The organism is Hymenobacter sp. UV11, from assembly GCF_004684095.1.
Classification (GTDB): domain Bacteria; phylum Bacteroidota; class Bacteroidia; order Cytophagales; family Hymenobacteraceae; genus Hymenobacter.
The window spans coordinates 115,344-230,686 of the sequence record NZ_SRII01000007.1 but is presented as its reverse complement, the minus strand read 5'-3'; the positions used below and the strand labels follow the sequence as shown (position 1 = coordinate 230,686).

General features: G+C 61.7%; 77 protein-coding genes and 1 pseudogene (2 of these 78 cut by a window edge). 42 read left to right on the top strand and 36 right to left on the bottom strand.

What is annotated here, in order from left to right:
• Both E4631_RS14960 and E4631_RS14955 read right to left on the bottom strand, forming a co-directional pair.
• On the bottom strand, window positions 1-399 hold the 5' portion of the coding sequence (locus tag E4631_RS14960) for a DUF4112 domain-containing protein (RefSeq protein WP_133656483.1). Its footprint begins 99 nt before the window's first position; only the first 399 of its 498 coding nucleotides appear in the window; it begins with the start codon at window positions 397-399; its stop codon lies off the left edge, out of view.
• A gap of 189 nt (window positions 400-588) precedes the next feature.
• A complete protein-coding gene (locus tag E4631_RS14955) occupies window positions 589-3,405 on the bottom strand; it encodes a prolyl oligopeptidase family serine peptidase (protein WP_133656484.1) in 2,817 nt (938 codons plus the stop codon).
• A 274-nt stretch (window positions 3,406-3,679) separates the two neighbouring features.
• Between E4631_RS14955 and E4631_RS14950 the strand changes: the two genes are divergently transcribed.
• Both E4631_RS14950 and E4631_RS14945 read left to right on the top strand, forming a co-directional pair.
• Entirely contained in the window at window positions 3,680-4,117 is a 438-nt protein-coding gene (locus tag E4631_RS14950; RefSeq protein ID WP_133656485.1) for a hypothetical protein, read from the top strand.
• Window positions 4,118-4,258: 141 nt separating this feature from the next.
• Window positions 4,259-5,101 carry a DMT family transporter gene (locus E4631_RS14945; protein WP_205704245.1) on the top strand — a complete coding sequence of 281 codons (843 nt, stop codon included), beginning with the start codon at window positions 4,259-4,261 and terminating at the stop codon, window positions 5,099-5,101.
• Between the two features lie 6 nt (window positions 5,102-5,107).
• Here the strand turns inward: E4631_RS14945 and E4631_RS14940 are convergent, their stop codons facing one another.
• Window positions 5,108-6,082, bottom strand: coding sequence for an ADP-ribosylglycohydrolase family protein (locus E4631_RS14940; protein WP_133656487.1), 975 nt, complete (start codon window positions 6,080-6,082; stop codon window positions 5,108-5,110).
• Between the two features lie 188 nt (window positions 6,083-6,270).
• Between E4631_RS14940 and E4631_RS14935 the strand changes: the two genes are divergently transcribed.
• The 3 genes from E4631_RS14935 (at window position 6,271) to lysS (ending at window position 11,507) form a co-directional block, all read left to right on the top strand.
• Window positions 6,271-8,412, top strand: coding sequence for a carboxy terminal-processing peptidase (locus E4631_RS14935; protein WP_133656488.1), 2,142 nt, complete (start codon window positions 6,271-6,273; stop codon window positions 8,410-8,412).
• Between the two features lie 250 nt (window positions 8,413-8,662).
• Window positions 8,663-9,766: a hypothetical protein gene (locus E4631_RS14930; RefSeq protein ID WP_240734940.1), complete on the top strand. Its 1,104-nt coding sequence runs from the start codon at window positions 8,663-8,665 to the stop codon at window positions 9,764-9,766.
• A gap of 214 nt (window positions 9,767-9,980) precedes the next feature.
• Window positions 9,981-11,507 carry a lysine--tRNA ligase gene (lysS, locus tag E4631_RS14925; protein WP_133656489.1) on the top strand — a complete coding sequence of 509 codons (1,527 nt, stop codon included), beginning with the start codon at window positions 9,981-9,983 and terminating at the stop codon, window positions 11,505-11,507.
• 322 nt (window positions 11,508-11,829) lie between these two features.
• Here the strand turns inward: lysS and E4631_RS14920 are convergent, their stop codons facing one another.
• Together E4631_RS14920 and E4631_RS14915 are read right to left on the bottom strand one after the other, a co-directional pair.
• Complete coding sequence (locus E4631_RS14920; RefSeq protein WP_133656490.1) at window positions 11,830-12,171, bottom strand: YtxH domain-containing protein; 342 nt, start codon at window positions 12,169-12,171, stop codon at window positions 11,830-11,832.
• Window positions 12,172-12,315: 144 nt separating this feature from the next.
• A complete protein-coding gene (locus E4631_RS14915) occupies window positions 12,316-12,834 on the bottom strand; it encodes a YtxH domain-containing protein (protein WP_133656491.1) in 519 nt (172 codons plus the stop codon).
• 188 nt (window positions 12,835-13,022) lie between these two features.
• Between E4631_RS14915 and E4631_RS14910 the strand changes: the two genes are divergently transcribed.
• From E4631_RS14910 to E4631_RS14900, 3 genes are all read left to right on the top strand, one after another.
• Window positions 13,023-13,292: a Kazal-type serine protease inhibitor domain-containing protein gene (locus tag E4631_RS14910; protein WP_133656492.1), complete on the top strand. Its 270-nt coding sequence runs from the start codon at window positions 13,023-13,025 to the stop codon at window positions 13,290-13,292.
• Between the two features lie 28 nt (window positions 13,293-13,320).
• Complete coding sequence (locus tag E4631_RS14905; protein WP_133656493.1) at window positions 13,321-13,692, top strand: cupin domain-containing protein; 372 nt, start codon at window positions 13,321-13,323, stop codon at window positions 13,690-13,692.
• 160 nt (window positions 13,693-13,852) lie between these two features.
• Window positions 13,853-14,392 carry an RNA polymerase sigma factor gene (locus E4631_RS14900; RefSeq protein WP_133656494.1) on the top strand — a complete coding sequence of 180 codons (540 nt, stop codon included), beginning with the start codon at window positions 13,853-13,855 and terminating at the stop codon, window positions 14,390-14,392.
• Between the two features lie 150 nt (window positions 14,393-14,542).
• On the opposite strand, the pseudogene E4631_RS14895 reads toward E4631_RS14900, so the two are convergent.
• Window positions 14,543-14,970: pseudogene (locus E4631_RS14895) on the bottom strand (PfkB family carbohydrate kinase).
• Between the two features lie 534 nt (window positions 14,971-15,504).
• On the opposite strand from E4631_RS14895, the gene E4631_RS14890 reads away from it, so the two are divergent.
• Window positions 15,505-20,973 (top strand): T9SS type A sorting domain-containing protein, encoded by a 5,469-nt coding sequence (locus E4631_RS14890; protein ID WP_133656495.1) that lies wholly within the window; start codon window positions 15,505-15,507, stop codon window positions 20,971-20,973.
• A gap of 361 nt (window positions 20,974-21,334) precedes the next feature.
• Here the strand turns inward: E4631_RS14890 and E4631_RS14885 are convergent, their stop codons facing one another.
• Entirely contained in the window at window positions 21,335-21,967 is a 633-nt protein-coding gene (locus tag E4631_RS14885; protein WP_133656496.1) for a response regulator transcription factor, read from the bottom strand.
• Window positions 21,968-22,529: 562 nt separating this feature from the next.
• Here E4631_RS14885 and E4631_RS14880 point away from each other — a divergent pair.
• The 3 genes from E4631_RS14880 (at window position 22,530) to E4631_RS14870 (ending at window position 39,831) form a co-directional block, all read left to right on the top strand.
• Complete coding sequence (locus E4631_RS14880; protein WP_133656497.1) at window positions 22,530-33,629, top strand: T9SS type A sorting domain-containing protein; 11,100 nt, start codon at window positions 22,530-22,532, stop codon at window positions 33,627-33,629.
• Window positions 33,630-34,822: 1,193 nt separating this feature from the next.
• Window positions 34,823-36,169: a sigma-54 dependent transcriptional regulator gene (locus E4631_RS14875; protein ID WP_133656498.1), complete on the top strand. Its 1,347-nt coding sequence runs from the start codon at window positions 34,823-34,825 to the stop codon at window positions 36,167-36,169.
• A 38-nt stretch (window positions 36,170-36,207) separates the two neighbouring features.
• Window positions 36,208-39,831 carry a PAS domain S-box protein gene (locus E4631_RS14870; RefSeq protein WP_133656499.1) on the top strand — a complete coding sequence of 1,208 codons (3,624 nt, stop codon included), beginning with the start codon at window positions 36,208-36,210 and terminating at the stop codon, window positions 39,829-39,831.
• A gap of 360 nt (window positions 39,832-40,191) precedes the next feature.
• Here E4631_RS14870 and E4631_RS14865 read toward each other — a convergent pair whose 3' ends face one another.
• From E4631_RS14865 to E4631_RS14855, 3 genes are read right to left on the bottom strand one after another with little or no spacing between them, the layout of a single operon-like run.
• A complete protein-coding gene (locus tag E4631_RS14865) occupies window positions 40,192-40,614 on the bottom strand; it encodes a two-component system response regulator (protein ID WP_133656500.1) in 423 nt (140 codons plus the stop codon).
• Window positions 40,615-40,620: 6 nt separating this feature from the next.
• Window positions 40,621-41,025, bottom strand: a complete 405-nt coding sequence (locus tag E4631_RS14860) for a response regulator (RefSeq protein WP_133656501.1) — start codon at window positions 41,023-41,025, stop codon at window positions 40,621-40,623.
• Window positions 41,026-41,055: 30 nt separating this feature from the next.
• On the bottom strand, window positions 41,056-42,129 hold the full coding sequence (locus E4631_RS14855) for a PAS domain-containing protein (RefSeq protein ID WP_166647992.1): 1,074 nt from the start codon (window positions 42,127-42,129) through the stop codon (window positions 41,056-41,058).
• A 557-nt stretch (window positions 42,130-42,686) separates the two neighbouring features.
• Here E4631_RS14855 and E4631_RS14850 point away from each other — a divergent pair.
• The 5 genes from E4631_RS14850 (at window position 42,687) to E4631_RS14830 (ending at window position 47,205) form a co-directional block, all read left to right on the top strand.
• Complete coding sequence (locus E4631_RS14850) at window positions 42,687-43,268, top strand: BON domain-containing protein (RefSeq protein ID WP_133656503.1); 582 nt, start codon at window positions 42,687-42,689, stop codon at window positions 43,266-43,268.
• Window positions 43,269-43,477: 209 nt separating this feature from the next.
• On the top strand, window positions 43,478-44,296 hold the full coding sequence (locus E4631_RS14845) for a universal stress protein (RefSeq protein WP_133656504.1): 819 nt from the start codon (window positions 43,478-43,480) through the stop codon (window positions 44,294-44,296).
• A gap of 43 nt (window positions 44,297-44,339) precedes the next feature.
• A complete protein-coding gene (locus E4631_RS14840; RefSeq protein ID WP_166647993.1) occupies window positions 44,340-45,203 on the top strand; it encodes a universal stress protein in 864 nt (287 codons plus the stop codon).
• Between the two features lie 161 nt (window positions 45,204-45,364).
• Entirely contained in the window at window positions 45,365-46,207 is an 843-nt protein-coding gene (locus E4631_RS14835) for a universal stress protein (protein ID WP_133656506.1), read from the top strand.
• A 95-nt stretch (window positions 46,208-46,302) separates the two neighbouring features.
• Window positions 46,303-47,205: a universal stress protein gene (locus E4631_RS14830; protein WP_133656507.1), complete on the top strand. Its 903-nt coding sequence runs from the start codon at window positions 46,303-46,305 to the stop codon at window positions 47,203-47,205.
• Window positions 47,206-47,254: 49 nt separating this feature from the next.
• On the opposite strand, the gene E4631_RS14825 is transcribed toward E4631_RS14830, so the two are convergent.
• Entirely contained in the window at window positions 47,255-48,070 is an 816-nt protein-coding gene (locus E4631_RS14825) for a DUF6544 family protein (RefSeq protein ID WP_133656508.1), read from the bottom strand.
• Between the two features lie 473 nt (window positions 48,071-48,543).
• On the opposite strand from E4631_RS14825, the gene E4631_RS14820 reads away from it, so the two are divergent.
• The 3 genes from E4631_RS14820 (at window position 48,544) to E4631_RS14810 (ending at window position 53,154) form a co-directional block, all read left to right on the top strand.
• Complete coding sequence (locus tag E4631_RS14820; RefSeq protein WP_133656509.1) at window positions 48,544-50,841, top strand: glycosyltransferase family 4 protein; 2,298 nt, start codon at window positions 48,544-48,546, stop codon at window positions 50,839-50,841.
• The gene (locus E4631_RS14815) at window positions 50,838-51,848 is read left to right on the top strand and encodes a glycosyltransferase family 4 protein (protein WP_133656510.1); all 1,011 of its coding nucleotides are present in this window, start codon (window positions 50,838-50,840) and stop codon (window positions 51,846-51,848) included. Before E4631_RS14820 ends, E4631_RS14815 begins: the two co-directional genes overlap by 4 nt.
• Window positions 51,849-51,984: 136 nt before the next feature.
• The gene (locus tag E4631_RS14810; protein ID WP_133656511.1) at window positions 51,985-53,154 is read left to right on the top strand and encodes a PAS domain-containing sensor histidine kinase; all 1,170 of its coding nucleotides are present in this window, start codon (window positions 51,985-51,987) and stop codon (window positions 53,152-53,154) included.
• Between the two features lie 91 nt (window positions 53,155-53,245).
• Here E4631_RS14810 and E4631_RS14805 read toward each other — a convergent pair whose 3' ends face one another.
• The 3 genes from E4631_RS14805 to E4631_RS14795 form a co-directional block, all read right to left on the bottom strand.
• Complete coding sequence (locus E4631_RS14805; protein WP_240734938.1) at window positions 53,246-54,745, bottom strand: glycoside hydrolase family 130 protein; 1,500 nt, start codon at window positions 54,743-54,745, stop codon at window positions 53,246-53,248.
• A gap of 126 nt (window positions 54,746-54,871) precedes the next feature.
• Entirely contained in the window at window positions 54,872-55,228 is a 357-nt protein-coding gene (locus tag E4631_RS14800) for a thioredoxin family protein (RefSeq protein ID WP_133656512.1), read from the bottom strand.
• A 523-nt stretch (window positions 55,229-55,751) separates the two neighbouring features.
• Window positions 55,752-57,941 carry a glutamine synthetase III gene (locus E4631_RS14795; protein WP_133656513.1) on the bottom strand — a complete coding sequence of 730 codons (2,190 nt, stop codon included), beginning with the start codon at window positions 57,939-57,941 and terminating at the stop codon, window positions 55,752-55,754.
• A gap of 600 nt (window positions 57,942-58,541) precedes the next feature.
• Between E4631_RS14795 and E4631_RS14790 the strand changes: the two genes are divergently transcribed.
• The 6 genes from E4631_RS14790 to mtaB all read left to right on the top strand — a co-directional run bounded on the left by E4631_RS14790 (window position 58,542) and on the right by mtaB (window position 64,640).
• Window positions 58,542-59,747: an outer membrane beta-barrel protein gene (locus tag E4631_RS14790; RefSeq protein WP_133656514.1), complete on the top strand. Its 1,206-nt coding sequence runs from the start codon at window positions 58,542-58,544 to the stop codon at window positions 59,745-59,747.
• Between the two features lie 67 nt (window positions 59,748-59,814).
• Complete coding sequence (locus tag E4631_RS14785; RefSeq protein WP_133656515.1) at window positions 59,815-60,381, top strand: DUF4468 domain-containing protein; 567 nt, start codon at window positions 59,815-59,817, stop codon at window positions 60,379-60,381.
• A gap of 49 nt (window positions 60,382-60,430) precedes the next feature.
• Window positions 60,431-61,759 carry an ammonium transporter gene (locus E4631_RS14780; protein WP_133656516.1) on the top strand — a complete coding sequence of 443 codons (1,329 nt, stop codon included), beginning with the start codon at window positions 60,431-60,433 and terminating at the stop codon, window positions 61,757-61,759.
• 79 nt (window positions 61,760-61,838) lie between these two features.
• Complete coding sequence (locus tag E4631_RS14775; RefSeq protein WP_133656517.1) at window positions 61,839-62,126, top strand: hypothetical protein; 288 nt, start codon at window positions 61,839-61,841, stop codon at window positions 62,124-62,126.
• A 51-nt stretch (window positions 62,127-62,177) separates the two neighbouring features.
• Window positions 62,178-63,086, top strand: a complete 909-nt coding sequence (locus tag E4631_RS14770) for a glycosyltransferase family 9 protein (protein ID WP_166647994.1) — start codon at window positions 62,178-62,180, stop codon at window positions 63,084-63,086.
• 180 nt (window positions 63,087-63,266) lie between these two features.
• Window positions 63,267-64,640 carry a tRNA (N(6)-L-threonylcarbamoyladenosine(37)-C(2))-methylthiotransferase MtaB gene (gene mtaB / locus E4631_RS14765; RefSeq protein WP_133656519.1) on the top strand — a complete coding sequence of 458 codons (1,374 nt, stop codon included), beginning with the start codon at window positions 63,267-63,269 and terminating at the stop codon, window positions 64,638-64,640.
• A 113-nt stretch (window positions 64,641-64,753) separates the two neighbouring features.
• Here mtaB and E4631_RS14760 read toward each other — a convergent pair whose 3' ends face one another.
• Together E4631_RS14760 and E4631_RS14755 are read right to left on the bottom strand one after the other, a co-directional pair.
• Window positions 64,754-65,386 carry a helix-turn-helix transcriptional regulator gene (locus E4631_RS14760; protein WP_133656520.1) on the bottom strand — a complete coding sequence of 211 codons (633 nt, stop codon included), beginning with the start codon at window positions 65,384-65,386 and terminating at the stop codon, window positions 64,754-64,756.
• Window positions 65,387-65,504: 118 nt separating this feature from the next.
• The gene (locus E4631_RS14755) at window positions 65,505-66,752 is read right to left on the bottom strand and encodes an ABC transporter permease (RefSeq protein ID WP_133656521.1); all 1,248 of its coding nucleotides are present in this window, start codon (window positions 66,750-66,752) and stop codon (window positions 65,505-65,507) included.
• 157 nt (window positions 66,753-66,909) lie between these two features.
• On the opposite strand from E4631_RS14755, the gene E4631_RS14750 reads away from it, so the two are divergent.
• From E4631_RS14750 to E4631_RS14735, 4 genes are all read left to right on the top strand, one after another.
• Window positions 66,910-68,175, top strand: a complete 1,266-nt coding sequence (locus E4631_RS14750) for an asparagine synthetase B (protein WP_133656522.1) — start codon at window positions 66,910-66,912, stop codon at window positions 68,173-68,175.
• A 444-nt stretch (window positions 68,176-68,619) separates the two neighbouring features.
• Window positions 68,620-70,317: a glycosyltransferase family 39 protein gene (locus E4631_RS14745; protein WP_133656523.1), complete on the top strand. Its 1,698-nt coding sequence runs from the start codon at window positions 68,620-68,622 to the stop codon at window positions 70,315-70,317.
• Window positions 70,318-70,519: 202 nt separating this feature from the next.
• Entirely contained in the window at window positions 70,520-71,623 is a 1,104-nt protein-coding gene (locus E4631_RS14740) for a tetratricopeptide repeat protein (RefSeq protein WP_133656524.1), read from the top strand.
• A 177-nt stretch (window positions 71,624-71,800) separates the two neighbouring features.
• Window positions 71,801-73,870, top strand: coding sequence for an OmpA family protein (locus E4631_RS14735; protein WP_133656525.1), 2,070 nt, complete (start codon window positions 71,801-71,803; stop codon window positions 73,868-73,870).
• Window positions 73,871-73,953: 83 nt separating this feature from the next.
• Here E4631_RS14735 and E4631_RS14730 read toward each other — a convergent pair whose 3' ends face one another.
• Window positions 73,954-75,192: a putative sensor domain DACNV-containing protein gene (locus E4631_RS14730; RefSeq protein ID WP_135318613.1), complete on the bottom strand. Its 1,239-nt coding sequence runs from the start codon at window positions 75,190-75,192 to the stop codon at window positions 73,954-73,956.
• Window positions 75,193-75,294: 102 nt separating this feature from the next.
• Window positions 75,295-76,863 carry a PglZ domain-containing protein gene (locus tag E4631_RS14725; protein ID WP_133656527.1) on the bottom strand — a complete coding sequence of 523 codons (1,569 nt, stop codon included), beginning with the start codon at window positions 76,861-76,863 and terminating at the stop codon, window positions 75,295-75,297.
• Window positions 76,864-77,090: 227 nt separating this feature from the next.
• Here E4631_RS14725 and E4631_RS14720 point away from each other — a divergent pair, with 227 nt between their 5' ends.
• Entirely contained in the window at window positions 77,091-78,320 is a 1,230-nt protein-coding gene (locus tag E4631_RS14720; RefSeq protein ID WP_133656528.1) for an HD domain-containing protein, read from the top strand.
• A gap of 112 nt (window positions 78,321-78,432) precedes the next feature.
• Here the strand turns inward: E4631_RS14720 and dnaA are convergent, their stop codons facing one another.
• The 4 genes from dnaA to E4631_RS14700 all read right to left on the bottom strand — a co-directional run bounded on the left by dnaA (window position 78,433) and on the right by E4631_RS14700 (window position 82,794).
• Window positions 78,433-79,968 carry a chromosomal replication initiator protein DnaA gene (gene dnaA, locus E4631_RS14715; RefSeq protein ID WP_133656529.1) on the bottom strand — a complete coding sequence of 512 codons (1,536 nt, stop codon included), beginning with the start codon at window positions 79,966-79,968 and terminating at the stop codon, window positions 78,433-78,435.
• Between the two features lie 153 nt (window positions 79,969-80,121).
• Window positions 80,122-81,048: a bifunctional UDP-sugar hydrolase/5'-nucleotidase gene (locus E4631_RS14710; protein ID WP_133656530.1), complete on the bottom strand. Its 927-nt coding sequence runs from the start codon at window positions 81,046-81,048 to the stop codon at window positions 80,122-80,124.
• A gap of 151 nt (window positions 81,049-81,199) precedes the next feature.
• Window positions 81,200-81,949, bottom strand: coding sequence for a 5'-nucleotidase C-terminal domain-containing protein (locus E4631_RS14705; protein ID WP_133656531.1), 750 nt, complete (start codon window positions 81,947-81,949; stop codon window positions 81,200-81,202).
• A gap of 536 nt (window positions 81,950-82,485) precedes the next feature.
• Window positions 82,486-82,794, bottom strand: a complete 309-nt coding sequence (locus E4631_RS14700; RefSeq protein ID WP_133656532.1) for a hypothetical protein — start codon at window positions 82,792-82,794, stop codon at window positions 82,486-82,488.
• 416 nt (window positions 82,795-83,210) lie between these two features.
• Between E4631_RS14700 and E4631_RS14695 the strand changes: the two genes are divergently transcribed.
• The 3 genes from E4631_RS14695 (at window position 83,211) to E4631_RS14685 (ending at window position 88,384) form a co-directional block, all read left to right on the top strand.
• Window positions 83,211-85,019 (top strand): methylmalonyl-CoA mutase family protein, encoded by a 1,809-nt coding sequence (locus tag E4631_RS14695; protein WP_133656533.1) that lies wholly within the window; start codon window positions 83,211-83,213, stop codon window positions 85,017-85,019.
• Window positions 85,020-85,184: 165 nt separating this feature from the next.
• Entirely contained in the window at window positions 85,185-87,359 is a 2,175-nt protein-coding gene (gene scpA, locus E4631_RS14690; RefSeq protein ID WP_133656534.1) for a methylmalonyl-CoA mutase, read from the top strand.
• A gap of 47 nt (window positions 87,360-87,406) precedes the next feature.
• Window positions 87,407-88,384: an STM4504/CBY_0614 family protein gene (locus E4631_RS14685; RefSeq protein WP_133656535.1), complete on the top strand. Its 978-nt coding sequence runs from the start codon at window positions 87,407-87,409 to the stop codon at window positions 88,382-88,384.
• 194 nt (window positions 88,385-88,578) lie between these two features.
• Here E4631_RS14685 and E4631_RS14680 read toward each other — a convergent pair whose 3' ends face one another.
• Window positions 88,579-89,442, bottom strand: coding sequence for an SDR family NAD(P)-dependent oxidoreductase (locus E4631_RS14680; protein WP_133656536.1), 864 nt, complete (start codon window positions 89,440-89,442; stop codon window positions 88,579-88,581).
• Between the two features lie 224 nt (window positions 89,443-89,666).
• On the opposite strand from E4631_RS14680, the gene E4631_RS14675 reads away from it, so the two are divergent.
• Entirely contained in the window at window positions 89,667-90,455 is a 789-nt protein-coding gene (locus E4631_RS14675; protein ID WP_133656537.1) for an SDR family NAD(P)-dependent oxidoreductase, read from the top strand.
• Between the two features lie 132 nt (window positions 90,456-90,587).
• Here E4631_RS14675 and E4631_RS14670 read toward each other — a convergent pair whose 3' ends face one another.
• A complete protein-coding gene (locus E4631_RS14670) occupies window positions 90,588-91,091 on the bottom strand; it encodes an ankyrin repeat domain-containing protein (protein WP_133656538.1) in 504 nt (167 codons plus the stop codon).
• A 121-nt stretch (window positions 91,092-91,212) separates the two neighbouring features.
• A complete protein-coding gene (locus E4631_RS14665) occupies window positions 91,213-92,676 on the bottom strand; it encodes a M20/M25/M40 family metallo-hydrolase (protein ID WP_133656539.1) in 1,464 nt (487 codons plus the stop codon).
• A gap of 238 nt (window positions 92,677-92,914) precedes the next feature.
• On the opposite strand from E4631_RS14665, the gene E4631_RS14660 reads away from it, so the two are divergent.
• A complete protein-coding gene (locus E4631_RS14660; RefSeq protein ID WP_133656540.1) occupies window positions 92,915-93,343 on the top strand; it encodes a hypothetical protein in 429 nt (142 codons plus the stop codon).
• 13 nt (window positions 93,344-93,356) lie between these two features.
• Here the strand turns inward: E4631_RS14660 and E4631_RS14655 are convergent, their stop codons facing one another.
• On the bottom strand, window positions 93,357-94,505 hold the full coding sequence (locus E4631_RS14655) for an NAD(P)/FAD-dependent oxidoreductase (RefSeq protein WP_166647995.1): 1,149 nt from the start codon (window positions 94,503-94,505) through the stop codon (window positions 93,357-93,359).
• A 167-nt stretch (window positions 94,506-94,672) separates the two neighbouring features.
• Here E4631_RS14655 and E4631_RS14650 point away from each other — a divergent pair, with 167 nt between their 5' ends.
• Window positions 94,673-96,514, top strand: a complete 1,842-nt coding sequence (locus E4631_RS14650; RefSeq protein ID WP_133656542.1) for a glycoside hydrolase family 2 protein — start codon at window positions 94,673-94,675, stop codon at window positions 96,512-96,514.
• A gap of 68 nt (window positions 96,515-96,582) precedes the next feature.
• Here E4631_RS14650 and E4631_RS14645 read toward each other — a convergent pair whose 3' ends face one another.
• On the bottom strand, window positions 96,583-97,014 hold the full coding sequence (locus E4631_RS14645; protein ID WP_133656543.1) for a hypothetical protein: 432 nt from the start codon (window positions 97,012-97,014) through the stop codon (window positions 96,583-96,585).
• A 160-nt stretch (window positions 97,015-97,174) separates the two neighbouring features.
• Between E4631_RS14645 and E4631_RS26800 the strand changes: the two genes are divergently transcribed.
• The 5 genes from E4631_RS26800 (at window position 97,175) to E4631_RS14625 (ending at window position 101,612) form a co-directional block, all read left to right on the top strand.
• Window positions 97,175-97,309: a hypothetical protein gene (locus E4631_RS26800; RefSeq protein WP_262709796.1), complete on the top strand. Its 135-nt coding sequence runs from the start codon at window positions 97,175-97,177 to the stop codon at window positions 97,307-97,309.
• Window positions 97,310-97,510: 201 nt separating this feature from the next.
• Window positions 97,511-98,617: an Mrp/NBP35 family ATP-binding protein gene (locus tag E4631_RS14640; RefSeq protein ID WP_133656544.1), complete on the top strand. Its 1,107-nt coding sequence runs from the start codon at window positions 97,511-97,513 to the stop codon at window positions 98,615-98,617.
• 101 nt (window positions 98,618-98,718) lie between these two features.
• Window positions 98,719-98,946, top strand: a complete 228-nt coding sequence (locus E4631_RS14635; RefSeq protein WP_133656545.1) for a NifU family protein — start codon at window positions 98,719-98,721, stop codon at window positions 98,944-98,946.
• 165 nt (window positions 98,947-99,111) lie between these two features.
• A complete protein-coding gene (fahA, locus tag E4631_RS14630) occupies window positions 99,112-100,407 on the top strand; it encodes a fumarylacetoacetase (protein ID WP_133656546.1) in 1,296 nt (431 codons plus the stop codon).
• 50 nt (window positions 100,408-100,457) lie between these two features.
• Complete coding sequence (locus tag E4631_RS14625) at window positions 100,458-101,612, top strand: acyltransferase (RefSeq protein ID WP_133656547.1); 1,155 nt, start codon at window positions 100,458-100,460, stop codon at window positions 101,610-101,612.
• A 12-nt stretch (window positions 101,613-101,624) separates the two neighbouring features.
• Here the strand turns inward: E4631_RS14625 and E4631_RS14620 are convergent, their stop codons facing one another.
• The 9 genes from E4631_RS14620 to E4631_RS14580 all read right to left on the bottom strand — a co-directional run.
• On the bottom strand, window positions 101,625-102,746 hold the full coding sequence (locus tag E4631_RS14620; protein WP_133656548.1) for a phytase: 1,122 nt from the start codon (window positions 102,744-102,746) through the stop codon (window positions 101,625-101,627).
• Window positions 102,747-102,833: 87 nt separating this feature from the next.
• A complete protein-coding gene (locus tag E4631_RS14615) occupies window positions 102,834-104,228 on the bottom strand; it encodes a hypothetical protein (RefSeq protein WP_133656549.1) in 1,395 nt (464 codons plus the stop codon).
• A gap of 214 nt (window positions 104,229-104,442) precedes the next feature.
• Window positions 104,443-107,196, bottom strand: coding sequence for a TonB-dependent receptor (locus E4631_RS14610; protein WP_133656550.1), 2,754 nt, complete (start codon window positions 107,194-107,196; stop codon window positions 104,443-104,445).
• Window positions 107,197-107,547: 351 nt separating this feature from the next.
• A complete protein-coding gene (gene acs, locus E4631_RS14605; protein WP_133656551.1) occupies window positions 107,548-109,461 on the bottom strand; it encodes an acetate--CoA ligase in 1,914 nt (637 codons plus the stop codon).
• A 98-nt stretch (window positions 109,462-109,559) separates the two neighbouring features.
• Entirely contained in the window at window positions 109,560-109,931 is a 372-nt protein-coding gene (locus E4631_RS14600) for a response regulator transcription factor (RefSeq protein ID WP_133656552.1), read from the bottom strand.
• 12 nt (window positions 109,932-109,943) lie between these two features.
• Complete coding sequence (locus E4631_RS14595; RefSeq protein WP_133656553.1) at window positions 109,944-112,793, bottom strand: ATP-binding protein; 2,850 nt, start codon at window positions 112,791-112,793, stop codon at window positions 109,944-109,946.
• A 109-nt stretch (window positions 112,794-112,902) separates the two neighbouring features.
• Window positions 112,903-113,127 (bottom strand): hypothetical protein, encoded by a 225-nt coding sequence (locus tag E4631_RS14590; protein ID WP_166647996.1) that lies wholly within the window; start codon window positions 113,125-113,127, stop codon window positions 112,903-112,905.
• Between the two features lie 88 nt (window positions 113,128-113,215).
• Window positions 113,216-114,703, bottom strand: a complete 1,488-nt coding sequence (locus E4631_RS14585) for an MFS transporter (RefSeq protein WP_133656554.1) — start codon at window positions 114,701-114,703, stop codon at window positions 113,216-113,218.
• A 104-nt stretch (window positions 114,704-114,807) separates the two neighbouring features.
• Window positions 114,808-115,343 carry the final stretch of a hypothetical protein gene (locus E4631_RS14580; RefSeq protein ID WP_166647997.1) on the bottom strand. The gene runs 1,033 nt beyond the window's last position, so only the last 536 of its 1,569 coding nucleotides appear in the window; its start codon lies beyond the right edge, outside the window; its stop codon occupies window positions 114,808-114,810.

Sequence of the window (115,343 nt, the reverse complement as noted above, 5' to 3'; positions counted from 1 at the left end):
CAGCCCCTTGCCGCTGCCCGTATGCCGGCCCTCGGCGTAGTGGCGGCGCAGCAGGGCCACATTGCGTTCGTTGCTTTTGAAGGTGAAATCGAACACGTTGCCCAGGATGGGAATGGCGCCCACTACGGTATCAATGAGGATGTTGAGGGCCATACGCACCATCACCGCCCCGCTGGCACCGTGGCGCAGCATCGTCAGCAGCAGGGCCACCGACACCACGGTGCTGGAGAGGTCGCCCACGATGGGTACCAGGCCCAGCAGCGGGTCGAGGCCGAAGCGAAACCGGGTGCCGGGCAGCCGAAACTGGCTGTCCATTAGCCGGGCAATGTGCTCGACCCAGCGCAGGCGCGCATCGGCATCGAAGGGGTTGGGCACAGGGGAAGTAGTAAGCTGGGGCATCGGCGAGGGGGTAGGCGGCAGGTGCTATACGCTTACGGGCGGCGGGGAGGGGTAGGAAGTGTGAAGATGTACTGCGAAAACGTCTGTCATTGCGAGCAACGCGAAGCAATCGCACCAGAACAAGTCGGGCGGGTATCGTTCTGGTGCGATTGCTTCGCGTTGCTCGCAATGACAAATATTCCCAAGCTTCTACTTACTCGACACCTCCAAGCCCCAATTCCGACCCTTCTCCACGGCGGGCACGCCTTTTTCCAGCCACACGGGGGCGGGGGCGCCTTTGAGGTAGTGGTCGAAAAACTGCAGCTCGCGGATGGAGATGTCCTTGCGGTTTTCGCGCTTCACCAGGTTGTGGGCCTCACCGTTGTATTGCAGCAGCCACACGGGCTTGCCCAGGCGGCGCAGGTCCGTAAACATCTCGATGCCCTGGTACCACGGCACGGCCCCATCAGCGTCATTAGACATGATGACGACCGGCGTTTTTACCTGGGGTAGGGAGAACAGGGGCGAGTTGCGGATGTACACTTCCGGCTTTTCCCAGAGCGTGCCGCCGATGCGGCTCTGGGTGCGCTCGTACTGAAACTGCCGGCTCATGCCCGATTCCCAGCGGATGCCCCCGTAGGCGGAGGTCATGTTCACGACCGGCGCGCCGGCCCAGGCGGCGGCGTACATGTTGGTTTGGGTGATGAGGTAGGCCACCTGGTAGCCGCCCCAGCTCTGGCCCTGGATGCCGATGTGGGCGCCATCGACCCAGCTATTCTTCTTCAAATCCTCGACGCCCGAGTTGATAAACTCGACCGCCGACGGGCCGGGCTCGCCGATGGTGTAGCTGATGTCGGGCGTGAAAACGAGGTAGCCGTTGCTGGCAAACAGCGCAATGTCGAGCCGCGAGGGGGTAGGCGCGGGCGCCGTGTACTTATAAAGGCCATCCGACAGCTTTTCGTAGAAATAGACCACCATTGGGTACTGCTTGGCGGGGTCAAAATTCTCGGGCTTGTAGAGCACGCCGGTGGCGGCGAGGCCCTTGGGCGTAGTCCAGTGCGTGAGCTCGGCCGTGAACCAGTTGTAGTCTTTTTGCTGCGGATTGATGTGGCTGAGCTGGGTTTCGCGCCGCAAGTCGCGGCTGGCGTAGAGGTCGGCCGGGTGGCTCACGTTGGCCTTGGTGTAAATGAAGACCGGGGCGTTTTTGGCCTGCATCAGCGGCGAGTAGCCGAAGGGCGCCAGCACGGCCCGCTGCGGGGCCTGGGCGCTGGCCACGCCCTTGTGGTAGTAGCCGTTTTGCTTGGTGGTTTCGTCCTGGGTCAGCAGCCACAGCTCGTCCTTAGGCTCCAGAAACTCCTTCTTCTCTACGGGGTTATGGTAGCGAAAAATAAGCTTATTGGCGCGCCCTACCCCCTTGGTAAAGTTCGAAGCCAGGCCCGTTTTGGGGTCAATTTTCCAGATATCATAGCGGTCGTAGAGCAGCACGGCGGCATCGTCCTTGGTCCAGGCGGCCACGCCGTAGGGCTCGGGGTCGGTGGGCGAGTCGTTTTCCTCATCGGCCATAGCGACCCCGGTTTTGGCGGTCAGGTTGGTGGTTTGGTGGGTGGCTACGGAGAACGAAAACCAGTTTTTGGCTGCGTAGTCGTACCACACCACGTAGTTGCCCAGCGGCGAGAGCTGAAACCGGCTCTTGGCGGCCAGCGGGTTCACGGCCACGCGCTGGCCGGTGCGGGTCGAGACGAGGTAGGCCTGCTTGCGGGTGTTGCCCTCCCACTGCATCGAAATGCGCTTGGCGGTGTCGGTCACGGCCAGCACGTACTCGGCGTTGTTTTTGGCGGCCACCAGCGCGTCGCGCAGGTACTCATCTTCGAGCTGAAAGAACTTGCTGGCTTGCCTGGGATAGATGACGGCCAGGTAGTTGCGCTGCAAATCCTTCTTCAGGTTTTTGAGCTGCATGGGCTGCAGGTAGTCGTCCTTGTAGTTCCAGATATCGAGCTTGGCGTGCTCAAAATCGACCAGCGTCGTGTCCTGCGGAATGGGGTCGGGCGCGGTGCCGAAAAACAGCTTCTCGCCGTTGTCGCTGAACACCAGTTTGCCGAAGCCGCTCGGCGACCAGCCTTTGGCCAGCGCACTCGCGCCGGGTGCCAGCAGCACGCGGGCGCTATCGGCGCCAAAGTCGGCGTAGTAGAGGCTGAAGGGCTTAACCAGCGCCTTTTCGGGGTGCTTTTCGGCGGTGAACGCCAGCTGCCTACCCCCCTCATCGAAGGCCAGGTTCTTGTACACGCCCTTGCCCGTGCTAAGCTGGCGCGGGCTGCCCCCGGCCAGGTCGTACACAAACAGGCCCGATTTGACCGTTTTGCTGCCCTTCGGCGCCAGCACGGCAAACGCCACCTTGTTGCCCGGCTTGCTCACCTGGTAGTCCGTCACGGCGTCGAAGGTGCGCACGGCGCCCGTCGCCAGGTTCACCACCGTGAGCAGGGCGCCGGCCTGGTTGGTTTGCAGCAGCCGGTCGGTGATTTTCTTCACCGTATCGACGGGCGCTTTCTTGAGCGAGTCCTTCGCGGCGGGCCGCACTGCAAGAAAGGCCAGCACTGCCCCGTTTTCGGCCACCTGAAACGACTTCACGTTGGGATATTTCGTGAGCTTGCCGGTGGCAAAGGCGTAGATGCCCAGCGAATCCTTGGGCATCTGGTCGGGCTTTTTCTTCTTGATGCGGGCTTGGCGCACGTCCTGGTAGCGCGGCTTGATGGAGAAGACCGCGAACTTGGAATCGGCCGTGAACACCGCCGAGTCGCCGCGGCTCACCTGCTTCAGGGTTTGATTGGCCACCGTTTTCAGGTACAGCGTGCCATCACCCTGCTGGGGCTTCACCTGGAAGAGCACGTACTTGCCGTTGGGACTTATCTTCTGATTGGCAACGCTTTGCCACTGGTCGTACACCGAGTGGTCGAGGGGCTTTTTGGGGGCTTGCTGGCCGAGCGCGGGCAAGCTGGCCAGGCCGGCCAAAAGGAGGAAATACTTGGTCATGCAGACGAGGGCTGAGCGTTTCAAAAACCTAAAGAACAACTACCTGAAGCCAAAGGCGCACGCTGGCCCCCGTTGGCTGCGTGGGGCGCGGGGCGGGGTGCTCTGGAGCTGGCACCAGGGGGTAGGGCCAGCTCAACCAGGCGTGAGGCGCAAGTTGGCCCGCCGGCTGTTTTTCTGCACTAAAGCTAGCTTCCAACTTACGGCCACCGGCCGGACCAATTCCATAAAAAAGCAGGTATGTTTGCGTTATTCAATACGTTAACCCGGCCAGGCGATGGAACACGACCACCTCATCCAGTTTGCTCGTGCGGGCAGCGCCTTCTGGCAAAAATGCCTGCGCCGCAGCGTCCGCCTCTACCTGGCCCTGAACGACCCCCGCCTCGACGGCCTGGCCGTGGAAGCCGACCTGCGCCTCATTGAGCGCGAAATGCACTGGTACTTACAGCAGCGCCTGCCCGCCACCACCGATGCGCTGGAAGAAAGCCAGGCCATTGTAGAAGCCGCCCAAAGCGCGCTGCTGCGCAACGAGTGCGACGTGGCGGCCCTGCTGGCCGAGGTGCCGGTGGCGCAATACGCCAGCGCTGCCCCGGCCCCCGAGCCGCAGGCCACCGGCTGCTACTACGCCCCTATTCACTGGTGGCCGGGGCAAACGGGTTGGTTTATGCCCGTACTGGTGCGGCGGCGCACGGTGCGGCACCGGGCGCGGCTGTAAGTAGGCAGCTTTGGGCAGAACTTTACGGGCCCCTACCCCCCGGTGAGCGGGTGAGCGGGCCCACATAGTGGGGCCAACGCTTGCCCTGGCCGTTTTCAGTTTTGCGTGATGCCTGGTTTCCGTTCTTTTAAGCTGGCCCCCGTGCCCTCAGTTTTACTAGCTATTCTGAGCGTGCAAGGCGGGGCGGCCATCGCAAAAGGCTTGTTTCCCGTACTGGGGGCGGCGGGCACGGTGGGGCTGCGCATCGGCATCTCGGCGGTGCTGCTGCTGGTGGCGGTGCGGCCCCGGCTGGGGCAGCTGCAAGCGGCGCAGTGGCGAGCCGTGGTGCCCTACGGCCTGGCCCTGGGCACCATGAATTTCTTGTTTTACTGCGCGCTGGCCCGCATTCCGCTGGGGCTGGCCGTTACGCTGGAGTTTGTGGGGCCGCTGGCCGTGGCCCTGGCCGGCTCGCGGCGCTGGGCCGATGTGGTGTGGGTGCTGCTGGCCGGCGCGGGCATTGCCTTGCTGGCCCCCTGGGGGGGTAGTAATCTGGATACGCTGGGAATGCTATTTGCGCTGCTGGCGGGCGGGGCGTGGGCCATGTACATTGTGCTGGGCGGCCGGGTGGCGGCGGTGCTGCCCGGCCCGCAGGGTGTGGCCGTAGGCATGCTATTTGCCTCGCTGGCGGTGCTGCCGTTCAGCGTGGCGGCTGGCGGCTGGGCGCATCTCACGCCGCAGCTGCTGGCGGCTGGCACCGCGCTGGCGGTGCTCTCGAGCGCCCTACCCTTCACCCTGGAGATGAACGCCCTGCGGCAATTGCCCAGCCGCACATTCAGCATTCTGATGAGCCTGGAGCCGGCCGCGGCGGCGGTGTGCGGTCTGGTGTTTTTGCACGAGCGCCTCACGCTGGCCCAGTGGCTGGCCGTGGCCCTGGTGATGGCCGCCAGTGCCGGCGCCACGCTCACGGCCCGCCCGGCACCCGCGCCCGCTGTGGGCGGCGAGTAGTAGTTGCTACTTATCCCTACCCCCCAGCCGGGCCGCCAGGTCCTCGATATCGGCGCGGCGGGCCAGGGCGGCCAGCCACTCAGCCGGAATGCCGGCCTCGCCGTAGGCCAGGCCCGCCAGGCAGCCGGCTACCGCGCCGGTCGTGTCGGTGTCCTTGCCCAGGTTCACAGCGGCTAACACAGTGGCGGCGTAGGTATCGTGCCGCAGCAGGCACCACAGGGCCGCGTGCAGGGTGTGCACCACGTAGCCGCTGGACTGAATTTCAGCCTCGGCCAAACCAGGCAAGCTGCCCTCGAAGAAAGCCGCGTAGTGAGGCCACTCCATAAAAGCGGGGCCTTTGGCCTGGGTGTGCAGCCAGTGGTTAGCCATTTCTCTAGCCTGCGCATACGCCTCGGCCGGGGCCTTGCCGAGCAGCAGCCCACGCGCAACCAGCAAATATAAAAAGCAGCCCAGCGTGGAGCGCGGGTGGCCGTGTGTGACGCTGGCCACGGCTTCGGTAAGAGCCCAGGCGGCCGGCAGGTCGGGCTTTTCGGCCTGCCACGTCGCGTGAAAAACCAGGGGTAGGATGCGCATCAGCGCGCCATTACCGTTATCCAACTCCGAGCGGGGTCCGGCTTTGGTTGGCGATACACCGGCCTGTAGCCGCTGAATGGCCGTGCGCGTGGCCCCGCCCACGTCAAATGTCTCGGCAGTGGCCGTCCAGTAAGCCTGGTCGAGCCAGTTGATGGCGCGCCGACTGAAATCGACCAGGTCCGGCAGGCCGGTCAAGCCGCCGGGCCGGGCCAGCGTTTCGGCCAGGCAAAAGGTCAGCGATGAATCATCGGACCAGGTGCCGGGCGGCTGGTGGTGCGTGCCGTAGCCACGCAGCCCGGTTACGGGGTCGCGGCGGCGGGCTTCGCGGTCTATAAATTCAACGGGAACGCCCAGGGCGTCGCCCACGGCCAAGCCCAATAGGGCGGCGCGGGTAGCGGTAGTTTTCATAGCCTGAACTATCGGCAGTGGGCCGGGCTGTAAAGTAACTAGTTGCTCGCCACACAAAATGAGAATAGAACTAGTTTACACGGCACTATTTGCGTCCTCATCGACGTTTTTACCGTAGTTGGGCTAGGGATGTGCAACTTGCCCCCGCCTGCCGCTTACATTTGGCCTTCTTCCTAATTATCTTCTAAATGTTCTCCCCTCGCCTAAAAATCGGCTCGTATGCCGGCCTGGTGGCCGCCGTATTCGGGCTGGCGTCTTATCGCTTCTATGAGCACAGCGGCCCTGGGGCAGCACCCGGCAAAGAGCAGGTGCTCGTCGGTACCATCGTGCAGGGTCTTTCGCAGGCCCACTACCAGCCCGAGCGCATCGACGATGCCTTTAGCAAGCGCGTGTTTGAGCTGGCGCTCAAGCGCTTGGACTACCGCAAGAAGTTTTTGCTGCAGGCCGACATTACGCAACTGACGAAGTATCAGACCGATATTGACGACGAAACCAAGCGCGGCACGCACGAGTTTCTGGACTTGAGCACCAAGCTCCTGGCCGAGCGCACCAAGCAGATGCAGGCGCTCACGCACGAGATTCTGGCCCAGCCGTTCACGTTCAACAGCGATGAGACTATCCAGACCGATTTCGAGAAGGCTACCTTCCCAGCCAATGCTACCGACCAGCGCGAGCAGTGGCGCAAGCTGCTCAAATACGAGACGATGATACGCGTGGCCGAAATGATGGACGAGCAGGACAAGCGCCACGACCGCTCCCGCGTAGCCAGCATCTCGAAAGAGCCTGCCACCGCCGAGCCCGACCGCACGCCCGCCCAAATGGAAGTGGAGGCCCGCAAGCGCGTGCTGAAATACTACGACGAGCAGTTTGCCGACCAACCCGATACCAACGAGGTGCTCAGCAACTACGCCAACGTTATTGCCAATACCTACGACCCGCACACCGAGTATTTTGCGCCCCGCGAAAAACAGGAGTTTGATATTCAGCTCACGGGCCGCTTCGAGGGCATTGGCGCTACCCTGCGCGAAAAGGATGGCCTCATCTACATCGAAGACATCGTGCCCGGCTCGGCTTCGTTCCGCCAGGGCGATTTGAAAAAGGGCGATGCCATTCTGCGCGTGGCCCAAGGCGCCACTGAGCCGGTGAGCATTGAGGGCTGGCATACCAGCAAGGCGGTGACCCTCATTCGGGGTAAGAAAGGTACCGAAGTGCGCCTGACGGTGAAGAAGGCCGACGGCTCAACCAAGGTTATTCCCATCATCCGCGATGTGGTAGTGGTAGAAGATACTTACGCCCAGTCGGCCGTTATCAATGACCCGAGCGGCGTGAAAATTGGCTACCTGCGCCTACCCGCGTTCTACGCCGACTTCAATGACAACGGGGGCCGCTCGTCGGCTCAGGACGTGAAGAAGGAACTGGCCAAGCTCACGGCCGAAGGCGTGAAGGGCGTCATTTTCGACCTGCGCACCAACGGCGGCGGCTCGCTCAACGATGCTGTGGAAATGGCTGGCCTATTCATGCCCAGCGGCCCCATGGTGCAGGTGCACGACAGCCGCGGCGTAACCCAAGTGCTCAACGACAAGGACCCGCGCGTGCAGTACAGCGGCCCGCTGGTGGTGCTGGTGAACAAGTACAGCGCCTCGGCCTCCGAGATTCTGGCCGCCGCCATCCAAGACTACAAGCGCGGCATCATCATGGGCTCGGCCAGCACTTACGGCAAGGGCACGGTGCAGCGCATCATCGACCTCGATGAGACGCTGCCCACGGAGTTGGCTTCGCTCAAGCCCTTTGGCTCGCTCAAGTTCACGATGCAGAAATTCTACCGCGTTACCGGGGGTTCGACCCAGTTTAAGGGGGTAGCGTCGGATATCGTACTGCCCGATGTGCTCTCTTACCTCGACCAGGGCGAGAAAGAGTCGGACTACCCGCTGAAGTGGGACGAAATTAAGCCCGCCGGCTACCGCCCCTGGGACGACCAGCCCAACTATGCCAAGCTCGAAGCCAACAGCAAAGCCCGCGTGGCGGCCAACCCGGCCTTCCAGCAAATGACCGAGCTGGTGCAGAGCCTGCGCAAGCGCAAAGACGAAACCGTGGTTTCGCTCAAAATCGATAAGTACCGCACCATGCAGCACCAGCTCAAGGCGGAGTCGGACAAGTACGAAACTATCCAGAAGACGGCTACCCCCCTCGCCCTGGCGCCCCTCACGGCCGACCGCACAGCCCTCGGCGGCGACTCGATGAAGGTGAACCGCGCCATGCGCTTCACCCGCGGCCTCAACAAGGATATCACCCTTGGCGAAGCCGTAGCCGTTATCAAGGACGAACAATAATCGCAGATTTAACAGATTGCGCTGATTGCGCAGATTCGAACGGCGCTTGATTAATTGTTTTTAAAGCCCCTGAGCCACTGGTTCAGGGGCTTTTTTGTGCCGTTAGCTTCTGCGTCTTCCGCGAAAACCTCTGCGTCTTCTGCGGGCTAATACACCCGCGCCGAGCCACTAATAATTTTAGCAAATTACCTGAAAATTTATTAGCAAACAGAAACTAAAAATTCTGGCAATGGGTTTACCTGGTATGACAATGACAACCGAAGCCCGCATCATTCCGCTCATTCCGGCCGAGACGTATCCGGCTCCGGTAATGGCCATTTCGCCCGCCGAGGCCGCGCTTACTCCCGAGGAGCAGGAGCAGCAGCGCCTGGCCGACGAAACCTGGCGCCGCTCCATTCCGGCCCAGGTGTTTCTCAACTACTTCTTTGCCCTTAGCTACCATATTCAGGAGGGTGAAAGCCCGCTGGGTGGGCTGGCGCACCTCCCCTATTTCCGCCAGCACCAGGCCGAACTGACTGAAACCGACGTAGCCGCGCTTACCAAGCTGCTGCACACCTGCTGGAGCACCGAGTACGCTCTGCGCGCCACCGCCGAATTGGGCGATGAGAACTTCCTGCGCAACGCCCTGCATTGGACCTTCCCGCAGGCCTACCACACTATTCAAACGGGCTTGCAGGCCTTCCTCTACACCACGGGCGTGCGCTCTACCAACGCGCAAGTGGTGCGCCGCGAGGTGGGCCGGCTGGTGGTGAAGAACGCCTACCCCCGCCCGGTATCGTTTTACGCTGCGGGTGCTTACGGCGACTTCAACATTCACCGCCTGCCGCTGGCGGGCTACAAAGCCGGCTTGCACATCGCTTCGCAGGAGATTGACGCGCAGGCCCAGATTGGCCAGTTTCTGCGCACCACGCGCAAGCAGAAGGCCATTACTACGCGCCAGCAGGTGCAGGCCAACCCCAACACGGCCATCCGTAGCCAGAAAACCGGCCGCCCGCTCGATAAGTGGACCGCCGCGCACTGGCAGCAGATTACCTGGCGCCTGGGCTACACCACCGTCTTCGACCTGCTGGGCCGTCTGCGCATCTCGCAGAGCAGCCGCGAGATTGAGCGCTACGTGGAGGCCGATATCGATTTCCGCCTGTTCCACAGCTCGTTGCTGAGCATTGTGAGCTACCTCAACGGCGTGCACGAGGCCTACGTGGCCAAGGCACTGGGCCTGGCCCGCTACGAGCAGCTGGTGCGCGAGCTACCCTCCCACTTGCAGCACAGCTTTGTGCAGGAGCGCCTACGCACCCGCGTGCAGCCCGCCATCCTGAGCACCGAGCCGGAGCCCGAGTTGAAAATGGCCGCCTAAATCACGGATTACGCGGATTTTAGCGGATTTCACGGATTTTGTAGACGATTAAGCCGCCCCAGTTCGGGGCGGCTTTTTTTGGGCCGTACTTTTGCGGCCTGTTTTTGGGCTGATGCCCGCCTCCACCCAGCGGCCAAACGGAGTAGCATTGCACGAGCAGCGCCAGCTGAATCGTCCACAAAATCCGTGAAATCCGCTAAAATCCGCGTAATCCGTGATTCTGAGCGAACAAGAAATTCTGCGCCGCAACAAGCTCGATGAGCTGAAGGCCCTGGGCATTGAGCCCTACCCCTCCGAATTATTTGATGTCAATTTTTCGGCCCAGGAAATTCACGACAACTATCACCCCGAGCTCAACAACTTTCAGGAGGTGAGCCTAGCTGGCCGCCTGATGTCAGTGCGCGTGATGGGCAAGGCCTCGTTTGCGGAGTTGATGGACTCGTCGGGCCGCATTCAGCTCTACGTGAACCGCGACGAGATTTGCCCCGGCGAAGACAAAACGCTGTACAACACCGTATTTAAGAAGCTGCTCGACCTCGGCGACTTCATCGGCGTGAAGGGCTACGTCTTTAATACGCAAGTGGGCGAAACATCCATTCACGTGAAGGAGCTAACGCTGCTGGCCAAGGCGCTGCGCCCCCTACCCGTGGTGAAAACCCGCAAGGACGAGGCCACAGGCGAGGAAATCACCTACGATGCCTTCACCGACCCCGAGCAGCGCTACCGCCAGCGCTACGTGGACATGGTGGTGAACCCGCAGGTGCGCGAGACGTTCATCAAGCGCACGCAGTTGGTGCAGGCCATGCGCAACTACCTGAACGACAAAGGCTACCTGGAGGTCGAAACCCCGATTTTGCAGCCGCTCTACGGCGGTGCGGCGGCCCGGCCCTTCAAGACGCACCACAACACGCTGGACATGACGCTCTACCTGCGCATTGCCAACGAGCTGTACCTCAAGCGCCTCATCGTGGGTGGCTTCGATGGCGTGTACGAGTTCTCGAAGGACTTCCGCAACGAGGGCATGTCGCGCTTCCACAACCCCGAGTTCACCCAGATGGAGCTCTACGTAGCCTACAAGGACTACAACTGGATGATGGACCTGGTGGAAGAAATGGTGGAGCGTGTGGCCCTGGCCCTGCACGGTAAAACGGAGGTGCAGGTGGGCGACAACGTCATCAACTTCCAGCGCCCCTGGCAGCGCTACACCATGTTTGAGGCCATCGAAAAGTTCACCGGCGTGGCCATCGGCGAAATGGACGAGGCAGCCCTGCGCGAAACCGCCGCCAAGCTGAAAGTGGGCCTCGACCCGAGCATGGGCAAGTCGAAAATCATCGACGAGATATTCGGCGAGCACGTGGAGCCCAAGCTCATCCAGCCCACGTTCATCACCGACTACCCCGTCGAGATGTCGCCACTGGCCAAGAAGCACCGCGACCACCCCGGCCTGGTTGAGCGCTTCGAAGCCATCTGCAACGGCAAGGAAATCTGCAACGCCTTCTCCGAGCTCAACGACCCCATCGACCAGCGCCAGCGTTTCGAAGACCAGCTGGAGCTGGGCAAGCGCGGCGACACCGAGGCGATGGTGCTCGACGAAGACTTCCTGCGCGCCCTCGAATACGGCATGCCGCCTACCGCCGGCCTGGGCATCGGCATCGACCGCCTGAGCATGATTATGACCAACTCGCACTCCATCCAGGATGTGCTCTTCTTCCCGCAGATGCGGCCCGAAACGGGGGGGTAGGCCCCTCGGCACCCAACAAATAGCCACAAAAAAAAGGCCCGCTACCAAAAAATGGTAGCGGGCCTTTTTACAAAAGCTCCAATCAGAGATTGCGGTAGCAACCAGAAGCTTGCGATGGGTCGGCTGATTTTACGACCAGAATAACAAACCAATTCTGGCAGAAGCTCCTACGACCGGCAATTTTACTAGCTGCTAACAACAGACTTCGATTAAGCCGTTTGTGCATTTTTTAACGTGATAGCGAGAGTAAGGTTAGGTTACCGTAACTTTTTTTTCAAGAAATTTTGGTCCCTACCCCCTGCCGAATCCTCAGCCTTATCAGTTAAAGGTCAGTAAAATAGCCTTTATCACCCTCTACCGAGCGGCCGTTGCCAGCACCGGCGGGGGTAGTGAGGTCGCCGGGCTCGGCATTGCCCATGGAGGTGAGCAGCGCATCGGCGGCGTGCTGGTCAGGGTTGGCAGTGGGGGCGGCGGGCTGCCCTTGCAGCTTGCTAAGGGCACCTTGCGCTTGCTTGCCCAAGTCGGCCCACCACTTGCGGGCCGAATCGCGCAGGTCGTGGCGGGCGTCTTCGCCCGTTTCGGGGGCTAGCAGCAGGCCGGCTACAATGCCGGCGGTAGCGCCCGCCAGCAGCGAGACGATAACTTTTCCGTTGTCATTAGGCATATGCAAAACGAAATTTACTAGTAGAGTGAAATTAAAAAACGTATGGTAGCAAACGGGAAAATGGCCTTGCTGGTTAGTGCCCAATGCCAAAAAAGCCCCACGCCGGCGGCGTGAGGCTTCCTTAATAACGTAGCATAGGAAGGCTTACTTGGCGGCGTCCTTTACGGCGGCGGCACCTTTGTCGGCAGCATCTTTGGCTTTGTCGGCCAGGTCATCGCCTTTACCCGACAGGTCGTTAATCATTTTCGTGATTTCCGCCTTGCCTTTGCCAAGCTTATCCTGCAGCTTGCCGATGAGCTCGTCGCCTTTGCCTTCAGCATAGGTCAGGTCCTCATCGGTCAGCTGCGCATACTGCTGCTTCAGCTTGCCTTTGATATCGTCCCAGTTGCCTTTGATGTTGAGGCTGCCACCGGCGCTCAATACGCCCATATCTTCGAGCTTGTCGCTCAGGCCTTTGAATTTAGTTTCGAGGTCCGCGCTATACTTGCCGAACTGGTCACCCAGTTGATTGCTGTAATCTTTAGCAGCGCCTTTCCAGTTTTCGAGGGTAGCCGTGCCTTTATCGGGGGCCAGCAAAATACCGGCAATGATGCCAGCGCCAGCACCAGCGAGGGCGGCAATAAGAATTTTGCTTGCGTTGTTATCTTCTTCGCGATACGACATGAGAAGGAAAAGAAAAAAGTGGTAAGGTGGATTGGTTGGAGAGGGCAAGGCCTGAGCCACTGCCCCAGCGTTTGGGTTCTATACGGGTGGTAGGGCGCCGGGTTCGGGCATAGCGCCATTTTCTTAGCCCGGCTGGCCCGTTCAGCGCCAAGTTCTTACCTTACCGGCATTCTTAGGCTAATTCAGCTATGCTCCTTCTCGTGCGCCGTATCGGCATTTACCTACTGCCGTTGGCCAGCAGCCTGTTGCTGGGTGCCTGCCACGCGCGGGTAGCTACGGGCGCCGCTGACGCGGCCACTGCCTGCATCGACCCCAGCCGCGTTAACCCACGAGCTATCTGCACCATGAACTACGACCCCGTATGTGGCTGCAACGGCATCACCTACGCCAATGCCTGCGTGGCCCAGAACGCCGGGCTGCTGCACTTTCGGCCGGGCCCCTGCCCTACCCGGCCTTAATTTCGCGGCGTCATTTTCCCCGATTCTCATGGCTCCCGAAAAGAAGTATTTCCGCAACGCCCAGCCGTTCCGCGTTCCCACCACCGATGGCAAGCTCATTGAAGAGCACATAGGCCTGGCAAGCACCCGCACGGCTCAGTACAGCGTGGCCCACATGGTGGCCCCGCCGCAGTGGAGCGAGCCGCACCAGCACCCCGAGTTCGATGAGATAACCATTGTGGTGCGAGGCCGCAAACGCTTCGAGATTGATGACGACGTGGTGGAGCTGCAAGCGGGCGAGTCGCTGCTGATTCGGGCCGGCGCCCGCGTTCGCTATTCAAATCCGTTTGAGGAGGAGTGCGAGTATTGGTCGGTATGCGTGCCCGCCTTTAGCCCGGACACGGTGCATCGGGAGGAATAAACCGGGCGCTCACCTTGGCATTGGGGTCGTTCTGGCAGCAGTGCTTTTTTGACGTTTTCCAACAAAAAGTTCCGAAACAGCGCTTTATTTATTTTCCTTAACCTCTCAAACCGGAAGATTACGCCGGGTCGTATGTGCACAACGCCCTACCCCCCTGCTAATGAAAATACTACAGCCAGAAGACGAAAGCGAGCTGGTAAGCCGGTTATATGCCCGCGATGAGACGGCAATGGCTCATTTCTACAAGCATTATAAACGGGCGCTCTACCATACTATCTGGCGTATTGTTCGGCAAGATGAGGTGGCGGAGGATTTGCTGCAAGAGTGCATGGTAAAGTTTTGGGTGGCCTTCCCTACCTACGATACCCGCAAGGGCCGGCTTTTTACGTGGGCCCTGCAAATTGGCCGCAACCTGGCCCTCGACTGCCTGCGCGAGCAGCGCCGCAAAACGCAGTTCACCTCGCCGCTCACCGAAGAAGTAGCCATCAACCGGGCGGCGCCCGTTAGCTTCTACCCCGAGCACATTGGGGTGCGCGACTGGCTGAACTTACTGAGTTCCAGCGACCGCCGGCTGCTGGAGCTACTCTACCTGGAAGGCTACTCGCAATCGGAGGCGGCACAGGAGCTGGCCATTCCGCTGGGCACGGTCAAAACGCGGGCGGGTCGCATCATCCGCAACCTCACGCGCGTGGTTAACTGAGGTCGTTATATACGATATCACTTAGGAAGTCTAAAGCTTGTCATCCCGAGCTTTAGACTTCCTATCTTGCTTTTTGGGCACAAAAAATGGCCGCGCCACCCAGCGCTACTATTCTGTGTAAAAACCAGTTCCCTACCCCTCCCCCACCGGTCAGTCTGCCCAGGGTAGGGCCGCGACCTCGTGGCGGTGGGGTAGCGATGCCTGCGCACCCCGGCGGGTAACGGAAATCGCCGCGGCTTTGCAGGCGAAAGCCGCGGCCTCAAACAAGCTCCGGCCTTCGAGCGCCCCGTTAAAACAGTCGCCGGCGGCTGTGGTATCAACGGCCGTTACCGGCGGGGAGGCCACCAAGCGGGTTTCCGTTCCGCCGGCGGCCGACACGTAGGCCCCCGCGAGCCGAGGGTAATAACCACGTTGGGCACCCCTTCGGCGTGCAGGAACTGGGCATCCTGCCGGGCGGTGGCTTGGTCGGTTACCCGAATGCCGGTGAGTAGCCCGGCTTCCGTCTCATTCGGGGTACTGGCGTACAGGCAGGCCAGCAAGGCGCGGCCGAGGGGCTGCGGCGGAGCCGGGTTCAGCACTACCTGCACGCCTCGCTGCTGACACGCCCAGATGGCTGTCCCTCAGGCTGGTGCCGGCCAATAACGGCCAGCTCTTCAGCCAATAACGCGGCGGCATTACTGCTGCTCAGCCTATTCCAGCTAGTGGACACGTAGTCTGATTACCAGAGTGCGAAAATATTGCCGTAACCCATACCAGGCTGACCAGCAAACCTTTGTGAATACGCAGCCGGTTGGCCTGTACTTGGCATAGGGCCAGCAAGCCTTTGTGCGGGCCACAAGCCGCAACGCAAGTAGCAAGCAACAGAAATGAGCCTACCCCGCCCCAGCTTTTCGCGTTCGGCCCGCACCTGGTTGTTGCGGGCTGAACGCGAAAAGCTGGGGCGGGCTGGCAAGTTAAAAGGCCGTGAAAAAATACATCTTAAAAAATATATTTTACTGATAATTAAGTAGTTAATTCAACTTATTAATGCCGTTGCGCTCCGGGCGCCACGGCTGCTATACCTGTTTTTAGTCCCGTTATTTTTAGTCCGTTTATTACGCCAGTGCTACTTTATGCCGCTTCCTTTACCTGATTTTCACCTCGTCAGCGCTGCGCTAAAACGCCTCTGCCTGTTGCTGGGTCTGCTGGGCCTGAGCCCGGCCGCCCGCGCTGCCAACTACTACTGGGTAGGCAACAGTGGCACCTGGACCGACCTGAGCCACTGGGCCAGCAGCAGCGGCGGGGCCGGCAATGCCTACACCAACGTGCCGAAAAACACCGATAATGTGTACTTCGATGCCAGCTCCTTTGTGACTACCAACCAGCGGGTAGCCATTGTGGGCACGGTGACCTGCAACGACATGACCTGGAGCGGCAACGTGCGCCAGGCTACGCTGTTGCAGAGTACCAATGGCGTGCTGGAAATAAACGGCGACCTGCGCTACACCGCCAGCATGGCAACGGCGCTGGCCATTGCGGTGCCCCATCGGCTACTGGCGGCGGCTACCGGTGCGGTGGTGGATATGCAGGGGGTGCCGTTTGGGGCGGCGTTGACGTTTGACAACGCGGCGGGCGGCTGGACGTTCACGAGCGCTTTCAACGGCACTTCGGGCACCGTCCTGAATATCTCGGCGGCCCACCTGGTGAGCTTCGGCAGTGCTACGCTGACCTTCAGCACGCTGAATACTTATTCCGGCTCGACCCAGGTGGCGAGCACCGGGGCGGGCACCCTCGACCTGGGTAGTAGCACGACTACGCTGCTGGTGCAGACAAGCACCGGGGCGCTCAACCTGCTCAACCCCAACCTAGCCCTGACGGCCGGCACGAGCACCCTCAACGTGGGGGCCAGCGTGCTCACTACCTATACCAGCCCGGTAAGCATTAATACCAGCAGGCCACTGACTTTCAATAAAGTAGTGATAAACACGGGGAGTGGCGCGGTCTTTAGCGTGGCCAACTCGTCGTTTACTACCCTCATCGTGAATAGCCGGCTGACGCTGGGCAGCGCCGCCACCATCAGCGCGGGGGGTAGCCTCGCGCTGGGGGCCGACGCAACCCTGCTGGTGGGGGCCGGCACTACCAAAGTACTCAGCTTTGGGAGCGGGGCCACGCTGGCTACTGCGGGAAGCTGCGCGGGCTTCGGCACGGTGCAATCGACCCAGACGGGTAGCCCGGCCATTCTGGCCCGCAGCGGGGGGTGGGCTTCGGCGGGCCTGAGCTACGCCGTGTTGCAGGACCTCACGTTTAGTGATGGCAGCAGCGGCTACCCGGCCAACGGGGCCGCTACGGCCACGGCCAGCGCCGACCAGGGCGGCAATTCGGGCATCACCCTATCGGGCTTGCCTACTACCGACCTTTACTGGGTAGGCGGCACCGGCACCTGGCACGATGCCAGCCACTGGGCCAGCACCAGCGGCGGCGCAGCCGGCGGCACGGGCTGCGTACCCAACGTGTTTACTAACGTCTATTTCGATGCGAAATCCTTCGCGGCCCCGAGCCAGGTGGTGACGCTGGACCTGGCCGGGCAGGCCTGCCGCAATATGGACTGGACGGGCGTAGCCAACAAGCCTACCGTGAGCGCGCCCGCCCGGCGCGCACTCACGGTGGCAGGCTCGCTCACGCTGGCGGGGCCGGCCAGCATGACGCAGACGCTGGCGATTGACCTGTTTTTGGGCCAGCCGCAGGCGGGGGGTAGCCACGCGCTCACCACGGCCGGCCAGCCCCTGGCGGCGCACCTGTGGTTTCGGCCGGCGGGCGGCAGCTACGCGCTGCTGGATGACGTAACGACCTCGGGGCGCGTATTCGTGGAGTCGGGTACGTTTAACACCAACGACCACACGGTGAATGCCCAGTCCTTTAGCAGCGGCTACGTATTCAATGGCTCCATCTACAGCACGGGCACGGTGCAGGGCAGCCCTGTGAGCCTGCTGCCGCCCACCGTGAACCTGGGCACGAGCGTGCTGAACCTGCTGGGCACCAACACCCGCAACGAGAGCAACGTGCTGACCACTAACTACGCCTGGGACGTGGCCAGCGTGGTGGTGGGTGGCGTGGCTGCTACCCCCGTTACGCTCAATGCCGGTAGCAGCACCATCAACATGCTCAACGGCAACAATGCGAACTCGTACTACAGCTTTTTCCGGGGTGCGCTGGGGCTGACGTATGGCACCGTCTCTTTTGCCAATAATACGAGTGGGGTTTCGCCGAATATCATTGGCGCTATTGGCAGCACCAGCACGTTTCAAAACCTGCTGTTCTACGGGCTGGCTACCATCGGCAGCAACAACATCATCAAGGGGCAGCTGCTGCTAACGCCGGGCAAGACGTACCTGTTTACCAATGCCATTACCCAGACTTTCACCAGCGAGGCCACGCTGAACGCCCAGGGTACGTGCTCCAATTTCATTACCATCACCGGCCCCGCTACGGCGGCAGCTACCCGCTTTATCTCGGCCAGCAATGCGCCTTTGCAGTACGTGGCGCTGCAATACACTGCCTTTTCGGGCGGGGCCACCTGGCTGGACCAGGGCGGCGTTGATAACGGCACCAACACGGGAATCACTATTACCGGCGGCCTCCCGGCGCGCACCCTGTACTGGGTAGGCGGCACCGGCAGCTGGAGCAATGCGGCGCACTGGAGCCTGAGCAGCGGCGGGGCCGCCGGCGAGTGCAGCCCCTCGCTCATCGATAACGTGGTGGTGGATGCCAGCTCGTGCCCAGCTACGGGGCAGACGCTGACCATCGACCTGGCCTCGGCCAACTGCCGCAGCCTTGATTGCAGCGCGGCCACCAACGGCATGACCCTGAGCAGCATACTCGGCAGCCAGCTGGGCGTGTACGGCTCCGTAACCTGGGCCCCTACCCCCAGCATGACCGTTGCCCTGGCCGGGGGGCTCTCCCTCCTGGGGCCCGGCACGGCCAGCACCCTCACCAGCGCCGGGCAGCTGCTGACGGGTACGCTCACGCTCAACGTGCCCAGTGGCGGCGTAACGCTGGCCGACAACTTTGCCAGCATCGCCGGCATTGCGCACACAGCCGGCACCTTCACCACCAACGACCAAACCATCAGCGCGCTTTCCTACGCTACCTCCACCAGCACGGCCAAGGCCCTGCGGCTTGGGGCTTCCCAGCTCACCATCAATGGGGCCTGGAATGCGCCTAGCACCACAGGCCTGACCGTAACGCCGGGCACCTCGCTGCTCACCGTGAACTCCAACGCCTTCAACGGGGCCGGCCAGCCTTACAACGATGTGGTGCTGAACAGCCCCCTGAGCGCGCTCACGCTCAGCAGTAACAATACGTTTCATAACCTCCAGCTGGCCGGCTCGGCTAACATATTGGGCAGCAACACTATTGATGGCACGCTAACCTTTGCGGCTGGCCGGGCCTACGTGTTCACGCCCGGCACCACTACCACGTTTGGCCCCAGCGCCACGCTGGTATCGGTGGGCCTGAGCAACAACCCCGTCACGCTGCAAAGCGCCGTCAACGGCAGCCTCTTCACCTGGACCAAGGCCGCGGGTGGCATTTGCGCCGACTACACCTACATCCGCGATAGCCGCGCCACGGGCGGAGCCTACTTCGAGGCCGGCCGCAACGGGGCCAACAACCAGGGCAATAACCCCGGCTGGAGCTTCGGCTTCCTGCCCCGGGCCAGCTACGCCAACCGCACTACCTGCCCCGCCGAGGGCCCGCACTTTCTGCGCATCGACTTCACGGCCTACGACGGCACCAACAACGTGAGTGGCCTGTCGCTGGCTACGGCGCAGTACCCGCTCACGCTGCGCGTGGCCAACCTCACGGCCGGCACCTACGAAGACGTGAGCGCCCTGGCTACCCCCTATTACTACCCCATCGCGAGCAGCAGCGCCACCACGCAGTACCAGGTTATCACGCTAGCTACGTCGGCCACTAGTGGCTGCGGGGCCACCAGTACCACCGACCTGAGCACGTTTCCCGTCGTGACCGATGCCATTCTGGCCGGCCCGCATGGCACCTGGAGCGGCAACAGCGCCGTGGCCGACGGCAACTGGCTCGACTGCCACAACTGGGCCAGCGGGGCGGTGCCCACCAGCACCACCGACGTTGCGATTAACCCCAACGCCACCTCGGTGAGCCTGGGCAACAGCCTGACGGCCAGCGTACCCGTGCAACCCACCCTGAACGGGGCCGGGGCGGCCGTGCATACGCTCACCACTCCGGCCGGGGCCACTTTCACGCTGGGCAGCAGCGGCCAGCTGGCCGTAGCCGGCGACTGGGTGAACAACGGCACCGTAACCGCCGACCCCGCCAGCCAGGTAACCTTCCAGGGCAGCAGCGCCCAGACCTTGACGGCGGGCAATTTTGGCAGCGTGGTGGTGAGCAACACCGCTGGCCTGGCCCTGGCCACCGACGCCAGTACCAGCGGCAACCTCGTGCTCACGGCGGGCACCGTCACGACGGGCGCCAACAAATGGGTGCACACCAACGGCAGTGCCGCCAGCCTCAGCGGCTACAGCGCCCGCAGCTACGTGGTGGGCACCCTGCGGCGGGCCATCGCCAGCAATGTGGCGGGCACGTATGCCTTTCCAGTGGGCACGGCCAGCCAATATGCCCTCTATGAGCTGGTTGACCACAACCTGCGCGGCACGGGCTTCGGCACCATCGACGCCAGGTTTGGCCCTAAGCCCGGCACCGATACCAACCTCAACTACCAGGAGCCGGGCACCAGCCTCAGCTACCACGCCATTCACAGCGCTGGGGTCTGGACGCTAACGCCCAGCGCCCAGCCCAGCGCCGGTACCTACGACGCCAAAGTGAGCCTGCTACCCTTCAGCAGCCTGGCCGATAACTATTTTGCTATTCTCAAGCGCCCCGATGCCAGCACCGACGCGGCCGATTGGGCCGCCGCCGGCGGCGTCCTCAGCCCCGTGGGTGGCCTCGGGCGCCTGCTAGCTGCCGGCTACGCCCTGCGCCTGGGCCTCAGCAGCTTCAGCCAGTTTGGCGTGGGCCAGGCTACGGCCCCGCTGCCCGTGGTGCTCACCAGCTTTCGGGCCACGGCCGGCGGTACCTGCGGCGTGCGCCTCGACTGGGCCACGGCCAGCGAAGCGCAGAGCGACCGGTTTGAGGTAGAGCGCAGCGCCGACGGCCGCTCGTTTGTGCCCCTAGCCACCATCGCAAGCCGCAACAGTGCTGGCGGCGGCACCTACAGCTACCTCGACCAGCAGCCAGGCGAGGGACTGAACTACTACCGCCTCAAGCTAATGGACCAGGACCAGACGAGCACCTACAGCCCGGTGGCTACCCTCACCGTTGCCTGCGGAGCTGGTGGCCCGGTGGCGCTGGCACCCAACCCGGCCACCAGCACCGTGCACCTGCCAGGGCTGCGCGCCGGCCAGACCCTGCATGTATATGGCAATGATGGCCGCCTGGTCTACGCCGGCCCCGCCACCGGCCCCGACCAGCCGCTGGACGTGAGCGGCTGGGCCACGGGCCTGTACCTGGTCCACATCCGCAATGCCGATGGCGGGCTGGCGGGCACCTGCAAGCTGCTGAAGCAATAGCCGCGCACGCACATTGCCGGGCGCTACCGCCACGCAGTCAGCCTGATGCCCGTGGCGGCAGCGGGCGGCTTTATGGGCGGCCGCACATTTTTTAGTGTAAAATACCCTTACGCGAAGGTCAGTCCAAAACGTAATCTGGCAGCTTGAGGGCAAGCTTGGCAAGGCACACCTTTTCGAGCGTTACTTCTCCTGCTAATCGGCTTACTCCCGTAAGGAAACTCACCGGGTCGGTAGTAGCTCCGTGGCGGGGGTAGGCGGTGACATCACTGCGAAAGCTAGCCGCAAGGCGGGAACCCCGCGCCGGCGCTCAGCCAGGTCCGAGCCTGGTAAGCAGGCCGCTAAGCGAATGGGTCGGCGCCTGCTAAATAGTGCCGCGCAAGTGCTGACTGAGCAGCTGCGTGCGGCTGTTTACCTGCATCTTTCGGTACACGTGCTTGACGTGGGTGCGAATGGTGAGGGTAGAAAGGGCAAGCCGCAGGGAAATTTCCTTGTCGCTGAGCCCGTCTACGATGCCTTGCAGCACCTGGCCCTCGCGCGGCGTGAGCAAGCCGGTATGCGTAGTGGGCGTGGGGCGGAAGTGAGCCAAGGCTTTGCGGCTCACGCCGCGGCTCATGGGGGTGCCGCCGCGCGCCACCTCCAGTACTGCTTCTTTGAGCTGGGCCAGGGGGGTAGCCTTGTTCAGGTAGCCGGTGGCCCCGCAGCACAAGGCCTGGTAAACGTGCTCCACATCCTCGTAGCCAGTGAGCATGATGACGTCCATCGTCGGATACTTTGCTTTTAGCAGGGGTAGGGCCTCGGTGCCACTGATGCCGGGCAGCCCAATATCGAGCAGCAATACCTGCGGCACAGGCACTTCTTTGAGCTCGGCCAGCAGGTCTTCGACGCTGCCAGCTACCAGCACCACGCGGATTTCGGGCTGCTGCCTGAAATAGGTCTGGAGGACTTTGACCAGTATTCCGTCGTCGTCCACAATAGCCAGGGTTAACGTTTTCATACGCGTGCTTGATAGGTAATTCAGTTTCAACCCAGCACCGCTTTAGCTGCTAAATCTAGCCTTGTAGACGTTGCCCGTGCGCTCGGCTGCGGTGACCGAGCGCATGGGCAGCGCGTTCCAAAATAGTAGTAGAAAAGCCGGCCGCTTCCAAGCGGCCCCCTACCCAATGCGTGGTAACCGCCGTCTTTGCCCGCCTGGGAGCGGCCTACCGCCCCAAAGCTAACAGATAGCAAGAGCTGAAACGCCTGGCGAATTGATTTTCAATGAGCTGCGCACTCAAACAAGCAGCGCTGGCGCAAAACAGTTCAAGTGCCCTACCCTAGCCCAGCGGGGCCCGCGCCGGGCTAGGGCAACACCCGCATCTAGGGTAGGGCTTTGGTGAGAAAGGGGCCGCAGAAAAGGCAACTTTTGTAGCAGCCTGGGTCCAGTTCGAAAACAATTCTTAACCTACTGGCAGCAGAAAGATTTTTCATTGATAGCATACTGACAATCATCAGTATAGTTGACTTAAAAGCTGATATTTCCTTCCCTTTACAAGCGTTCTTTATATAAATTAATTTATATGATTAATTATCCACAAAACCTTAACGAGCTCGCGTGCATCAGCAGCCGTTGCGCCCGCCTGGTGAACCACTGCGTGGTGTTTCTGGCCGGCTCGCGGACCCAACCCGGCGATGTCGACGGTCACCCGCGGGCGTTGCTGGGGGGTAGCAACCGGGCCGTCGTTGGGTTATGCTTGTTTTTACTGGTGCTGAGCAGCTTGCCGGCCTGGGCCCAACAAGGCAAAAACGGCCCCGGCGTCATCACAGCTGCCGGCACTATCGTCAACGTGTATACTTCCCTCACGGCGGATGCGGCGGCCGGGGCCGCCACCATCACGGTGAGTAGCAGCACGCTCACGGGTTCGGCCTTCACGGGCAGCCTGGCGGCCGGCGACTTGCTCATGCTCATTCAGATGCAGGGGGCCACCATCAACACGGCCGTTGGCAGCAGCGCCTACGGGGCCGTAACGGCCTACAACAACGCGGGCCGCTACGAGCTGGCAGAAGTGAGAACGGTGCCCAACGGCACCACCGTCACCTTGCAATGCGGGCTGAACAACAGCTACACGGCTACCGGCAATGTGCAGGTAGTGCGGGTGCCGCGCTATACCACGCTCACGCTCAACGCGAACACCAGCATTGTGGCCTCTGCCTGGAACGGCGCCAGGGGCGGTATCGTGGCCCTCGAAGTGCAGGGCACCACCACGCTGAGTACCGGGGCCGCCATCAACGTGAGCGGCCTGGGCTTCCGGGGCGGGGCCATCCACAACCAATCCACTTTCCCGAATGGCGGCACGGGCTACGCCTCCACTTCGGCGTTGCTGGGCGCGGAGAAGGGCGAATCCATCGCGGGTAGTAGTACTACCTACGACGGGCTGACCGGCCGCTACGGGCGCGGAGCCCCAGCCAACGGCGGCGGCGGCGGCAATACCCACAACGCCGGCGGCGGCGGTGGGGCCAACGGTGGCACCGGCTCCTGGACCGGCACCGGCAACCCCAACCGGGGCCCTGGCAACGCCTACGATAACGCCTGGAACCTGGAAGCAGCGAGCTTTGCAACCTCCACCTCATCGGGTGGGGGCCGGGGTGGCTATACCTACTCCGTCACCAATCAGGATGCCGGCACCGTCGGCCCTGGCAGCGCCGCCTGGGGTGGCGACAACCGCCTCAACCAGGGCGGCTTCGGAGGCCGGCCGCTGGACGCAACGAACCGCCTGTTTTTTGGCGGCGGCGGCGGGGCTGGCGATGAGAACAACGGCGTAGGCTCGGCCGGGGCTAACGGCGGCGGCCTGATTTACCTGCTATCGGGCGGTAACCTGGACGGCAGCAGCGCCAGCCTGCAAGCCAACGGGGCAGCAGCGGCCAATGCAGGCTCCAACGATGCGGCCGGCGGCGGCGGCGGCGGCGGCGCGATTGGCCTGAACATCTCGGGCACCATTGCTGCCGGGGCAACGGTTTCGGCCACCGGCGGCACGGGCGGCACCACCAACAGTGCCACCGATAACGAGGCAGAAGGCGGCGGCGGCGGCGGTGGCGGCGGCTACATCAGCAGCGCCGTAGCGGTGCCCACGCTCACCGTAGCTGCGGGGGCCAATGGCATCAGCATCTCCGCGTCGCTAACCGAATTTCCGCCCAACGGGACTACCGCCGGCGCGGCCGGCACCACGACCATTGCGGCGCAGCCCGACCAATGCGCCATCGTGGCCGATGCCACCACCACCCTGAGCGGGCCCACTGCGGCCACGGTGGTGGGGGGCGTTGCGGGGCCTTTCACCGTCACCTTTACCAACGGCGGCCCCGACATAGCGGCCGCCGTGACGCGCACGGTCACGCTGCCCGCGGGGGGCACCCTGACGGCGACGCAGGTTTCGGCGCTGCCCGCAGGAGCCACGTACACCAGCAGCACCCGCGTCATCGACTTTGGGACGCTGACAACACTGGCCGCCGGCGCCACCGCTTCGCTGCAATTCAGCTTCACGGCCCCGGCCACAGCCGCTACGGCCACGCTAACCAGCAACATTGCCACCGCCACCGCGCAGGGCCTGAACCCTAATCCCGACGCGGCGACGCTCAGCCTGCCGTTTCAGAATACCACGGACTGTGGCCCTTCGTACTTCAACAGCGCCGCCGTTTACAGCGGATTGTCGGCTGATTACTATTCGGGCTACTTCAACAACAACAAAAACTATTTCACGATGAACGCGGCCAAGCTTAAGCGGCTGGAAGCGAATGTGAACTACACGACCAACACCGACTTCGGTGACCTGACGACCAGTGGAGCGGCGAACTCCACCGCCCCGGTAAACCAGACGTTTAGTGCTCTGTACCGGGGTAGTCTCAGTATTGCCACCGCGGGGCTTTATACGTTCTATCTAACGGTGGATAACTTAGCCAACCTGTTTCTGGACGGGGCCGCCCTGGCCTACACCAGCAGCCCGGCCCTGGCCAGCGCTACTTCCGGTAGCGTGTCGGTTGCCGTGAACTTGTCGGCCGGCCCGCACAACCTGGCTATCCTCTACGGGGCCAATGGCGCGACCAGCCTGCTGAAACTGGAGTACGCGAACGCGGCGGCCGGCATTGCGCGGCAGGTAATCCCGAGCACGGTGCTGTGCGCCGGCCTCTCAAACCTGCCGCCGATTGCTGTAGCGCCCACACCGGCCCCGGTGGTGCCGGCCAACGCCGGACCTACCTCCCTTCCCGCGCTGGCCGGCACCGACCAGGATGGCTCGGTGGTCCAGTACGCCGTGAGCCTGCCCACCGCCGCCCAGGGCGTGCTGTACGTGAACGGGCAGGTGCTGAACGCCAGCAACTTTCCCGGCCTGCTTCTTACGGCGGCGCAGGCCACGCAGCTCAGCTTTGCGCCCACGAGCGCCTTTGTCGGGCCGGTGTCCTTCACGTTCTACGCCATTGACGACGCCGCTCCCGCGGGCCAGTATTCGAATGATTTTGCTACCTATAGCCTGACGGTGGGCACCGTGGTGGCCTACGCCCGCACGGCGCAGATTATGCTGAACACCTACGGCAACACCCTGCTGGCCGTGCCCCTGGCCGCCGCCGGAGCCACGGGTACCATTTCCTCTTACAAAGTGACAGTGCTACCCCCGGCCGGGGCGGGCGTGCTGCGGCTGGGGGGCACCGCCGTGACCACGACCACCGTTATTGCGGCGGCCAGCGTCGGCAGCCTCACCTTTGACCCGGCCCCTGGCTACTTCGGCACGGCCGTGTTTCAATACACCGCCCAGGACAATAACAACGCCGTTTCGGCGGCCGTCACCTACGGCATTCCCGTGGCCAAGGCCACCTGCGGCGCGGGCGAGGGCCAGGCCAACAACCTGACCTTTTTCTCGCGCACCGTTGGCGAAGACTGGCGGGCAACCCAGACGGCGACGGTAGGCGGCGTTACCGTCACGGCCAACCCCGTGGGCTCGCCCTACGCGGCGGCGGCGGGCACTACCAACTCACTCACCATTGAGGACCTGGCCACGAAGCCCGGCAAAGGCCTGGCGTGGACCGAAGACTATAGCTCCAGCGCCGCTGCCACGGCCTCCGTCACGTTTACCTTCAGCCAGCCCGTGGCCAATTTCAGCCTGACTGCCAGCAGCATTGATGCGGGCACGGGCGTTATCGACCAATTGCTCATTCAGGGTTACGACGCCAGTAATAACCTGGTCGCCATTCCCAGCACCAACGCCGCCACCGGCGCAACCAGCTCGTACAGCAACAATACCTTCACAGGCACGGCCACCGACGCCGGGCTGGCCAGCAACAACGTGCTGGCCACCTTTCCGGCGGCCATCAGCCGGCTGGTGCTCACGTATCGCAACGTGACGACCCAGGCCAACCCGGCGGTCCAGACCCTCGTATTTCCTGCTTTTGCGTGGTGCGCCCAGTCCGACGTGCAAATCACCCTGGCCGGCCCCGCGCGCGCCCAGGCCAGCAGCACCGTTACCTACACGGTTACCACCCTGAACGTGGGCAATGACCAGGTAAACACCATTACGCCCACGGTGCAGCTGCCCACGGGCCTGAACAACGTGACCGGCGGCGGCGTTAGCTACAACTCCGTGACCGGCGTGCTTACGATGCCAGTTATCAGCAACCTGGCCGTCGGGGCTTCGGTGGTGCAGCTCATCACCTACCGCATGCCGACTACGGGAGCCGTTACGGCCACGGCCAGCTTTGCCTCGACGGCCGACGACCCGGTGGCCAGCAACAATACCTCCACTATCACCACGGCCCAGAACCGCGCCCCGGTAGCCAGCGACGTCACCAACGCGCCCGCCATTCTGAGCAGCACTACGAGCCAGACGGCGCTGGCCTCCTTCAACGCCAGCGACCCCGACGCCTCGGCCGGCAACACGACCCTTATTTCGTATACCATCGTGTCGCTGCCCACCGCTGCGCAGGGCACGCTGTATGTGAATGGCATAGCGGCTACCTTGGGCCAGGTTATTACGGTGCCCACGTCGGCCACGGCCGCCGTGCCGGGCTATCAGCTGTCATTTGTTCCGAACGGCACGTTTGCCGGCAGTGCCAGCTTCACCTACAAAGCCACCGACGATACGAATACCGCCTCGAATACCGCCACGTACTTCGTGCCTGTTACGGCGGGGGCCGACCTGGTTTCCATCGTGGGCGGCACGCCTACCGGCGTGCAAGGCCAGACGAAGGGCTACAGCGTGACCACCACCAACAACGGCCCGGCTACCGCCACCGGCGTGGTGCCTACCCTCACGCTGTCCAGCAAGCCGCCGTTCAGCAGCGTTACCGTCACCAACGGCAGCTACGACCCCGGCACGGGCGTGGTCACGTTTACCACCCTCCCGTCGCTCACCAGTGGCACTTCGGTGGTAAACAATATTACCCTGGTGGCGCAGCTCGCCCCGCCCAGCTTCACGCTAACGGCCGCTAACACGGCCGCCACCGCCGACCCAGCCCCGGCCAACAACAACGGCAGCGCCCCGGCCGCCGTGCTCACCGTCACGATTGCGGGCATTGGGCCGGCGGGCGTGCCCAGCGCCTGCGCTACCCCCGGCCGCGACGGCTCGCCTACCCTCACCGCCAGCCCCAATACCTACTTCCCGGCCACCAACCAGACGCTGGCCGTGGGCGCAACAGCCCTGGTGGTGGGCCCCGGCGTGGGCCCCGTGCCCATCGTGGCCGGCGACCTGCTGCTCGTCATTCAAATGCAGGGGGCGGATATCGACTTCTCGAACACCGACGCCTACGGCGATGGCGTGGCGGGCGGCCTGGCCACCAGTAATTTAAGCAACGCCAACTTCACGGCGGGCCTCTACGAATACGTGGTGGCCGCCGCCGCCGTACCCCTGGGCGGTGGCCCCGTAACGATTACGACGGGCCTGAAAAACAGCTACCAAAACGCCGATGCCACGGCCGGGGCCGGCCAGCGCCGCTTTCAGGTAGTGCGTATTCCGCAGTATGATAACCTGACGGTGAGCGGCACGGTGGCCCCCAGCGCCTGGGACGGCAGCACCGGCGGCATCCTGGCCCTGGACGTGACCGGCCAGCTCACCTTCGCGGCCGGCGCTCGGCTCGATGCCTCGGGCAAAGGCTTTCGCGGCGGGGCCGGCCAGCAGCTCAACGGCATTACCGGCGTCACCGGCACCGACTACCGCAACCTGGCCCCGGCCACCGGCACCACCACCGTGGGTGCCCACGGCATGAAGGGCGAAGGCACCGCCGGCACCCCCCGCTACGTAAACACGGGCACCGCCCTGCTGGACACGGGCGTGGAAGGCTACCCCAGCGGTAGCGCGGCGCGCGGCGCCCCCGGCAACGCCGGCGGCGGCGGCACCGATGCCACCAGCACCAACAACCAGAACTCGGGCGGCGGCGGCGGGGGCAACGGCGCGCGCGGCGGCCGGGGCGGCAACACCTTTAGCAGCAACCTGGCCGTAGGCGGCGAGCCGGGAGCCGGCTTCCTGGCTCCCAGCACCAGCCGCCTCATATTGGGCGGCGGCGGCGGCGCGGGCTCCACCAACGGGGGCTCGGGCACGGTCGGCCACACCGGCTACGCCAGTAGCGGCGCGGCCGGCGGCGGCATCCTGCTGGTGCGCACCGGCTCGGTGGCGGGCAGCGGCACCTTGCTGGCCAACGGCGCGGCGGCCAGCAACGCCGTAGTAGCCGACGGCAGCGGCGGCGGCGGCGCGGGCGGCTCCATCCTGCTCACGGCCAACAACACCGGCAGCCTGAATACGCTGAGCCTGACGGCCAGCGGTGGCAACGGCGGCAGCAACTCGGCGGCGGCGGCCGAGGGCCCTGGCGGCGGCGGCGGCGGCGGCATCATCCTCTCTAACGCGGCCACGGCCAGTGCGGTAGTGGCCAACGGCGCGTTCGGCACTTCGGCCGGCAGCGCCTATGGCGCGGCGGCGGGCCTGCCCGGCATCGCCAACAACCAAATCAACAATAGCATTGCGGGCAGCTCGGCGGGCATTAGCTGCAACATTGATGTGACGGCTGTTCTGACGGCCCCCGCCCAGGCCACGGCCGCCCAAACGGTAAACGTAGCGGCCGTGTTCGCCAACAATGGCGGGGCCGCGGCCAGCGGCGTAACGCGCACCGTCACCCTGTCGTCGGGTAGCAACACGGCCGGCAACATAGTCACCAACGTGGTGGCGCCGGGCAGCACCAGCATTACCCCCGATGCCCTGACCGGCGACGTGACCATCGTGTACCCCGGCGTATCGCCGCTGAGTGCCGGCGGCAGCAGCCAGTTCAACCTCTCCTACACTGCGCCCGGCACGACTTCGGTGGTGGCTACTGCGCACATCACCACCACGTCGGGCGAGTCGGTGACGACCAACAATACCAGCGTGGCTACCACCGCCATTACCGGCTACGCCGACGTGGTGGGCGTCATCTTTGGCCTGGGCACGTCTACCACTGGCCGGCCCTCGGGCACCTACGGGGCCCTGTTTGCCAACAACGGCCCGGCGGCGGCCCTCAACGTGACGCGCACAGTAACCCTCCCCGCCGGCTCGACGCTGACCCCGACGCAGCTCACGGCCCTCACGGCCCAGGGCGCTACCTACAACAGCGGCACCCTGCTCATCGACTTTGGCAACCTGGCCACGTTAAATAACCGCGACGTCAGCGTATTTCGGTTTACCTACACCGCCTCGGACATGGGTGGTAGCACGGCCATCGTGTCGCGCATCACCACCACGTCGCAGCAGGATGCGCTGGGCGGCACCGGCGCCCCCACGGCCCCCGATACATTTTCCTTCCCCATCCTCAACAACTCGGCGGCCGACGTGGCCACCGATGGCATCACGGCCTCGGTTTCCACGGCGGTGCCGGGGCAGCAGGTATCGTTCGACCTGGCTTTCCGCAACAACGGCCCGGGCGATGCCATCAATGCGCTGCGCTCGGCCCAGCTCACGCCGGGGCTGAGCGTGGTGTCCATCAGCGGTGGCGGGGTTTATGATATCCTCACGGGCATCGTGGCCTACCCCCCCCTCAGCACATTGGCCAATGGCGGCACCGCTCCTTCAACTATTACCTTCCTGGCGCCGGCCATCGGCCCGGTCAGCATCAGCGGCAGTATGACTACTGGCGCGGGCTCCATCTCGTCGGGTATTTTCGGCAACAACGAAGCCAACGCCACGATTGCCGTCACGCCCGTTGCGGACGTGGCCACCGGCATCAGCGGCCCCGCCACTTCGGCCGTTGGCAACCTGGTTACCTATGCGTTGATTACGGCCAACAACGGGCCGTCGGCGGCGGCCAACGTGGTGCAAACCGCGCAGCTGCCCACCGGCCTGGCCCCAGCTGGGGTGTTTGCTTCCAGCCAGGGCAGCTACAATACGGCCACCGGGGTAGTCACTTTTCCGGCCGTGGCGGTGCTGGCCAGCGCGGCCATGCGCCACAACACCGTGAGCTTTTCGATGCCCGCGAGCGGCTTCACGGCCACGGCGGGCGTGAGCACCACCACCTCCGAAAGCGGAGCCACGGCCAACAACACGGCCGCCACCGGCGCGACCAGCGCCGTGGCCGTGGCACCCACCGACCCACGGGCCAACGTGTACAACACGCTCGGTATTTCGGATAAAAACGTGGCCCCCGGCGCGTTGGTCACCCTCACCGTTGTTACCGGCAACAAAGGCCCCGGCCTGGCCCAGAACGTGGGGCAACAGCTGTCGCTCCGCCCCGGCCTGAGCATTGCCAGCGGCGATATCTCGGGCGGCGGCACCTACAATGCCAGCACGGGCATCGTGACCTTCCCGGCGCTGGCGAGCCTGGCCAGCGGCAGCACCGCCACCAATACCGTGACGCTGACGGCCCCGGCCGCCGGCCCGCTGGTGGCAACGGCCAGCACCACGGCGGCCACCGCCGACCCCGTGCCGGCCGACAACCTGGCCACGCGCAACGTGGACATCAGCAGCCAGGCCGATGTGGCTACCCTGCTTATTGGGCCGGAAGTGGCCTCGGCCACGCAGGTAACTACTTTTACGGTGAACACCAGCAACAATGGCCCGGTGCCCGCCACCAACGTGGTGCAAACGGTGAGCATCCCGGCTGGCTTTGCGCCGGCGGCGGTGACGACCACGGGCGGTGGCAGCTACGCGCCGGCCACCGGCTTCATTACCTGGCCGGCCGTGGCCACCCTGGCCGTGGGCGAGCAGCGGACCTACTCCTACAGCTACGTGGCCCCGGCTTTTCCCTCGACCGATGCCAACAACCCGCGCGTGGTGGTAAGCCAGGCGACGGTAACCAGCAGCACGCCCGATGCCACGACTACCAACAACTCGTCGGTGGTGAAAACGCTCATTAAGTGGAACGCGGACGTGGCCATTGCCATCACCGGCCCAGCCAGCGGCATGGTGGGCAGCCCGTTGGTATTCACCGTTTCGACGACGAACAACGGCCCGGCCCCGGCGGCCACGGTGAATACCAGCGTGCGCGTCACCACCGGCCTCAACGTAGTGGCCAGCGGCGGCGGGGTGTACAACATCAACACCGGCATCGTCACCTTCCCCGCCATCACCAACCAGGCGGTGGGCGTAACGGGCGTGGTCACGAACACCATCACCATCATTTCGCCGGAACGGCCGATAATTGGTGCCTCGGCCGCCGCCGATATTCCGACCGGGACCAACGACATTAATCTGACCAATAATGCGGTGACGTTCGTCTTGCCGCTCTCGCCCATCACCCCCGTCCAGACGGATTTCCAGGTCACGCTGGTGGCCAACCGCACGGCGCAGCAAGCCGGCCAGCCCGTGGTACTGACCCTGACGGCTACCAACGCCAATGCCACTGGCACGGCGGCCGATATGCAAGCCCAGCTGAGCCTGCCCGGCGGCATGAGCGGCGTGGTGGTATCGGGTGGTGGCACCTACGACGCCGCCAGCGGGGCCGTAACGTTTCCGGTGGCCGCCAGCCAGCCGGCCAACAGCACCCTCACCTACACCGTGACGGTGAACAACCCCGGCAATGACCCGCTGGTGGCCACGGCGGCCATCAACGGCAATTTTTCGGACGCGCAGCCGGCCAACAACACCCAGGTGGTGAGTGTGAGCATCAACCCAGTGGCCGACGTGGCGACCCGCGTGGCCGGCCCGGCTACGGCCCTGCCCGGCGGCCTGACCCTCTACGCGGTGACCACCCTGAACAACGGCCCCTCGCCGGCCAGCGCCGTGGTGCAAACCGTGCAGCTGCCCACCGGCCTAGGCGCCGTGGCGGTTTCGGGCGGTGGCACCTACGACGCGGTTTCGGGCCTCGTCACCTTCCCCACTATCGCCACGCAGGCCGTGGGGCAGGCCGGGACCGTCACCAACACCCTGGCCTTTTTGTTTCCTACCACCGCCTCGGCTGTGGTGGGCACGGTGGGCAGCGGCACCGCAGAGGGCGCAGGCACTACCAGCGACAACACCGCCACCCTGACCACGACCCTGACCAACCAGGTACCGCTGGCCAACACGGTGAATAACCTGCTGCAAACGCCGGAAGGCAACACCGCCGGCCCGCTCGTGCTCACGGCCCTCAAGGGCTTCGACGCCGACGGTAGCCTGGCCTCGTTCACCATCACGACCCTGCCGGCCCCGACGGCTGGCGTGCTCGCCCTCCAGGGGGCGGCGGTGATGGCGGGCCAGGTGGTGAGCAACGGCAACGCGGCCAACCTGACCTTCGACCCAGCCGGCACTTTTGTGGGCAACGCCTTCTTTACGTTCACGGCCACCGACAACCAGGGTGCCGTTGCGGCCCCGGCGTTCTACACCATTGCCGTCGGGCAGGACATCGACGCCGTGTACACCAGCACGCCGGTGAAAGGCGGGCTTACCCAGTACCAGGACGGCGACATTATCGCCAATGTCTTCGACGCCAACAGCGGGAGCTACGACGCGGCGCTGGCCATCACCGACAACGGGGTGCGCACCGCCACCGCCGCCGGCCCCCTACCCGATGGCCTGGAGCTGGACCCCACCACCGGCCAGGTGCGCGTGCTCGACCGCAGCCTGCTGGTGGCCGGCACCTACCCCGTCAGCCTCACCACGGTCGATGCCAACGGCGGCGTCACCACCCAAGCCGTGTCCCTGCTCATCGGCGACAACCCGCTACCGGTGGGGCTCACGCGATTTGAGGTGAAAGCGGCCGGGACTGACGCCCAGCTGAGCTGGGCCACGGCCCAGGAGCTAGACAACGCCGGCTTTCAGGTTGAGCGCTCCCTGGACGGCAGTCACTTTGTGCGCCTGCGCTTTGTGCCCGGCGCTGGCACGACCACCCTGGCGCACCAGTACACCTACGTCGATGCCGGCGTGGGCCAGCAGCACTCCGGTGCCGTTTACTACCGCCTTCAGCAGCTCGATTTCAACGGCAATGCCACGTATAGCCCGGTGCGCACGCTGGTCTTTGCGCCGGAGGTGCCCAGCCTCTATCCCAACCCAGCCCATACGTACACCACGCTGAACCTGACCAGCCTACCCCCGGCTACCTACGCAGTAACGATGCTTGATATGACAGGCCGCGTGGTGCAAGCCTATGCCCTGGACGGCGGCAAAGCGCACGAGCTGGCGCTGGACTATCTGGCTAGCGGGGCCTACCTAGTCATCATTCGCGGCGATGGCCTGAAAATCATCAAGCACCTGCTCAAGCAGTAAACAGCCCTTATTTGTGCCCTACCCCCCCCGAAAGACCAACGGCACGCGTCGCTCGCGTGCCGTTGGTCTTTCGGGGGGGGTAGGGCAATAGGTGGAGCAGAAACTATTGCAAGGAAAATCGGCGCTGGCTGGCGCTTTAAAAAACGCACGTTTTAAGGTGCTCAGCGCGGTTTTTTGACATAACCAGCTTTTGGTTATCCTTTCCGTTTCTTTTGCTCGTTTTGTGCATCAACGCATCCTTTTGCGCTTAGCTGCCGATTTATTTAAGTGCTGTACCGATTGCGTACCAGCAGTTATGAAGACAGCAGATTCCCTTTTCAAGGATTTAAGAGGGGGTAGGATAAATTAAACGTCAAGTTTAATTAGCTTGAGCATTAAGCTGCTAAAACGAATTATAATCCAGGCTTTGCTTTTTCGTGGAGTGGTTTCGTCATCACGCCAAGTCTCAAGCTGCCGATAAACCGTGGGCCAGGGCGGCCGGGCATACATAGCAAGTGGCGTTGAGCGATGCCCGCTTGGCATGCAGCGGCGGACAATCCTGGGCACTCGCCCGCCCGCGGGGCTCTACTAGAACCCAGTGCTAATCAGTCAAATCGGTTGGGTAAGCGAGGCGATTCAGTGAGCAAGCTGAGTCCCTGTGGCTTTATCCCATACCCTCTCAGAATACAAGCGTGGCCAGCGGCACTTTTTCCCTCACCCGAGCTGCCATACAACTTTAAAAAGGTCAATTGCCGACAAAGTATTTACTTATGACAAGCTAGCAAATGAAGCCAGCTTTCCAGTAGCCAAGATGCTGAAAATAAAACGGTTTAATTTCTCTCATCAACCATTTTTTAATCTTTCCTATTACTTATGCAGTATCTTAGAAGTGCGAATTGTTACAAGGCTACTATCTGTAAATTATTTTACAAGTTATTCTATCACTAGCTCTCCTGTTTAAATCCCGCCCAATGTCTTCTAATGTCCCTTCTAAGTACTGCTTTACGGCGACGTTAGCATTGGCTCCGGGCCAATTTGCCAATCCGTCGCTGATAGGTGGCGTTCATTTCTTAAGTACTTCTATTCCCAGCTCGGCGGCTTTCTAGCCCACGGGCCTCATGGGCTGGGTAGGCGCAGGCCTGCCGGGTTAATCGCTGGCCGAGTTGGCTGGCAGCTGGCGCCTGCGCTTGATTTAGAAGAGCTTACAATTACGAATGGATACTCCCTTTACCATATTTATTGTGGAGGATGACCCGTGGTACGGCCAATTGCTGCACTATCATCTTTCGCTCAACCCCGACGATACAGTACACCTGTGGACCTCGGGCCAGGAATGCCTGGATAACATGCACTTGCGGCCCGACGTAGTCACGATTGACTTCTCCTTACCCGACACCAGCGGCGATAAGCTGCTGGGCCGGCTGCGCCAGCGCTGGCCCGAGGTGCCGGTCGTCATCATCAGTGCGCAGAGCAAGATTGCGACGGCCGTGCAGCTGCTCAAGGCGGGCGCTGCCGACTACCTGGTAAAGGACGACAACACGAAAGACCTGCTCTGGAACGCTATTCAGAAGCTGCGCGAAACCAGCGCCCTACGCGAGCAGGTGAAGCGCCTGGAAGACGAGCTGCAGGATAAGTATGACTTTAGCAAAATCCTGAAAGGCCACAGCGCGGCCATCCAGAAGCTGTTTGGCCTGATGGAAAAAGCCGCCCAAACGCCCATAAACGTGTCGGTGATGGGGGAAACGGGTACCGGCAAGGAGCTGGTAGCCAAGGCTATTCACATGAAATCGGGGCGGCACAAAAAGCCCTTTGTGGCGGTCAACATGGCCGCCATTCCGGCCGAGCTGCTGGAGAGCGAGCTGTTTGGGCACGAGAAAGGCGCGTTTACCGGCGCGGTGGCCCGCAAAATCGGCAAGTTTGAGGAGGCCAACGGCGGCACGCTGTTTCTGGACGAAATCGGCGATTTGAACCCCGCCATTCAATCGAAGCTGCTGCGGGTGCTGCAAGAGCGCGAGTTGCAGCGCGTAGGGGGCAACGAGCGCATTAAGCTCGACGTGCGTCTCATCACGGCCACTCACAAAAACCTGTCGGAAGAGGTACGCCACAACAACTTTCGGGAGGACTTATACTACCGCATCATTGGGCTGCCGCTGGTGCTGCCGCCGCTGCGCGAGCGCGGTTCCGATGTGCTGTTTCTGGCCAAGCACTTCGTGGATGAGTTTTGCCGCGAGTACCAGAAGCCGCCCCTGGCCCTCGCACCCGCCGCCCAGGACAAGCTGCAAGCCTATCAGTATCCCGGCAACGTACGCGAGCTGAAAACCATCATTGAGCTGGCGGCCGTACTCAGCAACGGCCACGAGATTGACGCCGCCGACATCGCGTTTGCGCCGGCCGGGCGCGAGGCCGGCTTTCTTGACTCGGAGCGCACGCTGCGCGAGTACACCCGCACCATCGTGCGGCACTACCTGGACAAGTACCAAGACAATGTGCCGCTAATAGCGCAGAAGCTGGAAGTAGGCAAGTCTACGATTTACAAAATGATACAAGACGGCGAGGTTTAACCCGCCGGCTATTTTTTGCTGCGCTGCTGCACTTGTTTATGGTTTCTAAAACTACCCCGTCTGCCGTGGCGTGGCGGCACGCCCTGCGCCGGCGCGACGCCGAAATAGCCCGGCTGCGCGAGCGCTTGGCAGCTGCCGAGGCGCCGGTGGCGGGCCCGCTCGTGGGCATTTCCAACTTCCTGACGCAGCTGCCCGGCTTATTTGCCGGCGTGATAACGACCGATGCGCAAGGCCGCCTCACGTGGGCCAATACCAGCTTTCTGGCTCGCTGCGGCTGCGCGCTGGCCGAGCTTCAGGGCCAGTACCTGGGTAGCTTGCCGGGCCAGCCCGTGCTCAGCGAGGCTTCGCAGCGGCTGCTTACGCATGGCTTGGCGGGGGGCACCAGCTTTCAGTTTGACCTGGCCGCCCCATGCTCCAGCCACGCGGGCAGCTGGCTGCGCGTGCACCTGCAGCCGGTTTGCGCGGCCAGCCCATCCGAGTGCACATTCATTGGCCTGCTGGAAGACATTTTTCAGGAAAAGTGCGACCAGCTGGCCCTGGCCGAAAGCGAAAAGCGCTACCGCGAGCTAGCCGAGCAGGTGCCGGGCGTACTGTACCGCTGGCGCAAAAACCTGGATGGCACGTTTACGTCGCTCTTCGCCTGCGCCAAAATGCACGAGCTATTTGGCGTGACCCCGGGCGATGCTGGCAGCCTGTACCGCCTGATTCACCCCGACGACCAGGCCCGGTGGCTCGAATCGGTGGCGGAGGCCACGGCGGAAGGCAGCACGGCACCGTGGCGCTTTGAGGGTAGGCTGGTGGTGCCGGGGCGGCCGCTTATCTGGTGGCGCGGCGATTCGGTTCTGTCCTACCGCGATGCGCACGGGGCCGTGTACAGCGGTATTATTCGGGATATTACGTCGCAGAAGCAAGCCGAAGAGGCTGCCCGCCATAGCCAGCTGCGCCAGCACCTGGCGGTAGATGGGCTGGGTGATGGCAGCTGGGAATTTGACTGCCGCACGCTGAGCAGCGTGCTCTCGCCCGAGTTCTGGACCCTGATAGGCTATGACCCCGTCGAACAGCAGGGAAAAGACTTTAATTGGGACGCCTACACGCACCCCGACGACCTGGCAATGGTGGGCCGGCACTGGGAAGAGTACCAGGCGGGCCACACGGCTGTCTTTTCTGCCGAGCACCGCCTGCGCTGCCGGAACGGGTCGTACAAGTGGGTGCTGAACCGGGGCCTCATCACGCAGCGCGACGAGCTGGGCCAACCCGTGCTGGTAACGGGCGTGAGCATCGATATTTCGGCCAGCAAAAAGGCCGCCGCCGAGCTAGCCGCCGCCGCGTTGCGGCTCTCAACGACGATTGCCAGCTTGCAGCGCGGCATTGTGCTGGTTGATGAGCACGACCGGATTGTGCTGGTTAATGACTTTTTCTGCCAGATTTTTGGCCTGACTACCTTGCCCGAGCAGCTCGTGGGCATGAAGCACGCGGACCTGGCGCAGCAGGCTAAGGGCTTTTTTGAGGATGAGGAAGCGTTCTTGGAGTTTGCCGAAAAGGCTGTGCGCGAGAACAAGGTGATAAACAACTACATCGTGACGCTCCGCGACGGGCGCGTTCTGGAGCGCTCGTTTGTGCCAATTCGCGATGGCGACACCGACATTGGGCAGCTGTGGCAGTTCAAGGAAATTACGGAGCGCTACTATGCCCAGCAAACCCTGAAGCGGCAGGAGGAAAAGTACCGCAACATCATCAACAACATGCAGCTGGGCCTGGTGGAGATGGACCTCGACAACCGGGTACTGCACGCTAATGAGAGCTACTGCCAGATGATAGGCTACCCGGCGGCCGAGCTGCTGCACCAGCCGCTGCACCCGCTCATCGTAGGGCTCGCCGACGAAACCGTGATGGCCGATAAGCTAACCGAGCGCCGCCGGGGCATTTCGGGCTCGTATGAGCTGGAAATAACTACCAAGCAGGGCGAGCGCAAGTGGCTCTTCATCGGGGCTGCGCCACTCTACGGCGACGATAAGCAGGTGTACGGCACTATTGGCATCAACCTCGACATTACCCGCCAGAAGCAGCTGGAAAACAGCCTTCGTGAGGCGAAGCAGCTGGCGGAGGATTCGGCCAAGGTCAAGGAATTATTCCTGGCTAACATGAGCCACGAAATCCGTACGCCCATGAACGCCATCCTGGGTATGAGCCAGCTGCTGGCCAAGACTACACTGGCCCCGCGCCAGCGCAATTACCTGCACGCCATTACCACCTCGGCCCAGAACCTGCTCGTTATCATCAACGATATTCTGGACCTTTCGAAGCTCGATGCGGGCAAGATGACCATTGAGCAGGTGGGCTTCAACGTGGACCGGCTCTGCGAGCAAGTAGCCAAAACGATGCTGTATAAGGTAGAGGAAAAAGGCCTGCACTTCGAAACCTGGGTGAGCCCGCTCGTGCCCAACGTGGTGCTCGGCGACCCCTACCGCATCACGCAGGTGCTGCTGAACCTGGCCAGCAACTCGGTGAAATTCACCGAGAAAGGAACGATACGGGTGGAGTGCGACGTAGCCGGCTACATCAACGGGCAGGTCATCGTGGCCTTTTCGGTTTCCGATACGGGCATCGGCATCGACCCGGCTTACCTGCACAATATCTTCCAGGAGTTCAGCCAGGAAGACCCGTCTATCACCCGCAAGTTTGGTGGCACGGGGTTGGGCCTGAGCATCAGCCGCAGCCTGGTGCGGCTGATGGGCGGCGAGCTCAACATTGAGAGCGAGAAGCACCAGGGTACCAGCACGCACTTCTGCCTGTTTTTGCCCGTCGGCACGGTCCACGACCTGCCGCAGCGCAAGTCGGTGGCCATTACCAACTCGCAGGAGCTACGCGGCAAGCACGTGCTGCTGGTAGAAGACAACAAGTACAACCGCTTGCTGGCCAAGACCTTTCTACATAACGCGCACATCGAGGTGACGGAGGCCGAGCACGGCGCGGAGGCCATCGCCTGCGTGGGCAAGCAGAAGTTCGACCTTATTCTGATGGATGTGCAGATGCCCGTGATGGATGGCTTTCAGGCTACCCGGTACCTGCGCCAGGAGCTAGGGCTGACGACGCCCATCATCGCGCTCACCGCTTCGGCCATCAACGGCGAGAAGGAAAAGTGCCTGGCGGCCGGCATGAACGACTACCTCACCAAGCCCTTTTACGAAGACGAGCTGCTGCAGCTGGTGCACGACTGGGTGCTGCGACCGCAGCCCAGTACCACTACCGCCGCCGAGGCGCCGCCGGCCCTCCTTCCCGGCGCCAGCCCGGCGCTGTACAAGCTGGATATCTTACTGAATACCGCGCGGGGCAACCAGAAATTTGTGCTCTCCATGCTGCAAACCTTCATCGACAGCACCTACAACGCCCTCCGTGACCTCGACCGCGACCTCGAAGTGGGCGACGTGGCGGGCCTGCAAGCCACGGCCCACAAGCTGCGCCCTAGCCTGATGCATCTCCAGATTCAGGCCGCCGTAGCGCTCATGGACAGCCTCGAAAACTGGGAAGGCCCTTTTAGCTACGATGACTTGCAACCGCTGGTAGAAAGCAGCGACCTGCTGCTGCGCCAGGTGCTGGCCGATATGAGCGCCGAGCTGGAAACCCTTCGCCGTGACGAAGTGCCCGCAGTGGTTTCCAAGTAGAGAGGCACGCAGTAGAGACGCAAAATTTTGCCTCTCTACTGCGTGCCTCTGTGTGCCCTAACCTGGAAACCACGCCAATTAACGCCGCTACTACCGGGCTTTGGCTCGCTAGGTAATGTGAGCGCGAGCAGTACAGCGAGCAGCTTAAAGCAACGGCGGCATTTCGCACTGTCTTTGGAAGCGAAGCCCTGACCCAGGTAGTTGCTGGCCTTGACAGCCACTACCGCTATACCCTGCGGAAGGGGGGGTAGGCGCCCGCCAGCACAAGAAGAGCAGCCGGTTCAAAAAAAGTCTGGTCAAACTTAGTACTCGCCATTCCTGGTTTGGGCACCCCTACTCTATAAAACCTGCCTCCAGAAATCAGGTTGCCGCAGGTGTACCGAAGTAATTGCTTATCAAATAATTGACGGCCTCCGGCGTCAGGGGCTTGGTCAGCACCTCCGTGACGGGCAGGTATTGACTCTGCACCAGGCCGGGGTCGAGAGGCAACGTAGTGAGCAGGACGATAACGAATGACTGCGGCAAAGCGGGGTACAGCCGGGTAAAGACGCGCAGGAACTCAAAGCCGTTGCGCAGCGGCATGTTGAAGTCCAGCAAAATCAAGGTAGGGCAGGCGGCCGTCACAGGGTGTGCACAGCGGGCTTGGAGGATGGCCAGCGCGTCTTCGGCCGTACTGGCTACCAGCACTTCCTGGCTCACCTGCATTCGCTCCAATAGGCGCTGGTTGTAGTAGTTCGTGGCCGCGTCATCGTCTACGAGCAGCACGGCAGGGCCTTGCAGCATAAGCAATTAGGAAGGCATTGTTTCCTGAACCCGGGCTTGAATCGTCTGAATTTCCGCCCTATCCAGCGGTTTGTGCAATACGCCCGCCACCAAGGGGTATCCCTTGGCGCGGGCCATGTCAGCGAGAGCCAGGGAAGAGGTTAGGATATAAAACGCGCTCTTGCCCAACAAGCTTACTTCCAATGGCTTGAGTGCCTCCAACACCTCCCAGCCGCTAAGCAGGGGCATGTTCAGGTCCAGGAGCACAACGTGGGGTAGGGAGCCAGTGGGTGCCTGCTTCCGGAAAAAAGCCACCGCGTCCACCGGAGAACGAAAAGATTTCACCGTGTCGGCGGGTTGCCCTTCGCGTTTCAACAGGCGCGTAGTTAAAAATATGCTCGTCGGGTCGTCGTCAATGAGAATAGTGTCCATTTGTAATATGAGAATAGTGGCTGTTTTTAATTAAGGCAACAGAATGGAGAAGCGGGTGCCCTCCCCCACTTTGCTGTGCACCGTGATGCGCCCGCCCATGCTCTCGACATGGGTTTTGATTAGGTACAAGCCCACGCCACGGCCCGGACGGTCGATATGGAACCGTTTGTAAAGCTTGAATACGTCATCGCCCGCCAGCTCCTGGTCGAAGCCCGAGCCGTTATCGGCGGCCACAATCGCCGTTTCCTGCGCTCCACCGCCCGTGGCCGTGATGGCGACGTGCAAGGGCCGCTCGTCGGCGCGGTACTTGATGGCGTTGCTGAGCAGGTTGAAAAAAATACTGTAGAGGTAGGCCCGGTTGGCCCCCACCCGCAGGTCGGCGGGAATGTCTATCCGCACGGTGCCGCCGCACTGCGCCAGAACCTCGCGCAGGTTTTGTACCACCTGATGGGCGACCTCGGCCAGGGGCACCGCCTCCGACTCGGCCAGGCCCAGCTTGTCGCGCACCGAAAGGATGGTGTTCATGTCCCGCAGCACCAGGTCGAGTTGGTGCAGGCTGGCCTCCAGGTAGGTGCGCGTTTCCTCAAAGTAGGCCGAGCCCGGTTCTTCCGTGCCCAGCAGGTCTACCAGCCCGAGGGCGCTGGCCAGGGGGGCACGCAGGTTGTGCGCAACGATGTAGGTAAACTGCTGGAGGTCGCGGTTTTGGACAAATATCTCTTCCTGCGCTTGCGCCTTTTCGGTGATGTCCCGCGCAACCATGTGTACCCCAATCACTTTGCCCTGCTCGATTAACGGCACTTTAACCACGTCCCAGTGCCGGGGAGCAGATTTTCCCTGCGCGGTGTACACCTCGAAGCGCACGGTGTGGCCGGTAAACGCCTCCCGAAGCTTTTCCTGGAATATGGGCTGCACGTCCGGGGGTAGAAAGTCCGCGTAGTTGTGGTGAAGGACCTCTTCCTTCGGCTTCTCGACTAGCGCGAGAAAGGCCGGGTTGGCATCCAGGATGATGGACGCCTCGTTCTGGTAGAGAATCAGTTCGGGAGTATTCTCAAACAAGGCCCGAAACCGGATTGCTGGGTCAGCTATGGAAGTAAGTTGGGCCATAAGCTTTGAGTAGCAAATTAAGAGCGAGCAAGTTATGCCGATGGCCCTTGGGCTGGCAGCAAACGACAAGATACCCCGAACTTCTGGCTTCTTGCTGTCCCACAGCATGCTATGCGGCTACTCGGCCCCGGCGCAGCGGCGCCTTGGGTTTGCACTGCAACAGCCGGTAGCACCGCAGGCCACCACTCAGAGTAAAGCTTATATTAAAAACAATATAATTTATTTATGTTTCTGCTTTTCATAAAGGGGGTAGCACGAGAGTGAGAATAAAAAACTCTCGGTAAGGAAATTCGAACAGGGCCGTTTTCGATAAGCATCAGGCTTAACCCGGCAAAGCGGTTGCTTTCACCTGTAGCACTTATCACTAGCTCGCCTCAGGCTAGTTAGCTGCTGAGGCTGGCCGGGTGGCTGGGGCAGGGGTAGGACGGAATTTCTTCATTCTTTCTTCACTTGACGAATGTCATCTGATGCCGCAATTATTGTCATAGGGCTGGCCATCACCTTGGGGGACTTTTGTACAAAGCCCTTCGCTGAGTGATACCTTAACCCGCCTGCTCATGACAACGACCTCGCGCCTACCCCTCCCCACCCGCCTGGCCATCACCGCCTTCGTGACCAAGCGCCTGACCGTTCAAAAGGGCCAAATCCTGAATTCTGATGCGGAAATCAGCACGCAAATCCGGGAGCTGCTCGACTGGGATATCCGGGTGAACAGCTCCCTGGTAGAGGTGCGCACCCACGAGCAGGTGGTGCACCTATCGGGCACAGTGAGCACGGCTACGGAAAAGAACCACACCATCGCCATGGCTTACCAGACCGGGGCCTGCCGCGTAGATGCCCGCGACTTGCTGGTGGCCTGCCGGGCGCGGGGCAGCAAGCCGCGGCGCGGCAAGCGCTCGCCCCGCACCGACGAGGCCATCGTCAACGCCGTGCGCGTAGCCCTCTACCGCAACTCACTCGGCTCCGAAACACTGGTGCAGGCCCATGAAGGCATCGTGACGCTGGCCGGCACGGTGAGCAGCCTGCGCGCCCGCCAGGGAGCGGAGCACGACGCCCGCCACGTGGTGGGGGTGTACGACGTGCATAACCTACTGAAAATACGGCCCAAGCGCTTGGTGCCCGATGCCGACAGCCGCTAGACCAGCCGGGTAGCACCCAGGCCCGGCCCGCCGGCGGCTGGAGCAGGACGGCGACGCCATGACAGCAGTAGAAGAACAGTACGATTACAGCGGGTTGAGCGCGGAGCCAGCCCGACACGCCGGGCGCCGCGAAGCATTCCGCTTGCCGCGGCAGCTCAATGGGCTAGCGGTCCACAGGTTTTCATTCGTCCACTTTTTCCTCTACTTCTATGACCTCTCCCCTTGTTGTACTGACCGATTTTTACGCCGTCACCACCCGGGCGCTGTCCTACGCTGCCGGGCTGGCAGTACCCCTGAAAGCGGAGCTGGTGCTGCTGCACGCCCGCCACGACGTGCTGCTGGCCCCAGTCGACGACAACCCCTACTCGCCCATCAGCGACCACGCCACCGACCAGGCCCTGCAAACGCTGGCCGCCGAGCAGCCTGTGCCCACCCAGGTCGATGTATCGGAACAGGAGCTGACCGAGGCCGTACGCGCCGCCGTGCGCCACCACAACCCCCTGCTGCTGGTGCTGGGCCGACCCGGCGGGGCCGATACGCCCGTGGAAATCATGACCGGCACGGCCATGGACCTGCTCACCACCGTGCCCTACCCCCTGCTGGTAGTGCCGGCCCCCGGCTGGGATGCCTTCCCGCCCCGGCGCCTGCTGCTGGCGGTAGACGGCGAGCCGTTTGAGCTGCTCCCGCACCAGGACGTGCTCCGGCAGCTGCTGCACGTGGCCGACGGCACGCTGGCCGTGGTGCGGGTAGCCGACGACAGCCACGCCCGCCTGGGGGCCGAAACTATCCTCCGCACCGTGGCCGCCAACGACCTTACCGAGGAGCTACCCCCTAGCCAGCTCTGCGAAGTGTACAACCACTCGGTAGTGGGCGGCGTGCTGGCCGAAGCCGCCCAGCAGGATGCCGACATGCTGGTGGTGGTGGCCCGCCGCCACAGCCTGCTGGGCAGCCTGTTTCATCGCAGCGTTACGGCGCAGCTGCTGGAGCGCAGTCCCATTCCGGTGCTGGTGCTACCCGCCGAAGACTAGCTCCCCGGTTGTTTGCAAGGGCTTCTCACTCAGATTTTTTGCTATGAATCCTTCCTTTGTTGTCTTAGTCAATCTCTCCGAGGCGGCGGAGCAGGCTGCCCGCTACGCCGCCGTGCTGGGGGCGCCGCTGCACGTGCGCCTGGAGCTGGTTAATGTGTACCAGCCCTCCATGCTTGCCTCCGGCATGGCGTCGGTGCCAGTGCCGCATTTCCCCCGGCTGCAGACCGAAACGAAAGATGCTTTGCAGGCGCTGGCCCACCGCCTGCCCGCGCCCGCCGAAGCAACGGTGCTCACGGACCCCATGGCCGAGGCCGTGCAGGAAGCCATTGCGCAGCACCAGCCGCTGCTGCTGGCCATGAGCCTGAGCCCCGAGCAGGACGTGCTCGACTACCTATTGCGCAACCACGTGCTGCCCATACTGCGCGCCACCCACCAGCCGCTGCTGCTGGTGCCCGAAGCCGGCCCGCTTCCCGGCCTGCCGCGCCGCGTGCTGGTAGCCGTCGATGGCGAATATTTTGCCCCTAGTGCCGCCGCCCTGGCCCTGGCCCCGCTGCTGGCGAGCTGGCCAGCGGCTTTTTTGGCAATGCACGTTCGGCCCATTCCGACCGGGGCCGAGCAGCCCGGTGGCTATGAGCGGCTGGGCGGGCAGCTGCGCAAGCTCCTGCCGATAGCCGTGCCACTGACGCTATACGACGATATCGACCACGACCCGGCCGCCGGCGTGCTGCGCGCGCTGGCCGAGACGCAGGCCGATTTGCTGGTGCTCATTGCCCGGCCCCGCAGCTTTTTGGGCCGGCTGTTTCATCGCAGCGTCACGGCGCAGGTGCTGCGGGGCTGCCCCGTGCCGGTGTTGCTGCTGCCCGCCGAAGCCCCGGACCAGCCCGACTACCTACCCCGCATGAGCTGACAAGCGGCGGTGCCACCTGCTGCTTTCACCCGGTGCTGGAAAACCACCGGCTGCGCGGCGTCATCGGCCAGGGCAACCTCACCGCCCGCCCGACCATCCGGGCCGCGCTCAGCTACTAGGCGGGCGGGCGGCCTTCTCCTTTCATTCCAATTTACGTCATTATGAAACCTAACCTGCTCGTCCTCACCGATTCGTCGCCCGCTGCCGAGCGGGCCCGGGCCTACGCCGCCGTGCTGGCCGCCCCGCTGGGGGCCGAGGTGCACCTGCTGCACGTGTACCCCACGCCGCCCACCACCACGCGGGTAGGCCGGGTCATGCACGCCACCAACGCCAGCTACGTGCGGCGGGAGCGCCACGCCCTGGAACATGTAGCCGCCGCCATGACCGTGCCGGCCACGGCCACAACCGTGACCACCGATTGGAACGAGGCCGTGCAGCAAGCCCTGGACCAGTACCGGCCGCTGCTGCTCATCGCGGGCCTCACGGCCACCGATGGCCTGCTGGATGAATGGCTCAGCAACCGCACCCTGCCGCTGGCCCACCAAACGGGCTACCCGCTGCTGCTGGTACCCGAGAACCTGCCCACGGCCGCCCTACGCCCGCCGCGCTGCCTGGCACTGGCCGTACGCGACCAGTCTTTTACGCTCACACCCGAAGCCCTGGCCCTCAGCCCATTGCTTGTGGCGCTGGATGCCGCCGTGGTGCCTATCACCGTCGCCCGGCCTACTGAGCCAGATGCCGGCCGGCACGGCCTCGCGGCCGCCCAGCAATGCGGCCTGACTCCGGCCCTGGCCGGCAGCAGCCTCTACCGGGTGGTAGCCGAAACGCAGGCCGCCGGCCTGCAGCAAGCCGTGGCAGCGCTTGCGGCCGAGGTGCTGGTTCTGCTCGACCCCGGCCACGGCTGGGTAGCCAAGCTGTTCGGCGGCAGTGTCATCGACGAGGTGCTGCGCCATACGCAGGTGCCCGTGCTACTGCTGGCCACCCAGGAAAACGGGCTGGATTAAGTAGAAATGCAAAAAAACGGTCATGCTTCACCTGGCGTCCGCTTGTCGAAGCCTCTCTCAACGACTATTTCGCCCTACCCCCCCACCCCTTTCTTATGGCTCTTTCCCTCATCGTCTTCGCGGGTTTCTACCCGCCCGCCCGCCGCGCCATTCAGTATGCCGACATCCTGGCGCAGGCCATGGAGGGCCAGCTGGTGCTGCTGCACGTCAACCGCGCCTCCCTGTTTGACCCCAACGATTTGGTGGCTCAGGGCTACCACCAGCAGGAGCTGACGCGCCAGACCGATACGGCCGCCATTCTCTACCAGCAAGCCGAAGGGCTCCTGACCACGGCCACGGTAGAAGTAGCCACCGACCTGCTGCCCGCCGTGGCCCAGGATTTGGCCCACCGCTACCAGCCGGCTCTCTTTGTACTCAGCCAGACCCATGAGGACCGCCCCGCCGACCTGCTCACCTCCTGCGTGGAGATTTTGCGGGCCGGCGGCTTCCCGCTGCTGGTGGTGTCGCCCAAGGCTCCGGCCGAGCACCCGCCCCGCCGCATCCTCATTGCCGCTGACCGCGAACCGTTTGCGCTGGCCTCGGCAGCCGACGCCCTGCGCCCGCTGCTGGCCCTACCCGGCGTCGAGGTCATCGTGGCCCACGTTTCGAGCGGCGTGGAGGATGATGAGGGCTGCGCCCTGGCGCTACGGGCCGTGCAGGCCAGTGGGCTGGTAGAGGGGCTGCCCACGCCGGAGCTGCGGGGCTACCAGCACGCGCACTATGCGCAGGGAGTGCTGGCCGCCGCCCTCGACACGCGCGCCGATTTGGTGGTGGTGCTGGCCCGCCAGCGCAGCTACCTCGGCGACTTGTTTCACCGCAGCGTCACGGCCCAGCTCCTGCAAACCTGCCCGGTGCCCGTGCTGGTGCTGCCCACGGCAGCATCGGTGCCCGTTACCGAAACGCCCGGCTTTGCCGCGGCCACCGGCTTTGCCACCACCGTACTCACGCCGACCGCCTGACGCCCGGGGTGCCTCCTGGCGGCCAGCGGCCAGCCGCCAGGGGGCATGGTCAGAATGGCCCGGCCGGGTCGTGCTCCAGCGCCTGCACCAAGAAGCGGGCGTAGGGCTGGCGCTGCCCGTTTATCACCCAGCTGGCCTCGGCGGCGAAGGGCACGAGCACCCCCTGCTGCCGGCGGTACTGTGAAAAGCGCCCTTCCCACGGCTGCAGCTCGGTGTTGCTGAAGTAGCGCAGGGCTTCGCACGCGGCTAGTTCGTTCCGCTCATTGAAGCGCATCAGGCATTCTACCGTCTGGCCCGCGTGCGTGAGCGTGAGGCGAGCCGCCTGGTCATCCACGGCCGTCCAGGCGAGGTGCGGGCCGGGCAGCAGGGCGGTGGGCAGCCAGGCGCCTTCGGCCAGCCAGCGCAGCAGCTCGCCCTTGTCGTAGTGGGAGCCCTGGCCGCGCACAATAGGCACGGCCCCCAACAGGCGCACCGTGAGGCCGCCGCGCCCGGCCACGTACTCATCACGGGCGACGAACCAGCGGGTAGTGCCCTGCCAGAGGAAGCCAGGCGGGTCGGCCGTGATGTACTGCTCGCCCTGAAGGGGCAGCCAAGCCTTTTTCAAATCGGTTTTGAACTGCCCACCGTGGCGCAGACGCAACCCGCGCAGGTAGGGCTGACCGTCGGGTAGCACCTGGCGAAAATACCGCTGCACCGGCAGCGGCAGCCCTGCCAGCTGGGCTTCGTGATACACGCGCTCCGGGCCATCATTGGCGGCGGCAAACAGCTGCCGCGCATCTCGCCGCAACCGCCGGGCCGCAAAGATGCCCAAGATGGGTAGGGCCAGGGCAGCGCCCGCCAGCAGTCGAAGGGCGTTTCTGGTCATGGCAAGGGGTAGTCGTTAGTACTGCTGCTGCCCCAGCCGGTAGACCAGCAGCAAGAGCGCAAACACGTGAATTTATTTGAAAGCCAATTGATTACAGCGAGCCAAGCAGTTGGGTAGGGAAAGGTCAAAGTTGTCCCGGTTGGCATCGGAGTAGTGGCCGCCAGATGAGCATGAGTGCCCTTGCTAGTGCCGTATTGCTACTCCTGGAAGCAGCCTGGTGCAAGTGTACGTCGGCCCCTACCCCATACCACTGACAAAAGTCATGGCCGGCGCATGACGTTGAGCATTCCCGTTGCCAGCGGCGCGCCGGTTCTTTGTAGGAAGCCCAACCGCCCTTTCGGCTAACCATATACTAAATAGCATTTTAAGTCGCCACATCCGCAAAGCCATCAGCGAGCAGGCCGCAGGCCAAGCGGCATTGCAGCAGCCCGGCCTAACGAGCTAAACTACTCATCTCTACCCCCCTCTAGTCCATGAAGGTCGCTTATATCTCCACCTACCTGCCCCGCGAGTGCGGCCTGGCCACCTTCAACCAGAACGTGGTGCGCGCCATTGCGCTCAACCTTGCCCGGCAGGGCCAGAGCGGGCCGGAAAGCGGCTTCGGCGTGGCGATGAACGACTCCGATGACGAAGACGAGTATGCCTATGGCGACGAGGTAAAGGTCATTATCCGGCAGGACGACCAGAAGGACTACATCGAGGCTGCCACCTACCTCAACACCAGCGACGCCGACGTGTGCCTGCTGGAGCACGAGTTCGGCATTTTTGGCGGCGAGAGCGGCATTTACCTGCTGCCGCTGCTGCACCGGCTCGAAAAGCCGCTCGTGACGGTACTGCACACCATTCTGCGCGAGCCCTCGCACACTCAGAAAATCATTATCCAGGAAATTGCCCGGCGCTCGGCCCGGCTGGTGGTGATGAGCCGCCGGGGCATCGATTTTCTGACCGCTATCTACGACATCGCGCCGGAGAAAATTCAGCTTATCGAGCACGGCGTGCCCGATTTGGAAGCGCTCAAGCTCAACCCGCTGCGCACCCTGGCGCCGTTTCGCAACCGCCGGGTGCTGTTCAGCTTTGGGCTGCTGAGCCGCAACAAGGGCCTGGAAACCGTGATTCGGGCCCTGCCGGCCATCGTGGCCCACCACCCCGACGTGGTGTACGTGGTACTCGGCAACACCCACCCCGGCGTGGTGCGGCGCTCGGGCGAGGAGTACCGCGAGCAGCTCAAGCGGCTAGCCATTGAGCTGCAAGTAGATAAGCACCTGGTGTTTATCAACAAGTTTGTGGAAGAAGCCGAGCTGATGAACTACCTCACGGCTGCTACCCTCTACATCACGCCCTACACCAACGAAGCCCAGATTACCAGCGGTACGCTCTCGTATGCCGTGGGCGCGGGTGCGGCCGTCGTCTCTACCCCCTACTGGCACGCCCAGGAGCTGCTGGCCGAAGACCGGGGCCGCCTGTTTCCCTTCAAGGATGCCGACGCGCTGGCCGATACCGTGAACGACCTGCTCACCAACCCCGAGAAGCTGGCCGCCCTGCAGCACAACGCCTACCAGTACGGCCTGCACCTGCGCTGGCCCAAAATCGGGGCCGAGTATCTGGCCGTGCTGGCAGCGGCCTGCGCCCAACCCGAGGCGGGCAATGAGCTACCGCCGCGCCCGCTGGTAGACCCCGAAATCATTCCCGAGTTCAGCCTGGCCCACGTGCGCCGCCTCACCGACGACACGGGCATTGTGCAGCACGCCAAGTACGGCATTCCCAACCTCAAGGAAGGCTACTGCCTCGACGATAATTCCCGGGCCCTCATCATGGCCCTGATGGCCTACCAGCAGCACAACAGCCCCGAGGCGCTGGAGCTGCTGCCCATCTACCTCAGCTACATTCACTACGTGCAGCGCGACGATGGCAATTTTCGCAACTTCCTCTCTTTCAGAAGGGAATACCTAGACGAAATCGGCTCGGAGGATTCGTTTGGGCGCACGGTGTGGGCCCTGGGCTACCTCATTCACCGGGCCCCTAATAACTCGTACCGCGAGTTTGCCGGCGAGCTTTTGGCGCGCTCGGTGCCGCACTTTCAGCAGCTGCACCACCTGCGCGGCATGGCCAATACCATGATTGGCGTGGCCTACTACCTCCAGGCCCACCCCGACGATGAGGCCCTGGTAGAAGAGCTGACCCAGCTCGCGGCGCGGCTGCTGGCCGCCTACGCTGCCCACCGCACCACCGACTGGCATTGGTTCGAAGAAAAACTGACCTACGACAACGCCATTCTGCCCCTGGCCCTGCTGCACGCCTACGAAATAACGGGCCACGCGCCGGCCCGGGAAGTAGCCCTGGAGGCGCTGGCGTTTTTGGATGAAGTAAGTTTTCGCAACGGCTTCCTGAACCCCGTGGGCAACGAAGGCTGGTACCACCAGGACGGCGAAGTGCCGCTGTTCGACCAGCAGGCCATCGAAACGATGGCCATGGTGCTGGTGTATTTGCAGGCCTACCGCACCACCCACGAGCCCGATTTTATCCGGCGCATGTTTGCCAGCTACCAGTGGTTTTTGGGCGAAAACCTGCTGCGCGTGCCCCTCTACGACCAGGAAACCAAGGGCTGCTGCGACGGCCTGCAGCAAACCGGCCTCAACCGCAATCAGGGCGCGGAAAGCACCCTGGCCTACCTCATTTCCCACCTCACGGTGCTCAGGGCCCTGGAGCTGGAGCACGAATACGACCAGTCGGTGCCGGCCGCCGCCCCGGCGCAAGTGACCGCCGCCGTATGAAAGTAGCCGTGCTCGCCCCCGTGGCCTGGCGCACGCCGCCCCGCCACTATGGCCCCTGGGAGCAAGTGGCGTCCAACGTGGCCGAGGGCCTGGTGGCGCTGGGCGTGGACGTGACGCTTTTCGCCACCGCCGACTCGGCCACGGCGGGCACGCTGGCGGCCGTGGTGCCGCAGGGCTACGAGGAAAACCGCACCCAGGACGCCAAAGTGGCCGAGTGCCTGCACATCAGCCACCTGATGGAGCGGGCCGAGGAGTTCGACCTCATTCACAACCACTTCGACTTCCTGCCCCTCACCTACTCGCGGCTCATCCCTACCCCCCTGGTGACGACCATCCATGGCTTTTCCTCCGAAAAGATTCTGGCCGTGTACGAGAAGTACGCCGCCACCACGGCCTACGTCTCCATCAGCCACGCCGACCGCAGCCCGCGCCTGCCCTACGCCGCCACCGTCTACAACGGCCTGCGGGTGAGCGACTTCACCTTCACGGCGCAGCCCGAGGACTACCTGCTGTTTTTCGGCCGCATTCACCCCGACAAGGGTACGGCCGAGGCCATCGAGATAGCCCGGCGCAGCGGCCGGCGCCTGCTCATCGCGGGCATCGTGCAAGACGCGGCCTACTTCCGCGAGCGGGTAGAGCCGCTGCTGAGCGACACCATCGTGTTTCTGGGGGCCGCCGGCCCCGCACAACGCAACAAGCTACTTGGCAATGCGTTAGGCTTATTACACCCCATCAATTTCGACGAGCCGTTTGGCCTGAGTGTGGCCGAAGCCATGCTGTGCGGCACACCGGTTGTCGCCTTCAACCGAGGGGCCATGCCCGAGCTGATTCAGCACGGGCAAACCGGCTTTTTGGTGGACAGCGTGGGCGAGGCCGTGGAGGCCGTGCAGCAGCTGGGCGCCCTCAGCCGCGCCGCCTGCCGGGCCTGGGCCAGCGCCAATTTTTCGCAGGAGAAAATGGCGGCCGATTATTTGGCAGTGTATAACGAGCTGGTGCATAAGGAATAACGCTCCTATTGCAAAGCGTTGCCTGCGGCTATCGTTCACACGTGAACCGGCCGGATGGCTTCGCCATCGGACCGGCGCCCAGCTTCTGCTAGCTATTTTGTAATCCACGTACTCCTTCCTAGCCAGCTGCTATGCTATGTCCTCTTCCCTTACGTCTCGCTCGCTGAACGCCGAAAACCAGTCGCTGCGCGCGCAGCTTCACCAGTTGCAGGCCGACCGGGCGGCAGCGGCAGAACGCGCCAGTGCGTATGTGCAAAGCCAGGTGCGCTTTCGCACCCTATTCGAGAATTCGCCTCTGGGGCAGAAAATCATTAACCCCGACCTGACCATCCGGCAGGCCAACGCGGCGCTGGTGGCCATGCTGGGCTATACCCACCGCGCTGAGGTGGAGGGCCGGCGCATCCTCGACTTTACCCACCCACACTACCGCGCCGACTGGCACGACTTGCAGGAGCACTTGTGGAAGCACCACATTCCATGCTTTTCCTTCGACACCTGCCTGGTGCGCACCGATGGCACCTCCTTCTGGTGCCAGGTTTATTCTATTCTGTTTTGCGACGGAGGCCAAGAATTGGGCTACACTACCCTCATCGATACCACCGAGCATAGGGAGCTGGAAGCGTCTCTGAAGCGCCTCTACGATGCCCAGGAAACCATTCTGCACCTGGTGGCCCACGACCTAAAAACCCCGATTACCCACATTCAGATGCTAACCGGGCTGCTACGGCGGGACGCGGACAACCCCAAACCCGAAACCCCCAAGCTGTTGGCCCTGATTGAACAGGCCTGCGCCGAGGCCAATGCGCTCGTGAAAGACGTGCTCTACCTCGGCGAGCTGGACGCGACCCAGCTAAAAAAGGAGCCCACCAACCTCAACGCTTTTTTGGAGGCGCAGCTGACCGTGCATCGCCTCACTGCGCACACCAAAGGGCTTGACCTGGTGCTGGAGCTGCCGCCGCAGGTAGTAACCGCAAACCTGAACCCCAACAAATTCAGCCGGGTGGTGGCCAATCTGCTCAGCAATGCCCTGAAATTTACCCCCAGCGGGGGCCGGGTGGTGGTGCGGCTGGAAGCGCGCGCCGGCCGGGCGCGCCTCACGGTGCAGGACACGGGCGTGGGCATCGCGCCCGCGCTGCAGGCGCACATTTTCGATAAGTTCAGCGCCGCCGCCCGCGCGGGCCTCCACGGGGAAGCCACCACGGGCCTGGGCCTGTTTATCACCCAGCAAATAGTGTGGCTGCACGGCGGCACCATCGGGCTGACAAGCCGCGAAAACGAGGGCACAACCTTTTTTATCGACCTCTAACCAAGGGCTATTTTACGGAAAGGCGCGTCAGACGGTCATGCTGCGCTTGTCGAAGCATGACCGTCTAATCTGTTCCTTTAACCATTCCCTCCTACACCGCCGAGCACTTGTCCAGCAGCTTTTCCAGAAGTGAAGCCAGGTCTACCGTCACAAACGACGAGCAGTAGTCGGACAGGCCGTAGGGGATGACCAGCTTGCCCTGGTGAATAATGGAGCCGCACGAATACAGCACGTTGGGCACGTAGCCCTCGCGCTCCTCCTTGTTGGGAATGAGCAGCGGCTCGGTGAGGCGGCCGATTTCGATAGCCGGGTCGTTGAGGTCCAACAAGCTTACGCCCAAGCAGTAGCGCCGCATGGGCCCCACGCCGTGAGTAATAATGAGCCAGCCGTGCGCGGTTTCGATGGGCGAGCCGCAGTTACCAATCTGGATGAATTCCCAGGTGCTTTTCGGCTCCTGAATCTGCACGGGCGCCTGCCAGATGTTGAGGTTATCGGAGTACATGAGGTAGTTGCTCCAGCCGTCGATGCGCGACATCATGGCGAAGCGCCCCCCGATTTTGCGCGGAAACAGCGCCAGGTTCTTGTTGTGGGCCCCGGCCCCGTGCAGCGGCATTACCCGGAAGCTGATAAAATCTTCGGTGCGCAGCAGCTTGGGGGCAATGGTCACGCCGTCGTAGGCCGTGTAGGTAGCGTAGTACACCACCTGGCCGTCGTCGCCCACGAAGCGCACAAACCGGGCATCTTCGATACCCCGGCGCTCAAAATCGGAAACCGGAAATATCACCCGGTCCGAAATATCGGTGTCAAGCGAAAACGTGAGGTCGTAGTAGGCTTCGGCTAGCCAGAGCAGCTGGTCGTAGGCCGGTTTGAGGGCGGCGTCGGGCTGGGCGGCCTGGGCTTCGAGCACGGTCTTTTGCAGCAGGTTAAACTCGAAGCGCTCGGCCAGCTGGTCGGCAATTTCGGCTACTAGCTGTGGGTTGAGGGTGGCAGCGAAAGGCTGGGCAAAGAAGTCGGCCTTGCGGTATTCGGCGCTACGCACCGTCTCGGCCTCGTCGATGTAAACGCTGGCCGGCAGCACGTGAATGTCGGCGTCCTTGTCGAGCAGCGCCCGGCGAAAAACGATGGAAGAAATATGCCCCTCGCCCACGGCCCGAAAGCTGATGATGACGCGCTTTTCGCCCTCCTGCAGTTCCGACTGGTCAGGGTCTTCAATAATGGATGGGTTGAAAAACGCCGCCGACTCGATGGAGTACTCGTGGGTGAAGTAGCTACCTATCAGCAGCTTGCGGTAAGGCAGCAGTTTCTCGTAATCCAGGCCCAGCCCCGCAAACAAGGGTTGCAGCCGGGCACAGTTGCGGTTGAGCACCCGCGTAATATTACGGTGGCGCTTGGAGTACTCCTGCAAAATGGGCGAGATGGTGCCAAAAACCGCTTCCTCGCTCAGGGCCATCACGCGACCAATAACCTGCCGGGCCCGCTCCTCACCATAAAAAAAATAGCGGGCAATAACCCGCTTCATGTCTGGATATACTTTCTCGGATTCTCGTTCGATGGTGAGGCGCATGGCGGGGGGGGTAGGAAAGGGTTTCAAAGCACATCAGGCTGCGCTTATCGAAGCGCAGCTACTGCTTCGTTTTCAATGCATTGCTTGCTAACGCGGCAGCGACAGCTGGACTGTGCGGCTCCCAGCCGAGCAGGACCGCTGGATGGGGCCGCCCTACCCCTCGGCGAGGGGTAGGGCGGCCCCATCCAGCTTGCTCAGCAGCAAGGCTGCCATGGGCGCGCCTTCGGGCAGGCCCTGCTGACGCCACAGCTCCGCACCGTCGCGCAGGAGAATGAAGGCGGGCACCCCCCGGCCATCGAAGGCGTGGACTACGGCGGGGTGGCTGCCCTCATCCACCTTCAGCACGCGAATAGCGGCGCCGAGCTGGTACTGCAAATTATTCAGCATCAGGTTAGTGGCCGTGCGGGCGGGCGGGGTTTCCTGCTGGGCACCGGGGCCCACGGTAGGCAGCATCACGAGTAGCATGGCCGGGTGCACGGGCAACAGCGGAAGAATGGTGGAGGGAAACATGAGCCGGGGAAAAAGTAAGTTACACCGTGGCCAGCCGCAAGGAGGCCTTAAAGTGTAGCCGTAAAATTACCGGCTACCTCCGCCGGCTTGCATGATGCGTATCAGGGAGTTAGGTTGACGTTTGTCAAGTCTGGCTGCATAAGGCTGTGCCTACCTGGGGCCTGCGTGCGGCGTTTCAGTTCCGTGCCCCCGCTCCTGAGTGCCCACATGGCCAAGTGATTGCATAGCCATTTCGGCAAAATGGCAGGCGTTTACAACCTGGACCTACGCGGGTTCACGCACGCGCACCCCGCGGGGAATGGCGCGACGCCTACCCAAAAGGGTGGCAAACTCACTTCGGACCTGGCCTAGGCTGGCCGAAGTTGATAGCGCGAAAAGACCCTGGCGCCTATTAGAGGACTACCAAGGCTAATTCCAAAAGTATAGACACAAAAAAAGGCCGCGCCACCCGGCACGACCCTTTCCAAACCCGGACGCAGCGAGAATTCCCACCCAGCGCTGGTCCGTGGCTCCAACCCAGGGGCTAGTGCCGGAACAAAAGTTCGCGGTACTTCACCAGGGGCCAGTCCTCATCGGCTACAAGCAGTTCGAGCTTGTCGGCCGCGCGGCGGATTGCCGCGAATTTATCCTTTACCGTGTCGCAATACGCAATGGCGCGCTCGCGACCGTCTTCAATCTTATTGGCAACTTTACGCGCTTCGAGCATGGCATCAACCGTAGTTTTAATGGTCGACACGTAGCGCGAAATATCTTTAATCATTTGTACCGTTACCTGGCTGTTCTCGTCATCGAGGCCGAGGTCGCGGAGGCCGCGCACGTTTTGCACAAGCTTATTCTGGTAGATGAGGGCCGTTGGAATGACGTGGTTAATGGCCAGGTCGCCGAGCACCCGGCTCTCAATTTGAATCTTTTTGGTATAATCCTCCAGCAAAATTTCGTGGCGGGCGTGTAGCTCTATCTCCGACAAGATACCGTGGCGGGCAAATAGCTCGGCGGCATCTTCGCGCACCAGCGCGTCAAGGGCCAGGGGAGTAGTGGGCACATTGGCTAGCCCGCGGCGGGCTGCCTCATCGCGCCACTCATCCGAATAGCCGTTGCCTTCGAAGCGAATGTCTTTGGAAGTTATAACGTAGCTGCGCAACACGTCCACAATAGCCACTTCTTTTTTCTTGCCTTGGGCAATCAATTCATCTACTTCTGCCTTGAAGTCGATGAGCTGGTCGGCCACAATCGCGTTCAAGGTAGTCATAGCCGACGAGCAGTTGGCCGACGAGCCTACGGCGCGCAGCTCAAATTTGTTGCCGGTGAAGGCAAACGGCGAGGTACGGTTGCGGTCGGTATTGTCGAGCAAGATAGCCGGAATCTTATCAATACCCAGCTTGAGGTAAATGTTATCACCTTTATCAAGCGGCAGCTTAGCGGTGCGCTCCAGCTCATCAAGTACGCCATCGAGCATCGAGCCCAGGAATACCGACATGATGGCTGGCGGAGCTTCGTTGGCGCCGAGGCGGTGGTCGTTGCTGGCCGAGGCAATGCTGGCGCGCAGCAAGTCGCCGTAGCGGTGCACGGCCTTCACCGTCGTAATAAAGAAGGCCAGAAACTGGAGGTTTTCCTTGGGCCGGCGGCCGGGCGCGAGCAGGTTGACACCCGTGTCGGTGCTCATTGCCCAGTTGTTGTGCTTGCCCGAGCCGTTGACGCCCGCGAAAGGCTTCTCGTGCAGCAATACTTTAAAGTTGTGCTTCAGGGCTACGCGGTCCATCACATCCATCAGCAGCTGGTTGTGGTCGATGGCCAGGTTGGCATCCTCAAACGTGGGCGCGCACTCAAACTGGTTTGGAGCTACCTCGTTGTGACGGGTGCGCAGCGGAATACCGAGGGCGTTGGCTTCTTCTTCGAAGTCGAACATGAAGCCGTGTACGCGGGGCGGAATCGAGCCGAAGTAGTGGTCTTCGAGCTGCTGGCCCTTGGCCGAGGCGTGGCCAAACAGCGTGCGGCCGGTCATTACCAGGTCGGGACGGGCGTCGTAGAGCGCCTTATCGACCAGGAAGTACTCCTGCTCAATGCCGAGCGTAGTATTTACGCGCTGCACGTCCTTATCGAAGTACTGGCAAACGTCCACAGCAGCTTTTTCCAGCACGGCCAGCGACTTGAGCAGCGGCGCCTTATAGTCGAGCGCCTCGCCAGTGTAGGCCACGAAAATCGTGGGAATGCAGAGCGTCTTCGTGCCTACCGTTTCAATGATGAAGGCGGGCGAAGTGGGGTCCCAGGCGGTGTAGCCGCGCGCCTCAAACGTGTTGCGAATGCCGCCGTTGGGGAACGAAGAGGCGTCGGGCTCTTGCTGCACCAGTGCCGAGCCTTTGAAATTCTCAATCGGCCGACCATCCGAGTTCAGGTCAAAGAAGGAGTCGTGCTTTTCGGCGGTAGCGCCGGTGAGCGGCTGAAACCAGTGCGTGTAGTGGGTAGCGCCCTTGGCCATAGACCAGGTTTTCATAGCGGCCGCTACGGCGTCAGCTACCGAGCGCTCAACGGGTGAGCCGTGCTTGACAGCTGCTTGCAGCTTCTTGAAATACTCGCCGGGCATGTTGGCCCGCATAGCTTCCAGATTGAACACGTTTTGCCCAAACGAGTCAGACCGGCGAGCTGCCAAAGGCTTTACCGTAAGCGCTTGGCGCTGGTCGACAAGTTCGAGTGCTTTGAAGCGAAGAATGGCCATACTGGCGGGCAGAAAGTGAGAAAATTAAAAGAATGCCTGGCAAAGGTAGACAGAAAACGCATTTTCTGAAAATCACCTGTAAAATCGATGGCTTTTTGTAGAAAAAGACGCTGTTTAGTTGTGGATGCCCTCCACAAATCAGCCTATTTTATAAATTAATAGCTCTTCAAATCCCCTGTGGTGAAAAATTATCTTTTTATTACACTGTGGCTTGTGATTCCTTTTCCTTGGAAAGGAGCCTGTATTTTATACCAGCCTGAAAAGATTTATAAATTCAGAATAAATCAATTAATAAAGGGTTACTATTTTTTAATTAAAATAAATCTTCGAAACTCTTGCATGTAGTTTGCAAATGCACTAAAAGCCACTACTTTTGCCAACACAGTTTTTTTCCAAAACAACCCATTTTTTGGTAGGGCTCTTACTCTTTTACTGTCTCTCCCCCTCCTACCCACCCTCTAAAAACAGCCTCTATCGATTAAAATTTTAGGCTTTGACTACTGAATAGGTTATTTCACGCAGTGTGCCCACTGCCGTGTAACGCTGTTTTTTGCTTAAAAAACATATTTTCCTATATCCTAACGAACCAGTCAAAACCTGATGAAGAAAACGCTATTCGCAACAATTTTTGCCTTGGGTGGCGGGTCAGCAATGGCCCAGACGGATACCACGGACACGGGGAAGTTGAGTATTTCGGGCTACCTCGACTCTTATTACCTAACGGCCTTCAACCGGCCCAAATCGGGCAATTTGCTGGGGGTAGACCAGCTGGCCGGCCGGGGCTTCGACCGGCTGACCGACCAGTTTGCGCTGGGCTTGGTGCAGGCCAAGTTCTCGTACTCCAACCGCAAGTCGGACATGGTCATTGACCTCACCTTTGGGCCCAATGCGGAGCTGGGCAACTTTGGTAATACGACGGGAGTCTTTAACCTGTACCGGCCGCAGTCGCCGTACGTGGCCTCCCTCTATGGCACCTCGGCCGCCATTAAGCAGGCATACTTCACCTACCGGGCCACCCCCAAGCTTAGCTTCACGGTGGGGCAGTTTGGCACTCACATTGGCTACGAGGTTATTGACGCGCCGCTCAATTACAACTACTCGCTTTCCAACCTCTTTAATAACGGGCCCTTTTACCATGTGGGCATGAAAGCCGCCTACAGCTTCTCCGAGAAAGCGTCGCTGATGCTGGGCCTGGTTAATAACTGGGATAACCTGACGGATGACAATAAGCAGAAGTCACTCATTGGCCAGTTTATGTTTAAGCCACTGGCTACCTGGACGGTATACCTAAACTGGATAGGCGGCTACAGCGACGATACGTACCTCAATGGGCTGGTTAAAACCGGGTCGCTACCCCCCCTATTCAGCAATTATACCCGCAACCTGTACGACCTCACTACCAATTACCAGGTTACGCCCAAGTTTTACCTGGGCCTGAACGCGGCCTATGGGCGCTATGACTTTCGGCCCGCAGATGTGGCGGAGGAGGGACTATACAGAGACAAATTTGGCAGCGCCGAGCCTACCTGGGGCGGCGTGGCCCTCTACAGCAACTATGCTTTCAGCGACGTGGTGGGGCTGGGGGTGCGCTACGAGCACTTCGAAGACAAGCACGGGGTGCGCTACCTGCAAACGGTGAACAACTCGATTACCGTGACGGCCCCCATTACGCTGGCGGCCGGCAAGCTGCAGGTGAAGCCCGAATTCCGCCTCGATACGGCCCCGGTCAGCTACTACGAAACCTCCTCGGGGCAGGGCACTCCTACGCAGACCACGCTCGGGGTGGCCTTCATCTATAAGTACTAGCCCGCCTGCTGGCTGGCATGGCTGGCCCCGGTGGGGGCCGGGTAACCGTCTTCTTTCTTGTGTTACTATGCGTACGCTGATTCTCTTGCTGGGGGTAGGGTGGCTGCTAACGGGCCTGGAAGCCCACAGCCAGGCCCTGCCAACTGATGCGCAGGGCCGGGTGGCCTTTCGCGAGGTAGTGCCCGCCGATTCGCTGGCGGCCAGCCTGCTCTACGTGCGGGCCAAAAGCTGGCTGCACCGCCGGGGCTACGCGCTGACGGTAGCCGACTCGGCCGGGGGCCGGCTGGTGGCCACCAACGCCTTTGGGGTGTATGACCACGGGTATGCCACCAAGAAGCTGCACGGCAAGGTGCAGTACCAGCTGACGGTGGAAGTCAAGAAAGGCCGCTACCGGCAGCAGTTTACCGACTTCCTCTTCGCCTACTATGCCGAGGACCGCACCTACCACGTGGTGCCCACCGGCAAAACCAAACCGCTCGAAGACCTCACGGCCTCCGGCTGGCTCAAGCTTTGGCAAAGCCACCGGGAGGCCACGCGCCAGACGGTGGAAGACCTGGCTGCTGAGCTAAAAACGGCCATGCTGGCCGTGCCCAAGCCCCTGGCCCAGCAGCCACGCCTCACCGCTGACTGGTAACGCTTTTTGATGCTTTTCACTCATTTCCAACTCTTCAACCACCAGCTTTATGCAAAAACCTAACTTCATTCCTTTAGTGTTGCTGCTGGCAGTGGGCCTGCTGGCTACGTTTATGCCGGCGCTGCCCACCACTATTGTCACGGAGGGCATCGACTCGGGCGATACTGCCTGGATGCTGTGCGCCACGGCCCTCGTGCTGCTCATGACGCCGGGGCTGGCCTTCTTCTACGGCGGCATGGTAAACTCTAAAAACGTGATTTCGACCATGTTGCAGAGCTTTGCGGCCATGGGCATCATCAGCTTGCTGTGGGTAGTAGTGGGGTTCAGCCTGGCGTTTGGCACGTCTATGCACGGCCTGGTGGGCGACCCGCGCACGTTCTTCCTATTTAAAGGCGTACTCGATGGCAAGCCTTGGGCACTGATGCCCACCGTGCCGCTGATGTTGTTCGCCTTTTTTCAGATGAAGTTTGCCATCATCACGCCGGCGCTCATTACGGGCTCGTTTGCGGAGCGCATCAATTTCAAGTCGTACATCCTCTTTATTGTGCTTTTTAGCCTGCTCGTGTACGCGCCGCTGGCCCACTGGACCTGGCACCCCGATGGCTTCCTGGCCAAGATGGGCGTGCTCGACTTTGCGGGTGGCACGGTGGTGCACATGTCGGCGGGCTGGGCCGCGCTGGCGGCGGCCATTTACCTCAAGCCCCGCCACTCGCGCAACACCGAGCAGGTGCTACCCCCCGCCAACATTCCGTTTGTGCTGCTGGGCACGGGCCTGCTGTGGTTTGGCTGGTTTGGATTTAATGCCGGCTCGGCTGGGGCAGCCAACCCATTGGCCGTAAATGCGTTTGCCACTACCAATGTGGCGGCTTCGGTGGCGGGCCTGGCCTGGATTCTGTTTGACGTAGCGCGGGGCAAAAAGCTCTCGGCGCTGGGCTTCTGCATTGGGGCCGTGGTTGGGCTTGTGGCCATTACGCCGGCTTCGGGCTACGTTACGGTACCGGTGAGCATCTTTATTGGGGCGATAGCGGGCGTAACGAGTAATTTCTTTGCCCACATGCGCTCCAAATCGCGCCTCGACGATACGCTCGACGTGTTTCCGTGCCACGGCATCGGCGGCATGGTGGGATTGATTATGACGGGCATCTTCGCCAGCAAAGCTGTGAACGCGGCCGCGGCCGATGGCCTGGCCTACGGTGGCACTACCTTGTTTTTGACGCACTTGCTGGCCCTGGTTATTGTATCGGTCTTTGCTTTTTGCGCTTCGTTTGCCTTGCTCAAGCTCACTGACCTGATTACGCCGCTGCGCGTGACCGCGGAAGAGGAGTCCGTGGGCCTCGACATGAGCCAGCACGAGGAGCGCCTGCTGGCGGGTGCCTAAGGCCTACTAGCCGGCAGGCCAAGGCTGCCACGTTTTTGAAAGAAAGTTACCCAAGGCCGGAGCGTTTGCTCCGGCCTTTTTGGTTTCGGCCCCTACCCCCGCCGCCGGTACCTTTGCGGGCATGTTTCGTGACCTGTTCCACCGCATTCGCCAGTATCGCCGCCAGCAGCGGCAGCAGCGCGCCAACCTGGACCGTACCGATGCAGCAGCCCTAGCTACCCAAGCCCAACCTGACCCCACGCGCCTGCTGCTGGTGCGCAACGATTCCATCGGCGACTACCTGCTCTACCGGCCCTGGCTGCGCCGCTTTAGCGAAGTGGCCAGGGGCCGGGGCCAGCGCCTCACGCTGCTGGCCAATGCGCTGTGAGCGCCGCTGGCCCGCGCCTGGGACGCCGACCTGTTTGAAGAAGTAATAGCCGTGGAGTTTGGGCGCTTCACTACCGACCTGGCCTACCGGGCCGAGGTGCTGCGCGGCGTGGGTGCGGCGGGCTTTGGCGAGGTAATTTACCCGCTGCACGTGCGCGAGGCAGCCGTGGAAAACTTTATCCGCTTTCTGCGAGCGCCGGTGCGGGTGGCCAGACAGGGCGAGCACCGCACCGGGCCGTGGTTTGAGACACTCGACGCGGGCTATTCGCGGCGGCTGCCCACCACGCGCGCGGTGCTGTTTGAGTACGACCGCAACCGCGAGTTCTTTGAAAACTGGCGGGCGGGCGAAATCTCTTCGCTGGCATTACCCGCTGAGCCCCCTACCCCCCTTCGCCTGCCCGATGCTGTGCTGGCCGCCGGCACCGCCGAGGCCGCCGCGGGCGGCCCCTACATCGTACTATTTCCAGGGGCCAGCGCCCGGCAGAAGCGCTGGCCGGCGAGCCACTTTGCGCAGCTGGCCGGCGCGCTGCACCAGCGCTACGGCAGCCAGTACCGGCTGATACTGGCCGGCAGCCCCGCCGATGCCACCGACGCCGCCCAGATTATCAAGGCGGCTGGGCCAGCCGTACCGCTCGATAATCGCTGCGGGCAGACTGACCTACCGGGCCTGGCCGCGCTAATGGCCGGTGCCCGCCTGCTGATTAGCAACGATACGGTGGCCGCCCACCTCGCCGCCCAGGCCGGCACGCCCTGCCTGGTGCTGCTGATGGGCGAAAACTACGGCAAGTTCTTTCCCTACCCCCCCCAGCTGCTGCAAGCGCCTTGCCGCTGCCTATTTCCGCCCAGCCAGGAGGCCCGCTTTGCGCAGGGTGACTTCAACCCGTCAGCCACCGACCCCGATATCAGCCAGATTACCCCGGCGCGGGCGCTAGCCGCAGGTGGTGAAGTGGTGAAGTGGTGAGATGGTAAGTAAAAAAGAACGTCATGCTTATCTGGCGTCCGCTTGTCGAAGCATCTCGCTCGCGCCGCAAGGGGTAGTAATCCTCACGATGCGACCAAGATGCTTCGACAAGCGGACGCCAGATAAGCATGACGTTCTTTTTTACTCACCATCTCACCTCAGTCGTACCTTTGTGGGCTTATGACTCCCCAAACCGTTGCCTTTTATACGCTGGGCTGCAAGCTCAATTTTTCTGAATCGTCGGCCCTGGGCCGGCAGTTTGAGGAGCGCGGCGTGCGCCGCGTTGAGTTTGAGCAGGGCGCCGATGTGTACGTCGTGAATACCTGCTCCGTCACCGACCACGCCGACCGCAAGTGCCGGCGGGTGGTGCAGCAGGCCCTTAAGCATAATCCCAATGCCTTCGTGGCCATTGTAGGCTGCTACGCGCAGCTCAAGCCCCAGGAAATCGCCAATATTCCGGGCGTGGGCGCAGTGTTGGGCGCGGCCGAGAAATTCCGGCTGGCCGAGATTCTGACCGAGTTGGAGCTCCCTACCCCCGGCGCGGCGGCCGGGCCGGGCCGCGTGTTTGCCTCACCCATCAGCGAGGCGCACGAGTTTCACCCGGCGCAGTCGCTGGGCGAGCGCACGCGCACGTTTTTGAAGGTGCAGGATGGCTGCGATTACTCGTGCTCGTTCTGCACCATTCCGCTGGCGCGGGGCGCTAGCCGCTCGGGCAGCGTGGCCTCGGTGGTAGAGCGGGTGGAGAAGCTGGCCGCACAGGGCGTGCAGGAAATCGTGCTCACGGGCGTTAATCTTGGCGATTTTGGCGTGCAAGGTCCCGAGCGCGAGCGGCGCGAGAACTTTACGCAGCTGGTAGAAGCCCTGGACCAGGTCGAGGGCATGCGCCGCTACCGCATCAGCTCGTGCGAGCCCAACTTGCTCACCGACGAAATTATCCGGACCGTGGCGGCCTCGCGGCGCTTCATGCCGCACTTTCACCTGCCGCTGCAAAGCGGCTCGGATAAGATTCTGGGCCTCATGCGCCGCCGCTACCGCCGCGCCCTCTACGCCGACCGCGTGGCCCGCATCAAGGAGCTAATGCCGCACGCCGGCATTGGGGTCGATGTGATTGTGGGATTTCCCGGCGAAACGGAGGCAGATTTTCTGGAAACCTACCAGTTTCTCAACGAGCTGGCCATCAGCTACCTGCACGTATTTCCATACTCGGAGCGGGCCAATACGTTGGCCCCTACCCTGCCCGGCCGGGTGCCCGAGCGCGTGCGCACCGAGCGCACCACCCAGCTGCGCAGCCTCTCCGAAAAAAAGAAGCGCGCCTTCTACGAGCAGCACGCGGACTTCGAAACGGAGGTGCTTTTCGAAGATGACGTCACCGATGGCCGGGTCGAAGGCTACACGCCCAACTATATCCGCGTGGCCGCCAAATACGACCCGCTGCTGGTGGGCGAAATTCGGCCGCTGCGCCTCACCCAGGTAAATGCGCTGGGCCTGATGGAAGCCGAGGAAGCCGGAATCACGGATTACGCGGATTTTAATCGGATTCCACGGATTTTGTAGACGATTTCCTTATTTCATAGAGTTGCTGAATTGAAAAGGGCCGCCTGCATAGGTGGCCCTTTTTTACATCTACAAAATCCGTGAAATTCGCTAAAATCCGCGTAATCCGTGGTTTAGCTAGCCCGTTGTAGCACGGCTACTAGCTGCTGCATCAGGGACTGTTGCTCCACCAAGTGCTGATTACGTTGCTCGGCCAGGGCCAGTTGGTGCTGGAGGTATTGGGTTTGTAAGGCGGCCGTGAGATAGGCAGGGTCGGGCACCGCGGCCGGGGCGGGCGGCGTAGCGGCTGGCACAGGGGGTAGGGCGGCTGCTGGTGCTGGCGCGGCCGACACTGGTGGGGCAGGCGCAACTGGCGGTGTTAGCGCGGGCGCTACCGGCTCAACTGACGCCGCAGCAATAAGTACTTCCGTGGGAGGGGTGACGGGCGCGGCAAGCAAATCGGCCGCAGCGGTGAGGCCCGCAGCAGGTAGTGGCGCGGCAGCGGGGGTAGGCGGCGTTGAAGAAGAAGCCTCGGCCTCTTCAACCAACATAGGGCCATTGCCAAGCAGGAGCCAGTCTTTCGACACATTTGGATAAGTCTCAAATACCTTGCACAGCAGGTCGTAGCCGGGCTTATTGCGCTCATCAACCAAATGCTGAATGACAGTAGCCGTCTTGTCCAGCGACTGCGCAAAGGCATTTTTACTCAGCCCAAGGTGCTGAATAAGTTGGGTAAAGCGTTGGCCGATGGAAGCGGGGGTAGGCATTTGCACAAATGGAAAGTTGCACAAATGTAAAAGCCCCAGCTGACTTACATCAGCTGGGGCTTTCATATCTTTCACTACACATCCCGCAAAATCTACTCACTATGCGGAAAAGCGTCAATTACTCATAGCGCAGGCTATCAATTGGGTCGAGGGCGGCTGCCTTGCCAGCCGGGTACGAGCCAGCCAGCAGGCCCACCGAGATGCAGATGGTCAGCCCTACCCCTACCCATACCCACGGCACCAAAAACGACTTGCTACCCGCCAGCACTGCTACGGCGTTGCCGGCCCCAATGCCTAGCAAGATGCCAAACGTGCCGCCCAGCACGCAAATGACGATGGCCTCCAGCAAAAACTGCAGGCGTATCTGGCGGGCGGTAGCGCCCAGCGCCTTGCGGATTCCGATTTCGCGGGTGCGCTCGGTCACCGATACCAGCATGATATTCATGAGCGCAATGCTGGCCCCGAGCAGCGCCAGAAAAGCGATGGACCCGCCCGCCAAGCGCATCTTGCCGCTGAGCGAATCGAGGGTACCGCTGAGCGAGTCGGGGCTTTCGATGTCGAAGGAGTCTTCCTGGCCCAGGCGGTCGTGGCGCACGGCGCGCATCACACCAGTGGCTTGGCTTTGCAGAAAGGCCAGCCCAGCAGCATTGGAAGTAGCCGTTTTCACATCGTAAGTGAGGGCACCCTGGCGGGGTAGCTGGTTGCCGGTTTCGAGGGGCACCAGCAGCAGGCGGTCGGCGCCGGAGCCGCCCATAGTGCTGCCGCTTTTTTCGAGTAGGCCCACCACCTGGAAGCGCTGGCCCAACGCGTAGATGTACTGGCCCACGGGGGTAATTTGTGGGAAGAGCTTGTCCTTCATCTCACTCCCGATAATGGCCACGTGCGCCCCGGTGTTGAGCTCGGCTGGCGAGAAGGTGCGGCCCTGGGTCAGGGTGTAGCTCTGAATGCGCAGGTAATTTTCGTCGCCGGCTATCACCTGCATGTTGGGGTTGGTTTTTTGGCCGTTGGCCTTGATTTCGGCGGCCCCGGTGATGGAGGCCGACACGCCCACCACGGCGGCCGGTTCACGGCGCGCTAGCTCTTTTTTATACAAAGTGGCCTGCAAATAGCTGAGCGCCGGGTACTGCTTGCCCTGCACGCCGCCGCGCCGGAAGCGGTTGCCGTAGCCCTTAGCCTTGATTTCGAAGGCATTGGCACCCAGGCTGGCGAAGGTGTCGCCCAGCGAGCTGCGCATGGCGTCGATGGCCGTGAGGATGCCCACCAGCGCCATCAGCCCAATGCTCACGATGAGAGCCGTGAGAATGGTGCGCAGCAAATTGCCGCTGATGGAGCGCAGGGCCTCGCGGATGTTTTCCAGGTAACTCATAAAATCGCAGATTGACGCAGATGGGGCAGATTTCGCAGATTCGGGCGGCGTGAGGGGGGTAGGACAGCTGGCTAGCGCCGAATGTGCCGGCCGGCCCGTACCTTGAACTACGGTTGCGGCCGGCCCGTTGGCAAGGCAGCTCTTAGTCCTCAAAAGTATGTTCTTAAAGCGTTTTGCCCTGCTGCTGGCCCTGCTGGCCCCTACCCTGGCGGCCCACGCCAACCATATTTTCATCCCGATGGATGATACCCAGAAGGAGTGCCTGAAGGCTTATGGCCTGTGTTACTGGGCATTGAGCAAGCAAATTGAGATTGACTGGCTGCTGAACTACCGCGGCGGCTCATTTGCGTGCGAGGCGCAGCCGGCCCTCGAAAATGAGCTGAACGTGCGCGGCGTGACCTACCAGACCATCTCGGAGGCGCAGTACACTGGCATCTTGCAGCAGATAGCCGACCCCAACGCCAATATGGACGTGATGAAGCTGGAGAAAGTGCCCAAAATCGCGGTGTATACGCCCAAGGGCAAGCAGCCCTGGGACGATGCCGTGACGATGGTGCTAACCTACGCCGAGATTCCGTACGACAAGATTTACGACGACGAGGTGCTCTCGGGCGTGCTGCCCAAGTACGACTGGCTGCACCTGCACCACGAGGATTTTACGGGCGAGTACGGCAAGTTTTACAGCGCCTACCGCTACGCGCCCTGGTACCAGCAGCAGGTGCGCGACGCCGAAGCGGCCGCCAAGCGCAATAGCTTCAAGAAAGTGAGCGAGATGAAGGCCGCTGAGGCCGTTAAGATGCAAGAGTTTATCGCGGGCGGCGGCTTCATGTTTGCCATGTGCTCGGCCACCGATAGCTACGACATCGCGCTGGCCGGCCTGGGCGTGGATATGGTGGGCCCGATGTACGACGGCGACCCCGCCGACCCCAGCGCCCAGAGCAAGCTCAACTTCAACCGCACGCTGGCGTTCCAGAATTTTCACCTGCGCATGAACCCACTGGAGTACGAGTATTCCGACATTGACATGCAGCCGCAGGAGCGCGGCTTGTACGAGCAAAACGATTACTTTCAGCTCTTTACCTTCTCGGCCAAGTACGACCCGGTGCCGACCATGCTGACCCAGGACCACGAGAAAACCATCCACGGCTTTATGGGCCAGACCACGGCATTTCGCAAAAGCCTCATCAAGCCCGACGTTATTGTTATGGGCGAAACCAAGCAGGATGGCGAGGTGCGCTACATGCACGGCACCCTCGGCAAGGGCACCTGGACTTTCTATGGCGGCCACGACCCCGAGGACTACCAGCACCTGGTGGGCGAAGAGCCCACCGACCTCTCGCTGCACCCAAACTCGCCGGGTTATCGCCTCATTTTGAACAACGTACTATTCCCGGCGGCTAAGAAGAAGAAGCAGAAAACCTAAGCCAAGGCATCCCGCGCACCTAACGTAGTACTTGCCTTCTACTTAAAAAAACCAGCTTAGCAGCTGGCAGCTGAAACCTGGAGGCAGGGTAAGGCTTCTGCGAACGCCACATTAATATTCTATACAATTTATTGGCATGTTACCCATTCCTGCTTCGCCATTCTGGTACGCAGTCTGGACCACGGGCAACGCTGTAATTTTTGATGTAAACGGCACTCCGTACGCACAGCGTCCACTACGGTGCAGGATGCAGGTTGAGCTACTTATCTGTTATGCCCTGCGGCCGTGGCGCCTGCTCGAGTTGCAGTCGCGTTCGGGCCGAGCGCGAGAAGCAAGCGCAAAGCTGTACGTGGGCTCGTAACGCTCACGTAGGTGTACATTCCCGTACTGCCTAATTTGCTGGCAGACTGTTGCAACCTGGAAAGACAGTAGCCCCTACCCGCCATGCCTACCCCTCCGTTTTCGGATGCCCTGGCTGCGTCAGCGGCGACACGCGGCAGTAGCTGGCCAGCAGCCAGGGCCGCCGCAATCAACCCGCGCCAGACACAAGTGCTCTACCTGGTGCTGGCGCTGGGAGTATTGCTGCGCTTATTTCACTTCCTCTATAACCGCTCGTTTTTTACTGATGAGCTGTTTTTGAACGTAAACCTGCTGGAGAAGGACTTTTGGGAACTGGCGACCACGCCCCTGCGCTACGAGCAGAAAGCCCCCATCGGATACCTTTGGACGGCGCGGCTGTGCGCTCTGCTGTTTGGCCCGCGCGAGCCGGCGCTTCGCCTGCTGTCGCTGCTGAGCGGGCTGGTGGCCCTGGGCGGCTTTGTGCCGGTAGCCCGCTACTTTGTGCGGGGCTGGGGGGTAGTGGTGGCGGTGGGAGTGCTGGCCCTGGGGTCGCCAGCTATTTACCACGCCGTTGAGGCCAAGCAGTACAGCACCGAATTATGCGCCACGGTGCTGGCTTTGTTACTATACCTGCGCTACCACAACCGCCCCGGCTGGCCGGCGCTGCTGGCTTGGGGCCTGCTGGGTAGCCTGCTGCTGCTGTTTTCGTTTTCCGTCATTTTTGTGTTGGCGGGTATAGGCCTGGTGTTAGCTGCGCACGCGGCGTGGCAGCGGCGCTGGCTACGCTTGGTGCAGTACGCCATTCCGGGAGGCATGTGGGTGCTTACGTTTGGCGTCATTTACTTGCTGTTTGTGAGCAAGTTTCTGTCGTCGGGGTGGCTCCCGGATTTCTTTCGGGTCCGCTACGATGCCTACCCCGACCTGCACCATCCCGTGGCCGCCGCCAAGTGGCTGGTGCACAAAGGGTATCAAATTCTTGACCGTCCGCTGGGCCTGCTGCTCTCCTCCGATAACCACCTGCTGAAGCTGGGATGGGTGTCGCTACCAGTATTGGGCATAGGGGTAGTTTTTCTGCTGAAAGAACACCGGCAATGGTTGGCGCTCTTGCTGTTGCCCGTGGCACTGGCCTTGCTAGCCGCGGCAGCGGGGCAGTACCCCTTCCATGAACGCTTTCTGCTGTTTTTAGCACCTCTGCTGCTGCTGGTACTGGGCTATGGGGTGCAGGTAGTGGAGCGCCGGGTAAGCAGCTCGGTAGCCGTTGGCACGCTGGTGACGCTACTGCTACTGCCGCCGGCTACCAACTCCACCCGGCAGGCGCTGAACCCTGATTTGTTTTACAACCGCTCGTACAGCCGGCAGCTCCTGCTGCACGTCAACGCTCACTGGCAGCCCGGCGATGTGGTATACGTGTACTGGAATATGCAGCCTGCCTATGAGTACTACAAGAAAGCGTATAAGTTAAAATTTGATGCCGTAGCAGCCCACCACGCCAAAAACCAATCGAGCAGCCAAGCCGATTACCTGCGGCATTTGCAGCCCGACTTCGTGGCCTTCGCTGGTAAGCGGCGCCTCTGGTTTATATATGACACGAACCTGCGCGACCCGACTGGTGACTACGTAGACAAGCCAGCCTGGTATTACGACGCACGCTACCCCCCTGGCCGGGTACTAAACGAGTACTTTGCGGCCACCACCCGGCGGTTGGCATATTTTCACCTGGATAACTACTCAACTACGCTGTACGCACTGCCCGCAGTCCCGCTCAGGCCCTGGGGTAGCCTGCCAGGCCCTACAGCTCACTAGCAACTCGGCCGCCCTACCCCCCTCATTCCCGCTGGCGCTGCCGGCGGGATTTTTTGGTGTATAAGCTACTTGCCCGCCTACCTCGGAGCCATAAAATTATAAATAAAATACTATAATTATTTTAAATGTACAATTTTAATAATTATCCGCTTATCTTCGCAGCACTACTTATTTATGCTCCTTACACCTATTACAGCACGTTATGCGAACTATTACTACCCTGCTTGGCTGGGGCAGTGGCCTGGCCTTATTGCTGAGCGCTGCACCGGCGCGGGCCCAGGTTGACACCGTGCGGGCCAGCACGCTGCCCGGCCGCCAGGTGGCCGAAAAGGCGTACAATGCCGGCCTGGCGTTTTTCACGGCTCAGAACTACCCCGCAGCGCTGGCCAGCTTCGACCAGGCCGTGACGACCAAGGCCGATTTTGCGCCTGCCTACGCCAGCCGCGCCGCTACCCAGCTGGCCCTCAAGCACTACCCGGCCGCCGTGGCCGACTACGACCAAGCCCTGAAGCTGGAGCCGGGCGCCTTTGCCAGCTACTACGGCCGGGGCCAGGCGCAGGAGGCCGCCGGCCAGGCCGCCGCTGCCGAGGCCGACTACGGCGCGGCCCTGCAAGCCAACGCGGCCTATGCGCCGGCCTGGTACCACCGGGGCGTGCTGCGCTTCGAAAAGGGTGAATACCAAGCCGCCCACGACGATTTTGACGGCGCCGTGAAGGCCGACCCGGCCTACGCCTTTGCCTACCACGACCGCGCCAGCACCAGCCTGCGGCTGGGCAACTACCCGGCCGCCGTGGCCGACTACTCGCGGGCGCTAGAGCTGCAGCCCACGCTGCTGCCCGCCCTGCTCAACCGGGCCGCCGCCGAGCGCCACACCAACCAGCTGCCCGAGGCCCTGCGCGATTATGACGCCTACCTGGCCCAAAAAACCGATAACGCGCTGGCATTCACCAACCGGGGCAACGCGCGCTTCGAGAACAAGGACTACGCCGGGGCGGTGGCCGACTTTGACCGGGCCCTGGCCCTCGACCCCAAATACGCCTACGCCTGGAACAACCGCGCCGCCGCCGAGCTCAAGCTCAAGCAGTACGCCAAGGCCAACGCCGACGCCACCGAGGCCCTGCGCCTGGCGCCGCGCTACGCCGAAGCCTACCTCAACCGTGGCCACGCCCGCGAGATGCTGCGCCAGGCCGACAACGCCTGCCAGGACTGGCGCCAGGCCGCCACGCTGGGCCTGCGCGCCGGCAATAGCTACGCCGCCGCTGCCGGCTGCACCGGCGAGGCTGCCGAAGAAGTGGCTGAAAAGTAGTCGTTTGGATTAGAAAGCGGCAGAATAGAGAACGTCATGCTGACGAAGGAAGCATCTCTACTGCGTTACTAACTCTTAACGTCGGGATTACTTACGCGGGAGAGATGCCTCCTTCGTCAGAATGCTATTCTTTTTTTGCCTAATGCGCTAGACTTATCTTACAGTACAACTACTTATATGCAACGGATACTTTTATCGGGTATTTTACTAGCTACCAGCCTATTAGCAATCGAAGCCCAAGCCCAGAGCGTCGAGTTTTCTAAAGACGAGTTTGGGACCGACAAGCAGGGGCTGAAGGAAGCATTGCGCGAGTTGAAGGCTGGCGATGAGGCTTACCAGGCCGACCCGGCGCGCTACGGCGCGGCCCTACCCCACTACTTGGCCGCCCAGCAGTTCAACGCCAGCAACGCCTCGCTCAATGTAAAAATCGGCGACTGCTACCTGCATTCGGGTACCAAAACGCTGGCCCTACCCTACCTGCAAAAGGCCAAGGTGCTGGCGCTGGACCCGGCCAGCGACCCGCGCCTGCATTACCTGCTGGCCCGCGCCCTGCACCTGAGCGCCAGGTGGGCCGAAGCCAGCAAAGAATATCAACTCAGCAGCCCCACCAGCGCCAGCGATAAAGCCCGCGAAAGCGAGCCCGTGACGGCCGAGGACCTGGCCCGCCGCATCCGGGAGTGCCGTAATGGGCAGGAGCTGGAAAAGAACCCGGTGCGCGTGTTTATCGACAATGCGGGCCCCAGCGTGAACTCGGCTTACTCTGACTACGGGCCCGTGGTGTCGGCCGATGAGGGCATGCTGCTCTTCACCTCGCGCCGGCCCAACGGGCCCAACGCGCCCAAAGACCCCGCCACCGATGGCTATTTTGAGGATATTTACCAGACTGCCGCGCGGGGCCAGAACTGGCAGCCGGCTACGAACCTGGGCGCGCCCGTGAACACCGCCGGCCACGACGCCACCGTGGGCCTCGCGCCCGACGGCCAGCGCTTGCTGGTGTATGCCGACGAAAACGGCGGCGACCTGCGCGAAACCGAGCTGCAAGGCGCTGCCTGGACCAAAACCCAGCGCCTACCCGGCCGCATCAACTCGAAGTACCACGAGTCGTCGGCCGCGTACTCGCCCGATGGGCGCTATCTCTACTTTGTGAGCGACAAGCCCGAGGGCAGCCGCGGCGGCCGCGACATCTACAAAGTGGACCTGGCCGGCAAAGGTCTGCCCGAAAACCTGGGCCCGGTCATCAATTCGCCCTACGGCGAAGAGGCCGTTTTCCTGATGCCGGATGGCAAAACGCTCTACTTTTCGTCGGAGGGCCACAACTCGATGGGCGGCTACGATATCTTTAAATCGACGCTGCGCGAGGGCAAGTGGAGCGAGCCCGAAAACCTGGGCTGGCCCATCAACACGCCCGACGACGACGTATTTTTCGTAACCTCGGCCTCGGGGCGGCACGGCTACTATTCTTCCGACCGGCCCGGCGGCCTGGGGGGTAAGGATATTTACCGCATCACGTTTTTGGGCCCCGAAAAGCCGCCCGTGCTCAGCGAGGAAAGCCCGCTGCTGGCCTCGCGGCTGGCCCCGCTGGCGCAGCCGCCGCTGGCCCCGCCGGTAGCGGTGGCCACGGCGCAGGTTACCATCCTCAAAGGCACCGTGACGGACGCGGCTACTAAGCAGCCGTTAGTGGCTACTATCGAGCTAGTGGATAATACTACCAGCCAGACTATTGCGTCGTTTCACAGCAATGCCACGTCGGGCAAATATTTGGTGAGCTTGCCCTCCGGCACCAATTACGGCATCGTGGTGCGGCAGGATGGCTACCTGTTTCACTCCGAAAACTTCGACCTGCCCGCCGGCGCTGCCTACGCCGAAGTGGTGAAGGACATTCCGCTTAAGAAGCTGGAAGTGGGGGTAGTAATCGTTTTGAATAACCTCTTCTTCGACACCGGCAAGGCCATCCTGCGCCCCGAAAGCACCGCCGAGCTGGAGCGCCTGCAAACCCTGCTGGCCGACCAGCCCGCCATCCGGCTCGAGATGGCCGGCCACACCGACAACGTAGGCAAGCCCGCCGCCAACCAGGACCTGAGCCAGCGCCGCGCCCAGGCCGTGGTAGCTTACCTCACCGCCCACGGCATCGCGGCCGACCGCCTCACCGCCGCCGGCTACGGCGACACCCGGCCCGTTACGTCGAACGCTACCCCCACCGGCCGCCAGCTCAACCGCCGCACCGAGTTTAAGGTGACGGGCAAGTAGACGGAATTTTGGATAGCGTGGCCGTCAACCGGTCGGACGGCTGCGCCGTTGGACCGGAGCAGGTACCGGACTCGGAAACCGCTCTAAAACGACAGCTGGTCCCAGAAAACCACTTTGCCATCCTGGTTGTGCACGAACTGCACGTTGCCATCCTGCGACACCAGGATGGCCAGGCACTCGGGCGCGGCCAGGCATAGGCGGTAGGCGGCCCGGTGCCGGGTGCCGCCGTGGTCGGCAGGCACGGGCTGCAGGGTCTGGCCCTCCATATCCAGGGCGCGATACACCTGGCTGAGGGTCACCTGCGTGGCCTGAATTTCTACTCCGAAGCCCACCAGATCTATCTGCTGGGTAAACATCAGGGCGCCGTCAACAGCGCCCATGTCGGCAATGCAGTCGGCAAAACGGTCTATTTCGGCCGCCAAGGTCAGCAGCTCCGCGTCGCGCGAGCACTGGAAGTGCGTCCAGCTCAGCTCGCCCAGTTCCAGTAGGCGCCGCACGCTGGCCTGCACCAGGGTCGGGAATCGGGGGCCAGCCCCAGTGGGTAGCAGCCGATACTTGGGCCGCAGTACGCCGCCCAGCCCGGTAAGCGCGGCTACCTGGTGGGTAGGCACCAGCACCACCAACACCCCGTGGCCGCTGGCCCGCGAGCGCGTGAGCGCCCGGCGCTGCATGTGCAGCACAAACCTAATAATGCACTCTTCCTGCGTAAGCGTCCATTCCAGTCCGGCCGCCGCGGCCCCCGCCAGTTGCTGGTTTTCGAAGAACCGCCCCGCGCCCCAGGCCAGCGGAAACTGCAAAAAGCCGTGCCCGTCGATGCGCCCGCGCTGCAAGGTGAGCAAGCGCTGGCTGCCGTAATAAAATACGAGGCTGCCCGGCCCACTCACTTGCACCAGCAGTGCCGGCGGGGCAACGGCCACGGCCTGGCGCGAATTATCGGGCACCCAGTCCCACTCGTGCCCACTAAAAAGCATCCCCCACAGCAGGAGCTGCCCGTCGGCCGAAGCTTCTACCGCCAGCAGACTGCTACTGTGCTGCACAGCCGGACTCAGCCGACGCACCTCGTGCTCGTTCCAGGCCCGCACTTCGTCGAAGCGCACCAAGTGAAAGTCAGTTAGCGTAACCGGCTGCGCCTCCAGTTCGGCCTGCGCGGCCAGCACGGCGTGGCACTCCACGGGCCGGCCCTCTTCGAACAGCAGGCTGGCTTGGTACAGTACCGAGATGAACCGTGTGAGCACCTCCGGCGCCGGCAGCGGCGCGGCGCCGGCCGGCCAGCGCAACTGCAGGGCAGCAGCCAAGTCGCTTGGGTAGTAGTGAGTGGTCATCAGCGGGAGGTCACCTAACGCACAAAGAGGTTACGCAAGGTAGGAGCTACATGCGCTCTTCACCTTTGCGTAACCTCAATTTACGATATTCTAGCTTAGTTGCTACCCCTTCGCTGTCAGCGTAATGTAAGGAATGATACATTCCTCCAACGATACGCCGCCGTGCTGGAACGTGTCCTTGTAGTAGTTCACGTAGTAGTTATAGTTGTTGGGGTAGGCGAAGAAATAATCACCCAGGGTGAAGACGTAGGCCGTACTCACATTTTCGCGGGGCAGGAAAATATTTTCCGGCTTGCGCACCACGTAAATGTCGCGGCTTTCGTCGAAGCCCAGGTTGCGGCCGTGCTTATAGCGCAGGTTGGTGTTAGTATTGCGGTCGCCCACAATTTTATACGGGCGCTTTACCCGAATGGTGCCGTGGTCGGTGGTGATGATGAGCTTGCCTTTCTTCTCCGAAATGGTTTGGAGCATTTCATAAAGTGGTGAGTGCAGAAACCACGAGCGAGTGAGGCTGCGGTAGGCACTTTCATCGGCGGCCAGCTCGCGTATCATCGCCATATCGGTGCGGGCGTGCGAGAGCATATCCACAAAGTTATAGACGATAACGTTGAGCTTGTAGTTGTTGTGCAGGTTAGCCATTTTACCCAACAAGTCCTTGCCGGCCTGCAAGTTGGTTATCTTGTGGTAGCTATGCTTGGCCTTCTGGTTGTTGCGCTGGAAGTTGATTTCCAGGAACTCGGCCTCGTGCAGGTTTTTGCCTTCCTCGTCCTCGTCCCACACCCACAGGTTGGGGTATTTTTTCTGTACCTCGCCGGGCATCATACCCGCAAAAATGGCGTTGCGGGCGTAGGCCGTAGTAGTGGGCAAAATGCTGTAGTACAGCTCCTCACTATCGACGGTAAACAGCTCGGCGATAATGGGTTCGAGTACCTTCCACTGGTCGTAGCGCAGGTTGTCGATGAGCACGAAGTACACCGGCGTGTCGCCGGTCTGCTTCATCAGCGGAAACACTTTCTCTTTGAACAACTGGTGCGACATGAGCGGCGCGTCCTTATCGCGGCCGTTCACCCAGTCCTCGTAGTTCTCAATAATGAAGCGGCCGAAGTAGGTATTCGCCTCGTCCTTCTGCATGTTGAAGACCTCGGCCATGCTCTTGCCCTCGGTTTCGTTGATCTCCAACTCCCAATATACAAGCTTCTTATAAACGTCAACCCACTCCGAAGGTGAGAGGCGGTCGGAGAGTTGCATACCAAGTTGGCGGAAGTCGCGCTGGTAGCCCGAGTTGGTAGCTTCGGTTACTAAGCGCTTGTTATCCAGCACCTTCTTTACCGACAGCAGAATCTGGTTCGGGTTGACGGGCTTAATGAGGTAGTCGGCGATTTTAGCGCCGATGGCGCCCTCCATAATGTGCTCTTCCTCACTCTTGGTAATCATCACGACGGGCACCGTGGGGCGCACCACCTTGATTTCGGTGAGGGTTTCGAGGCCGGTAAGGCCGGGCATATTTTCGTCCAGAAAAACCAGGTCGTAGGAATGTTCCTGCACCTCTTCGAGGGCGTCGGCGCCAGAGTTGACGGGCGTCACATCGTAGCCTTTCTCCTTGAGAAAGAGGATGTGCGGCTTAAGCAGGTCAATCTCGTCGTCGGCCCAAAGGATGGAATAGCGTTGCATAGGCAAGGGCGCGCAAACAGGGGCGCGCTTCGGGGGAAAGGTAAGCGGTAGCGGTATGAACGGCAGCCAACCCCGGCTTGGTATACAAGCGGGGGTAGGCGGGCCGTCCGTAGCTTTACCGGAAAACCGGGGTTTGGGTTCCTGTTCGCGCGGCTTAGTCGGCCAACCGGCCCCAAATACCGGCCAACGCTCCCCTACCCCCCCCCGCTGAGCCGCGCCCGCCTGCGATGAATAAAAAGAAGATTTTCAACGACCCGGTATACGGGTTCGTGACCGTACCCACCGAGCTGCTGTTCGACCTCATTGAGCACCCCTACTTCCAGCGGCTGCGGCGCATCCAGCAGTTGGGGCTCACCAACTTCGTGTATCCGGGGGCGTTGCACACGCGCTTTCACCACGCACTGGGCGCCATGCACCTCATGCAGTTGGCCCTGCGCACGCTCAAAGACAAGGGGGTAGGGATTTCGGCGGCCGAGGGCGAGGCCGCCCAGATTGCCATCTTGCTGCACGACATCGGCCACGGCCCGCTCTCGCACGCGTTGGAAACCAGCATCTTCCAGGATGTGCCCCACGAGCAGCTGTCGCTGTTCCTGATGCAGCGGCTTAATAAAGAGTTTGATGGCAAGCTGAGTTTGGCCATTGAAATGTTTCAGGGCAGCTACGGGCGCGATTTTTTTCACCAATTGGTTAGTTCCCAATTGGATATGGACCGGCTCGACTACCTCAACCGCGACTCGTTCTACACCGGCGTGCAGGAGGGCCGGCCGGGCGCCGACCGCCTCATCAAGATGCTGCAAGTGGTGGACGAGCGCCTGGCGCTGGAAGAAAAGGCCGTGTACTCGGTCGAGAATTTCCTAGTGAGCCGGCGGCTGATGTACTGGCAAGTGTATCTGCACAAGACGGTTACGAGCGCCGAGCAGATGGTCATTCGCACCATGCAGCGGGCCCGCGACCTGGCCCGCGCCGGCGTGGCGGTGCCGGGTAGCAGCTGCCTCACATTTTTTCTGGGTCACGCCGTCACGCTGGCCGAATTTGAGACGGACACCGACATCCTCAACCACTTCGTGGAGCTAGATGATACGGACATCTGGGCAGCCATCAAAAGCTGGAAAGGCCACTCCGACAAGGTGTTAAGTTTCCTGGCCAAGAGCCTGATAAACCGGCAGTTGTTCAAAATCATCATCGCCCCCGAGCCCTACGACGACGAGTTTCAGCTAGGCATCGTGGAATTAATCGCCGAGCGCTTCGCCCTACCCCCCGACGATGCGCGGCAGCTGATGATAACCGGCCGCCTCAGCAACACGGCCTATGACCCAGCTAGTAACGAGACAATTAACATCCTCACCAAGCTCGGTAAGGTGGTGAATGTAGTGGAGGCGTCCGATTTGCCCAATATTCGGGCGCTGAGCCAGAAAGTACAGAAGTATTATATCTGCTACCCCAAGGAAATTTTGTAGGCCACTAGCACCGTAGCGCGAAGTTTCACTTCGCGCGCGAGCGCAGCAAGCATCTCGCGGATGGCTCAGCCCCGCCTGCTCGCTGCGCTCGCGCACGAAGTGAAACTTCGCGCTACTTCTGCACGAATTTCTTGCGCAGCTCCACTATCTGGTCCTTGAATTTTTTGTCCGAATCGATGAGGTCAGACACGGTTTGGACCGAGTGAATGACCGTGGCGTGGTCCCTACCCCCGAAGTGATAGCCAATGGTCTTGAGCGAGTGGTTGGTGTGCTCCTTGGTGAAGTACATGGCCACCTGCCGGGCCGTAACTATCTCTTTCTTACGGGTTTTCTCCTTCAGTAGCGCCACCGGCACGCTGAAGTAGTCGGCCACCGTTTTCTGGATGAAATCGACGTTGACCTCGGCTTCTACTTCCTCGATGATGTGGCGCAGGGCGCCTTTGGCCATTTCAAGGTCGATGTCGCGGCGGGTGAGCACGCTCTGGGCCAGCAGGGTCGTGAGCACGCCTTCGAGCTCGCGCACGTTGGTGGGCACCGAGTGGGCCAGGTACTCGACCACCTGCGGCGCGATTTCCATGCCGTCTTGCTGCGCCTTGTTCTGGATGATGGCAATGCGCGTCTCGAAGTCGGGGCTTTGCACGTCGGCCGTGAGGCCCCACTTGAAGCGCGAGAGCAGGCGGTCTTCGAGGCCGCTGAGCTCGCGCGGGGGGCGGTCGCTGGTCATCACAATCTGCCGGCCGCCCTGGTGCAAGTGGTTGAAGATGTGGAAGAACATCTCCTGCGTCTTGCCCTTATTGGCCAGAAACTGCACATCGTCGAGGATGAGCACATCCACGAGCAGGTAAAAGTTGGCGAAGTCCTGCACGGCGTTGCGCTGCAGGCTTTCGATAAACTGGTTCGTAAACTTCTCGGCCGATACGTAGAGCACGAACTTCTCCGCATTGGTGGCCTTGATGTGGTTGCCGATGGCCTGCACGAGGTGCGTTTTGCCCAGCCCTACCCCCCCATACACCATCAACGGGTTGAAAGCGGTGGTACCGGGCTTGTTGGCCACGGCGAGGCCCGCCGAGCGCGCCAGGCGGTTGCAGTCGCCCTCCACGTAGTTCTCAAACGTGTAGGTGGTATTGAGCTGCGAGGGCACGATGTTACGGTCCATCGTTTTGACGGCCTCGAAAGGATTGCGCAACGTGTTGGCGGCCACCTGGGCAGCCGTGGCAGTGTTGCCACCGGGCACCAGGTGGCGCGCCTGGGCCACCGGCCGGTTGGGCTGCACGCCGCCGGGCGCGGTGCCGTAGTTGGGGGTAGGGCGGCCTTCGGGGGGCTGGGCCAGGCTGGGCGCCGTTTTGCGGGCCGGTGGCAGGTGCATAGTTTTGGCCGAGGCCTGGGCGTTGCCCTGGTCCACGACTACGCTGTATTCGAGGCGGCCTTCGATGCCAAGCTCCTGGTAGATAGCGCGCTTAAGCTCTTCTACGTAATGCTCTTCGAGAAACTCGTAGAAATAGACACTCGGCACCTGAATGGTGAGCACCTTGCCTTGCAGCTCGATAGGCACCACGGGCTCGAACCAAGTGCGGAAGCTCTGCTCCCCGACCTCGGCGCGGATGACACGCAGGCAATTAGCCCAAACAGTGCGAAAATCCTGCGACATGAGGTGAGAGAGGGAGAACCGGGTAAGCAGTCGGCGGCGAAAAAAAACCCGCCAAATCAGGCCTGGGAAATACCCGGCCCGACTTGGGGGGGACAAATTTGCGACAAAACCAGCAGACAAAAAAGCCGCTGATTGCTTGCTTTTATCGGGTCGCTAGCAGGTAGCGCCCACGGGCAGCACCAGGGCGCCGGTAGCCCGCACGGGCTGGGCGCCGCGGCGCAGGTCGTAGTCGATGCGGCCGAGGTTGATGCCCGACCAGCCCACTTGGTTAATCAGCGTTACGTGGCCGTTGGGGCCGGTTATGGGCTCGGGGGCGGGCATGAACGTGTGGGTATGGCCGCCCAGAATCAGGTCGATGCCGCCCACCTGAGCGGCCAGCTTGCGGTCGTCAATTTTTTCGCCTTCATACTTGTAGCCGAGGTGCGAGAGGCAGATAACCATGTCGCAGCGCTCACCTTGGCGCAGGCGCTGCACCTGGGCTTTGGCGGTGGCTACGGGGTCGAGGTACTGGGTAGTACCGAAGTTTTTGTCGGCCACCAAGCCTTTCAATTCGATACCCAGGCCGAAGACGCCGATGCGCGCGCCACCCTTCTCAAACACCTTGTAGGGCGCGAAGCGGCCGGCCAGCGGCGTGCCGCCGAAGTCGTAGTTGGCCACCAGAAACGGGAAGCCGGCGTTGGGAAGCTGCTTTTGCAGGCCTTCGAGGCCATTGTCGAAGTCGTGGTTGCCGAAGGTGCTGGCGTCGTACTTCATGCGCGACATCAGCTTGTACTCCAGCTCGCCCTGGAAGAAGTTAAAGTACGGCGTACCCTGCCAGATGTCGCCCGAGTCGAGCAGCAGCACGTTGGGCTCCTGCTTGCGCACGCTGTCGATGAGGGCCTCGCGCCGGGCCATGCCGCCCAGCCCGGCCCACTGCGGCGCGTTGTCGGGGAAGGGCTCAATGCGCGAGTGCATATCGTTGGTGTGCAGGATAACCAGCCGCGACGAGCTGCCGGCGGCGTTAGCTACGAGGCTGGGGCCCAGCAAGCTGAGGCCGGCCGTGCCAACCAGGGATTTCTGAAGGAAGGAGCGTCTTTCCATTTAACAGGTATCAGGTTAATGCTTACTTCAAGTCGTTCGTCATTGCGAGCACAGCGAAGCAATCGCACCAGAACAACACCCAAACGATTTCGTTCTGGTGCGATTGCTTCGCTGTGCTCGCAATGACAGCCGGTTTTATGTTGTTAATGACTCACCGAACCCTACCCTCCACCTGGGCCGTGACGGGCTGGCCGGCGGCGGTGAGGGCCTTGATGTGGTCGATGATAACGGTGCGCAGCAGCAGGCCGGTGTGGCGCAGCTGAGCGGCCTTGAGAAACTCCATGTGGTCGCCGCCGCCGGCCAGGTAGTCCGAAATGGCGATGCTGTAGGTGCGGGCCGGGTCGAGGGGCTGGCCGCCGATGAGGATGGCCTGGGGCTTTTTGTCGGGGCCAACGGTATAGGTAGCCCCCGAGATGGCCATACGAACAGGCGCGGCGTAGTCGAACAGCTGCTGCACTACCGGGCCGGGCGCGTCGAGCACAATCAGCTCGTTTTCGAAGGGCATGAGCTCGAATACATTGCCCATGGTGATGGGCCCGGCGGGCAGGGCATTGCGCATGCCGCCGTTGGTCATCACGCCCAGGTCTATGGGCTGGCCTTTGAAGTACTTGCTGGCGGCGGTGCGCTGCAAGTCGGCCACGAAGTTGACAATGGGATTTTCGCCGGCATTTTTGCCCAGCGCCACCGGTGCCGTGCCGATAACCTGCTGCATCTCACTTACCACCTTGTCGTGGTAGGGCTTGATGTAGTCGGCCGCGCCGGCATCGGGGGCAATAGTGCTGCCCACGGGCTGGCTGGTACTGGATGCCAGGTGAGCCGTGGCTTGCAAGGGGGCGCGCTGACAGGCCGTGGCGAGGGTAAGAAGCAGAAAGCCAGTAGCTACCGGGCGAAGTGAGCGCATAAGCAAAAAAGCTATCTCAGGCCAATAGGCGGCCTGGGATAGCCAAAGTTACGCGGGCGACGCCTCATGCATACCTGCTACGAAGGGGGCGCTTTCTTAAGGCTTGGTCAAATCGAAGCTGAGCAGGGCCGATAGGCACGTGTTTTTAGTACCTACTGCATCAGGATTAGTCAGGCTTTCCGACGTGGTCACGCGCACTAACACTGCCAGTCGGCGCGGCCCCGCCAGCGGGACACTTGCGCCTACTCCCGCCACAAATCCAAATTACCCAGCTTGTACGAGGTTAGCATCTTGCGCGTGCAATAAATACGAATATATAACTCCAGCCTCGGCAAATGGGCGAATCATCTGATTACGCATTAACGTGTAGCGCAATTGCACAGGCAGATTTAGATAGCTTTGATTGAACTGAGAAGGCCTATACTGCTCAGCGCTATATAATGCGCCTAGGCGCACGCTTACGGTTTGCCGCGTGTGTGGCAAGGCCAGACCTAACGCCAGGCCAGCTACTGGGCCCTGATGATTAAAAGCAGTTACTAGCGAGCCACTTCCGAACGATAAACCCCCATACTGGTAGCCGCCGAGCAGGCTGAGTACGGGCCCTCGCGAGCGCGGAGTGAGCCTATCAGAAACAGCGACCGGGATTCGTAGGCTTCGAAGCCGTTGCTGAACGTCTTGACCCGGCGCTCGGCCAGCTCGCGCAGGCGGGCGCCGGCCGGCCCAACGGCCACAAAGTAGCGCGTGCGGCCGTGGTCGCGGCACGTGTAAAACCGGGCGGGGCCGCTCACCAGCACCTCCACGAATAGCGGCGTGGGAGTGGCGCGGGCCGTGTCGGCGGGCGGCACGGGCCGCGCCTGTGGGCACCGCCAGTGAAGCTGTAGGCCCGCGCCGCAGTGGGCGCGTAGTCGGTGGGGGCAGCAGCCGGGCTGGGCCGGAAGCGGCAGGTCAGCGTATTGCGCAGCTCGCTGAGCTTCTGCACTTCGCCGCGCAGGGTGTCGCCGGCCAGCGGCACCACGTAGCCGGGACGGAAAGTGGCCTAGGCACGGGCCGCCAGCGGCCCGCTCATGGCCAACGTCATGCCTAGAAGAACCCGTGCTAAGTATGTTTTTTGCATGCGTTAAAAAAAGCAGAAAGGCTATTGCATTTGGGCAAAGATATAGCCCTACCCCTACCTTTTGGGCCGGGCAGCGTATGCAGGTCGCACGGTATCTTTCGGGTCCGTTGGCCCGACTTTGTCGGCGCGGCGTTTGCTGAATCTTGTATGGCTGAATCAATCCCACCCGCTACCCCCGCGGTTTCGTTTCCCGAATTTTTGCCCGTGAGCACGGTGCAATGGCAGGCCCAGCTGGCCCGCGAAGCCAAGGGGGCCGACCCTGCCAGCCTGCGCTGGACCATGCCCGATGGCCTGGTAGCCGAGCCCTTTTACCACCGCGAAGCCCTTGGGGCGCTGGGCGGGCCGCCGGCGCCCCTACCCCCCCGCCCCGTGCCGTGCCGCAATGTGGTGCTGCTGGCCGTGCCGGCCGGCACCGACGGCCGCCTGCAAATAGAGCAGGGCGCCGACGCGCTGGCCCGCGGAGCCCTGGGCCTGCACTTCAACCTGCACGGCGACCCCGCCACCTTCGCCGTGGCCGAGCTGGCCGAGCGCCTACCCCTGGCCACCACCTGGCTGGGCTACTCGGTGCCGCAGCACCCCGAAGCGCTGCTGGAGCGGCTGGCGGCGGCCAGCGGTGGCCAGCCGCTGCGGGGCTTCCTGCGCTTTGTGCCGCCTACCGTGCCCGAGGGCGGCGAAATGCTGCCGTTTCGGGCCACGCTGCGGCGCTGCCTGGCGCTGGCTAAGGACTGGCCCGAGTTTTCGGCGCTGGCCGTTAATGGCATGTACTTTGGCAATAGGGGCGCCACGCTCACGCAGCAATTGGCCTTCAGCCTGAGCACGGCGGCGGTCCTGCTGGCCGAGCTACCCGACGAAGCCAGCGGCCTCACCGTGGCCGACGTGGCGTGCGCCCTGCACCTTGATGTGGCCGTGGGCACCAGCTACTTTCCCGAGCTGGCCCGGCTGCGGGCCGCCCGCAAGCTGTGGGCCACGCTGCTGCACGGCTTCGGCCTACCCCCCCAGGGCGCGGCTACGCTGCCCATTCACGCTACTACCTCGACCTGGACGCAGACGACCCTCGACCCGCACACCAACCTGCTGCGCCACACCACCGAGGCCATGAGCGCGATGCTGGGCGGGGCCGATTCTATTCAAGTGGCCGCCTTCGACTGCCTCTACCAGGCGCCCAACGAGTTTAGCGCCCGCCTGGCCCGCAACCTGCCCGTGATTTTGCAGGATGAGGCTCACCTCGACTGGGTGGCCGACCCGGCGGCGGGCTCGTATTTTATTGAGACGCTGACTGATGAGCTGGCCCGCGCCGCCTGGACGGCATTTCAGGCGCTGGAGGCCCAGGGCGGCATGGCGGCGGCCCGCAGCCGGGCCCTGGAGGCCGTGAGCCGGGCCGGGCTCGATAAGTTTAAGCGCATTGCCACCGGGCAGGACGTGGTAGTGGGCACCAACCGCTTCCAAAACCCCAACGAGAAGTTCGATTTTCAGCCCAAGCAGCTGCTGCGCTCACGTGACTTCGACACCACCCGCGCCACGTATCCCAGCGAGGTGTTGCGCCTGGCCACGGCCCTGCACTTCGAGCGCCGCGCCAACCAGGACAAGCAGGCCACACTGGTGCTGCTAGGCAATGCCCGCGTGAACGAGGAAATCGCCGATGCTTTCCGCCAGCTGCTGCACCCCGGCCCGACGGCTGCCCTACCCCCGCCCGCCGAAGAAATCGCGCCCGACTCGTACTCGGTGCTGTTTTCCAAGCCCGACGAGGCCACGCTCATGTACGCTACCCCCGCGCAGTTCGACCACCTGGCGCGGGTGGTGCAGCAGGTGCCGGCCGACCACGTCTTCGACATTCCTTCGCTCGTCACCTCCGACCTGGCCACGCTGCTGGAGGCGGTGCGCGTGTTTGGGTTGAAAGAATTTGTGGTAGAAGGCCACCATACGGAAGAGGTACTGGCGCGATTGCAGGGCCGATAAATCGCTTGTCATTGCGAGTATAGCGAAGCAATCGCACCCTGACGGTGGACGAACGACTGGCGCGGGTGTCGTGCGGATGCGATTGCCGCGCTTCGCTCGCCATGACAAGCGATTTTTAAAGTCACCCCTTGATAATTGCTCATTGATAACTGATAATTGAAAAAGATGCGTCCCGATTTTTCCACTATTCCTTACGACGCGGCGGCGGTCCCTACCCCCACTAAGCCGGCCGACTACCCCAGCGCCGGCCCGGCCGTGTACACGGCGGCCGATGCGGCGCACCTGCCACACCTGGGCTTCGGGGCAGGCATTGCGCCTTATTTGCGCGGGCCATATGCCAGCATGTACGTGCGCTCGCCCTGGACCGTGCGGCAGTACGCGGGCTTTTCGACGGCCGAGGAATCAAACGCGTTTTACCGGCGCAACCTGGCCGGCGGGCAGAAGGGCTTAAGTGTGGCCTTCGACCTGGCCACGCACCGGGGCTACGACTCGGACCACCCGCGCGTGGTGGGCGACGTGGGCAAGGCCGGCGTGGCCATCGACTCAGTGGAGGATATGAAAATTCTGTTCGACCAGATTCCGCTGGGCGAAATGTCGGTGAGCATGACCATGAACGGGGCCGTGCTGCCCATTATGGCCTTCTTCATTGTGGCGGCCGAGGAGCAGGGGGTAGGGCCCGAAAAGCTCACGGGCACCATTCAGAACGACATTCTGAAGGAGTTTATGGTGCGTAATACCTACATCTACCCGCCCGCGCCGAGCATGCGGCTCATCGCCGACATCTTCGCCTACTCGGCGGATTTTATGCCCAAGTTCAACAGCATCAGCATTTCGGGCTACCACATGCACGAGGCCGGCGCCACCGCTGAGTTGGAGCTGGCCTACACCCTGGCCGACGGCTTGCAGTACGTGCGCGCCGGCCTGGCGGCGGGCCTCAAGATTGACGATTTTGCGCCGCGCCTGTCCTTCTTCTGGGGCATCGGCATGAACCACTTTCTGGAGATTGCCAAGCTGCGCGCCGGCCGCCTGCTGTGGGCCAAGCTCATCAAGCAATTTGACCCGCAGAGCGCTAAAAGCCTCGCCCTGCGCACCCACTGCCAGACCTCGGGCTACTCGCTCACCGCCCAGGACCCCTTCAACAACGTGGCCCGCACCACTGTGGAGGCCCTGGCCGCCGCCCTCGGCGGCACCCAGAGCCTCCACACGAATGCCTTGGACGAGGCCCTGGCCTTACCCACCGACTTCTCGGCCCGAATCGCCCGCAACACCCAGCTCTACCTGCAGCACGAAACCGACATCACCAAAGTAGTAGACCCCTGGGGCGGCTCCTACTACGTGGAAAGCCTCACCGCCGACCTCGCCAACCAGGCCTGGGCGCTGATGGAGGAAGTGGAGTCCCTCGGCGGCATGGCCGCCGCCATCGAAACTGGCCTGCCCAAGCTGCGCATCGAGGAAGCCGCCGCCCGCAAGCAGTCGCGCATCGACACTGGCCAGGAGGTAATCGTGGGCGTGAATAAATACCTGGCTCCGGAAGGCGACGCGCCGATTGACGTACTGCAGATTGATAATGATGCCGTGCGGGAGAGCCAAGTAGCGCGGCTGAAGCAAGTGCGTGCCACGCGCGACAACGCGGCCGTGCAGGCCGCCCTGGCGGCGATTACGGAATGTGCGGTAAGCTTCAGCTTGCCATCAGAAAGCATTACGAACGAGCCAGCTCCCACCGACGGCAAGCTAAAGCTTACCCCACAAAATAACCTACTCGCCCTGGCCGTGACGGCCGCCCGCGCCCGCGCTACCCTCGGCGAAATCTCCGACGCGCTCGAAGCCGCCTGGGGCCGCCACCAGGCCACCAGCCGCACCGTGCAGGGCATCTACCAGCAGGGCATGACCGACAATGCCGACTTTGCCCAGGCCCGCCAGGCGGCCCTAGATTTTGCCGCCCGCGAGGGCCGTCGCCCGCGCATGCTCGTGGCCAAAATGGGCCAGGACGGCCACGACCGCGGCGCCAAAATCATCGCCACCAGCTTCGCCGACGTGGGCTTCGACGTGGACCTGGCACCCCTCTTCCAAACCCCCGCCGAGGTAGCCCGCCAGGCCGTCGACAACGACGTGCATGTAGTCGGCGTGAGCAGCCTCGCCGCCGGCCACAACACCCTCCTACCCCAGCTAATAAAGGAGTTAGCTGCCGAAGGCCGCCCCGATATCCTCGTCATCGCCGGCGGCGTCATCCCGCCCCAGGACTACCAGCAGCTCTACGACGCGGGCGTGGCCGGCATATATGGGCCCGGCACCGTGATAGCCAAAGCCGCACTGGAGATTTTGGGGAAGCTGGGGGAGTAGAATTTAATACTTAACTTCCCGAAACAACAATCTTCAACATCATTTTTATGAGCAAAATATATTCATTATACTCAAAACGAATTAATAATGAGAGCCCAATTGACTATGGACCACTCAATATCAATCTCAAGAACCAAATTTGGCATATTGTATCAGATTTTTTTGAGTCTATCAAAATTAATATAAATCTAACTGGTATAGATGGCCATTTCTCACGGCAGCTAATAACTTCTGCTAATGAGCGTTTATCTGAAAAAACTCAGTTAGCTTGGAAAACTATCTACAATATTCTTTGTCGCGAGCATGGATTAGAAAAACTTCCGAACAAATACACATTTATTAGTTTTTCATCGGATGTTGAAAAATACTTTAAAACCTTAAGTATTATTGAAAAGGAACTTGATGTACTAGAATTACTGTGCTATTCGATTTCACATATAGGAGATTATATTACTACTGATGATGCAAAAATTAATTATACTAGATTAGATGCAATTCGTGATATTAATACTAGACTTCAAGAGAATGGGGCTGGATACAGGTATGATAATGACCAAATTATTAAAGTACCTGCCGAATTCACATTTATTCAAACTATAGCCCCATCTTTATTAATCATTAATAATTCAAAGTTTAAGAATGCACAAGACGAGTTTTTAAGCGCCTTTGAACATTATAAAAATCATAAATATGAAGAAGCAGTCACAGATTGTCTAAAATCTATAGAAAGCACTATAAAAATAATTGCAACACTAAGAAATTGGCCTTTTAACCAAAATGATACTGCAAAGCCTCTGATTGCTCTGGTCATAAAAGAAGGACTTGTCCCAACGTACTCTGAGTCCTTTTTAGCAGGAGTTAGAAATACATTAGAAAGTGGCATACCTACACTTCGTAATAAATTAGGTGGTCATGGCAAAGGAGCAGAGGCAAGAATTGTTGATGAGGCGTCTATGCACTATTGCATCAATCTCACTGCTGCGGTGATTTTGTATTTAGTACAACGTCACCAAGAACTACCTTAAATAATGATATACCCATCTTCGCCAACCTCGACGCTCTAAGCCTACTCTCACCCGAGCGGGAGGCACGGGGGGTACAAGAGTTTCGGCTAAAATGCAGACTAATAGCAAAGCTGACTTTTCAGCCATAGATAAGCCCTACCCCCTCGCGAGGGGGTAGGGCTTATCTAATTTAAAAAATCGGGTTCCGCAGGTAATTAATCGCGAATCTTGGTGTGGCCTTCCTTCGTGTGCTCCAGCTTCAGGTCGCTTTCGGGCTCTTTCTTGAAGAAGCTGCTGGCCTGGTCGCCGGCGGGGCCCTTGGCGATGGTGATGCCGCCATCGACCATGTAGAGGGCGCCGGTGACGTAGGAGGCTTCGTCGGAGGCCAGGAAGAGGTACACGTTGGCGACTTCCTCCACGGTACCGCGGCGGCCGGTGAGCACGGCCTGGTTGTTGGTTTTCTCCATCTTGCTGTCCATCGGGCCGGTTTCCTTGTGGGTCCAGGCGGTGTCGATGGGGCCGGGGCCCACGATGTTGCAGCGCACCCCAAACTCGGCCTGCTCGGCGGCCAGGCCCTTGGTGAAGGCGATGTTGAAGGCCTTGGTGCCGCCGTAGGGCACGTTCATCGGGATGCCCAGCACACCGGCTTCCGAGCCGGCGGTCACGATGTTGCCGTGAGTCTTTTGCAGCTCGGGCAGGGCGGCTTTGCACATCATAAATACCGTGCGGTTGTTGTGCCACAGCATGTAGTCGAAGGCTTCCTCGGAGTAGTCGGTGAGGTAGTTCGTTTCCACGAACACGCCGGCGTTGTTGATGAGGATGTCGAGCTGGCCAAACTCCTTCACGGCCAGCTTCACGCAGTCCTGGGCGGTGGCGTACTTGCCCAGGTCGCCCTCGAAGGCCACGGCGCGGCCGCCGGCTTTCACAATTTCGGCGGCTACGTCTTCTACCGCGTCGTCGGGCAGGCCGGCCACCACTACGGCGGCGCCCTCCTTGGCAAATTTCTTACAAATGGCCTCGCCGATACCGGCGCCACCGCCGGTCACGATGGCTACTTTTCCTTGCAGTCGATTGCTCATAATAAGGTTGTTTTCAAAAAGGCTACTGACCGCTAATAGGTTAGCGCCGTTGGGTTAAAGCCCCATTTTTGGGGTATAAAGGAGGCTTTTTGTACGCTCCCTACCCCCTTGGGTTGCTACGGTTGGGCTTAGGTCGCGCCGCGCCGATGGCGGCGGGCGCCTAATCAAAACTGGGCAGGCAGCGGTTTAGCACCCACGTATTCTCCTGGTTAATTTTGATTCGTATGGATTTGCAACTCACTTCTAAAACGGCCCTTGTTACGGGCTCCACGGCGGGCATCGGGCTGGCCATTGCGCAGCGGCTGGCGGCCGAGGGCGCGGCCGTGATTATTACCGGCCGCACCCAGGCGCGTATTGACGACGCCAGGGCGGCTATTTTAAAGGAAACGCCGCAGGCTTCGGTGCGGGGGGTAGCGGTCGATTTTGGCGACGTGGCTCAGGTGGATAACCTGCTGCGCGAAGTGCCCACGGTGGATATGCTCATCAACAACGTCGGCATTTTTGAGCCCAAGCCTTTTGCCGAAATCCCAGATGCCGACTGGCTGCGCTTCTTTGAGGTGAACGTGCTGAGCGGTGTGCGGCTGGCGCGCCAGTATTTCCCGCTGATGCTAGAGCAGAACGCGGGCCGCATCATCTTCATTTCGAGCGAGTCGGCCCTGCAGATTCCGGCCGAGATGATACAGTATGGCACCACCAAAACGGCCCAGCTGGCCGTGGCCCGCGGCCTGGCCGAGCTTACTAAAGGCAGTGCCGTAACCGTAAACTCGGTGCTGCCTGGCCCTACCGCTTCGGAGGGGGTAGAGGAGTTTTTGAAGCAGCTGGCCGGCGCGGGCAAGACCCGCGAAGAGGCTGAGCACGAGTTTTTCCGCGATGCGCGGCCTTCGTCGCTGCTGCAGCGCTTCATCACGCCCGAGGAAGTGGCCAACATGGTGGCCTACCTATGCAGCCCGCTGGCGGCGGCCACCAACGGCGCCTCGGTGCGCGTGGATGGCGGGGTAGTGCGCAGTATTTGAGGGGGTAGGACCACCTAAAACGCGTCATACTGAGCCCCGCGGAGCGTATCGCCCGCGCTACTGGGTAACTACCCAATGGGGCGGGCGATACGCTCCGCGGGGCTCAGCATGACACGTTTTTTATTGCTTTTTCTACGCGTCATCCTCGGGGCCGCCGAGCAGCTTCCAGGCTACTTCGTTGCCTTGCTGGCCGGCTAGGTGCAGGGCCGACATACCCCGGTAGTCGTGGATGGTGGCATCGGCGCCGGCTTCGAGCAGGATTTTCACGATTTCGTTGCGCCCAAAAAGCGTAGCAAACATGAGGGCCGTGCCGCCGTTGCCGTTGCGCAGGTCGAGGCTGGCGCCGCGCTCGATGAGCAGGCGCGCGATGTTGGCGTAGCCCTTGAAGCTGACCCCCATCAGGGCCGAATTGCCGCTGGCATCTTGCAAATCGGGGTTGGCACCGGCTTCGAGCAGCACCTGGGCCGCGTCGAGGTGGTCGTCGTAGGTGGCCAGGATTAGCGCGGTGTAGCCCTTGCCATCCTGGGCATTGAGGTCGAGCTGCGGGTGTTGCAGCAGCTGCTTGATTTCGGCTACGTCGCCGCGCCGGGCGGCATTGTAGAGCTGGTCGTTGGGTTGGGCAGGGGTAGGAGACATAGTATTTGGAGGATTCGGAGTGGGTACGACAAACCGGGGGCAAGAGATGTTTACGCCCCGCGTAGGGTACGCTCCAGCTTGCCGTTTTAGCCCGCCCGCCCTTTCTCCGGCAAGCTGAAGCTTACCCTGCATTGCGAATCAGGGCGGCGTAAAAACGGATGAGCTGCTGGTAGGCGGCCGGGCGCAGGCGCTCGTTGGTGCCGTGCAGGCTTTCGATGGCGGCTTGGTCCATGAGCACCGGCGTGAAGCGGTAGGTAGCCTGCGGGCACAGGTGGGCGTAGGCGCGGGCGTCGGTGGCGCCTACCACCACGTAGGGCGCCACTAGCGCCGCCGGAAACACGCTCCTGATGGTGCGCTGCAGCGTTTGAAACGCCGCGTTGTCGGTGCCCGACACGGGCGAAGCGTCGCGGCCCTCACCCAGGGTCTGCACCTGAATTTGGGGGTCGCTGATAATTTCCCGCACCCGGCACACAACGGCGCCCACCGAGTCGCCGGGCAGCAGCCGGAAGTTGACGGTGGCCACGGCGCGGTCGGGCAGCACGTTGTCTTTGTCGCCACCCCGCATAATGGTGGGCGCGGTGGTGGTGCGCAGGGCGGCGTTGCCGGAGGGGGTAGCCGCCAGCGAATTTTTAATAAGCCCGCCAAACAGCCATTGGTTGGCAAAAACCAGGCGCTTGCCAAACGGCACGGCCGGGGCCAGGTAGGCCAGCAGGCCGCTCACGCCGCCGTCGAGGCGCGCCGGAAACGGCTGGGCCTCCAGCCGGGCCACGGCGGCGGCCACCCGGCCCACGCTGGTGAGCGCGGGCGGCATAGACGAGTGCCCGCCCGGCCCCGTGGCCGACAGCTCCAGGCTGAGGTAGCCCTTTTCGCTCACGCCCACCAGCGCCACGGGCTGGGCGAGGCCGGCTACCCCATCGCTTTTGACGAGGCCGCCCTCATCGAGCACCATTTCCAGCTGCGGATGAGTAAGTTGGATGAGGGCGGCCAGGGCGGCGGCCCCGCGCCGGCCCTGGGTTTCTTCGTCGTGCCCGAAGGCCAGCAGCACCGTGCGGCGGGGCTGGTAGCCGGCGCGCAGCAGCGCCTCCACGGCTTCGAGCTGGCCCACGAGGTTGAGCTTGTCGTCGAGGGCGCCGCGGCCGTAGAGGTAGCCGCCCGCCTGCTGGCCGGCAAAGGGCGGGCGCGTCCACTGCGCCTCGGTGCCGGGCAGCACGGGCACCACATCCTGGTGGGCCAGCAGCAGCAGCGGCTTCAGAGCCGGGTCGGTACCAGCCCACTCATAGAGCAGGCCGTAGTGGTTGACGGTCTGGCGCTTGAGGCGCTGGTGCACCAGCGGAAACGTGCGCCGCAAGTAGGCCGCGAGCTGGTCGAAGGGTAGGGAATCCGTTTCGGCATAGTTGGTGCGCGATACCGTGCCAATGCGCAACGCGCCCGCCAAGTGCGCCAGGGCCGAATCGGGTGCCAGGGCCACGGCCGGGGCGGCGGGCACCGCACCCAGCTGGTGGTTGGGCAAGCGCAGGGTGTTGGCCAGCAGCACGGCAGCCAAGGCTAGCAGTGCCAGCAGGAAGAGGCGAAAAATCAAACGCATAAAGAATAGCCGGGCCAGCGGCACCCGCCGCCGCCACCCCAAGTTTACGCGCCCGGCTGCTTTCTGGCCCCTACCCCCTGCTTCGGCCCCACACGCTACCACAGGCGGCCCAGTAATTCAGTACAAATACTGACGTTAGAATAGTACTAATCCGCAGCCGTTAAGCAGGAAGTTTTCATCTCCTTTGCCTTACTAAAATCCTCTTTGAATACCTTGATTTCCTTTCCACCGTTGCCTGATGCTAATTAGCTCTTTACCAGACCTCGACGGCAGCCGTTGCACGCTCACGTTTGAAGAAGACAACCATTGGCTACGCGCTACCTGGCGCGGCTTTATCGACCCGGAAGAAGCCCTACGCGGCGCCCAAAACTACCTCGATAAACTAGCTGGCTTCCGCTGCCCCCTGCTGCTCAACGATAATTCGACCCTGCACGGGCCCTGGTTTGATACCCTGGACTGGCTGACGCGGGTGTGGGTGCCGCAGGCCGCCAGCCTGGGCCTGCGCTACGTGGCCCACGTGGTGCAGGCCGACACGCTGCACGATGCCATTACCGAAACGCCCCGCCACCCGGCCGCCTGCCTGTTCGACCTGCAGGTATTTGACCAGGTAGCCGATGCCGAAGACTGGCTGCGCAGCCGCCAGGCCGCGCTGGTCATCAGCCAGTAAGGCCGGCCGGGCCCTACCCCACCAGCCGCCTGGCCCAGCGGCCCAGGCCGGGTAGCTGGGCCAGGCGGGTGCCCAGGTTCATAAGCCAGGGGCGGGTGCCCAGCAGGCGCATGAGGCGGTAGCTGCGCGCCAGCTGCGGCCCCAGCTGCCGCTGCAAAGTCGCGTCGTAGTGCTGCATTAGCTCCTCGCTAAAATCTTGCTTATCAACGCATTCCCTCGCCTGCGTCGCCGCCAGAATACCGCTGCGAATGGCCAGGTCGATGCCGTGGCCCTGCAAGGGGTCGATGAGCGAGGCCGCATCGCCGGCCAGCAGAAAGCGCGCCCCGCTGGCCGGCCGCTGCCGCCCGCCCCCAATGGGCAGCCCAAAGCCGCGCACCGGCCCCAGCTGCCGCGCCTGGGCAAAGCGCCCGGCCAGCGCGGGGTGGGTAGCAAGGTTGTCGAGCAGCAATTGACGCAGGTCGATTTTGTGCTTGGAAACCAGCTCTGACAGCATGCCCAGGCCCACGTTGTAGCGCCCTGCCCCCACCGGAAACAGCCACAGGTAGCCCGCCAGGTGGCTGCGGCTGAAGAAAAACTCGGTGGTGCCGCTTTCGCTACCCCCCACATGTTCGAAGTAGGCGCGCACGCCGGCGCAGTGGTGGGCACGGGCCAGCCGCGGCTCGGGCAGCAGCCGGCGGCCCACAACCGACTGGGCGCCGTCGCAACCGATAACGAGATGGGCCGTGATTTCCTGGCCGTCGGCCAGCCGCAGGCGGGCGCAATCGGGCAGTATTTCCACATTTTTCAGGGCCGCATTTTCCCTGATTTCGGTGGTGGTGTGCTGCCGCACCAGGGCCAGCAGCGCGGCGTCGAAGTCGAGGCGGGGGCTGTTGAAGGTGGGCAGCTTCCAGTGCAGGTAAAAGCTGGCGCCACCGGGCGCCACGAGGCGGCTGCGGCGCACGTCATCGCGCGGCTGTAGCTGCCACAGCGCCTCGGTGTAGGCCGGGTCGAGCTGGCGCAACGCCTTGAGGGCGTGGCCGGGCACGGCATCACCACAGATTTTATCGCGCGGAAAAGCCGCTTTATCGAGCAATACTACCCGTAGGCCGCTGTCGCGCAGGGCCAGCGCGCAAGCCGTGCCAGCCGGCCCCGCCCCCACAATGGCCACGTCATATTCAGGCAAGAAAGTTGCAGTAGGTAGCACCCAGCAAAGGTAGGCAGCTCCCCCTTTTTTGGGAGTACGTTTAGCCCGCGCTACGTTTAGCAAGCTCGATTATCGTACGTATTTTTTTCTAACATTTATCCTGGGCAGCACCTTAGATAACATATGCTGGCCGTTATCCTTACGCAATGGAAGAATTCACCCCCGCCAATTTTGGTCTTTCGGCAACTCCCGAAGCCGAGCTGGCCCAAGAAGCTGACAACGAATTGCCCCGCGCCGTGCTGCGGCCGGGCCACCACTTTTTGCTCGACGGCACGTGGCGCTTCGCTATCGACCTCGACGATATTGGCCTGACCGAAGACTGGGCGCAAGGTTATGATTACCACCACAGTGCGCAGTGGCCCGGCTCGATTGAGGAGCATATGGGCCTGGCCCATACCGGCGGCAATGCCGCCTGGCAGGATAAGATAGTAGCTTGGTACGAGCGCGAGTTTACGCTGCCCGAGGTAGCGGAAAACAAGAACCGGACGCTGTTTCAGCTCACCTTCGGGGCCTGCGGCTACGAAACGCGGGTGTGGCTCAACGGCCACCTGCTGACCACCATTGAGGGCGAGGCCGTGCACTTCGGCGAGTATACGTCCTTCACCTACGAGCTGCCCGAAGAACACCTGCGCGCCACCAACCGCCTCACCGTGCGCATTGCTGACACGATGGACGCCGAAACCACGCGCGGCAAGCAGGAGTCGCACGTGTACAAGCGCGGCGGCATTTGGTACCAGACGCAGTCGGGGGCCGTGCGCTCGGTGTGGCTCGAAACCGTGGAGCGCAACCGCCTGCGCTCGCGGGTGGGGGTAGTGAGCACTATTGAGGACTGCCTGGTACGCTTCAACCTGACGATGCGCCTGCACGACGCGGGCAACTACACGGTGCGCTTGCAAGTATTCGAGCCCGAGGGCGGGGCTAACGCTACCCCCCTCGCCTCGTCTGACTTCCCGCTCTACCTGGCCGAAGGCCAGCACCAGCAGCGCTTGGTCCTGGAAATTCCGGGCGCCGAGGTCTGGTGCCCCGAAAACCCGCACCGCTACCGGCTGGTGGCCCAGCTCATCGACAGCACCGGCTACGCGGCCCAGATTGAGGCCCGCTTCGGAATGCGCAAGATTGAGTCGCGCGGCCGCAAGGTGTACCTCAACAACGAGCCGATTTACCTCGACGGTATTCTCTACCAGCCCGGCACCGCCACCTACGCCGAGATGCAGCGCCACATGCACGCCATGAAGGCGCTGGGCTGCAACCTGGTGCGGGTGCACATCGCCGGCATCGACCCGCGCATCTACAACCTGGCCGACGAGCTGGGCCTGCTGCTGTGGGTGGAAGTACCCAGCCCCCACAGCTCTACCCCCCGCAGCCGCGAAAACCACCGCGCCGAGCTCATTCGCATGCTCAGCCTGATGGAAACCCACCCCAGCATCGTCATCTGGAGCCTCTACAATGAGGACTGGGGCGCCCAGGACATTGCCACCAACCCGGCCACCCAGCGCTACATCGTGCAGATGTACAACTTCATGCAGTTGGCGCACCCGCAATTTTTGGTGATTGACAACGACGGCTGGCACCACATCAGCTACCAGGGCCAGCTCAAGAGCGACCTGCTCACGGCCCACCTCTACACCCCCGACCTGGGCCGCTGGCGCGAGCTGCTCGACCGCCTCATCCACGGCGAGCTACAGGGTACGGCCGCCTTTCCGCTGGTCGTCGGCGACCCTTACTTCTACCGCGGCCAGCGCCCGCTGCTGGTGAGCGAGTGGGGCGGCTTCGGCTTCAGCGACTACGGTGGCCCCCAGGATGCCGAGGCCCGCACCAACAGCATCCGCGACTTCAAGCGCGAGCTGCGCGCCCGCCCAATCGCTGGCGACGTGTACACCCAGGCCACCAACATCGAGGACGAGCGCAACGGCCTCATCGGCTTCCACTCGGGCGAGCTGGAGGTGCCCGCCGGGCTGCTGCATTCGGAGCCGGGGCAGCCGGGGTAATAGGCAGAAGGAAATGGACATCAAAAAAGCCGTAGCAGGAGCTACGGCTTTTTTGATGTCCTAAGAGTTTATTCTTCTTTAATTGAGATTTGGCCTTCTCCAAAGCAAGCTACTATGTAACTCATATAAGGGTCATTACCCCCCTCGCTTAAGCTCCACTGCCAATCCACAATATCCGTGTCCGTTGGCAGAATCAGTTTACCATTATCCTCAAAATTGATTGTCAAGTTACAAGAATCGTCCAAAGCTACACTTACAACCTTTTTACGCATAAAGGCAGCCACAACTACACATTTACTAATGTCCTCTTGGTCGATAGCTTTTTGAAACGGTGGATAATTAGCAAGCAGCCATTCATTTAATGGGCTTTCGTCTGATGAAATCAGATTATGCGTGGAGAGCCAGTAGTCGCCGAAATACAAATCCCATGTATCACCTATACTAAACCTGGAAATAAAATTTCCTTTCAGCTTGTCGTTCAATACCTCTATTGGCTTCATACGCTGTAACAAAAGTTTGATTAAATCGGCGTTGTACTTTTACCGCATCGCACGGTTACTTCACCTCACCACACGGCTACCCCTGAAAAGGTGAAGCCCGGCTGTGGGGACAGTCGGGCTTCGAGAAGCAGGTGATTCAGCACCTAACTTCTTTCCTGCAATGAAAAAAGAACGTGCGAAGCAGGAGTTTGATTTCAAAGTCAGACTCCGAATGCCACCGGAGCTAGCTAAATGGCTCCTGTGGTTTCTGATGAGTGGTAGCGCCATTACGGCGGCCGCTCATTGGATAAACTAGGTTGCAAGGGTCGTGCCGCATGGCGCGACCCTTGTTTTTGTGAAATTACGCACAAATCTAACAGAAGTTTAGTAGATTCTGGCAAAGTTATTTCACTGCATCGAGTAGAAATTTCGGCTACTTGACAAAGTGGCGCCCCGAAACCCCTACCCCCCTCCTGGGGTTATCTTTGCAGCTACGCCCGTTGCGGCGCACTTGCATATGCCTGAACTAACGATAGATGCCGTCCGCCACGCCCTGAGCTTCGTGGAAGAGCCCGACCTGGGCCAGGACCTGATTACGCTCAACATGGTGGAAGACATCAAGGTAGAGGGCCGCACGGTTTCCTTTACCGTGGTGCTTACTACCCCTGCCTGCCCGCTCAAGCAGCTTATTCACGATGCCTGCGAGCGGGCCGTGCACACGATGGTCGATAAAGACGCCAACGTGGTGATTCAGATGACCTCGCGCGTGACCACCATGCGCAACAACAACACGATTTTGCCTGGTGTCAAGAACATCATCGCCGTAGCCTCGGGCAAAGGGGGGGTAGGAAAAAGCACCGTGGCCGCCAACCTGGCCGTGGCCCTGGCCGCCACCGGCGCCAAGGTAGGCCTGGTCGATGCCGACATTTCGGGGCCGAGCATGCCCACGATGTTTGGGGTAGAAGACGCCCGGCCGCACGTGTTTCAGGGGCCAGAGGGCAAAAACCTCATCCAGCCCATCGTCAAGTACGGCGTGAAGCTGATGAGCATTGGCTTCCTGGCGCCGAGCGAAAACGCCATTGTGTGGCGCGGGCCGATGGCCTCGTCGGCGCTCAAGCAATTTATTACAGAAGTGGAATGGGGCGAGCTCGACTACCTGCTGCTCGACCTGCCGCCCGGCACGTCCGACATTCACCTCACGCTGGTGCAAACCGTGCCCGTCACCGGCGCCATTATCGTGACTACGCCGCAGGCGGTGGCGCTGATGGATGCCCAGAAAGGCCTCCAGATGTTCCGGCAGCCGCAAATCAACGTGCCAGTGCTGGGTATTATCGAAAACATGGCTTGGTTTACGCCGGCCGAATTGCCCGATAATAAGTACTTTATCTTCGGCGAAGGCGGCGGGCAGCGCTTGGCCACCAAGCACGATGTGCCGCTGCTGGGCCAGCTGCCGCTGATACAAGCGGTGCGCGAGGCCGGCGACGCTGGTCGCCCGGCCGTGATTCAGGACGTAAATTCGCCCGAAGCCGCTACTTTCCGCGACCTGGCCGAGAGCCTGGCCCGGCAGGTGAGCATCCGCAACAACGTGGCCCCCAAAACCTCAGTCGTTACCATGAACCGGTAGCAGCGCGCGGGGCCCGGTGGCTGGCTAAAGCTGCTGGCGCATGGCACATTCTGCTGCCCAAAGCTGTTCATTGCTCATTGTTAACTGTTAATTGATTGAAGATGGATTCTGTTCTGACCCGCGTTGAAGCTGCCCTTGACTCGCTTCGGCCTTACCTGGCCACCGATGGCGGCAACGTGCGCGTGGCCGAAATCACCGACGCCGGCGTGCTGAAGCTGGAGTGGGAAGGCTCGTGCGGCGCCTGCCCCATGTCGCCGATGACGCGCGCCGGCCTCGAAGACACCGTGCGCAAGGCCGTGCCCGAAATCACGGCCGTAGAAGCGCGGTAATTTTAATAGGCTGCCCATATAAGCCACCCTATTAGTGCATAAGAACGTCATGCTGAGCCCCGCGAAGCATCTCTACCACGCCGTTCAATGGTGTGGTAGAAATGCTTCGCGGGGCTCAGCATGACGTTCTGCTTTCATTTCCCAAATTATTAGTAGCCAGTAGCTATGCCCGCTTCGCCCGCCAACGACCCTACCCTGCGTTCCTGGATTGACATTCGCCCCGGCGATGATTTTCCGATTCAGAACCTGCCCTTTGGGGTGATGGAGGTGCCCGAGTGGGGCCCGCGCCTGGCAGTGGCTATTGGCGGCTACGCCCTGGATTTATATGCCTGCGCGCAACTGGGCTATTTTGAGGCCATCGGCAACGACGTGCCAGCGCTGGGTGCGGCGCTGCCCAAGGTGTTTCGGAGGCGCTCGCTTCATGCGTTTTTGCGGCTGGGACCGGCCGCGTGGCGGGCCGTGCGTGAGCGCGTGAGCGAGCTGCTGCGCCACGATAATCCCGCCCTGCGCGACAACGAGCTGGCCATGCGTACCTGCCTGCTGCGCCAGCGTGATGTGACCCTGCTGCGCCCAGTGAAGCCCGCCAACTACGTTGATTTTTACAGCAGCCTGGAGCACGCCGCCAACGTGGGCGCCATGTTCCGGCCCGACAACCCGCTGCTGCCCAACTGGCGGCACATGCCCATCGCCTACCACGGCCGGGCCAATTCCATTGTGGTCAGCGGCACGCCCATCCGCCGGCCGCAGGGCCAATACCGGCCGGCCGGGCAGGAAGCGCCGGTTTTCGGCCCCACTCAGCAGCTTGATTTTGAGTTGGAAACGGCTTTTATCGTGGGTCAGGGCACACAACAGGGCGATACGGTGCCCATCGGTGAAGCCGAGAGCCACATCTTCGGCCTCGTGCTGTTTAATGATTGGAGCGCTCGCGACATCCAGAGCTGGGAGTACCAGCCGCTGGGGCCATTCCTGGGAAAGAACTTCGCCAGCAGCGTGTCGCCCTGGGTGGTCACGCTCGATGCGCTGGAGCCCTTCCGCGTAGCGGGCCCAGCGCAGGAGCCTACCCCCCTCCCCTACCTGCAAGCCGAGGGCACGCACCATTTCGACATCGAGCTGGAAGTACTGGTGCAGCCGGCCGGCTCCACGACCGCTCCGCTGGTAATTAGCCGCACCAATATGCGGCATTTGTACTGGAGCATGGCCCAGCAGCTAACCCACCACGCCAGCAACGGCTGCCCACTGGCCGTGGGCGACGTTTACGCCTCGGGCACTATTAGCGGTCCTACCCCCGGCTCGCTCGGCTCACTATTGGAGCTGACGCAGCGCGGCACCGAGCCGCTAAACCTGCCAGACGGCTTGCAGCTGGGTTTCCTGCGCGATGGCGATACAGTTATCCTGCGCGGCTTTGCCGAGCGGGAGGGCCTACGCATCGGGCTGGGCGAAGTAAGTGGGACGGTGGGGTGAGTTATCTTATTTTATAGCTAATTAATATGCTATACGCAATAGCTATTTGAATGAATCACAGTAAAAAGTACTTTCCTGCTCTCACAGGCATAAGGGCAATTGCTGCCTATATGGTATTTGTATTTCACTTCAACCCATTTCGGAGCTTCGCTAACGAGCCAGATACTATTAGCAGCAAGCTATTTAGCCTCTGCGATGAATTACATATCGGGGTAACTTTATTTTTTGTTCTGAGTGGTTTTTTAATAACACTTCGGTATCAAGGTAACGTGCAGCTTACCAGGCCCTGGCTGACTCACTACGCGTTGAACAGATTTTCGCGCATATTTCCAATGTATGCCATTGCATTGGGCATTACGCTAGTAGTTGTGGGCTTAAGAATTGATTATGATTTTATTAAACAGCATATTTTCTTTCCTCCCATCAATAAATTTGCTTCTATATTTCTCAACCTAACATTACTTAAAGGATTTTTCAGCAACCTCAAATTTGCTGGCATTGCTCAAAGCTGGTCGTTAACTGCCGAAGAGTGTTTCTATTTTACGGTACCGTTCGTATTGGTTGGTAATTCGCGACTATTACGCCGAACGATGCTATACGTTGCAGCCAGCCTAGCTATTGGCCTGTTTCTAACCGGCATTGGTGCGTCTATCAATTACTACGGCTTCTTTGCGAATCTTGACTTTTTATTCTCCTATACTTTTTTTGGCCGTTGTCTGGAATTTGCACTAGGTATGCTACTTGCTTATTCCTTAAACGCTAAACAGCGTTTCTATTTTAAGCACTTCACTCTTATTGGGGTAATTGGTATTTTTATTTTACTTATTGCGCTCACCTTTTATCATAAAAAAACCTGGCAAGGCGTTGTACTTAATAACTGCATCTTACCAATTGCCATCTGCAGCTTATTTCTGGGCCTAATTCAAGAACATACGTATTTGCGCAAAATTCTTGAAACTAAGCTATTTAATTTACTTGGTAAATCATCCTATACGTTCTACCTGATTCATATGGGCGTCATTCAACTGCTCATTGCCAGGCATATCAGCCAGAATAAATGGGTGTATTTTCTCTTGTTAAATGCTTTAGCTATTCTGCTTTACAAGCTGGTAGAAGAACCTTGCCACAAAGCGTTGAAGAAGTTGGGTAGGCTTCCCGATGTATCGGCCTCACCTGCTATTCCTGCCCACCCCACAGAGCAGTAATAGCTGAATGCATTATGGTTTTGCCAATTGCCCCAGCATGTCTTCCCAGCGGTAATAGTGGAAGGTGCGGTTGTCGGACATGGCCACGAATAGGCCGTGCGGAAACTGGGCGTTAAGGGGCACGTTGGTCACGTCGGAGCCGTCGCTGAAGTGGGCGGCCACCTTCACCACGCGTAGCTCGGGGTAGGCGTTGGGGTTGGCGGCGGTGCCCTGGCGCGGGAAGAGGCGAAACTGGCTCGCGCCCTGGTCCGATACCAGCAGGTAGCCGGTGCGGGGGCCGGTTTTGTAGATAGAAATGCCCTCGTGGTCTTCGGCAAAGCCGGTGCGGGCAAACAGCGCCAGCTCGGTGTTGCCTTGCTGCGGGTCGGCGGCGTATTTGCGCACCCCTACCCCCTCATCGGAGTAGTAGATGAAGCCCAGCTCGTCATCGACGGCCACAGACTCGATTTCCTTGTTGCCGCTCCAGGTGCCGAATTTGCGCACGAGCGTCATGTTGAGTTGCCCCTGGCCGTCATCAGCCAATTGGTACTGAGCCAGGTAGCCTTGCTTGGGACCGGTTTTGCGACTCACTACCGCGAATAGCGCGTGGTCGGTGGGGCGGGTGTAGAGGGCAATGCCCATCGGCATGCGCTCGCCGGCGGCGTCGCCGGTGAATACGGCCAGGTTGCCGTGGTCGAGGGGCGTCATATCGGGCAGGCGGAAGGCGCGCAGCAGGCCCGTTTCGCGCTCCGTGACGAGGGCAAAATCGGTGGGCCTACCCCCCAGAGGGAAGCCATAGGCGATGTCCACGTTGTTGGGCCGCTTCAGGCCGTGCACCGTTTTGCCCGGCACCTCTTTGCCTTGTAAATCAAATACGTAGAGGCCGCCATCCGAGTCTTTATCGGTGCCGATGACCAGGCTTTGGGCGGGGTTGGCGCGGTTCACCCAGATGGCAGGGTCGTCGGTGTCGTAGCGCACAGGGTCGGTTACGACCACCGGCTGCACTACGCCGGGGCCAACATTGGTGCCGGCGGCCGTGAGGGTAGTGGCCGGGGTGCCACTGGTGGCCTGGGCGGCGTGCTGGCAGCCGGTGGGTAGGAAGGCAGCGGCCAGCAGCGCGGCGGCAGCCGGGGCGCGGAGAGCAATACTAGGCATTGGGAAGATGATGTGAAACGGAGTGGCACTCCGTTTCGCGCTAAGCAGACGCCAAAACGGAGTGCCACTCCGTTTAACTACCCCCCTTTATTGCTGGTTGCCAGTGCCATCGGCCTGGTAGGCGCCGGCATCGGAGCCGGGCGGGGTGATGGTGGGCGTGAAAAGGCCGCCCACCGCGAGGCCGCTCACGGCGTTGAGGGGCGAGAAGGTGGTGAAGCCTTTGCCGAGAGCCGGTGAGGTACCCAGCAGCTTCAGCCCACCCGTGACTTTCAGGAAGTTGGTCCACTGCATAGTGGTGCTGGGGGCGGCCGTGGTGCCGGCGGCCGTGGCCAGGTCGGCGGCCACGAAGCGGGGGTCGTTGGCGGCGGCGCCGCCGCGGGTGTCGCGGGGCTGGTTGGTGGTGACCGAGCCGGCCGTGGCGGCGTTGAACTCGGCTACCTGGTAGCTGGTGCTGCCGTAGTAGTACTGATTGTCGTATTTGATTTTGCTCAGGTCGGGCTGGTCGTCGGAGCGCATGCGCAGGCCGAATCGGCAATTGACAATCAAGTTGTTATACACCAAGCCGGCCGCCTGCACCTCGTAGTTGATGGAGCCGCCGCGGCCGGCTTTGGTCTGGCGGTAGCCGCAGTTGAGGTAGGTATTATTGTAGGTATTGACGTTGGCCTGCACGGGCGCGGCGGCCACCGAGGCCACTTTCGAGCCGTTGGTGGCGCCGCCCACGAAGGTGTTGTAGGCCACGTCGCCGAGGCAGCCGGCCTTCATGTTGATGCCTTCGCCGCCGGCTTTGCCGGTTTTCTCAAAGCGGTTGCGCATGATGCTGAGCCGGCAGCTTTGGAGCCGGATGGCGTCGTCGACGGTGCCGTGCAGGTACGAGTCTTCCATCACGAACTGGGCGTTGGGCTTTTTGGCCAGCATCGAGACGCCGTATTTGGCATCGCCGGCCGCGTAGCCGGTGGGTGCGTTGGCGCCGTAGGGCCCGCCCACGTAGCCGATATCGGTCCAGCGCAGCACCAGCAGCGAGGCCCCGTCGGCGTTGATGCCGCCCCAGTAGCCCTTGAAAGCCGGGTCGGTGGCGGCGCTCACCACGGCCGTGGGGTCACCCTTGAGGTCGTCGCGGATGGTCATCACCACCGGCGCGGCCTTGGTGCCCAGGCTCAGCATCACGCCATTGACAACGAAGCCGGGGTTGTTGGTGGCCTGCCCGAAGGTGGCCGTTGACTTGGGCTTGCCGATAACCAGGATTTTTACCCCGGCCTGAATCAGGAGCGTATCGCCCTCATTTACTGTCACATCCGAAATCATGTAGTACGGGGCCGTGCGGCCCGCGATGGTGCCCTTGATGGGGCTGCGCAGCGTATCGCCGGTGAAAGATTGGCCCACCGTGCTCACGGGCGTGGCCACGTAGATGAGCTGCTCGCAGGAGGCGAGCAGCCCTACCCCCATCGCTAGGGTGGAAGCACGAAAGAAAGTAGCGCAGGGCATAGATTCTGAGATAAGTCGTTTATTTACTGGTCGTTCAACGGGGCGCCTCACGGGACCCCTTTGGGGCCGGCCCCCTCTCCGAAAAGGAGAGGGGGAGCCACGGCGGCACTTTTGCTTGTTACGTCTTCAATCGTTAGGCTCCCCCTCTCCTTTTCGGAGAGGGGGCCGGCCCCAAAGGGGTCCCGTGAGGCGCCCCGTTGAACGGTCATAGTCCCTACAGCCGGAAGCGCAGGCCCGCCAAATAGTAGGCGCGGTACGTCTGGTTGACGACGCTCACGCGGTCGGCGCGGTCTTGGAAGGGGTAGGCGGCCACGGCGGGCGCACCGAGCTGGGCGGGCGCGCCGGAAGCCAAAATATCGACCTGGTAGGGCGTATTGAGTAGGTTTTGCACCTTCACGTAGGCCGTGAGCTGGAAGCGTTTGTCGGACTTGGTAAGGCGCTTCTCGGCCGAGAAGTCGAGCTGCGACTGCGCCCGCTGCCAGTAATCGAGGCCCAGAAATTGGCCCACCTGCACGATGCGGGCGCCGGTGTACACGTAGGCCAGCTGCACCTCGATGCCGCTGCGCGGGTCGTTGTAGAGCAGCGACACGTTGGCCACGTGCTTGGACTGGCCTTGCAGGGGGCGCTTTTGGGCCACCAGTACGCGGGGGTCTTCCGAAGTAGCGCTGCGGCCTTTGTTGGTGGTAATGCTGGACGAGGTGAAGGTGTAGTTGGTGGATAAGCCGAACGGCCCGAAAAACTTCACCCCTACCCACTCGAAGCCGAAGTTGGTGGCCGCGCCCGTGCTGGGGTTGATAGGCTGGTACACCGTCACGGTGGTGTTGGGCAGCGTGACGAGGCCGTACTCAATCGGGTTTTTGATGTTTTTGTAGAACGCGCCCAGCATGACCTGGTCGCGGCCGGCCCCGAAAAACTCGTAGCGCAGGTCCAGGTTCTGGGCCTGGGTATGCAGCAAATAAGGGTTGCCGGCCTCGGCATACACGTTGCTCTCGCTCACGCTGCCCGAGTTGTTGTGGGGCGTGAGCTCAAAAAAGCTGGGCCGGCTGATGCTGGAGAAGTACGAGGCGCGCAGGTTCTGGCGGGCGTCGAGGGCGTAGCGCAGGTGCAGGCTGGGCAGCACATCGAGGTACTTCTGGCCGCCGCGGTTGGCCGCTTCGGAGAGGGGTAGGCTGGTGATGTACGACTGGTCGGTGTACTCGGTGCGCACGCCGCCCAACACCTCCCAGGCCCCGCGCACCAGGCGCAGCTGGCCGTAGCTGGCGGTCACTTTTTCGGCCGCCGTGTAGTTGTTATTACCCACGTAGATGCCCAGCGGGTTGAACACCGTGTAGGCTTCCGAGTTGATATCACCCTCATTGGTAGCCGGTTGGCCCGAGGGTCGCAGCTGGTAAGCGAGGTAGTGGTTCACGCGGTCCTTGTCGCGGTAGAGGCCGCCGGCGCTCAGCTCCAGGCCCTCGGCAAGCAGGTACTTCAGGTTGAGGTAGGCGGCCTTGTCTTGGTCAGTGTTATCGAGCCAAGTGCGGGTGGCGTTCTGGTAATAATTGCCCGAAGCCGTGAGCTTGATATCCTGCTCACTCACGTCGGGCACGTTGTTCGTGGCCCGCGAATACACCAAGGACCAGCTGGCCGAAAGGCGGTCCGTGAGCTGGTGCTCGCCCTGCAAGGTGGTATTGGCAATGCCCTGCAATTGGTAGCGGGCGCGCAGCAGGCGGTCCACGTCGGGGCGGGCGGTGCCCTTGTAGGTGGTGTCGGTTTCGGCGCGGGTCTGGGCTTCTTCCAGCTGCAAATACACGCCGTAGAAGCGCAGCGTATTGCGCGAATCAAGGCGGTAGTCGAGCTTGGCGTTAAGGCCCAGGCGCTGCTGCTGGGTCGAGTACTCCTGCACGTGCAGGGTGCGCAGGGCGGGGTCGTTGCCCTGGGTGATGCCCGTTTCGTAGAAGTAGCCGTTCGAGCCGCGCGTCTGGGCCTGGTACGAGCCGGCCACCAGCACGCCCAGGCGCTGGTCCTTGCCGTAGCGGCTGCCAAACGTCAGGTTACCCAACAGGTTGGGAGCCGGTGTTTTGTGCGTAAAGCCGGGCCAGGGAAAGTCGCCAATCGTGGCTTGGTAGGCGCTGCCGTTGCGCTCACCGGGCGACTGCTTGTTCACCCCGCCGCGGTCGAAACCCAGAAACGAGCGGTCCATAAACAGCTGGCCGTAGCCCGTGCCGAGCTGGCCGCTGAGGGTGCGCTCGGCGGGCGCGTCCTTCATCACCATATTTACTACCCCCCCAATGGCATCGCCTTCCATGCTGGGCGTCAGGGCCTTGGTTACTTCGAGGCGCTGGAGCAGGTCGGCCGGGAAGATGTCGAGCGGCACGTAGCGGTTGTAGGGGTCGGGGCTCGGAATCTTGATGCCGTTGACCAGCGTATAGTTGTAGCGCTTGTCCATGCCCCGCACCAGGGCGTAGCGGCCGTCGCCGTTGGTGCTGCGCTCCAGCGTCACGCCCGACACGCGCTGCAGCACGTTGGCCACCTGAATATCGGGCGACACCTGGATGGCCTGGGCCGACACCACGTTGACGATGCTGGGTGCAATCTGCTCGATGCGGCGCGCCGACACCTCGCCCTCGGGGTCGCGGCGGCCCTGCACGGTCACTTCATCCAGGGCGTTGTTTTTATCGCTCAGCCGCAGGTTCAGCACCTGGTCGGGCTGGGTAGCGGTAAGGCTAACGTGCTGGTTTTTGGCCTCGTAGCTAATATACTGGCTCACCAGCTCGTACTCGCCGGTGGGCACGTTGCGCAGCACGAAGGTGCCATCGAGCTGCACCTGACCGTTGTAGCTGGTGCCCTGCAAAAACACCACTGCGCCCACCAGCGGCTCGCCCGTGCGGGCATCGGTCACGCGGCCTTTAATGGTGCCCGCCCAGCCCGCCAGCGGCAGGGCCAGCGCACAAACCAGTACCGATAGGGGTAAAAAAGTACGACTCATGCAACGCGGAATAAAGGCAGCGGATTTTGCTGGCTCAAAGGTCCGCCTACCCCCTCCCGGCTGCCAAGCCGCGTGTATTATCAAACTATTTCGCCCTAACAAATAGTTGAGTTAATTTTTTATCAAGTATGATTTTTTAACTAAAAATCTGCACTAACGACTATTAATTTAGTATTTTAACGAGTTATTTATCATTTCATTACCCAGCTTCCCCACTAGTAATACAGCGGTAATATGCAGGCAATAAAACGGCCCACGAATGTCTATTCGCGGGCCGTTTGGGGTAAGTAATAGCCTCTAGCACCTGCACTACTCGCGCACCAGCCGAGGGGGTAGGCAAGGCGAAGCTCGTTACTTCTTACCCGCCAGAATCTCGTCCACAATGAGCGGGTCGAGCAGGGTGGTCACGTCGCCGAGATTGGAGGTTTCGCCCTCGGCTACCTTGCGCAGGATACGGCGCATGATTTTGCCCGAGCGGGTTTTGGGCAAGCCGCTCACCAGCTGAATCTTATCGGGCTTGGCGATGCGGCCGATGGCGGCCACTACGGCTTCGATAATGCTGGCTTCGGCCATCTGCACGTCGAGGTCGGTGGTGGGCACGCCCTGGCGGCAGATGACGTAGGCGTAGATGCCCTGGCCCTTCACATCGTGGGGGTAGCCTACCACGGCGCTCTCCACCACGTAGTCGCTCTGGTTGATGGCGTTCTCGATTTCGGCGGTGCCGAAGCGGTGGCCGCTCACGTTTATCACGTCGTCGACGCGGCCGATGATGCGGTAGAGGCCGTTTTCGTCGCGCCGGGCGCCGTCGCCGGTGAAGTAGTAGCCGGGGTAGGGCTGAAAATACGTCTGGCGGGCGCGCTCGTGGTCGCCCCAGGTGGTACGAATGACGCCCGGCCAGCTCGCCTTAATGGCCAGGTAGCCTTCCTGGTTGTTGCCCTCGATTTCGGTGCCGTCCTGGTTGAGCAGCACGGGCTGGATGCCGGGCAGGGGTAGGCCGGCGCGGGCGGGCACGCTGGGCGTGATGCCGGCCATAGCCGAAATCATGATGCCGCCGGTTTCGGTCTGCCACCAGGTGTCCACGATGGGGCAACGGCCTTTGCCCACGTGCTGGTCGTACCAATGCCAGGCTTCTTCGTTTATCGGCTCACCCACCGAGCCCAGCACCCGCAGGCTGCTGAGCGAGTAGGCCAGCACGTGGTCAATGGAGTGCGCCATGAGCGAGCGGATGGCCGTAGGCGCGGTGTAAAATACCGTGACGTGGTGTTTGTCAATAACTTCCCAAAATCGGCCCGGCGAGGGGAAGGTGGGCACGCCTTCAAACAGCAGGGTGGTGCCGCCGGCCAGCAGAGGCCCGTAGAGGGTGTAGCTGTGGCCCGTGACCCAGCCAATGTCGGCGGTGCACCAGTACACGTCGTTTTCCTCAATCTGAAACACGTTGCGGAAGGTGTAGTCGGCCCACACCATGTAGCCGGCCTGGGTGTGCACTACGCCCTTGGGCTTGCCGGTGCTGCCGCTGGTGTAGAGGATAAAGAGCGGGTCCTCGGCCCCCATTTCCTCGGCGGGGCAGTCCTTGGCCACGTCCTGCACTTCGTCGTGGTACCACACGTCCCTACCCCCCTGCATATCGACGGGCCAGCCGGTGTGCTCCACCACAATCACGCGCTTTACGCTCGGGCAGCTGGCCAGCGCCTCATCCACCACACTCTTCACCGGAATCTGCTTGGCACCGCGGTTGAGGCCGTCGGCAGTGAGCACGCAGCTGGCCTCCGCATCATTCACGCGGTCGGCAATGGCCGAGGCCGAGAAGCCCGCAAAAATCACCCCGTGCACCGCCCCAATGCGGGCGCAAGCCAGCGTGGCAATGGCCAGCTCAGGTATCATGGGCATGTACAACACTACCCGGTCGCCCTTCTGCACGCCATTCTTTTTCAAGACGTTGGCAAACTGGCACACCCGCTCGTAGAGCTCGCGGTAGGTGAGGCGCAGGTGGCGGGTTTTGGGGTCGTTGGGCTCGAAGATGATGGCCAGCTTGTTGGCGCGCTGCTCGAGGTGGCGGTCAAGGCAGTTTTCGGTGAGGTTGAGGGTAGCGCCGGCGTACCAGGTGCTGGTGCCGGCGGGCGAAAACTCGCCGCCGCGCACGGTATCCCATTTTTTGCGCCAAGTAAACGGCTCGGCTGCGGCGGCCCAAAAGGCATCGGGGTCTTCGATGCTCTGCTGGTAGTCGGCGTAGTATTCTTCGAGGGTGCGGGTGCGAACGGCAGACATATGGTAAGTGGGTAAATGAGTAAATGGGTGGGTAAGTAAATCGGTAAATGAGCAGCTGAGTAGATGAACAGGTAGGGAAGCTTTACGCATTTACTCACTTACCGACCCAGCAGCTCGCGCACTTTTTGCATGAGCTGGCGGGTGCTAAAAGGCTTAGGCACGTACATATCGGCGCCGGCGTCGTAGCCTTTTTGTACGTCGGTGGGCTGGCTTTTGGCCGAGAGCAGGATGACTTTGGTAGCGGCGCGGTCGGGGCGCTGGCGCAGCTGGCGGCACACCTGGTAGCCATCCACGTCGGGCATCATCACGTCGAGCAGCACCAGGTCGTAGGGCGTTTGGTCGAGGGCGGCCAGGGCCTCGGTACCGTTGCGCGCAATGCCGACCTGGTAGCCGTTTTTGCGCATCAAAAATTCGAGCGACATGACGATATTAGGCTCATCATCAACCAATAGGATATGCGGGGTTTTCATAATGAAAGAAACTTATAGCGGCGTAGCGGTAGCCAAGGAAGCAGCTTCACGGGCGGGGGTAGGGGTAGCGAGCGGCAGCTCCACAAAGAAGCGCGCGCCCTGGCCAGGAGCGCTTTCCACCCACAGCCGGCCGTGGTGCAGCTCCACTATTTTCTTGCTGATGGCCAGGCCCAAGCCTGTGCCGGCGGGCTTGCGCATGGTCTGGTTGGGGGCCTGAAAAAACTTATCGAAAATGAGGTGCTGCTCGGGCAGCGCAATGCCGTGGCCGTTGTCCTCCACGCACAGCAGCAGGGCGTCGGCGGCGGGCCAGGCCAGCACCGCAATGCGGCCGGTGCCATCGGCGGGGCAGGCTTTCACGGCATTCGAAAGCAGGTTGATGAGCACCTGCATGAGGCGGTCGCGGTCGGCGGGCAGGGGGGGTAGGGAAGCGGGCACGTCGAGGCGCAGCGCAATGCCGCGCTCACGGGCCAGCTGCTCCACGGCTTCGGCGGCCTCGTGCGCCACCTCGGCCAGGGCCAGCGGCACGCGGCTGAGGGTAGCCTGGCCGCTCTCGTACTTTTCGAGGTCCAACACCAAGGTGATGAGGCGGGTAAGGCGCTCGGCCTCGCGGCCGATGGTGTGCTGGAAGCGCTGGCGCTCTTCTTCCTCTAAATCAGGGTTGTCGGCCAGAATCTCGGCCAGCGCCCGGATGCTGGTGAGCGGCGTGCGCAGCTCGTGCGTGACGGTGTAGAGAAACTCGTCCTTCTGCATGTCCAGAATTTGCAGCTGGTCGTAGGCCTGGCGCAACTCGTCGGTGAGGCGCTGCAGCTGGCGGCTCTGCTTTTGCAGCTGGCGATTGGCCTCCAATAGCTGCTGGCTCTCCTTCAAAATACCCACCACCTGGCCATAGCTCACTTCCTCTACCCCCGCCACCGAGGCCAGCAGCAGCCGGGCCGAGGCCGGCCCCAGGGTGCCAGCCAGCAGCTTTTCGGCGTAGAGTAGCAGGCGCGGGTCGGCGGCGGCAGCGGTGAGGTGGGGAGATGGGGAGGTGGTGAGTTTTTCCTCGAGGGTAGCCGTCGGCTGATAATTGCTACTTGCTGCTTGCTCATTGTTCATTGCCAAGGCATCAGGGAAGCGCTCGGCGAAGGCGCGCAGGGCCTGGGTGGTGCGCTTTTTACCCAGGAAGCCCAGCAGCAGGGCACGCACCTCGGGCAGCGGCGCGCGGCCGGGCCAGCCAGTCACTTCCTCGGCCAGGCTGCGGCGGCGAAACACATCCACGAACACGTCGGCCTGGCGCAATTCGAGGGGGGTAGGCGGCACGGCCAGCGACAGCCCCACGTAGCCGCCCAGGTTGAACACCCAGCTCCAGAATAAGCCGTGCGAGAGGTAATCGAGCCCTTCGAGGCCAAACAGCGCGCCCGGCCGCAGCCAGCGCAGCCCCCCTACCCCCTCGCTGAGCAGCGATGCCGGCAGCCGGCCCGGCCCCACCAGCGTGGGCAGCACCAGCGTAAAAAACCACACCACAAACCCCGCCAGCAGCCCCAAGGTGGCCCCGCGCCGGGTGCCGCCCTTCCAGTAGAGGCCGCCCAGCACCACGGGCATAAACTGCGCCACCGCCGCAAACGACACCAGCCCGGTATTGACTAGCGGCAGCTGCCGGCCCACCACCACGTAGTAGCCATAGGCCAGGGCCAGCACCGCCACCACCGCCAGCCGGCGGCTTTGCAGGGCAATGCGGCGCAGGTACGCAAACCAACGCCCCTGGGCCTCGGGCCGCGTGGCCGGCACCCGCACCAGCCAGGGCATGAGCAGATGGTTGCTGAGCATCACGCTCAGGGCGATGGTTTCGACGATAATCATGCTGCTGGCCGCCGACAAGCCGCCCAGGTAGGTAAGCAGCGCCAGCCACGGGCGCCCCGCCGCCAGCGGCAGCGCCAGCACAAAGGTGTCGGCATCGAGCCCGCGCCCGCTCAGCTTCAGCATGCCGCCGAAGGCGATGGGCAGCACGAAGATATTGATAATGAGCAGGTACAGCGGAAACAGCCACATGGCCTTGCGCAGATGGTCCTCGTCGATATTCTCCACCACAGCTACCTGAAACTGGCGCGGCAGCAGCAGCACCGCCGACATGCTGAGCACGAGCAGCGTGAGCCACTCGGCGCTGCCCGTGCCCGCGCCTTGCAGGGTAAAGAGCTGCCGCAGGGCCGGCACGGCCGCCGCCTGGTTAAACAGGTCGGCGAAGCCGCCAAACAGGCCGTAGGTCACGAACAGGCCCACCAGCAAAAAGGCCAGCAGCTTTACCAGGCTCTCCAGGGCCACAGCCAGCACCATGCCCTCGTGGCGCTCAGTGGCCTCTACCGAGCGCACCCCAAACAGGATGGTGAACACCGCCAGCGCCCCCGCCGTGAACAGCGCCGGCCCGCTGGCCTGGCTGCTACCCCCGCCGGTAAGCACCACGTAGGAGCTGGCTATTGCTTTGATTTGCAGCGCAATGTAGGGTACCACACCCAGCACGCACACCACCGTGGCCAGCGCCCCCAGCGCCGCGCTCTTGCCGTAGCGGGCCGAGATGAAGTCGGCAATGGAGGTGAGCCGCTGCTGCCGGCACACCCGGATAATCTTGCGCAGCACCAGCCACCAGGCTGGCGCCAGCAGCCCCGGCCCCAGGTAAATGCCCACGAAGCTCAGGCCCTGGTGCGCCGCCCGCCCCACCGAGCCGTAGTAAGCCCAGGCCGTGCAGTACACGGCCATGCTCAGGGCATATACATACGGGTTGGCCACCAGGCTCTTGCGGGCCGCCGACCGACGCTCGGCCGCGTATGCCACGCCGAAGAGCAGGGCCAGGTAGCCGAAGGAAAAGAACAAGACCAGAAACTTATTCAATGAGCAAATGAGTAAGTGAGCAGATGAGTAAGTGAATAGTACGCAAACAGTAAAGTGGGTACGCGATGTACGCGAGGTACTCACTTACTCATTTGCTCACTCACTGCCCTCACCGCCGCGCCAGCCAGCCCGTGAGGCCAATGAGTACGCCCCAGGCCAGCAGCACGTAGAGGTACACCAGCGGCACGCCCCCTACCCGCACGGGGCGGTCGAAGGCGCCGAGCAGGGGGTAGGTGAGCAGCAACGTAAAAACGGTCGCCACGAACAGTAGCCGCGGGCCGCGCTGCGGCACCTGGGCCGCCCGCTCGGCCGGTGTGGATTGGGAAGATGGCATGAGAATGCAGGAATAGGATGGCGCATCAACTTAAAAAACCCGCCGGGCAGGCTGCCTGACGGGTTTTTAGATAAAAGCCAGGCAAGTATTAGCTATCCATCAACTTCACGTTGCGCGTGTCCTTCATCAGGGCCATGCCCACGAAGAAGCAGATAAGCGCGATAACGACCGGGTACACCAGGCCCAGCAAGCTGCTATGCTCCTTGGCAAAGGTGCCGGCCGGCTGCGCGGCGGCCCACACGCCGATGGAGGTAGCAATGAGCGGCACAAAGCCTCCAAATACGCCATTGCCAATGTGATACGGCACCGAAAGTGAAGTGTAGCGCACGCTGGTCGGGAACAGCTCGACGAGGTAGGCGGCAATGGGGCCGTACACCATCGTCACGAACAGCACCAGGATAAAGGTGAGCACCGTCATCATGAACACGTTGGGGGCCAGGGCCTTCATCACGGCCGGTATGGCTTTGCCGGCGGCATCCACGGTGGCAGGGGTGATTTCGGTGAGCGGCCCGGCGTAGGCCTTGATGCCGTAGAAGAGCGGAATGGTGAACAGCGCCCCGCAAATCATACCCGTCATGATAATGCGCTTACGCCCGATGCGGTCCGATAGCGAGCCAAAGTACACAAACAGGGGGGTAGCGAGCACCATGGCTACCACCAGAATGGTGCTGGAGTCGATGATGTCGAGCTTCAGCGTATTATTCATGAACGAATACGCGTGAAACTGCGAGGTGTAGAAAATTACGCCCTGGCCCATCGTCACGCCAAATAGCGCGATGAGCACCAGCCGGCGATTGACGGGGTTCGCAAATGAATCGCGCAGCGGGCTCTTGCTGGTGGTGCCGGTAGCCTTGGCCTTGGCAAACAGCGGCGACTCGTGCAGCTTCTTGCGGATGTAGTAGGAGGCAATAACCAGGAAACCTGAGAGCAGGAACGGAATGCGCCAGCCCCACTCCTTGAAGGCGGCTTCGCCCATCGTTTTGCGGGTTATTACAATTATCAAAATACTGAGAATAAGACCACCCGTGGCCGTAATCTGGATAAAGCTGGTGTAGTAGCCACGCTTTTTGTCGGGGGCGTATTCGGCCACGTAGGTGGCGGCGCCGCCGTACTCGCCGCCCAGCGCCAGGCCCTGCAACAGGCGCAACAGCACCACAATAATGGGCGCCGCAACGCCAATGGAGTCGTAGCTCGGAATGAGGCCCGTCACGAACGTAGCCCCGCCCATAATCAGCAGCGTAACCAGGAAGGTGTACTTGCGGCCAATCATATCACCGAGCCGGCCAAAGAACATAGCCCCGAACGGCCGCACCACAAAGCCGGCCCCAAACACGGCCAGCGCGCCCAGCAGCGTATCCTCAATCTTGCCCGCGTGCCCAAACAGCACCGGCCCGATAATGGCCGCCAGCGAGCCAAAGATGTAGAAGTCGTACCACTCGATAACAGTGCCTACGGAAGAGGCCGTAATTACCTGCCAGATGGTTTTTGAATCGACTTGGTTGTTGTCGTGCTCCGCCGGCGCGTCGGGGTTGGCGCGAAAAGCGGCCGCCGCCGTGGGGTTCAGGCTTTGTTCCATGTGCGTGTTGGGTGGGAAATATAGTGAAGGTGGCGCCCAAGACCCGGCGCGCAGCACCGAGCCCTAAACAAAGGGTATATACTTGTCAGACAAGCAGTAAGCTGCTACAAAAATATCTGGGTTTGCAGCGTGATTTCGGGGCGGTGCACCACCTCGCCGGCCGTGCCCACGCCACCCACGGTGGTCATGTTGAAGTCGGGGCGCTCGCGGTAGTTGAGCGTCACCTTGGCGTTGTGGCCATCGATGAGGAAGTTGAGGCCCGCGTCGTACACGTTCACCCCCTGCACGTCGCCGGCCGCATTGCGCAGGCCCTCGTAGTTGCTATGCAGGTAGGCCACGTAGGGCTGCAGGCGCACTTTGCTACCCAGCGTTTTCTTACCCATCAAAAAGCCCAGCTGCCCATATACCGAGCCGCCCGTGCCCGACTGCGGCAAGGCATTGCCCCGGTAGGCGCTGGCGCCGTAGCCAGGGTTTTCGGCCCCCACAAAGCGCACGTAGTTGGGGCCGAAGTTGTAGTTCCAGTAGGCTCCGTAAAAGGTAACGGCCGTGCGGCGGGCCGTGTCGAGCGGCGTATCGAAGAAGGCATCGACCCCGAAGAGCTTAATGTCGTGCTTAGTGGTAGGCACGGTGTTAAACAAGT

Coding starts and splice junctions, on each gene's coding strand:
- E4631_RS14955 (WP_133656484.1), bottom strand. CDS start 3,405: ATGACCAAGTATTTCCTCCTTTTGGCCGGCCTGGCCAGCTTGCCCGCG.
- E4631_RS14950 (WP_133656485.1), top strand. CDS start 3,680: ATGGAACACGACCACCTCATCCAGTTTGCTCGTGCGGGCAGCGCCTTC.
- E4631_RS14940 (WP_133656487.1), bottom strand. CDS start 6,082: ATGAAAACTACCGCTACCCGCGCCGCCCTATTGGGCTTGGCCGTGGGC.
- E4631_RS14935 (WP_133656488.1), top strand. CDS start 6,271: ATGTTCTCCCCTCGCCTAAAAATCGGCTCGTATGCCGGCCTGGTGGCC.
- E4631_RS14930 (WP_240734940.1), top strand. CDS start 8,663: ATGACAACCGAAGCCCGCATCATTCCGCTCATTCCGGCCGAGACGTAT.
- E4631_RS14920 (WP_133656490.1), bottom strand. CDS start 12,171: ATGCCTAATGACAACGGAAAAGTTATCGTCTCGCTGCTGGCGGGCGCT.
- E4631_RS14915 (WP_133656491.1), bottom strand. CDS start 12,834: ATGTCGTATCGCGAAGAAGATAACAACGCAAGCAAAATTCTTATTGCC.
- E4631_RS14910 (WP_133656492.1), top strand. CDS start 13,023: ATGCTCCTTCTCGTGCGCCGTATCGGCATTTACCTACTGCCGTTGGCC.
- E4631_RS14905 (WP_133656493.1), top strand. CDS start 13,321: ATGGCTCCCGAAAAGAAGTATTTCCGCAACGCCCAGCCGTTCCGCGTT.
- E4631_RS14900 (WP_133656494.1), top strand. CDS start 13,853: ATGAAAATACTACAGCCAGAAGACGAAAGCGAGCTGGTAAGCCGGTTA.
- E4631_RS14890 (WP_133656495.1), top strand. CDS start 15,505: ATGCCGCTTCCTTTACCTGATTTTCACCTCGTCAGCGCTGCGCTAAAA.
- E4631_RS14885 (WP_133656496.1), bottom strand. CDS start 21,967: ATGAAAACGTTAACCCTGGCTATTGTGGACGACGACGGAATACTGGTC.
- E4631_RS14880 (WP_133656497.1), top strand. CDS start 22,530: ATGATTAATTATCCACAAAACCTTAACGAGCTCGCGTGCATCAGCAGC.
- E4631_RS14875 (WP_133656498.1), top strand. CDS start 34,823: ATGGATACTCCCTTTACCATATTTATTGTGGAGGATGACCCGTGGTAC.
- E4631_RS14870 (WP_133656499.1), top strand. CDS start 36,208: ATGGTTTCTAAAACTACCCCGTCTGCCGTGGCGTGGCGGCACGCCCTG.
- E4631_RS14865 (WP_133656500.1), bottom strand. CDS start 40,614: ATGCTGCAAGGCCCTGCCGTGCTGCTCGTAGACGATGACGCGGCCACG.
- E4631_RS14860 (WP_133656501.1), bottom strand. CDS start 41,025: ATGGACACTATTCTCATTGACGACGACCCGACGAGCATATTTTTAACT.
- E4631_RS14855 (WP_166647992.1), bottom strand. CDS start 42,129: ATGGCCCAACTTACTTCCATAGCTGACCCAGCAATCCGGTTTCGGGCC.
- E4631_RS14850 (WP_133656503.1), top strand. CDS start 42,687: ATGACAACGACCTCGCGCCTACCCCTCCCCACCCGCCTGGCCATCACC.
- E4631_RS14845 (WP_133656504.1), top strand. CDS start 43,478: ATGACCTCTCCCCTTGTTGTACTGACCGATTTTTACGCCGTCACCACC.
- E4631_RS14840 (WP_166647993.1), top strand. CDS start 44,340: ATGAATCCTTCCTTTGTTGTCTTAGTCAATCTCTCCGAGGCGGCGGAG.
- E4631_RS14835 (WP_133656506.1), top strand. CDS start 45,365: ATGAAACCTAACCTGCTCGTCCTCACCGATTCGTCGCCCGCTGCCGAG.
- E4631_RS14830 (WP_133656507.1), top strand. CDS start 46,303: ATGGCTCTTTCCCTCATCGTCTTCGCGGGTTTCTACCCGCCCGCCCGC.
- E4631_RS14825 (WP_133656508.1), bottom strand. CDS start 48,070: ATGACCAGAAACGCCCTTCGACTGCTGGCGGGCGCTGCCCTGGCCCTA.
- E4631_RS14820 (WP_133656509.1), top strand. CDS start 48,544: ATGAAGGTCGCTTATATCTCCACCTACCTGCCCCGCGAGTGCGGCCTG.
- E4631_RS14815 (WP_133656510.1), top strand. CDS start 50,838: ATGAAAGTAGCCGTGCTCGCCCCCGTGGCCTGGCGCACGCCGCCCCGC.
- E4631_RS14810 (WP_133656511.1), top strand. CDS start 51,985: ATGTCCTCTTCCCTTACGTCTCGCTCGCTGAACGCCGAAAACCAGTCG.
- E4631_RS14800 (WP_133656512.1), bottom strand. CDS start 55,228: ATGTTTCCCTCCACCATTCTTCCGCTGTTGCCCGTGCACCCGGCCATG.
- E4631_RS14795 (WP_133656513.1), bottom strand. CDS start 57,941: ATGGCCATTCTTCGCTTCAAAGCACTCGAACTTGTCGACCAGCGCCAA.
- E4631_RS14790 (WP_133656514.1), top strand. CDS start 58,542: ATGAAGAAAACGCTATTCGCAACAATTTTTGCCTTGGGTGGCGGGTCA.
- E4631_RS14785 (WP_133656515.1), top strand. CDS start 59,815: ATGCGTACGCTGATTCTCTTGCTGGGGGTAGGGTGGCTGCTAACGGGC.
- E4631_RS14780 (WP_133656516.1), top strand. CDS start 60,431: ATGCAAAAACCTAACTTCATTCCTTTAGTGTTGCTGCTGGCAGTGGGC.
- mtaB (WP_133656519.1), top strand. CDS start 63,267: ATGACTCCCCAAACCGTTGCCTTTTATACGCTGGGCTGCAAGCTCAAT.
- E4631_RS14760 (WP_133656520.1), bottom strand. CDS start 65,386: ATGCCTACCCCCGCTTCCATCGGCCAACGCTTTACCCAACTTATTCAG.
- E4631_RS14755 (WP_133656521.1), bottom strand. CDS start 66,752: ATGAGTTACCTGGAAAACATCCGCGAGGCCCTGCGCTCCATCAGCGGC.
- E4631_RS14750 (WP_133656522.1), top strand. CDS start 66,910: ATGTTCTTAAAGCGTTTTGCCCTGCTGCTGGCCCTGCTGGCCCCTACC.
- E4631_RS14745 (WP_133656523.1), top strand. CDS start 68,620: ATGCCTACCCCTCCGTTTTCGGATGCCCTGGCTGCGTCAGCGGCGACA.
- E4631_RS14740 (WP_133656524.1), top strand. CDS start 70,520: ATGCGAACTATTACTACCCTGCTTGGCTGGGGCAGTGGCCTGGCCTTA.
- E4631_RS14735 (WP_133656525.1), top strand. CDS start 71,801: ATGCAACGGATACTTTTATCGGGTATTTTACTAGCTACCAGCCTATTA.
- E4631_RS14730 (WP_135318613.1), bottom strand. CDS start 75,192: ATGACCACTCACTACTACCCAAGCGACTTGGCTGCTGCCCTGCAGTTG.
- E4631_RS14725 (WP_133656527.1), bottom strand. CDS start 76,863: ATGCAACGCTATTCCATCCTTTGGGCCGACGACGAGATTGACCTGCTT.
- E4631_RS14720 (WP_133656528.1), top strand. CDS start 77,091: ATGAATAAAAAGAAGATTTTCAACGACCCGGTATACGGGTTCGTGACC.
- dnaA (WP_133656529.1), bottom strand. CDS start 79,968: ATGTCGCAGGATTTTCGCACTGTTTGGGCTAATTGCCTGCGTGTCATC.
- E4631_RS14710 (WP_133656530.1), bottom strand. CDS start 81,048: ATGGAAAGACGCTCCTTCCTTCAGAAATCCCTGGTTGGCACGGCCGGC.
- E4631_RS14705 (WP_133656531.1), bottom strand. CDS start 81,949: ATGCGCTCACTTCGCCCGGTAGCTACTGGCTTTCTGCTTCTTACCCTC.
- E4631_RS14695 (WP_133656533.1), top strand. CDS start 83,211: ATGGCTGAATCAATCCCACCCGCTACCCCCGCGGTTTCGTTTCCCGAA.
- scpA (WP_133656534.1), top strand. CDS start 85,185: ATGCGTCCCGATTTTTCCACTATTCCTTACGACGCGGCGGCGGTCCCT.
- E4631_RS14685 (WP_133656535.1), top strand. CDS start 87,407: ATGAGCAAAATATATTCATTATACTCAAAACGAATTAATAATGAGAGC.
- E4631_RS14680 (WP_133656536.1), bottom strand. CDS start 89,442: ATGAGCAATCGACTGCAAGGAAAAGTAGCCATCGTGACCGGCGGTGGC.
- E4631_RS14675 (WP_133656537.1), top strand. CDS start 89,667: ATGGATTTGCAACTCACTTCTAAAACGGCCCTTGTTACGGGCTCCACG.
- E4631_RS14670 (WP_133656538.1), bottom strand. CDS start 91,091: ATGTCTCCTACCCCTGCCCAACCCAACGACCAGCTCTACAATGCCGCC.
- E4631_RS14665 (WP_133656539.1), bottom strand. CDS start 92,676: ATGCGTTTGATTTTTCGCCTCTTCCTGCTGGCACTGCTAGCCTTGGCT.
- E4631_RS14660 (WP_133656540.1), top strand. CDS start 92,915: ATGCTAATTAGCTCTTTACCAGACCTCGACGGCAGCCGTTGCACGCTC.
- E4631_RS14650 (WP_133656542.1), top strand. CDS start 94,673: ATGGAAGAATTCACCCCCGCCAATTTTGGTCTTTCGGCAACTCCCGAA.
- E4631_RS14645 (WP_133656543.1), bottom strand. CDS start 97,014: ATGAAGCCAATAGAGGTATTGAACGACAAGCTGAAAGGAAATTTTATT.
- E4631_RS26800 (WP_262709796.1), top strand. CDS start 97,175: ATGAAAAAAGAACGTGCGAAGCAGGAGTTTGATTTCAAAGTCAGACTC.
- E4631_RS14640 (WP_133656544.1), top strand. CDS start 97,511: ATGCCTGAACTAACGATAGATGCCGTCCGCCACGCCCTGAGCTTCGTG.
- E4631_RS14635 (WP_133656545.1), top strand. CDS start 98,719: ATGGATTCTGTTCTGACCCGCGTTGAAGCTGCCCTTGACTCGCTTCGG.
- fahA (WP_133656546.1), top strand. CDS start 99,112: ATGCCCGCTTCGCCCGCCAACGACCCTACCCTGCGTTCCTGGATTGAC.
- E4631_RS14625 (WP_133656547.1), top strand. CDS start 100,458: ATGAATCACAGTAAAAAGTACTTTCCTGCTCTCACAGGCATAAGGGCA.
- E4631_RS14620 (WP_133656548.1), bottom strand. CDS start 102,746: ATGCCTAGTATTGCTCTCCGCGCCCCGGCTGCCGCCGCGCTGCTGGCC.
- E4631_RS14615 (WP_133656549.1), bottom strand. CDS start 104,228: ATGCCCTGCGCTACTTTCTTTCGTGCTTCCACCCTAGCGATGGGGGTA.
- E4631_RS14610 (WP_133656550.1), bottom strand. CDS start 107,196: ATGAGTCGTACTTTTTTACCCCTATCGGTACTGGTTTGTGCGCTGGCC.
- acs (WP_133656551.1), bottom strand. CDS start 109,461: ATGTCTGCCGTTCGCACCCGCACCCTCGAAGAATACTACGCCGACTAC.
- E4631_RS14600 (WP_133656552.1), bottom strand. CDS start 109,931: ATGAAAACCCCGCATATCCTATTGGTTGATGATGAGCCTAATATCGTC.
- E4631_RS14590 (WP_166647996.1), bottom strand. CDS start 113,127: ATGCCATCTTCCCAATCCACACCGGCCGAGCGGGCGGCCCAGGTGCCG.
- E4631_RS14585 (WP_133656554.1), bottom strand. CDS start 114,703: ATGGAACAAAGCCTGAACCCCACGGCGGCGGCCGCTTTTCGCGCCAAC.